The 89,231-nt window shown below is 56.2% G+C and carries 84 protein-coding genes and 6 tRNA genes (1 of these 90 running past the window's edge); 47 read left to right on the top strand and 43 right to left on the bottom strand.

The window, feature by feature from the left end; all coding sequences use genetic code 11:
- From AC2FFB_RS03040 to AC2FFB_RS03030, 3 genes are all read right to left on the bottom strand, one after another.
- A tRNA-Asn gene (locus AC2FFB_RS03040) sits at positions 1 to 57 on the bottom strand.
- A 135-nt stretch (positions 58 to 192) separates the two neighbouring features.
- Positions 193 to 267 (bottom strand) — tRNA-Asn (locus AC2FFB_RS03035).
- Between the two features lie 80 nt (positions 268 to 347).
- A complete protein-coding gene (locus AC2FFB_RS03030; protein ID WP_142633579.1) occupies positions 348 to 1,262 on the bottom strand; it encodes an MBL fold metallo-hydrolase in 915 nt (304 codons plus the stop codon).
- Between the two features lie 44 nt (positions 1,263 to 1,306).
- Between AC2FFB_RS03030 and AC2FFB_RS03025 the strand changes: the two genes are divergently transcribed.
- Positions 1,307 to 2,626, top strand: a complete 1,320-nt coding sequence (locus tag AC2FFB_RS03025; protein ID WP_142633580.1) for an ATP-binding protein — start codon at positions 1,307 to 1,309, stop codon at positions 2,624 to 2,626.
- Between the two features lie 245 nt (positions 2,627 to 2,871).
- Here the strand turns inward: AC2FFB_RS03025 and AC2FFB_RS03020 are convergent.
- A tRNA-Ile gene (locus AC2FFB_RS03020) sits at positions 2,872 to 2,948 on the bottom strand.
- Positions 2,949 to 3,055: 107 nt separating this feature from the next.
- Here AC2FFB_RS03020 and purM point away from each other — a divergent pair.
- The 3 genes from purM (at position 3,056) to rnd (ending at position 5,966) form a co-directional block, all read left to right on the top strand.
- A complete protein-coding gene (purM, locus tag AC2FFB_RS03015) occupies positions 3,056 to 4,102 on the top strand; it encodes a phosphoribosylformylglycinamidine cyclo-ligase (protein ID WP_496874477.1) in 1,047 nt (348 codons plus the stop codon).
- Positions 4,099 to 4,695: a phosphoribosylglycinamide formyltransferase gene (gene purN / locus AC2FFB_RS03010; RefSeq protein ID WP_496710091.1), complete on the top strand. Its 597-nt coding sequence runs from the start codon at positions 4,099 to 4,101 to the stop codon at positions 4,693 to 4,695. The genes purM and purN overlap by 4 nt, the downstream gene beginning before the upstream one ends.
- A gap of 113 nt (positions 4,696 to 4,808) precedes the next feature.
- Positions 4,809 to 5,966 carry a ribonuclease D gene (rnd, locus tag AC2FFB_RS03005; protein ID WP_496874476.1) on the top strand — a complete coding sequence of 386 codons (1,158 nt, stop codon included), beginning with the start codon at positions 4,809 to 4,811 and terminating at the stop codon, positions 5,964 to 5,966.
- Positions 5,967 to 5,972: 6 nt separating this feature from the next.
- Here the strand turns inward: rnd and AC2FFB_RS03000 are convergent, their stop codons facing one another.
- Positions 5,973 to 6,497 (bottom strand): hypothetical protein, encoded by a 525-nt coding sequence (locus tag AC2FFB_RS03000; RefSeq protein ID WP_496714121.1) that lies wholly within the window; start codon positions 6,495 to 6,497, stop codon positions 5,973 to 5,975.
- 139 nt (positions 6,498 to 6,636) lie between these two features.
- Here AC2FFB_RS03000 and AC2FFB_RS02995 point away from each other — a divergent pair, with 139 nt between their 5' ends.
- On the top strand, positions 6,637 to 7,047 hold the full coding sequence (locus tag AC2FFB_RS02995) for a SufE family protein (RefSeq protein WP_496688197.1): 411 nt from the start codon (positions 6,637 to 6,639) through the stop codon (positions 7,045 to 7,047).
- On the opposite strand, the gene AC2FFB_RS02990 is transcribed toward AC2FFB_RS02995, so the two are convergent.
- Together AC2FFB_RS02990 and AC2FFB_RS02985 are read right to left on the bottom strand one after the other, a co-directional pair.
- A complete protein-coding gene (locus AC2FFB_RS02990) occupies positions 7,044 to 7,706 on the bottom strand; it encodes a DUF1638 domain-containing protein (protein ID WP_142633590.1) in 663 nt (220 codons plus the stop codon). The genes AC2FFB_RS02995 and AC2FFB_RS02990 overlap by 4 nt on opposite strands.
- 154 nt (positions 7,707 to 7,860) lie before the next feature.
- On the bottom strand, positions 7,861 to 8,559 hold the full coding sequence (locus AC2FFB_RS02985) for a corrinoid protein (protein WP_271947279.1): 699 nt from the start codon (positions 8,557 to 8,559) through the stop codon (positions 7,861 to 7,863).
- A 280-nt stretch (positions 8,560 to 8,839) separates the two neighbouring features.
- On the opposite strand from AC2FFB_RS02985, the gene AC2FFB_RS02980 reads away from it, so the two are divergent.
- Positions 8,840 to 9,925, top strand: a complete 1,086-nt coding sequence (locus AC2FFB_RS02980) for a PA0069 family radical SAM protein (RefSeq protein ID WP_271947277.1) — start codon at positions 8,840 to 8,842, stop codon at positions 9,923 to 9,925.
- A 53-nt stretch (positions 9,926 to 9,978) separates the two neighbouring features.
- Here AC2FFB_RS02980 and gltA read toward each other — a convergent pair whose 3' ends face one another.
- The gene (gene gltA / locus AC2FFB_RS02975) at positions 9,979 to 11,274 is read right to left on the bottom strand and encodes a citrate synthase (RefSeq protein ID WP_142633596.1); all 1,296 of its coding nucleotides are present in this window, start codon (positions 11,272 to 11,274) and stop codon (positions 9,979 to 9,981) included.
- Positions 11,275 to 11,395: 121 nt separating this feature from the next.
- Entirely contained in the window at positions 11,396 to 12,796 is a 1,401-nt protein-coding gene (gltX, locus tag AC2FFB_RS02970; RefSeq protein ID WP_496688195.1) for a glutamate--tRNA ligase, read from the bottom strand.
- Between the two features lie 78 nt (positions 12,797 to 12,874).
- Between gltX and AC2FFB_RS02965 the strand changes: the two genes are divergently transcribed.
- Positions 12,875 to 14,890 (top strand): ComEC/Rec2 family competence protein, encoded by a 2,016-nt coding sequence (locus AC2FFB_RS02965; RefSeq protein ID WP_496688193.1) that lies wholly within the window; start codon positions 12,875 to 12,877, stop codon positions 14,888 to 14,890.
- A gap of 3 nt (positions 14,891 to 14,893) precedes the next feature.
- Here AC2FFB_RS02965 and lexA read toward each other — a convergent pair whose 3' ends face one another.
- The 6 genes from lexA to AC2FFB_RS02935 all read right to left on the bottom strand — a co-directional run bounded on the left by lexA (position 14,894) and on the right by AC2FFB_RS02935 (position 19,718).
- Positions 14,894 to 15,592, bottom strand: coding sequence for a transcriptional repressor LexA (gene lexA / locus AC2FFB_RS02960; RefSeq protein WP_142633603.1), 699 nt, complete (start codon positions 15,590 to 15,592; stop codon positions 14,894 to 14,896).
- Positions 15,593 to 15,669: 77 nt separating this feature from the next.
- Positions 15,670 to 16,842 carry a molybdopterin molybdotransferase MoeA gene (locus tag AC2FFB_RS02955; RefSeq protein ID WP_281994568.1) on the bottom strand — a complete coding sequence of 391 codons (1,173 nt, stop codon included), beginning with the start codon at positions 16,840 to 16,842 and terminating at the stop codon, positions 15,670 to 15,672.
- Positions 16,839 to 17,312, bottom strand: coding sequence for a cyclic pyranopterin monophosphate synthase MoaC (moaC, locus tag AC2FFB_RS02950; RefSeq protein WP_142633607.1), 474 nt, complete (start codon positions 17,310 to 17,312; stop codon positions 16,839 to 16,841). The genes AC2FFB_RS02955 and moaC overlap by 4 nt, the downstream gene beginning before the upstream one ends.
- Positions 17,312 to 18,124 carry an indole-3-glycerol phosphate synthase TrpC gene (gene trpC, locus AC2FFB_RS02945; protein WP_496714124.1) on the bottom strand — a complete coding sequence of 271 codons (813 nt, stop codon included), beginning with the start codon at positions 18,122 to 18,124 and terminating at the stop codon, positions 17,312 to 17,314. The genes moaC and trpC overlap by 1 nt, the downstream gene beginning before the upstream one ends.
- The gene (trpD, locus tag AC2FFB_RS02940; protein ID WP_496693483.1) at positions 18,121 to 19,140 is read right to left on the bottom strand and encodes an anthranilate phosphoribosyltransferase; all 1,020 of its coding nucleotides are present in this window, start codon (positions 19,138 to 19,140) and stop codon (positions 18,121 to 18,123) included. The genes trpC and trpD overlap by 4 nt, the downstream gene beginning before the upstream one ends.
- Positions 19,137 to 19,718 carry an anthranilate synthase component II gene (locus AC2FFB_RS02935; RefSeq protein ID WP_142633613.1) on the bottom strand — a complete coding sequence of 194 codons (582 nt, stop codon included), beginning with the start codon at positions 19,716 to 19,718 and terminating at the stop codon, positions 19,137 to 19,139. Before AC2FFB_RS02935 ends, trpD begins: the two co-directional genes overlap by 4 nt.
- Before the next feature lie 193 nt (positions 19,719 to 19,911).
- Between AC2FFB_RS02935 and AC2FFB_RS02930 the strand changes: the two genes are divergently transcribed.
- Positions 19,912 to 21,303 (top strand): divergent polysaccharide deacetylase family protein, encoded by a 1,392-nt coding sequence (locus tag AC2FFB_RS02930; protein ID WP_496688187.1) that lies wholly within the window; start codon positions 19,912 to 19,914, stop codon positions 21,301 to 21,303.
- A 50-nt stretch (positions 21,304 to 21,353) separates the two neighbouring features.
- On the opposite strand, the gene trpE is transcribed toward AC2FFB_RS02930, so the two are convergent.
- The 5 genes from trpE to fabI all read right to left on the bottom strand — a co-directional run bounded on the left by trpE (position 21,354) and on the right by fabI (position 27,334).
- Complete coding sequence (gene trpE / locus AC2FFB_RS02925; RefSeq protein ID WP_281994570.1) at positions 21,354 to 22,865, bottom strand: anthranilate synthase component I; 1,512 nt, start codon at positions 22,863 to 22,865, stop codon at positions 21,354 to 21,356.
- 14 nt (positions 22,866 to 22,879) lie between these two features.
- Entirely contained in the window at positions 22,880 to 24,721 is a 1,842-nt protein-coding gene (locus tag AC2FFB_RS02920; protein WP_281994571.1) for a peptidylprolyl isomerase, read from the bottom strand.
- A gap of 81 nt (positions 24,722 to 24,802) precedes the next feature.
- Entirely contained in the window at positions 24,803 to 25,978 is a 1,176-nt protein-coding gene (locus tag AC2FFB_RS02915) for an aminotransferase (protein WP_496693485.1), read from the bottom strand.
- A gap of 36 nt (positions 25,979 to 26,014) precedes the next feature.
- Positions 26,015 to 26,524 (bottom strand): xanthine phosphoribosyltransferase, encoded by a 510-nt coding sequence (gpt, locus tag AC2FFB_RS02910; protein WP_142633622.1) that lies wholly within the window; start codon positions 26,522 to 26,524, stop codon positions 26,015 to 26,017.
- 3 nt (positions 26,525 to 26,527) lie between these two features.
- The gene (gene fabI / locus AC2FFB_RS02905) at positions 26,528 to 27,334 is read right to left on the bottom strand and encodes an enoyl-ACP reductase FabI (protein WP_142633624.1); all 807 of its coding nucleotides are present in this window, start codon (positions 27,332 to 27,334) and stop codon (positions 26,528 to 26,530) included.
- Between the two features lie 135 nt (positions 27,335 to 27,469).
- Here fabI and pdxH point away from each other — a divergent pair, with 135 nt between their 5' ends.
- From pdxH to AC2FFB_RS02885, 4 genes are all read left to right on the top strand, one after another.
- Entirely contained in the window at positions 27,470 to 28,075 is a 606-nt protein-coding gene (pdxH, locus tag AC2FFB_RS02900) for a pyridoxamine 5'-phosphate oxidase (RefSeq protein WP_496688179.1), read from the top strand.
- A 142-nt stretch (positions 28,076 to 28,217) separates the two neighbouring features.
- Positions 28,218 to 28,724, top strand: coding sequence for a cold-shock protein (locus AC2FFB_RS02895; RefSeq protein ID WP_282021219.1), 507 nt, complete (start codon positions 28,218 to 28,220; stop codon positions 28,722 to 28,724).
- 6 nt (positions 28,725 to 28,730) lie between these two features.
- Positions 28,731 to 29,198 carry a DUF192 domain-containing protein gene (locus tag AC2FFB_RS02890; protein WP_142633632.1) on the top strand — a complete coding sequence of 156 codons (468 nt, stop codon included), beginning with the start codon at positions 28,731 to 28,733 and terminating at the stop codon, positions 29,196 to 29,198.
- 43 nt (positions 29,199 to 29,241) lie between these two features.
- Positions 29,242 to 29,318 (top strand) — tRNA-Pro (locus AC2FFB_RS02885).
- Between the two features lie 12 nt (positions 29,319 to 29,330).
- Here AC2FFB_RS02885 and AC2FFB_RS02880 read toward each other — a convergent pair.
- The gene (locus tag AC2FFB_RS02880) at positions 29,331 to 29,765 is read right to left on the bottom strand and encodes a hypothetical protein (protein WP_496675753.1); all 435 of its coding nucleotides are present in this window, start codon (positions 29,763 to 29,765) and stop codon (positions 29,331 to 29,333) included.
- Between the two features lie 533 nt (positions 29,766 to 30,298).
- On the opposite strand from AC2FFB_RS02880, the gene AC2FFB_RS02875 reads away from it, so the two are divergent.
- Both AC2FFB_RS02875 and AC2FFB_RS02870 read left to right on the top strand, forming a co-directional pair.
- Complete coding sequence (locus tag AC2FFB_RS02875) at positions 30,299 to 33,919, top strand: vitamin B12-dependent ribonucleotide reductase (protein ID WP_496874475.1); 3,621 nt, start codon at positions 30,299 to 30,301, stop codon at positions 33,917 to 33,919.
- Positions 33,920 to 34,458: 539 nt separating this feature from the next.
- Entirely contained in the window at positions 34,459 to 34,704 is a 246-nt protein-coding gene (locus AC2FFB_RS02870) for an EF-hand domain-containing protein (protein WP_281972051.1), read from the top strand.
- A gap of 53 nt (positions 34,705 to 34,757) precedes the next feature.
- Here AC2FFB_RS02870 and AC2FFB_RS02865 read toward each other — a convergent pair whose 3' ends face one another.
- The gene (locus tag AC2FFB_RS02865; protein WP_496874474.1) at positions 34,758 to 36,302 is read right to left on the bottom strand and encodes a trimethylamine methyltransferase family protein; all 1,545 of its coding nucleotides are present in this window, start codon (positions 36,300 to 36,302) and stop codon (positions 34,758 to 34,760) included.
- 409 nt (positions 36,303 to 36,711) lie between these two features.
- Here AC2FFB_RS02865 and AC2FFB_RS02860 point away from each other — a divergent pair, with 409 nt between their 5' ends.
- From AC2FFB_RS02860 to AC2FFB_RS02845, 4 genes are all read left to right on the top strand, one after another.
- On the top strand, positions 36,712 to 37,224 hold the full coding sequence (locus AC2FFB_RS02860; RefSeq protein WP_142633643.1) for an outer membrane protein: 513 nt from the start codon (positions 36,712 to 36,714) through the stop codon (positions 37,222 to 37,224).
- Positions 37,225 to 37,542: 318 nt separating this feature from the next.
- Positions 37,543 to 38,943: a cysteine--tRNA ligase gene (gene cysS, locus AC2FFB_RS02855; protein WP_496874473.1), complete on the top strand. Its 1,401-nt coding sequence runs from the start codon at positions 37,543 to 37,545 to the stop codon at positions 38,941 to 38,943.
- Complete coding sequence (gene cimA / locus AC2FFB_RS02850) at positions 38,940 to 40,574, top strand: citramalate synthase (protein WP_496688170.1); 1,635 nt, start codon at positions 38,940 to 38,942, stop codon at positions 40,572 to 40,574. The genes cysS and cimA overlap by 4 nt, the downstream gene beginning before the upstream one ends.
- A 2-nt stretch (positions 40,575 to 40,576) precedes the next feature.
- Positions 40,577 to 41,353 (top strand): squalene/phytoene synthase family protein, encoded by a 777-nt coding sequence (locus AC2FFB_RS02845; RefSeq protein ID WP_496874483.1) that lies wholly within the window; start codon positions 40,577 to 40,579, stop codon positions 41,351 to 41,353.
- 3 nt (positions 41,354 to 41,356) lie between these two features.
- On the opposite strand, the gene AC2FFB_RS02840 is transcribed toward AC2FFB_RS02845, so the two are convergent.
- Positions 41,357 to 42,583 (bottom strand): MFS transporter, encoded by a 1,227-nt coding sequence (locus AC2FFB_RS02840; protein WP_282027388.1) that lies wholly within the window; start codon positions 42,581 to 42,583, stop codon positions 41,357 to 41,359.
- Positions 42,584 to 42,679: 96 nt separating this feature from the next.
- On the opposite strand from AC2FFB_RS02840, the gene AC2FFB_RS02835 reads away from it, so the two are divergent.
- The 4 genes from AC2FFB_RS02835 to AC2FFB_RS02820 are packed head-to-tail and all read left to right on the top strand — an operon-like array spanning position 42,680 to position 44,777.
- Complete coding sequence (locus tag AC2FFB_RS02835) at positions 42,680 to 43,312, top strand: DNA-3-methyladenine glycosylase family protein (RefSeq protein WP_282021224.1); 633 nt, start codon at positions 42,680 to 42,682, stop codon at positions 43,310 to 43,312.
- Entirely contained in the window at positions 43,309 to 43,974 is a 666-nt protein-coding gene (locus AC2FFB_RS02830) for an alpha/beta hydrolase (protein WP_142633653.1), read from the top strand. The genes AC2FFB_RS02835 and AC2FFB_RS02830 overlap by 4 nt, the downstream gene beginning before the upstream one ends.
- A gap of 3 nt (positions 43,975 to 43,977) precedes the next feature.
- On the top strand, positions 43,978 to 44,481 hold the full coding sequence (locus tag AC2FFB_RS02825) for a GNAT family N-acetyltransferase (RefSeq protein ID WP_496693490.1): 504 nt from the start codon (positions 43,978 to 43,980) through the stop codon (positions 44,479 to 44,481).
- Positions 44,475 to 44,777, top strand: coding sequence for a putative quinol monooxygenase (locus AC2FFB_RS02820; RefSeq protein ID WP_281994581.1), 303 nt, complete (start codon positions 44,475 to 44,477; stop codon positions 44,775 to 44,777). Before AC2FFB_RS02825 ends, AC2FFB_RS02820 begins: the two co-directional genes overlap by 7 nt.
- Positions 44,778 to 44,779: 2 nt before the next feature.
- Here the strand turns inward: AC2FFB_RS02820 and AC2FFB_RS02815 are convergent, their stop codons facing one another.
- Positions 44,780 to 45,205, bottom strand: a complete 426-nt coding sequence (locus tag AC2FFB_RS02815; protein WP_281994582.1) for a VOC family protein — start codon at positions 45,203 to 45,205, stop codon at positions 44,780 to 44,782.
- A gap of 31 nt (positions 45,206 to 45,236) precedes the next feature.
- Complete coding sequence (locus AC2FFB_RS02810) at positions 45,237 to 45,842, bottom strand: pseudouridine synthase (RefSeq protein ID WP_142633661.1); 606 nt, start codon at positions 45,840 to 45,842, stop codon at positions 45,237 to 45,239.
- 210 nt (positions 45,843 to 46,052) lie between these two features.
- Here AC2FFB_RS02810 and AC2FFB_RS02805 point away from each other — a divergent pair, with 210 nt between their 5' ends.
- On the top strand, positions 46,053 to 46,640 hold the full coding sequence (locus AC2FFB_RS02805) for an HNH endonuclease (RefSeq protein ID WP_142633663.1): 588 nt from the start codon (positions 46,053 to 46,055) through the stop codon (positions 46,638 to 46,640).
- On the opposite strand, the gene AC2FFB_RS02800 is transcribed toward AC2FFB_RS02805, so the two are convergent.
- Positions 46,637 to 47,104, bottom strand: a complete 468-nt coding sequence (locus AC2FFB_RS02800; RefSeq protein WP_496874472.1) for a disulfide bond formation protein B — start codon at positions 47,102 to 47,104, stop codon at positions 46,637 to 46,639. The two genes, AC2FFB_RS02805 and AC2FFB_RS02800, sit on opposite strands and share 4 nt — an antisense overlap.
- Positions 47,101 to 47,679: a YqaA family protein gene (locus AC2FFB_RS02795; protein ID WP_142633667.1), complete on the bottom strand. Its 579-nt coding sequence runs from the start codon at positions 47,677 to 47,679 to the stop codon at positions 47,101 to 47,103. The genes AC2FFB_RS02800 and AC2FFB_RS02795 overlap by 4 nt, the downstream gene beginning before the upstream one ends.
- A gap of 145 nt (positions 47,680 to 47,824) precedes the next feature.
- Between AC2FFB_RS02795 and AC2FFB_RS02790 the strand changes: the two genes are divergently transcribed.
- From AC2FFB_RS02790 to AC2FFB_RS02775, 4 genes are all read left to right on the top strand, one after another.
- Positions 47,825 to 47,910 (top strand) — tRNA-Leu (locus tag AC2FFB_RS02790).
- Positions 47,911 to 48,308: 398 nt separating this feature from the next.
- Positions 48,309 to 49,277 (top strand): TAXI family TRAP transporter solute-binding subunit, encoded by a 969-nt coding sequence (locus AC2FFB_RS02785; RefSeq protein ID WP_142633669.1) that lies wholly within the window; start codon positions 48,309 to 48,311, stop codon positions 49,275 to 49,277.
- A gap of 101 nt (positions 49,278 to 49,378) precedes the next feature.
- Positions 49,379 to 51,988: a TRAP transporter permease gene (locus AC2FFB_RS02780; RefSeq protein ID WP_496691202.1), complete on the top strand. Its 2,610-nt coding sequence runs from the start codon at positions 49,379 to 49,381 to the stop codon at positions 51,986 to 51,988.
- Positions 51,985 to 52,416 (top strand): universal stress protein, encoded by a 432-nt coding sequence (locus AC2FFB_RS02775; protein ID WP_142633674.1) that lies wholly within the window; start codon positions 51,985 to 51,987, stop codon positions 52,414 to 52,416. Before AC2FFB_RS02780 ends, AC2FFB_RS02775 begins: the two co-directional genes overlap by 4 nt.
- 1 nt (position 52,417) lies before the next feature.
- Here the strand turns inward: AC2FFB_RS02775 and AC2FFB_RS02770 are convergent, their stop codons facing one another.
- From AC2FFB_RS02770 to AC2FFB_RS02760, 3 genes are read right to left on the bottom strand one after another with little or no spacing between them, the layout of a single operon-like run.
- Entirely contained in the window at positions 52,418 to 53,458 is a 1,041-nt protein-coding gene (locus AC2FFB_RS02770; RefSeq protein ID WP_496714132.1) for a lipocalin-like domain-containing protein, read from the bottom strand.
- Positions 53,448 to 55,862: an ABC transporter permease gene (locus AC2FFB_RS02765; RefSeq protein WP_496874471.1), complete on the bottom strand. Its 2,415-nt coding sequence runs from the start codon at positions 55,860 to 55,862 to the stop codon at positions 53,448 to 53,450. The genes AC2FFB_RS02770 and AC2FFB_RS02765 overlap by 11 nt, the downstream gene beginning before the upstream one ends.
- Entirely contained in the window at positions 55,859 to 56,506 is a 648-nt protein-coding gene (locus AC2FFB_RS02760; protein WP_496688157.1) for an ABC transporter ATP-binding protein, read from the bottom strand. Before AC2FFB_RS02760 ends, AC2FFB_RS02765 begins: the two co-directional genes overlap by 4 nt.
- A 160-nt stretch (positions 56,507 to 56,666) precedes the next feature.
- Between AC2FFB_RS02760 and AC2FFB_RS02755 the strand changes: the two genes are divergently transcribed.
- Positions 56,667 to 57,101 (top strand): ion channel, encoded by a 435-nt coding sequence (locus AC2FFB_RS02755; protein WP_142633682.1) that lies wholly within the window; start codon positions 56,667 to 56,669, stop codon positions 57,099 to 57,101.
- On the opposite strand, the gene cls is transcribed toward AC2FFB_RS02755, so the two are convergent.
- Both cls and AC2FFB_RS02745 read right to left on the bottom strand, forming a co-directional pair.
- Entirely contained in the window at positions 57,098 to 58,510 is a 1,413-nt protein-coding gene (gene cls / locus AC2FFB_RS02750) for a cardiolipin synthase (RefSeq protein ID WP_142633684.1), read from the bottom strand. The two genes, AC2FFB_RS02755 and cls, sit on opposite strands and share 4 nt — an antisense overlap.
- A gap of 59 nt (positions 58,511 to 58,569) precedes the next feature.
- The gene (locus AC2FFB_RS02745) at positions 58,570 to 59,658 is read right to left on the bottom strand and encodes an AI-2E family transporter (RefSeq protein WP_496874470.1); all 1,089 of its coding nucleotides are present in this window, start codon (positions 59,656 to 59,658) and stop codon (positions 58,570 to 58,572) included.
- A 147-nt stretch (positions 59,659 to 59,805) separates the two neighbouring features.
- On the opposite strand from AC2FFB_RS02745, the gene AC2FFB_RS02740 reads away from it, so the two are divergent.
- Positions 59,806 to 60,669, top strand: a complete 864-nt coding sequence (locus AC2FFB_RS02740; RefSeq protein WP_142633688.1) for a YihY/virulence factor BrkB family protein — start codon at positions 59,806 to 59,808, stop codon at positions 60,667 to 60,669.
- Between the two features lie 120 nt (positions 60,670 to 60,789).
- Complete coding sequence (locus AC2FFB_RS02735) at positions 60,790 to 60,975, top strand: hypothetical protein (protein WP_142633690.1); 186 nt, start codon at positions 60,790 to 60,792, stop codon at positions 60,973 to 60,975.
- Positions 60,976 to 60,977: 2 nt separating this feature from the next.
- Here the strand turns inward: AC2FFB_RS02735 and AC2FFB_RS02730 are convergent, their stop codons facing one another.
- On the bottom strand, positions 60,978 to 61,694 hold the full coding sequence (locus AC2FFB_RS02730) for an RlmE family RNA methyltransferase (protein ID WP_142633692.1): 717 nt from the start codon (positions 61,692 to 61,694) through the stop codon (positions 60,978 to 60,980).
- The gene (locus tag AC2FFB_RS02725) at positions 61,694 to 62,806 is read right to left on the bottom strand and encodes a Ppx/GppA phosphatase family protein (RefSeq protein ID WP_142633694.1); all 1,113 of its coding nucleotides are present in this window, start codon (positions 62,804 to 62,806) and stop codon (positions 61,694 to 61,696) included. Before AC2FFB_RS02725 ends, AC2FFB_RS02730 begins: the two co-directional genes overlap by 1 nt.
- Before the next feature lie 241 nt (positions 62,807 to 63,047).
- Between AC2FFB_RS02725 and AC2FFB_RS02720 the strand changes: the two genes are divergently transcribed.
- From AC2FFB_RS02720 to AC2FFB_RS02705, 4 genes are all read left to right on the top strand, one after another.
- On the top strand, positions 63,048 to 63,344 hold the full coding sequence (locus AC2FFB_RS02720; RefSeq protein ID WP_142633696.1) for a virulence factor: 297 nt from the start codon (positions 63,048 to 63,050) through the stop codon (positions 63,342 to 63,344).
- A 26-nt stretch (positions 63,345 to 63,370) separates the two neighbouring features.
- On the top strand, positions 63,371 to 64,297 hold the full coding sequence (locus tag AC2FFB_RS02715; protein ID WP_281995000.1) for a methylenetetrahydrofolate reductase: 927 nt from the start codon (positions 63,371 to 63,373) through the stop codon (positions 64,295 to 64,297).
- 9 nt (positions 64,298 to 64,306) lie between these two features.
- Positions 64,307 to 65,368: a methyltetrahydrofolate cobalamin methyltransferase gene (locus AC2FFB_RS02710; RefSeq protein WP_496824672.1), complete on the top strand. Its 1,062-nt coding sequence runs from the start codon at positions 64,307 to 64,309 to the stop codon at positions 65,366 to 65,368.
- Between the two features lie 132 nt (positions 65,369 to 65,500).
- Positions 65,501 to 65,574, top strand: a tRNA-Gly gene (locus AC2FFB_RS02705).
- Between the two features lies 1 nt (position 65,575).
- On the opposite strand, the gene AC2FFB_RS02700 is transcribed toward AC2FFB_RS02705, so the two are convergent.
- On the bottom strand, positions 65,576 to 66,433 hold the full coding sequence (locus tag AC2FFB_RS02700) for a class I SAM-dependent methyltransferase (RefSeq protein WP_496874469.1): 858 nt from the start codon (positions 66,431 to 66,433) through the stop codon (positions 65,576 to 65,578).
- Between the two features lie 24 nt (positions 66,434 to 66,457).
- Positions 66,458 to 68,503, bottom strand: coding sequence for an ASKHA domain-containing protein (locus tag AC2FFB_RS02695; protein WP_496714138.1), 2,046 nt, complete (start codon positions 68,501 to 68,503; stop codon positions 66,458 to 66,460).
- 217 nt (positions 68,504 to 68,720) lie between these two features.
- Between AC2FFB_RS02695 and guaB the strand changes: the two genes are divergently transcribed.
- From guaB to AC2FFB_RS02680, 3 genes are all read left to right on the top strand, one after another.
- Positions 68,721 to 70,169: an IMP dehydrogenase gene (gene guaB, locus AC2FFB_RS02690; RefSeq protein ID WP_496675678.1), complete on the top strand. Its 1,449-nt coding sequence runs from the start codon at positions 68,721 to 68,723 to the stop codon at positions 70,167 to 70,169.
- A 78-nt stretch (positions 70,170 to 70,247) separates the two neighbouring features.
- Positions 70,248 to 71,405: an RsmB/NOP family class I SAM-dependent RNA methyltransferase gene (locus tag AC2FFB_RS02685; RefSeq protein ID WP_496874468.1), complete on the top strand. Its 1,158-nt coding sequence runs from the start codon at positions 70,248 to 70,250 to the stop codon at positions 71,403 to 71,405.
- Positions 71,406 to 71,511: 106 nt separating this feature from the next.
- Positions 71,512 to 73,803 carry a hybrid sensor histidine kinase/response regulator gene (locus AC2FFB_RS02680; RefSeq protein WP_496874467.1) on the top strand — a complete coding sequence of 764 codons (2,292 nt, stop codon included), beginning with the start codon at positions 71,512 to 71,514 and terminating at the stop codon, positions 73,801 to 73,803.
- Between the two features lie 4 nt (positions 73,804 to 73,807).
- On the opposite strand, the gene AC2FFB_RS02675 is transcribed toward AC2FFB_RS02680, so the two are convergent.
- On the bottom strand, positions 73,808 to 74,401 hold the full coding sequence (locus AC2FFB_RS02675; protein ID WP_496874466.1) for a sulfotransferase family 2 domain-containing protein: 594 nt from the start codon (positions 74,399 to 74,401) through the stop codon (positions 73,808 to 73,810).
- A gap of 192 nt (positions 74,402 to 74,593) precedes the next feature.
- On the opposite strand from AC2FFB_RS02675, the gene recA reads away from it, so the two are divergent.
- From recA to AC2FFB_RS02655, 4 genes are all read left to right on the top strand, one after another.
- Complete coding sequence (gene recA / locus AC2FFB_RS02670) at positions 74,594 to 75,658, top strand: recombinase RecA (protein ID WP_142633714.1); 1,065 nt, start codon at positions 74,594 to 74,596, stop codon at positions 75,656 to 75,658.
- 175 nt (positions 75,659 to 75,833) lie between these two features.
- Positions 75,834 to 78,506 (top strand): alanine--tRNA ligase, encoded by a 2,673-nt coding sequence (gene alaS / locus AC2FFB_RS02665; RefSeq protein ID WP_496874465.1) that lies wholly within the window; start codon positions 75,834 to 75,836, stop codon positions 78,504 to 78,506.
- A 4-nt stretch (positions 78,507 to 78,510) separates the two neighbouring features.
- Positions 78,511 to 78,798, top strand: a complete 288-nt coding sequence (locus tag AC2FFB_RS02660) for a DUF1330 domain-containing protein (protein WP_281972077.1) — start codon at positions 78,511 to 78,513, stop codon at positions 78,796 to 78,798.
- Between the two features lie 316 nt (positions 78,799 to 79,114).
- The gene (locus tag AC2FFB_RS02655; protein WP_281972078.1) at positions 79,115 to 79,789 is read left to right on the top strand and encodes a transglutaminase-like cysteine peptidase; all 675 of its coding nucleotides are present in this window, start codon (positions 79,115 to 79,117) and stop codon (positions 79,787 to 79,789) included.
- Between the two features lie 79 nt (positions 79,790 to 79,868).
- On the opposite strand, the gene AC2FFB_RS02650 is transcribed toward AC2FFB_RS02655, so the two are convergent.
- The gene (locus tag AC2FFB_RS02650) at positions 79,869 to 80,531 is read right to left on the bottom strand and encodes a hypothetical protein (RefSeq protein WP_496874464.1); all 663 of its coding nucleotides are present in this window, start codon (positions 80,529 to 80,531) and stop codon (positions 79,869 to 79,871) included.
- Here AC2FFB_RS02650 and AC2FFB_RS02645 point away from each other — a divergent pair.
- Positions 80,530 to 80,700: a hypothetical protein gene (locus tag AC2FFB_RS02645; RefSeq protein WP_185956608.1), complete on the top strand. Its 171-nt coding sequence runs from the start codon at positions 80,530 to 80,532 to the stop codon at positions 80,698 to 80,700. The genes AC2FFB_RS02650 and AC2FFB_RS02645 overlap by 2 nt on opposite strands.
- Before the next feature lie 190 nt (positions 80,701 to 80,890).
- Here the strand turns inward: AC2FFB_RS02645 and typA are convergent, their stop codons facing one another.
- Entirely contained in the window at positions 80,891 to 82,708 is a 1,818-nt protein-coding gene (gene typA, locus AC2FFB_RS02640) for a translational GTPase TypA (RefSeq protein WP_271947178.1), read from the bottom strand.
- Positions 82,709 to 82,784: 76 nt separating this feature from the next.
- Complete coding sequence (locus AC2FFB_RS02635) at positions 82,785 to 83,120, bottom strand: DMT family transporter (protein ID WP_142633723.1); 336 nt, start codon at positions 83,118 to 83,120, stop codon at positions 82,785 to 82,787.
- Between the two features lie 174 nt (positions 83,121 to 83,294).
- On the opposite strand from AC2FFB_RS02635, the gene AC2FFB_RS02630 reads away from it, so the two are divergent.
- Positions 83,295 to 83,426, top strand: coding sequence for a hypothetical protein (locus AC2FFB_RS02630; RefSeq protein ID WP_282027394.1), 132 nt, complete (start codon positions 83,295 to 83,297; stop codon positions 83,424 to 83,426).
- A gap of 54 nt (positions 83,427 to 83,480) precedes the next feature.
- Here the strand turns inward: AC2FFB_RS02630 and AC2FFB_RS02625 are convergent, their stop codons facing one another.
- From AC2FFB_RS02625 to AC2FFB_RS02615, 3 genes are read right to left on the bottom strand one after another with little or no spacing between them, the layout of a single operon-like run.
- Positions 83,481 to 84,638, bottom strand: a complete 1,158-nt coding sequence (locus AC2FFB_RS02625; protein ID WP_496874463.1) for an HD domain-containing protein — start codon at positions 84,636 to 84,638, stop codon at positions 83,481 to 83,483.
- A complete protein-coding gene (locus AC2FFB_RS02620; RefSeq protein ID WP_142633727.1) occupies positions 84,635 to 84,880 on the bottom strand; it encodes a hypothetical protein in 246 nt (81 codons plus the stop codon). The genes AC2FFB_RS02625 and AC2FFB_RS02620 overlap by 4 nt, the downstream gene beginning before the upstream one ends.
- Positions 84,880 to 85,533: an alpha/beta hydrolase gene (locus tag AC2FFB_RS02615; RefSeq protein WP_142633729.1), complete on the bottom strand. Its 654-nt coding sequence runs from the start codon at positions 85,531 to 85,533 to the stop codon at positions 84,880 to 84,882. Before AC2FFB_RS02615 ends, AC2FFB_RS02620 begins: the two co-directional genes overlap by 1 nt.
- Positions 85,534 to 85,711: 178 nt before the next feature.
- Here AC2FFB_RS02615 and iscR point away from each other — a divergent pair, with 178 nt between their 5' ends.
- The 4 genes from iscR to sufC form a co-directional block, all read left to right on the top strand.
- Entirely contained in the window at positions 85,712 to 86,170 is a 459-nt protein-coding gene (gene iscR / locus AC2FFB_RS02610; RefSeq protein ID WP_142633731.1) for a Fe-S cluster assembly transcriptional regulator IscR, read from the top strand.
- 48 nt (positions 86,171 to 86,218) lie between these two features.
- Positions 86,219 to 87,298, top strand: coding sequence for a cysteine desulfurase family protein (locus AC2FFB_RS02605; RefSeq protein ID WP_496691220.1), 1,080 nt, complete (start codon positions 86,219 to 86,221; stop codon positions 87,296 to 87,298).
- An 18-nt stretch (positions 87,299 to 87,316) separates the two neighbouring features.
- Positions 87,317 to 88,837: a Fe-S cluster assembly protein SufB gene (gene sufB / locus AC2FFB_RS02600; protein WP_142633735.1), complete on the top strand. Its 1,521-nt coding sequence runs from the start codon at positions 87,317 to 87,319 to the stop codon at positions 88,835 to 88,837.
- Positions 88,838 to 88,907: 70 nt separating this feature from the next.
- On the top strand, positions 88,908 to 89,231 hold the 5' portion of the coding sequence (gene sufC, locus AC2FFB_RS02595) for a Fe-S cluster assembly ATPase SufC (RefSeq protein WP_142633737.1). The gene runs 432 nt beyond the window's last position; 324 of the gene's 756 nt are visible here — the first part of the coding sequence; it begins with the start codon at positions 88,908 to 88,910; its stop codon lies beyond the right edge, outside the window.

Here is an 89,231-nt window from a genome sequence, read left to right as displayed (position 1 = left end):
GGTAGGGATCGAACCTACGACCAATTGATTAACAGTCAACTGCTCTACCGCTGAGCTACGCCGGAACGGTTCGCGCCGTATAGCAACCCGACTCTTCGGCGTCCAGAGGGGGGCGTGAGTTTTTTCGTCGAAAAAACATGCGCACAGCGAAGGCGGGCATCCATGATAATTTGCGGTGTGTTTTGGGGAAATTGGCTCCGGCGGTAGGGATCGAACCTACGACCAATTGATTAACAGTCAACTGCTCTACCGCTGAGCTACGCCGGAACGGTTCGCGCCATATAGCAACCCGAAATTTCGCCGTCCAGAGGGGAAGCGCGGTTTTGGAAAAAAATTTACCTCGGCATCTATGGGGTTCTGGCGAAGATCGCGCCGACGGATAACTTTGACTGCGGTGCAACCAGAAATCGGCACGTAAGATCAACGAGATGGGCGAATACATTCCGTTCGGCAGCGGGCAACAGGGCGGCGGGGGTTTCGGTATAGATTCGCTCGGCCAATTCCCGGGCGGTCCCTGGCCTGGTTTCCAAAGCATACAGAATCTGTTTTTCCCGGGCGCGCCGGTGGGTGATCAACCAATCGAGCCTTTTGGCAGGGTCGTTAATCGGTGCGCCATGCCCTGCGTGGAATACGGACCAGTTATGTTGCCCTAGCTTTTCGCAAGCCGCCATGAAATCGGTCAGATCACCATCAGGTGGTGACACCAGTGAACTGGCCCAACCCATCACATGATCGGCGGTAAAGCAGACATCCCCCCAACCCAGCGCGATATGGTTACCAAGATGACCGGGCGTATGGATCACATTCAACTGCCACCCTTCGGCGGCGATTACATCTCCATCTTCGACTTCGATATGCGGGCGGAACGCCGTGTCGATCCCTTCACCTCCGCCTGCGAGCCCCTGAGTAGCCAATTCGGCCATCACCTCACTGCGGCCTGCTTCGGGGCCTCCGAAAGCAATGATCTTTGCTTGCGTTCGTTCGGCCAGCGGTGCAGCAAGCGGAGAGTGGTCCAGATGAGAATGTGTGACAATGATGTGGCTGATCCGTTGTCCGGGTTTAACCGCGTTCAGGATTGCATCCAGATGATCCGCGTTGGCAGGGCCGGGGTCAATCACCGCAAGATCGGTTTGGCCAAGCAAGTATGTATTGGTGCCGCGATATGTCATCGGAGACGGGTTGGGGGCAAGAATCCGCCTCAGGCCCGGTTGTAATTCGTCATCTCGACCGGGCATTGGATTGAAATCGTCCGGTGCTTGCATTCTGCACTCTTTCTCTCGTCTGAACAGCCCGTTAGGTTTAACCCATGACGACGCAATGGCTCAAACTTTATATGCCGCGCAGCCTGTACGCTCGGGCGGCTTTGATTCTCATTTTGCCGGTGGTGGTGATGCTGCTGGTGATCAGTGTCGCCTTTTTGCAAAAGCACCTGGAAGATGTCACCGCGCAAATGACTCGTGCCGCATCGCGTGAGGTTACGCTGGTTACGGATGTGATAGAACATTCTGAAACGCAGCATCAGGCGGTGGCCGAACTTCGGCCCGATCTGGCCGCGCTTGATATGAAACTGCGGTTTCTCGGGATAAACGAAACGCCAGTCATCGGGAATCGCCGCTGGTATGATTTCATTGCACCTCAAGTCGAATCCGAGTTGCGCGCCCTGCTTCCCGATCTTGTAGCGGTCGCCTTGCCAAGCGGGCAGGAGGCTCGATTGTATCTGCAGACGGATTTGGGTGTATTGCAGCTAACTTTCGACCGTCGGCGATTGTCCCCAACCGCGCCGCATCAGTTGATTGTGACCGTCTTGTTCTTTGCGATCATCATGACAACCATTTCGTTTTTGTACATGCGCAACCAGCTACGACCGATCACCCGTCTGGCCGAGGCTGCACAGGCGTTCGGACGCGGGCGGGTTGTTCCTTATTCGCCAGGCGGCGCGATCGAGGTGCGGGCCGCTGGCAGTGCGTTTCTGGATATGCGCGCCCGGATTGAGCGTCAGATGGAGCAGCGCACCATGATGCTGTCCGGTGTCAGCCACGATTTGCGAACGCCTTTGACGCGTCTCAAGCTTGGGCTGTCTTTGTTACCCGAAGGTGAAGCAGCGCCATTGCAACAGGACGTGGATGAAATGCAGCTATTGCTGGACGCGTTTTTGGACTTTTCCAAAGGAGCGGCAGAAGTGGCGCCGGAATCCGTAGACCCTGAGAGGTTCCTTCGGCAGATCGTCAAGGATGCGTGCAGGGCAGGGCATAAGGTCGAATTGGTAAAGGTTGATGGCGCAGGAACCGCGATGTTGCGCCCGACGGCTATTCGTCGCGCGGTAGAGAATTTGATCGGGAATGCGGTCAGGTATGGAAATCGCGCTGAGATCAGCCTGTCGGTCTCTTCCAAATCGCTGCGTATCCGCGTTGAAGATGATGGTCCGGGTATTCCGCCCGAGCAGCGCACCGAAGCGGTCAAACCTTTCTCGCGATTGGATCCGGCGCGCAACCAGAATCGGGGCAGCGGTGTTGGTCTAGGGTTGGCCATTGTGGCAGATGTCGCCCGAGCCCATGGCGGCGTGCTTCGATTGGGCAAAAGCGAACATCTGGGCGGTCTGTGTGCCGATATTATCATCGGTCGCTAGAGCATCGTGCACCGGACCTCTGCTCTGCCAAATCTGGTGTGAGTTCATCTTGGATTGTCGGATGTTCAGTGACCGATAAACTGATTCAAGCGCCTGAAAAGTTACCGGGATATCCCGGGCGGGAATCGAAGATATGTCCTGAAACCGTGGGGCACTTGCCTCGCAACCTATTGTTAGGTCGTGGAGCATCTCTCTCTATTTTCGGGCCAATCGAGCGTTGTTTTTAAGGGGAAATTTGCGGATTTTGGTAGGCCCGGAGGGACTCGAACCCCCAACCAAAGCGTTATGAGCGCTCTGCTCTAACCAATTGAGCTACAGGCCCGCCTAGGCGCTTTGCCTATCATGGTGAACGCCCGCGTCAAGCCTGACCGTTGCAACATCTCCAACAATCGACTAACCCGCGCGGGAACCATTCAAAAGAGGTTGGCCATGACAGCAGGCAAAAACGGAATCACCTACGCGGATGCGGGCGTTGATATTGATGTGGGGAATGCTCTGGTCGACCGGATAAAACCTGCTGCAAAGCGGACCAACAGATCCGGTGTGATGAGCGGGCTGGGCGGGTTCGGCGCATTGTTCGACCTGAAGGATGCAGGTTATCGGGACCCGATTCTTGTCGGCGCCACCGACGGTGTTGGCACCAAGTTGCGGATCGCGATTGATACAGGCCTGGTCGATGGCGTCGGTATCGATCTTGTGGCCATGTGCGTCAACGATCTGATCTGTCAGGGGGCTGAGCCACTTTTCTTCCTCGACTATTTCGCCACAGGCAAACTGGATACCGAGACCGCCGCACGGATTATTGAGGGCATTGCCGAAGGCTGCGTTCAATCGGATTGCGCATTGATCGGTGGTGAAACTGCCGAGATGCCGGGCATGTATCCCGATGGTGATTTCGATTTGGCCGGGTTTTCGGTCGGTGCGATGGAGCGCGGCGCACACCTTCCTGCAGATGTTCAAAAGAGTGACGTGTTGCTTGGGCTGGCCTCAAACGGGGTGCATTCCAATGGCTATTCGCTAGTGCGCAAGCTGGTCGGGATCTCGGGCCTGGGTTGGGATGCGGCATCGCCCTTTGGGGATGGATCGCTGGGCGAGGCACTGCTGACCCCGACGCGCCTTTACGTGAAACCTGCGCTACAGGCGATCCGGACAGGCGGGGTGCATGCGCTCGCCCATATCACCGGCGGTGGCCTGACCGAAAACCTGCCACGGGTGCTGCCCGAAGGGCTGGGTGCCCAGATCGACTTGAACTCCTGGGATTTGCCACCCGTATTCCGCTGGATGGCAGAAACCGGCGGTATTGCTGAATCCGAGATGCTCAAGACTTTCAACTGTGGCATCGGCATGATCGTGGTTTGCGGCGCAGAGCAGGCCGACGACCTGTCGGCACTGCTGGCCCAAGCTGGTGAGACGGTTTCGCGGATTGGCACCGTGACCGACACCGCAGGAGTGGCCTATTCGGGCAAATTGCTGTGAGTCATAAGCGCGTCGCCATTCTGATCTCGGGCGGGGGGTCGAATATGGTCTCTCTGGTCGACAGCATGACCGGTGACCATCCGGCGCGGCCCTGTCTGGTCCTGTCGAACGATGCCGGGGCAGGCGGGCTGAAAAAGGCAGCTGATCGGGGAATTGCAACCGCAGCCGTTGATCACCGACCCTTCAAAGGCGACCGCGCGGCTTTCGAAGCCGAGCTGCTGAAACCGTTAGAGAAAGCACAACCGGACATCGTATGTTTGGCCGGGTTCATGCGGGTGCTGACCGGTGATTTCGTCTCGCGCTTTCAGGGTCGAATGCTGAACATCCACCCGTCACTGTTGCCAAAATACAAGGGTCTGAACACCCATGCCCGTGCGATTGCAGCAGGTGATATCGAGCATGGATGCTCGGTTCACGAAGTGACCGCAGCGCTGGACGATGGCCCAATCTTGGGGCAAGCCCGCCTGAATATTGAGGCCGGAGACACTCCTGAGACTTTGGCGGCGCGCGTTCTGACCTACGAACACAGGCTTTATCCGGCCGTATTGCGCCGCTTTGCCGGAAATGACCGCACGCCGGTGCTTTTGCCGTGAATCCCGCGGGGTGATTTACACGCGGTTGCCATTCGGCCTATGGTTCGCCCGACGGCCCGGAAACGTGTAGGACTGACGGGTGATTAAAAACAAAAGCAAGAATAGCACCACGAATGAAAACCCTCACGACGACGCAAGAGCTGGCCGATTTCTGCAAAGCGGCTGCGGCCTTTGACTACGTAACCGTAGATACCGAGTTCCTGCGCGAACGGACCTACTATTCCAAACTTTGCCTGCTTCAACTGGCGGTCCCGTCGCCCGACGAAGACAGCGCCGTTTTGGTCGACCCGTTGGCCGAAGGGATGACTCTGGAGCCTTTGTACGAGCTCTTCGCCGATGAAAGCGTGGTCAAAGTATTTCACGCAGCCCGTCAGGATCTTGAGATTTTCTGGGTTGAGGCGGGTGTGTTCCCCAACCCTCTGTTCGACACGCAGGTCGCTGCTATGGTCTGCGGATTTGGCGAGCAGGTTGGCTATGAAACCCTGGTGCGCAAGATTTGTAAGGAAGGCGTGGACAAGACCTCTCGATTTACCGACTGGTCACGCCGCCCACTGTCCGAGGCGCAAAAGACGTATGCCCTGGCAGATGTAACGCATCTGCGGAAAATCTATGAGTATCTGTCGGCCGAGTTGACGAAAACCAAGCGCAGCCATTGGGTCGCCGAAGAGCTGCGCACGCTGACGCAATCCGGCACCTATGAGATCCAGCCCGAAAATGCGTGGAAGCGTATCAAAACCCGGACGAACTCGGCCAAGTTTTTGGCTGTTGTTCGCGAGTTGGCCGAGTTCCGCGAAGCCTATGCGCAGGAAAACAACGTACCGCGCAGCCGGGTGTTCAAAGACGACGCTCTGATCGAACTGGCATCGACCAAGCCGAAATCTTTCTCAGATTTGGGTGGATCGCGCCTGCTGCTGCGCGAGGCCCGCAAAGGGGTCATTGCGGATGGGATTCTGGCCGCCGTCAAAAAGGGTGTTAATTGCCCACAAGAAAAATTGCCCAAGATTGATACCAGCCGTGACAAGTTGAAGGTAAATCCTGCGCTTGCCGACCTATTGCGGGTGCTGCTGAAATCAAAAACGGAAAGCTCGGGCGTGGCCGCCAAACTGATTGCTACCAGTTCCGAACTGGATCAGATCGCAGCCGGTGAACGGGAATTACCTGCAATGTCCGGTTGGCGGTTCGAGGTATTCGGCGAAGATGCCCTGAAACTGTGCGATGGCAAAATCGCCCTGGCAGCTAAAGGGCAGACCGTCACGGTCGTAGAGCTTTAGCAGGAATTATCTGCGGCGGGATTCCAGGGCATTTTGTTCCCCTTTGACGCGGACCAACCGAATGTTTGCAAGCTCGTCTCGGCTGATATTGATTGCATTGGATACTCTTCGGGACCGTTCGGTCCCCTGGCTTGTCGCATATGACGGGTAGTCGACACGGAACGTGAATTCGAGAATGCCGTTTTTTGCATTCTCTTCGTTTTCAACACGAACAAGCCGCGCATTATAGGCACCCTGCCTTGCAGCAATCCCAGTCGTGTAAACGATAGCTCCATTCGGAATTGGATCGATCCGCAATTCTTCGATCTTGGCGATCGGGAAGCTCTTATCCTCGGGTGGCTTCTTGGAAAACAGGCCAACACCATCGTCTGTCTGGGGAACCAGCGCATTTGCATCGTTCACCGAGACTTCAGAGGGTGCCGGAGTACTGGACCCAAACCAGTTTGTCGGGTTGACCCGAGAATCACGCCAAGCGCTGCAAGCCGACAGGGTCAAGGCAGCAGCCAAAAGAACAGACAGTGATTTCTTCATCGTCACAACACCCAGAGCAGTCTATATGGCAATGAGTTATCGCACTTTTCCGGGTTTGAAAAGCCACGTGGGGGGCTGGACAGATGCTGGTCAGGATCATAGTTCAAAAATGTGAACCCAATGAGAGGACAGCCCCGAGATGGCGACACCTGCTTTTGAAGAAATCGTCGAAGATTTCGAATTCCTGGAGGACTGGGAAGACCGGTACCGCCATGTCATCGAGCAGGGGAAAGCGATGGCGCCAATGGATGATGCGTTGAAGGTGCCTGCAACCAAAGTACATGGTTGCGCCAGCCAGGTCTGGCTGCATCCCAGTGTCGAGGGAGGGATCTTTCATTTTGACGGCGACAGTGATGCTCTGATCGTGCGGGGGCTGATTGCGGTTCTGCGATCCCTATATAACGGCCTGCCGGTTCAAGAAGTCCCGCAGGTTGACGCAGGAGGCGAACTGGCGCGGCTGGGGTTAAACGATCATCTTTCCGCGCAACGATCTAACGGTTTGAGGGCGATGATCGACCGTATCCGCGAGGTCGCGATAGAGGCCGCCTAAAGCGGGCGGCTAGCCCAGTCGCTCAACGTGGATTGCAGATCACCATAACCGGTAAAACGGCGCTCGAAAGCCAGGCCCATTCGGTCTGCGCACTCCTTGGCCCGTTCGGTCAGAACCGCATCATCAGTCTGTGCCTGATAAACCAGTTTCGTGTAGTTGCCGAAATACATTTCCCTAAGCTCGGGGTGGCGATCCAACCCCAGCGGCTTCCAGACGAAGGCATCGAATTGACGTGCCAGAAAATCTGTTAGGTAGAACGCTGTAGTTTCATCCTCGCCGCGATTTTCAAAGACCTGGTTCCCCTCGAAGAAAGAATAGCAGTGGGGCCCTTTAATCATCTCCACGCCCATCTCCTCGCAGGCTTTCTGCAACAGGCCACCGGTGCCGCAATCTGCGTAGACGACATAAACTTTATCGTATTGGTCGCGGTGTTTGGCAACGGCCTCTTCCACCGCCTGCGTGATCCGTTCCGGGTGGACGTGCAAGATGGCGGGCAGGCAGGTCAGTTCCATATGATCCCAGCCATTACGACGCTTTAGGTCCAGGATTTCCCGCGCCAGCGCACCGCAGGCCAATAACAGAATTCGCCCTGCGCCGTGATGGTCTGAATAGCCCTGCGTTGTCAGGCTGGCATCGTCGGGAAGTTGGTCCTGAGTCATTTCGCGCCTCTTTCTCGTTATCTAGAAAATCGGCTTATTCGGTGGCTGGCAAGCCCGTATTCGACACATAATGTCGGCTTCGGATCAGGGTAGGGTGAATAAATGAAAAAGGCCGCCCGAAAATCGGACGGCCCTGAATTGGTCTAGATGTCGATCAACCCGCCAGCTGATTGTGCTTGCGCGAGACAAAATCCTTTGCCGTCTCAACAGCTACGGCCGCGTCACGGCAATAGGCATCAGCACCGATCGCCTTGCCGAACTCTTCGTTCAGGGGCGCGCCGCCAACCAGAACGATATAGTCGTCGCGCCGACCCTGTTCGATCAGTGTGTCGATCACGACTTTCATATATGGCATGGTCGTCGTCAGCAGGGCCGACATGCCCAGAATATCGGGCTGTTCGGTATCAAGCGCTTCCAGATAGTTTTCGACGGGGTTGTTGATGCCGATATCAACAACCTCGAATCCGGCGCCTTCCATCATCATTGACACCAGGTTTTTGCCAATGTCGTGAATGTCGCCCTTAACAGTGCCGATCACCATTTTTCCAACGCGCGGTGCGCCGGTTTCTGCCAGCAGTGGCTTGAGGATAAACATGCCGCCCTTCATTGCGTTTGCGGCCAGCAAGACCTCGGGTACGAACAGAATGCCGTCACGGAAGTCGTGGCCCACAACCGTCATGCCGCCGACCAGTGCCTTGGTCAGGATGTCATAAGGTGTCCATCCGCGCTCCAGCAGGATGTTCACACCTTCTTCGATTTCTTCTTTCAGACCGTCGTAAAGGTCATCGAACATCTGTTCGACCAGTTCGTCGTCGTTCAGTTCGGACAGGACGATGTCTTCTTCATCGGACATGGGGCGTTTCCCTGAGCTGTTCGGGCCTTGCGCCCGTGGTGGCATTTTTTCCGTTTTGGCCATTTCGCCGTAATACTACTGTGACGATTGCGACCTTGGCAGTTCCGAGACCGACCTATAGGCCAAATTTGTCGTTATCTCGACGTCATTTTACACATGAACATCCTGCAATTCGTTCAAATGTACCAATTGTTCAGGGCCTGATTGGGGTTCTGATGATGCCTCAGCAAGGTAAATGTGCCGCTTGCTGGACCGGTCGATATTCCATATACCAAATGACATGAACAAAAGTAGAACAAACCTACCTTCGGCCATTCCCAAGGGGCGAGCAGCCACGGAAAATACGGCAGGCAGATTCGAACGGTTTGACACAATCCCCTGCGATGACGGCTGGGGGTATGATGACGATCTTCCTCCGTTGCGGACTGAAGTCAGGCACGAAACGGCACGCAGCATAATCACTTATAACCGCTCCCCCGACTTGCCATTTGATCGCTCGATTAACCCCTATCGGGGGTGTGAGCACGGCTGCATCTATTGCTTTGCGCGGCCCAGCCATGCCTATCTGGGTCTGTCGCCGGGGCTGGATTTTGAGACGCGCTTGATTGCCCGACCCAATGCGGCCGTGCTTCTTCGCAAAGAGCTTTCTGCGAAAGGTTACACTGTTGCGCCAATCGCGATTGGAACCAATACCGACCCTTATCAGCCAGTTGAAAAAAACCTCGGAATCACAAGGTCTTGTTTGTCGGTGCTTACTGAGTTTCGCCATCCGGTTGCGATTGTGACCAAGGGGGCACTGATCGAACGTGACCTCGATCTGCTCGCACAGATGGCGGAACAGGGTTTGGTTCGGGTCGGGATATCTCTGACCACGTTGGATGCGGATTTATCGCGCCGAATGGAGCCACGGGCACCCGCGCCAAATCGGCGCCTGAAAATCATTCGCAGGCTGACCGAAGCGGGGGTTCCGGTACGGGTCATGACCTCGCCTTCTATTCCCGGTTTGACAGATCATGAGATGGAAAGCCTGTTAGAGGCGGGCAGGGATGCCGGGGCGGATGCAGCAAGCTGGATTATGCTGCGGCTGCCGCGCGAAGTTTCGCAACTTTGGCAAACCTGGCTGCAAGAGCAAGAGCCAACGCGCGCCGAAAAAGTCATGTCCAAGCTTCGGCAAATGCACGGGGGCAGGGACTATGATCCGCGCTGGGGCCACCGAATGCGCGGTGAGGGCGAATATGCCGAGATGGTGGCTAAGCGGTTTTCACTGGCTGTAAAACGACTGGGCCTTGCAACGCGCACCCCGAAGCTGCGGTGCGATTTGTTCGATATCCCGCCCCAAGCCGGGGACCAGTTGACGCTGTTCTAACAAATCAGCCCCGGATTCTGGTCCGGGGCTGTTTGGTTTGTTGGGGATCGAAATCAGCGTTTTTCGATGTCCACGTAATCGCGACTGGTTTCGCCCAGATAGAGCTGGCGCGGGCGGCCGATTTTGTTCTGTGGATCTGCGATCATCTCTTTCCACTGACTGACCCAGCCAACGGTGCGCGACAGTGCGAAAATCGGGGTGAACATCGACGTCGGGAAACCCATCGCCTCGAGGATGATCCCTGAATAGAAGTCCACGTTCGGGAACAGTTTCTTTTCGGAGAAATACGGATCTTCCAGTGCCTGTTTTTCCAGCGCCTTGGCGACTTGCAGCTTGGGATTGTCCTCAATCCCCAGCAGATCCAACACTTCGTCGGCGGATTGCTTCATAACCTTGGCGCGCGGGTCAAAGTTCTTATAGACGCGGTGACCAAAGCCCATCAGGCGGAACGGATCAGCCTTGTCTTTGGCGCGGGCGATAAATTCCGGGATACGGTCAACCGTGCCAATTTCTTCCAGCATTTCAAGGCAGGCCTGGTTTGCGCCGCCATGGGCAGGGCCCCAAAGACACGCGATACCAGCGGCAATACACGCAAACGGGTTCGCCCCCGAGGACGAGGCCAAACGCACAGTCGAAGTCGAGGCATTCTGTTCGTGATCCGCGTGCAGAGTAAAGATGCGGTCCATCGCGCGGCTGAGGATTGGGTTCACCTCATATTCCTCGGCAGGGACGCTGAAGCACATGCGCAGGAAGTTTGACGCATAATCCAGATCGTTGCGCGGGTACACGAAAGGCTGACCGGTGTGATACTTGTAAGCCCAGGCAGCTATGGTCGGCATCTTGGCGATCAGACGATGGGATGCGACCTCACGTTGATGCGGGTCGGAAACATCGGTCGAATCGTGATAGAACGCAGACATCGCGCCCACGACACCAACCATGATCGCCATCGGATGCGCATCACGGCGGAAGCCACGATAGAAATATTGCATCTGTTCGTGCAGCATGGTGTGGCGGGTGATCGTGGTTTCAAACTTTTCCAGTTCCTTGGCCGCCGGCAGCTCTCCATAAAGCAACAGGTAGCACACTTCGAGGAAATGCGATTTCTCGGCCAACTGGTCGATCGGATAGCCACGGTGCAGCAGTTCACCTTTTTCGCCGTCGATATAGGTGATGGTGCTGTCGCAGCTGGCGGTCGATGTGAAGCCGGGGTCATAGGTGAACACATCCGCTTCGCTGTACAGCTTGCGGATGTCGATGACATCAGGTCCCACGGTAGGCGAATGAACCGGCAACTCGTATGTTTTACCATGTACGGTCAAAGTGGCTGATTTATTGCTGTCGGTCATAATGTCCCTTCCTCATTCATACGTGAAACGGATCGTCGTCCGTTTCGGCGGGCAACGGTTGCGCACAGGGGCGCAGCCCGGGTGTTAGCGGAGCAGCGTTACCCAAATGTGAAACCTTTGGTTATGTCGCTGCGTCGGAGAGCCGTGCCAGGGTTTCATCCCGCCCAAGCACAAGCATCATATCAAAAACCGAAGGCGTTACAGCCCGACCAGCCAATGCAGCGCGCAACGGCCCTGCCAGCTTGCCAAACTTTAGCCCTTTCGCTTCTGCAAACGAGTTCAGGGCACTCTCCAGTTCGTTCCGGGTCCAGCTAGCATTTTGCACGTGCGGCGTCAATTCACTCAGTATACCGTCGGATACAGAGGACAGCGCCTTTGCAGCCTTCTCATCAGGTTTAATCGGGCGTGACGTCAGCACAAAATGCGCTTTTTCAAGGAGTTCCGGGAATGTGCGTGCCCGATCCTTGAGGCAATACATCGCACGTTCCAGATCACCTGATTGTGCATTGGTGAGAGCGGGCAGTCCCGCCGCCGCCAAGTATCCCTGAATTTCCTGCCGCAACGCGGCATCGCCAGTGATTGGAATATGCTGACCACATAGATTCTCGAGCTTTTTCAGATCGAACCGTGCAGGGCTTTTACCGATTCCAGCCAGATCGAACCACTCTTTCGCCTGCTCATCTGTAAAGAATTCGTCATCCCCATGGCTCCAGCCGAGACGGGCTAGATAGTTGCGCATACCCGCGGCCGGGTACCCCATCGCCTGATATTCTTGGGCACCCAAAGCTCCGTGACGTTTGGATAGTTTCTTGCCGTCCGGACCATGAATCAACGGAATATGTGCCCAGACCGGAACATCCCAACCCATGGCTTCATAGATCATCATCTGGCGTGCGGCATTGTTCAGGTGATCGTCGCCCCGGATAACATGGGTCACACCCATGTCGTGATCATCCACAACAACCGCCAGCATATAAACCGGTGTTCCGTCCGAGCGCAGCAGGATCATGTCGTCCAACTGATCGTTGCGGATTGTCACGTCGCCCTGAACCTGATCGCGGATCACGGTGACCCCGTCCCGCGGTGCCTTTATGCGGATCGCATATGGGGCGTCAGGTTGGGTCGAAGGGTCAGCGTCGCGCCAGGGGCTCTGGAACAGCGTCGATTTTCCCTCTGCACGCGCCTGTTCGCGAAAGGCTGTGATTTCGTCCTGGGTCGAAAAACATTTGTAGGCTTTGCCGTCCGCCAGCAGCTGATGTGCCACTTCAGCATGACGCGGGGCGCCTTCGAATTGGCTGATCACATCGCCATCATGGTCCAGGCCCAACCAGGACATCCCCTGAAGAATTGCTGCAGTTGCCTCTGGCGTTGAGCGTTCGCGGTCCGTGTCCTCAATCCGCAACAAAAACTTGCCACCACGTCCCCGAGCAAAGAGCCAGTTGAACAATGCAGTGCGCGCGCCGCCGATGTGAAGAAAACCAGTGGGTGAAGGTGCAAAACGGGTGACGACCTGATCGGACATAGTGTGGATTAACCTTTTGGTAACCGTGTCGGGCTTAACTTGGCGCCTGTCTAACGAGCCCGAAGGACGGGGGCAACCATGCGTGTTCTGGCACGGGTCGAGACCGCATTACTGAACCAGACAGGCTATTTGTTTCAGTGGTCACCAGTGTGCTTGGCCATTGGCATCGGCCTGTATTTCGCGCTCCGGTTCGAGCCGGGGTGGCAGATTTACGTTTGTTTCAGCGCGGTGATTGTTGCAGCTATGGGGATGGCCCGCAAATCGCGGTCTGGCTGGGCTTCGTTGGCAATCGGGGGGGCGCTGATCGCTGCCGGGTTTATCCTGGCCGGCGCACGTGCCCATACGGTGGCAGAGCCGGTTCTGTCTTGGCGGTACTATGGCCCGGTCGAGGGACGTGTTGTCGCCATTGACCGCTCTGCGTCGGATGCGCTGCGGGTAACGCTCGATCGGGTGCGGTTAGGGGACGTGCCTTTGGATCGACGCCCGCGGCGCGTCCGACTTTCCCTGCATGGTGGGGATGTCGCACTGGTTCCCGGGCAAAGGATCATGACAACAGGTCATCTGTCGCCGCCTCAGGGGCCGGTAGAGCCCGGCGGTTTCGATTTCCGTCGCCACGCATGGTTTCAACGTTTAGGGGCGGTCGGGTACACGCGCGTACCGGTGTTGTCGGTTGCCCCGCCGGACAGGACCAATCTCCGCATCACGGCGTGGAGGATGGCGATCTCTGAGTATGTGCGCGCATTGCTGCCTGGAGAGGTCGGAGGTTTCGCCGCGGCTGTCACGACGGGTGATCGCAGCGGAATGGGGCAGGAAACGCTGAACAATCTACGGGCATCTAATCTGGCTCATCTGTTGGCGATATCCGGATTGCATATGGGGTTGCTGACAGGTTTCATTTATCTGATCTGCAGGGTCACGCTGTCTGCTGTCCCGGTGCTCGCTCTTAGACTTCCGGTCCGCAAGTTTGCAGCGGTTTGCGCCTTGGTCGCGGCGGTTGTTTATCTATTGCTGTCTGGCGGGAATGTCGCAACAGAGCGGGCCTTTATCATGGTCAGCGTAATGCTGGGGGCCATTTTGATCGACAGAAGGTCAATTTCGCTACGCGCGGTGGCCGTCGCTGCCCTTATCGTGCTGTCGTTGCGACCAGAATCTCTGTTAAGCCCGGGTTTTCAGATGTCTTTTGCTGCAACAACGGCACTTGTGGCCGTTTTCGGAGCCTTACGCGGTTTCGGTTCTGCTTTCGGGCCGAAATGGCTACGGCCCATTATCGGGGTATTGATGTCATCTGCCATAGCGGGGCTTGCCACCGCACCGATTGGGGCCGCGCATTTCAATTCACTGTCTCACTATGGGCTGGTTGCGAATATGCTGTCGGTCCCGGTGATGGGAACCGTCGTGGTTCCTGCGGCCGTTATTGCCGCAATCCTGGCGCCATTCGGGCTTGAGTGGATTGGGCTGGCGGTCATGGGGGCAGGGTTGGAATGGATTCTGGCGGTTTCAGACTGGATCTCGGGACTGGAAGGTGCGCAAGGATATGTGGTCAGTCCACCGTCCTACGTCTTGCCCATATTTGCATTGGGCGCGCTGTGGATCGCCTTGTGGCGCGGTGGGGCAAGGTGGGTCGGCGTCGCACCTTGCATGGTGGCGATTGCGCTTTGGGGGCAGGGTAACCGTCCGGAAGTTTTGGTCGCAGCTTCCGGTGGGTTGGTTGGTGTGATGACTGATCAGGGGCGCGCGCTGAGCAAGGAAAAGGGCAGCAAATTTATTGCAACCGTATGGCTTGAAAACGACGGAGACGGCGCGAGCCAGAAAACTGCCGCAAATCGCTGGCCCGATGGGAAAGATCTGTCGCAAAGATATTTCTGGCAGGGCAAAGAGCTGATTCACCTCACCGGCAAACGATCTGCGCGCGAATTCAGCGAATGTGGAGATGACCAAATCGTCATCTCTGCTGTTCCGGTCCAGCTGTCCGGCACCTGTATGGTGATTGATCCCGAGTTGCTGACCAAGACAGGAAGTATTGCACTGTCTAGCGGAAACGTAATGACCAGTGCCGAAGTCATAGGCAAAAGGCTGTGGTCGCCAGACAGCTAAAGATCAATAGCTTCGGATCAGCCCAACCAAACGGCCCTGAACCTTGACCTTATCTTCGGGCAGTACACGCGTTTCATAGGCCGGGTTGGCAGCCTCAAGCGCTATCGCCTGACCTCTCCGAAAGAACCGTTTGAGCGTTGCTTCCTGATCTTCGACCAGAGCGACAACGATATCGCCATTATCAGCCGCGGAGGTTTCGCGGATGACGACCACATCCCCGTCGTTGATGCCTGCGTCAATCATCGAATCGCCGCGTACTTCAAGTGCGTAGTGCTCGCCTCTGCCGGAAACCATGCTTCCGGGGACGGCAACGCGGTGCGAGACATGGCTGATCGCCTCGATCGGAACACCTGCTGCGATGCGTCCCATGACCGGCAATTCCATTGCGTCAACGGTCACTGGTTCGAAATTCGCGGGGCGTCTGCCTTCGGGTTTGTCACCTTCGATAACACGGGGCTTGAAAGCGACTGTAGGCTCTCCTCCCAGGCTTTCAGGAAGTTTGACGATTTCGATGGCCCGGGCACGATGGGCCAGACGACGGATAAAGCCGCGTTCTTCAAGCGCTGTGATCAACCGATGGATGCCGGATTTGGACCGCAGGTCCAGCGCAGCTTTCATTTCATCGAAACTTGGGGGGACGCCATCCGCCTGAACTCGTTTATGGATGAACTCCAACAAATCCAACTGCTTCTTGGTCAGCATTGCTCACACCTCGTCGCTCATACGTTTTCTTTTGTTCTACGCATGTTCACGTTTTGTGTCAATGGTTTTGCGCGGTCTCAGATCGGAAGGAACATCACTTCGTCACCGGCCAGGCGCGCCGGATCATTCGGTTGCCGAACCAAGAGCGCGTTTGCTTCGGCGAGGACGCTGAGCAGCGAGCTGTCCTGGTTTTGGCAGGCTTTTATCCCGTCCGCGGTCACGATGGCACGCATGTAATGCTCTCGTGGCCCATTCGCGGGGATAGCCTCGGTTAAATTGGCGCTTTGAAGCGGGGTCAGAACCTGTTCCAGGCCCAGCATCTTACGGATCATCGGGGCAAGAAACAGATAGCTGCAAACCATTGCGCTGACCGGATTACCCGGAAGTCCAACCATCACGCTATCGCCCAAGCGACCAGCCATCAGCGGTTTGCCGGGGCGCATGCGGATTTTGTAAAAACTCCGCTCCAACCCCAGTGCGGTGGAGACCTGAGAGACAAGATCATAATCCCCAACCGAGGCACCGCCGATCGTAACCACCAAATCAACGTCGGCTGCTAGAGCAAAGGCGGTCTCAAGGGACGAAACCGTGTCAGAGGCGATAGGCAGAACCCGAACATGCGCTCCAACATTCTCTAACAACGCTTTAATACCAAAGGTGTTTGAGGCGATTATCTGATCCGGTCCCGGTGTTTCGCCGGGCATGATCAATTCATCCCCGGTTGCGATCAGCGCGACCACGGGTTTACGTGCAACCGGCACCATGGGGATATTCATCGCCGCCAAAAGCGCCAGATCCTCGGGGCGCAAACGACGTGGAGCCGTAATCTTGGCGCCAATTTCGAAATCGACGCCTTTTGGACGAATGTTGGATTTAGGGCCCGGCAGATCAGAAATGGTGATTAGGTCACCTCGGCGATCAACATCCTCTTGAATGACAACAAAATCTGCACCTTCAGGAATAGGGGCGCCAGTGAAGATCCGAACCGCCTGTCCGGGTCCAACCTGACCGTCAAATCGCCGACCGGCCGCAGCCTCGCCAATGACTTTGAACATGGCGTGCGGCTCTACCTCGGTCGATTTTACCGCGTAGCCATCCATCGAAGACGAAGCGAATGGCGGCTGATCTCGTGTGGCTGCTACATCCTCGGCCAGTACTCTACCCGCCGCATCCATCAAGGGAGCCGTCTCTGAGGGGAGGGTGTTTACAAGATCGAATAACTGCGCCCGGGCGCTTTCAACGGTTATCATTTCGCCTCGTAACGGCCTGATTTACCACCATCTTTTAGCAAAACGCGAATGCCGCCAATTTCCATTGCCTTATCGACGGCTTTGGCCATGTCGTATATGGTCAGTGCGGCGGTTGAGGCCGCTGTCAGCGCCTCCATTTCCACGCCGGTTTGACCAGATGTCTTGACGGTTGCCTGTACCTGTATGCCGGGTAATTCTGGGTCCAGTGTCAGGTCTACGGTAACTTTAGTCACTGGCAGTGGGTGACATAGCGGGATCAGATCGGGTGTCTTCTTTGCCCCCATGATACCGGCCAGACGTGCAACCCCCAAGACGTCACCTTTTTTGGCGCGACCTTCTGCGATCAAGTCGAACGTATCTTGTGCCATCGTGATATGAGCCGCTGCGACGGCGACACGATCCGTGATGGGCTTGTTCGACACATCGACCATATGAGCCTGTCCCTGGGCATCAAAGTGAGTCAGCGGCATCACATCACACCCGGGCTGAGCGGACGCGACAGCAGATCGTGTGTCGCTTCTGCGACGTCATCCTGACGCATCAGGCTCTCGCCAATTAGAAAACAACGCGCACCGAAACGGGCGATATCGGCCAAGTCTGCTGGAGTGCTCAACCCGCTTTCGCAAACGATGGTCCGGTCAGCAGGAACTAGTTTTGACAGGCGGCGTGTCGTATCAAGAGTGGTCTCGAAGGTCTTGAGATTACGGTTGTTAATCCCAATCAACGGGCTTTTGAGCTGCGTTGCACGTTCCAGCTCGGCTTCATCATGAACTTCAATCAGAACGTCCATGCCCCAGTCAAAGGCGGTCTGTTCCAACTCAGACGCCTGACTGTCATCAACCGATGCCATGATGATCAGAATACAATCCGCCCCAAGAGCGCGGGCTTCGGCCACCTGATAGGGATCGTACATGAAATCTTTGCGTAGAACCGGCAAAGAACAGGCTGCGCGTGCCTGAACCAGAAACTCTTTGGCACCCTGAAAGCTGGGCGTGTCGGTCAACACGGAAAGGCAGGCAGCGCCGCCTTCTTCGTAAGCCTGTGCAAGTGCTGGTGGATCAAAGTCAGCGCGGATCAGACCTTTGGAGGGGCTGGCTTTTTTGACTTCTGCAATCAGCCCGTACCCAGTACGTACAGCAATTTGCAAGGCTGATGCGAATCCGCGTGGTTCAGAGGCTGATCTTGCTTCGTTTTCAACAGCTTCCAGAGACTTATTGGCCTTGTCCGAAGCGACTTCTTCGAGCTTGTAAGCTTTGATTTTGTCCAGAACCGTTTCGGTCATGCGGCCTCCTGTGTAATGCGGGCCAGGGCCGCGATCTTGTCTTTGGCTTTTCCGCTGTCGATACTTTCAGCGGCTTTTGCGACACCTTCGCGCAGATCAGCAGCGGCCTCTGCGACGACCAGGGCCGCTGCGGCATTCAACAATACCGCATCGCGATAGGCAGAGGCCTCACCGTCTAGAAGAGCTCGGAAGGCTACTGCGTTTTCTTCGGGGGTTCCGCCGAGAATGTCCTCGAAGGGATGTACCGGCAGCCCTGCATCTTCGGGGTGAAGCTCGACCTCTTTGATTGCGCCGTCTTCGAGGGCCGCAATCCAACTGATACCCGTGATGGTCAATTCGTCTGTGCCGTCCGATCCGTGCACCAGCCATGCGCGTTCGGACCCAAGCAGGCCCAACGTTTCGGCCATCGGGCGGATCAACTCTCGGCTAAAGGCTCCGGTCAACTGCCGCTTGACGCCTGCCGGATTGGTCAGCGGACCGAGAATGTTAAAGATCGTCCGTGTCCCAAGCTCTTGCCGGGTGGGCATGACATGCGCAATCGCCGGGTGATGCATAGGGGCCATCATGAATCCGATGCCGACATCTTGCAGTGCATTTTCAACGGTTTGCGGGCCGACCATAACGTTGATACCCAGCTGACCTAGCGCATCTGCGGCTCCGGATTTAGAACTCAGGTTCCGGTTGCCGTGTTTGGCCACGGTGACACCGGCACCTGCAACCACAAAGGCGGTCGCTGTCGAGATATTCAGCGTTCCCTTGCCGTCACCGCCGGTGCCCACAATATCTATCGCGCCAGCTGGTGCCTGAACTGCATTGCATTTTGCACGCATCACGGCAGCGGCGGCGGCATATTCATCGACGGTCTCACCGCGTGTGCGCATGGCCATCAAAAGTCCGCCGATTTGGCTGGGTGTTGCGGCGCCGTCAAACAGGATCCCAAAGGCTTCTTCCGCTTCGGCGCGTGTCAGGGGGCGGTCGGCGGCAACTCCGATCAGCGGTTTCAGGGCGTCGCTCATGCGGGAACTTTCATCTCGGACAGGAAATTCTTGAGCAACGCGTGGCCGTGCTCAGAAGCGATGGATTCCGGGTGGAACTGTACGCCATGAATGGGCAGTTCGCGGTGCTGGAGGCCCATTATGGTGCCATCTTCCAATTCCGCCGTAATCTCCAGGCAATCGGGCAGGGTATCGCGATCCACAATCAGCGAATGATAGCGCGTCGCCTCAAACGGCGTGGGCAGGCCCGCGAACACACCTTTACCGGTGTGGTGCATTGTTCCCATTTTTCCATGCACAATCTCATGGCAACGCGTGACTTTCCCACCGAAAACCTGACCTATGGTCTGATGGCCAAGGCAGACACCCAACAAAGGCGTCCGTGTTTCGGCGGCTGCCTCGGTCAGGGCAAGGCAAATGCCTGCCCGGTCAGGGTCGCAAGGGCCAGGGCTGAGCAGGATGCCAGCGGGGTTCATGGCCATCGCTTCTTGCACGTCCAGCGCGTCATTCCTTCGAATGACCATTTCCGAGCCAAGTTCGCCTAAATAATGTACGAGGTTGTAGGTAAATGAGTCGTAGTTGTCGATCAGCAGCAGCATTTGGCTCTTGTCTCGTGTTGGGCATTTCGGGCTGGCGATGCAACCCAAGGCCACGGTATAGTGTTGGCACATACATGCTCAGGCTTGTGGGGCAGCGTCAAGGGTGCATCCCGAACTTGGCGGTCCTGCAGGCAGGTGCCACAACAGATGGTGCAAGGGCAAGGCAGCAGGACTAAGGCGAGAGGCAAATATTATGGGCGGATTTGTCGGCGGAATGATCGCAGGCGCAGTTGTCGTTGTGGTGCTGGGGGCAGTCTTATCGCTCAACGCGCCGCTGTCGAAAAAGCCGTCCATAGCGACAGTCGCACCAGAACCTGCACCGGTGCAGACGTCGGAGAGCTCCGAGGTTGTCGCTGAGGCGGGTGCAGATGCCGATCTGCTCAAACTCCCTGCGCAGACGCCCGAGAATGAAGTCGAAGAAGAGGATTCTCTGGCCGGTTTATCCGAAGCTGAGAACGCCCCGGACAGCCAGCCGGTAGTGAATGACGTAAGCGTTCCGGTCGAAGCGCCGACGCCCAGCGAGGCGGATTCCGTAAGCATCTCGAGTGAGGCCCCGGTCGTTCCGCGAATGCCTGTCCCCGTTCAGCCTGCGCCGCTTGCCGACCTCAGCCCAGATGCCGCAGAAGATGCCCCTGAGCCACCGGCTGATCAGGTTGCTCTTGCCGAGCCCTTGCCCGAAGTCTCGCCTTCGGAATCAATCGAGCTGGAGGTGAATCCGGAGGATAGCCCAATCGCAGTGGAAGGGGACGAGGACACGCTGCCCAGTCAGCCGCTACCGCGTATCGCCTCGGTTCCGCAGATCGGCGCAGAGGACAACTCGTCGGGAAATACCACAATCGGGCGTCGTGTAGTGCCTTTGACTGAACGAGATGATGAAGCAGCCCAAGATCCGCAGGAAGAGGTTCCTGTAGGTAAACCGATCGAGGCCTTCGCAGAGAAGTTTGACAATCCGGATTCCAAACCCCTCATGTCGATCATTCTGATTGACGATGAAGGTGCATATGGCGCCGAAGCGCTTCAGGATTTCCCATATCCGCTTACGTTTGCGGTGCGCCCATCAGACCCCGATGCAGCTGAGAAAATGGCTCGACATCGGGCGGCCGGGTTCGAAGTGATGGTCACTGCTGACCTGCCCAAGGCGGCCAGCGCACAGGATGCTGAGGTATCGCTTTCGGTGTGGCTAGAAGCGTTGCCCGAGACTGTAGGAATTCTTGAAGGTGATGGATCCGGCATCCAGGGTAACCGGAAACTGGCGGATCAGGTCGCCGCCATCGCCGGTGGAACGGGTCGAGGACTGATCACTCAGGATAACGGGCTCAACACGGTTCAGAAGCTGGCCTCCCGTAATGGAATTCCGTCTGCGGTAATTTTCAGAGATATCGACGGCGCGCGGCAGGATGCAAAAATCATGCGACGTTTCCTGGACCAGGCTGCGTTCCGGGCCGGGCAGGAAGGCACTGTTGTCATGTTGGGCCGGTTGCGCCCGGATACCATATCGGCCTTGCTGCTTTGGGGTCTGGAAGACCGCGGAGGCCGCGTTGCAATGGCGCCTATTTCGGCGGTGATGATGCAAGGGGCAAAATAGGCCCGGTCGCTTCCTTCCCCGAAACAGGCAGCCCAGACGGGCTGCCTTTATCAATTCTTGCCGGACAGCGTAAATCGGGCCGCGTCAGCCGCAGCGCGTCTGATGGCGTTGGACTTGTGGACGGTTTCCATGAATTCAGCCTCTGGATCGCTATCATACACAACGCCACCACCGGCCTGAATATATAGCTTTTGATCCTGAACGATGGCCGTTCGCAGGGCGATACACATGTCCATGTCTCCGCCGGCGCTGAAATAGCCGACGCCGCCGCCGTAGACACCGCGTTTTTCCGGCTCAAGCTCATCAATGATTTCCATGGCTCGTACCTTGGGCGCGCCCGAGACCGTCCCCGCAGGCATTCCCGCAAAAAAGGCGTCCAGCGCATCTTTACCCTCGGCCAGCTCACCCACAACGTTTGAAACGATGTGCATAACATGGCTGTACCGTTCGATGATGAACTCTTCGGTCGGGCGCACCGTTCCGATTTTTGAAACCCGCCCGGTGTCATTGCGGCCTAGATCCAACAGCATCAGATGTTCGGCCAGTTCTTTCTTGTCGGCCAGCAACTCAATTTCGTAAGCTTTGTCCTCTTCCGGGGTCGCTCCACGTGGGCGCGTCCCGGCGATGGGTCGTATGGTGACTTCATTGCCAAACACGCGCACCAGGATTTCCGGGCTGGCGCCGATCACCTGAAACCCGCCAAAGTTAAAATAGAACATGAAGGGCGACGGGTTTGTTCGCCGCAGCGACCGGTACAACGCAAATGGAGGCAGCGGGAAATCCTGCGTCCAGCGCTGCGCTGGCACTACCTGAAAGATATCGCCAGCTCGAATGTATTCCTTGGCTTTCTCGACTGCTTCCAGATAGCCGGACTTGGTAAAATTCGAGACGGGTGGAGCGACTTCGTACGCATCGCCAAGGTCGCGTGTTTCAGCAGGCATCGCCCGCTCCAGATCGCGCACTGCGTCCATGACGCGCTCGGCGGCCTGGGCATACGCAGCCTTGGCTGACTGGCCATCGCTGACCCAGGCGGGGGAAACGACCGTGACTTCGCCCTTCACACCATCCAGTACCGCGACGACAGAAGGGCGCAGCATGACGGCATCCGGCAGGCCCAAAGGGTCGGGGTTGATGTTCGGCAGATACTCGACCAAGCGCACCATGTCGTAACCGAGATAGCCAAATAGTCCCGCCGCAGCTTGTGGAAGGTCGTCAGGCAGCTCGATCCGGCTTTCGGCCAGAAGCGTCCGAAGGTTGTCCATCGGATCGCCATCCTGAGCCGTGAAAGCGTCCGGGTCGAACCGGGCCGAGCGGTTCAGTTCCGAGGTTTCAGCGCGACAGCGCCAGATCAGGTCGGGTTTCATACCGATGATCGAATACCGTCCGCGGACCTCGCCACCAGTTACCGACTCGAGCATAAAGGCGTCTTTTTGCGCGCCGGTCAGTTTCAGCATCAAGGAGACAGGCGTATCAAGATCGGCTGCCAGACGGGTGTAAACGACCTGGTTCTCGCCGGCCTCATAAGCACGGGCGAAGCTGTCAAACTCGGGGGTCAGGGCCATATTCGGTCTCTTAATTAATAGCTCGCCTGAACGGCGTTCAGTGCTTGCTGATCCACCACAGGACGGGCGCGGGCCTGGGCGTCGCGAACATAGGCATCGAAAATGTTCTGTGCCAGAGCCTGATTCAGCTGAGCGGCCAGCGCTTGTTGAACCTGACGGCGTTCATCGGTCTCGGCAGGGGGCAACAATTCGTCAAGTCGAACGATCAACGCGACCCCGGCACCGGGAACGACACGATAGCTTCCTAGTTCCATGTCGAACACTTCCGGCATGAAACCTGCGGGTACATCTTCTAGAAATGCAGTTCGTGTCAGAGCGTTTTCCACGCGGTGAGGTAGGCCGGTCGTGGTGAAATCCCCGTTCTCCTGCAACTGCTCCAACACGGCATTCGCGTGGTCTTCCAACGCTTTGTCAGTTTGAACCTGTGTCCAGGCCGCCGCAACGCGATCACGCGCTGATTCCAGCGGTTCAGGCCGACGAGGCAGCGTTTCGTTCAGGCGCAGCGCAAAGATCGAACCGTCCTCCAGGAATGCAATCTCGGGAAAATCCCCGTCTTGCACGGCTTCGGCTGCACTGCGGAAACCGTCATATGCGGCCACGCCATCCTGACTGGCGCGAGTCCAGTCGATCTGTCCCAGCTCCATCCCGGTCTCGGCTGCTAACTCCTCGAGTGTTGCCCCGCCTGCAAGCAGGTCATTGATGTCTTCGGACTGAGCCTCGATCTGGCGGCGCGCACGGTCTGCGGCCAACTCTTCGCGCAGAGCTGGGGCGGCGTCTTCGAAGGGAGTGTTGTTCTCAGCCAGCGAGCCGTTGATACGGAAAAGGGCAGGGCCGAATACCGAGGGCAGAGGTCCAACAACAGTGTCCAGTTCAGCCGCGAAAATGGCCTCGGCCGCATCGCCTAGGTCGTCGCGGGTAACGTCGCCCAGATCCACGTCGCTCAGCTCAAGCTCACGGTCACGGACAAGTTGTTCGAAGGTTGTCCCGCCAACTTCAATCTGTGCCATGGCATCTTGCGCAGCGGCGTCATCAGAAAAAGAAAGGCGTTCAACAAGGCGGCGCTCGGGTTGCTGAAACTCGTCTGCGCGCTGTTCGAAAAGCCGGAGAACTGAATCTTCGTCCACCTCGACACTATCCAGCAGCATATTGGGCGACAGAATCGTATAGGTCAGCTTTTTGGTGCGGGGCAGGGAAAACTGGTCCTGGTTCTCGTCGTAATAGGCCTGAATTTGTTCATCGGTTGGGGTTGCAACCGGCTCTGCCAAAACTTCGGGTGAAACGGTTGCAACAGTAAAGCTGCGGCGGGCACCGACAAAGTCTGTCAGAACTTCAGTCAGGATCGAGGGCATTTCTACTCCGCTGACCACGGCATCCTGCACGATGGTCCGTGCGGATTCTTTCCTCAGATCGGTTTCAAACTCGGTGTCGGTCATGCCAACCTGTTCAAGCTGAAAGCGATATGCCTCACGGTCGAAAGAACCATCAGGCCCCTGAAACGCAGGGATCGAGACGATTTCTTCCTGCAAATTTTCATCGCCGATCGAAATACCCAGCAGACCAACTTCGTTATCCAAAGCAGCCAGCGCGGTGAGGCGCGACAGAGCCAGCTGGTCCAAGCCAAAATCGCGGGCCTGTGACATTTGCAGGGGCTGGCCGGTCTGGCTTTCGACCGCGCGGATTTCGCGCTGAAGTTCGCGGACGTAATCGTCAATCGAGATATCTTCGTTGCCCACCTGTGCTACAGTGCGCACAGTTCCAGTCAGGCTGGTCGCGCCAAATCCTGCAAGGCCCAGCATCAAAAGACCCATGAGGATCCAGACAAAGGTCTTTGATAGATTTTTCATGCCTGCGGCCATGGTGCCCTCTTGTTTTATTCGGCAAGTATTTGCCCTGTCGGTTGCGGCCCTGAATACGACGCGCACCGCCGAGGGGCAAGCTTAGAAGGAGAGAGCGTGCAGGCGGTCAAACAATTCCGTAATTCCGTTGCGATCAAGATTGGCAAATGCGATGCGGACTTGTCGTTTCCCGGCCGGGTCGTGATCGGGCATGAACATCGTGCCTGGCAGCAACAGAATGCTGGCATCCGTGACCAGCCGACGGGCTAAATCATCCGAAGAGATGTCAAACGGGTGTTCGAAATAGGCAAAATAGGCGCCCAACCCAAGCAACCGCCATCCTTTACTGGTCAGTTTGGGAAGTTGTCTTGTAATGACAGCGCGACGGTCGAGGATTTCCCTTCGTTCATCGGCCAGCCATTGCGACAGGTTTTGCATCCCCCAAAGCGCACCAAACTGACCGATTTGGTTTGGACAGATCGCGACGGTATCCAGAAATTTCTCAATCTCAGACAGCAGCGACGGACTGGTCGCAACAGCACCTACTCTGTGACCGGTCAGACGGTAGGCCTTTGAAAACGAATATAGATGAATCAGAGTGTCATCCCAGCCCGGCAGAGCGAACAGATCGTGGGGCGGGCCGCTGCGGCTGTCGAAATCGCGGTAGGTCTCATCAACCAAAAGCTTAATTCCAGTTTCGCGCGACAGTTCGAAAAACGCGCGCAGCAGTTCAGCCGGGTATTCGACACCGCCGGGATTGTTCGGGGTGACCAGAGCAATGGCGCGGGTCTTATCCGTTATCAAATCCCGCGCCGCGTTCACCTCTGGCAACAGTCCATCATCAGTTCTCAGATCAATGGCGTTAACACCTGTCATATCCAGCCACATTTTATGGTTGAAATACCATGGCGTGGGCAGAATGACCTCATCCCCTTGGTCTGTGATGGAGGAAATCGCTGCGGCGAAGGCCTGATTGCAGCCAGAAGTAATGGCAACCTGTTCCTGTACGACAGGTGCGCCATAATGATCCGAAATCTGGCTGGCCAGCTCAGACCTGAGGGCGCTGTTGCCCAGAACCGGGCCATAGAGATGAGCGGAATCCTCGATCGACGCATAAGCCGCCATCGCCTGACGCATCTCAAGTGGCGGCGGATCGACTGGGGCCGCCTGACTTACGTTTATCAAGGGCCGGTCTTCAGGGAAGGTCACGCCTTCGATCCACCGGCGCGCCTCCATGACTGGGGGCGGAAAGGTGGCGGCGGTGCGTGTCCGTGTCATCTCAGTGCCCCAGTCAGTTGCTGCGCTTGGGCCGGATCAATCCGTGCCCCGGTAGGGTTCGACATATTGCAAAGCCATATCCCACGGGAAGAAAATCCAAGTGTCCTGGCTGACTTCGGTGATGAAAGTGTCAACCATCGGGCGGCCTTTCGGCTTGGCATAAACAGTCGCGAAATGCGCCTTGGGATACATCGCCCGCACCAGTTCCAGAGTTTTGCCACTGTCGACCAGATCGTCGACAATCAGGATTCCGGTGCCGTCGCCCATGAGGTCAGCGTCGGGTGCTTTGAGCACTTCGGCTTCGCCTTGATCCTGGTGATGGTAGGAGCGCACGCTGATCGTGTCGACTGTGCGAATGTCCAGCTCGCGGCTGACAATCATCGCCGGTGCCATACCGCCACGGGTAATGGCAACGACGCCACGCCAGGCCCCATCATTCGGACCTTGCCCATCCAGCCGCCAAGCGAGCGCTCGGGAATCGCGGTGAATCTGATCCCAGCTGATGTGAAAGCCTTTTTCGTGGGGCAGGCGGTCCTTGGCACTCATGATTCAACCCTTCTCAACATCTGGAGCATCAACGGCTTTCATACCGACGATGTGGTATCCCGAATCCACATGCAGGTTCTCACCAGTGACACCGCCGCTTAGATCGGAAAGCAGATACAGCGCCGAGTTGCCCACATCGTCGATGGTCACATTGCGGCGCAGGGGTGAGTTATATTCGTTCCACTTCATGATATAGCGAAAGTCGCCGATGCCGCTGGCGGCCAGTGTCTTGATCGGCCCGGCCGAGATCGCATTCACACGAATGCCGTCCTTGCCTAAATCCTCGGCCAGATATTTGACCGATGCTTCCAGCGCGGCTTTGGCAACGCCCATGACATTATAATGCGGCATCACCTGTTCGGCGCCGTAATAGGTCAGGGTGATGGCGCTGCCGCCTTCGGTCATCATCTTTTCGGCACGCTGCATCACGGCGGTAAAGGAATAAACCGACACGTCCATCGTGAGGTTGAAATTCGCCCGCGACGTATCAACATAGCGCCCGCGTAGCTCATTCTTGTCTGAAAACCCGATTGCGTGGACAACAAAGTCCAGCTTTCCCCATTTCTCGGATAGCGCATCAAACAATCCGTCGATCGAGGCTTCATCGCTGACATCGCAGGGCAGGACGATTTCACTGCCCAGCTGTGCCGCCAGAGGGTCAACGCGCTTTTTCAAGGCATCCCCTTGATATGAGAATGCTAACTCGGCCCCGGCCTCGGACAAGGCGCGGGCGATTCCCCATGCGATTGATTTGTCATTGGCCAGTCCCATGATGAGGCCGCGCTTTCCGGCCATCAACTGATTTGACATGTTCGGTTCTCCGCCTGTCTTCGCGTTATGTTGCGTTGGTTTATGCCATTGGCTGGTCTGCTTCAAGGCCGTGCACTCTTGCCCGTGGCGGGAACTCGCCCTAGGGTATCCCTCAATAGTTTCCAGGGGATGGAAATGAGCGAACGTGATGGCATCTTCGCAGGAACCGACCCATTTGCAATAGCAGGGCGGTGGCTGGGCGAAGCTGTGAAGAGTGAACCCAACGATCCTAACGCGATTGCACTGGCAACCGTGGGCGAAGATGGTATGCCCAATGTACGAATGGTGCTGTTGAAAGAGATCGAAGCCGACGCCTTCGTTTTCTACACAAATTACGAAAGTGCCAAGGCAGGCGAGTTGGACAATGCTGGCAAGGCGGCCTTCGTGATGCATTGGAAATCTTTGCGGCGTCAAATCCGCGTTCGTGGTATAATCACGCGCGAGGATGGACCAAAGGCTGATGAATATTATGCCTCCAGGTCATTGAAAAGTCGGCTTGGTGCATGGGCGTCCAAGCAATCTCAGCCGCTTAGCAGCCGTTCCGCGCTGATGGCGGATGTGGCGAAAGTGACCGCAAGGCTTGGCCCTAACCCTCCGCGCCCTAAATTTTGGGGTGGTTACCGGCTTGTGCCGACGGAAATTGAATTCTGGGCAGACGGCGCATTTCGTCTGCATGACAGGTTCAGGTGGTGCCGGGATGACGCTGCTTCGGAATGGCAGATTCAGAGGTTGAATCCATGACGTTCACGTGTCGCGAATTGCAATGCGCAGATAACAAAGGGATTTTTCACCTTGAATTTGCGCGTCAATCCCATACACATCGGACCCTTAACAAAGTGAAAAAAAACGCAGTGGGACCACAGTGCCAGAAGATCTGAACAACATGTACCGCGTCCGAGGACACGTTAAATGGTTCGACCCTGCCAAAGGATACGGCTTTGTCGTCTCGGATGAAGGTGGGCCGGATATTCTGCTGCACGTAAACGTTTTGCGTAATTTCGGTCAAAGCTCGGTTGCAGACGGGGCGGGCATCGAAATTATGACGCATCGCACTGATCGCGGTGTGCAAGCTGTCGAAGTCATCAGCGTCGATCCGCCAGCGCGCGCCGATACGATGATGCTCGCGGATTTTGCTGAACTTGATCCAGTTGAGATTGCAGCGGCTCCTTTGGTGGCTGCGCGGGTTAAGTGGTTCGACAAGGGCAAAGGGTTTGGCTTCGCTAATGTATTCGGGCGTGGCGAAGATGTGTTCCTGCATATTGAGGTTCTACGCCGTTCGGGGCTTGCGGATCTGCAACCCGGTGAAGCATTGGCCATGCGGGTCATAGACGGACAGCGTGGTCGGATGGCGGCCCAGGTTATGGCCTGGGAAGCAGCCATGGATGACTGATCTGCCATGGCAGGGCTTTTCAAGGTTCTGACTGTCGTCTTGTTACTTTGGGCCGGTGGCGCAGAAGCCGCCTGTCGTACAGATCGTGTTAGCCTGAAAAATGATAAGTCCCAAATCGGCTTTGATATTGAACTCGCCGTGTCGCCACAGGAGCGATCGCGCGGACTCATGTTTCGAGAATCGCTTCCGGTACGTTCAGGGATGCTGTTTGTATTCGACCCGCCGCAACCTGTTGCGTTCTGGATGAAGAACACGCTGATTCCTCTGGACCTGATCTTCATAGATAAGACGGGTATGGTAACGAAAGTTCATCACAACGCGATTCCCGGTGATTTGACCCCCATCGGAGGGGGCGATTCGGTATTCGCGGTGTTGGAAATCAACGCTGGTCTCGCAGATCGTTATCTGATCACGCCTGGAACACAGATCCAGCACAAAGTTTTTTCACATGGTCCGGCGATTTGGCCCTGTTAGGGCTTTTCAAATCAGAACGGCACGGTTAGGAAGGCGCACGGTTCGGGGCGTGGCGCAGTCTGGTAGCGCACCTGTTTTGGGTACAGGGGGTCGTAGGTTCGAATCCTGCCGCCCCGACCACTTCTTCAAAAATTAAAATGGCGACCCACCCATCGTTCGATAGATGGCGCTAAGGGTTTTATCCAATTCTTTGCTTTCTACAGGGACTTTTGCAGCAGGCCCTGTTTCGCGCGGCACATTAAAAAACAGATCCGCTTCAACTAGATAGCCACCTGCGTTTTTTTCGGCGGTCAGCCGAGTCACACTTTTGGGTAGGTTCTGTGGATAGCCGTCATAGTTGAGAATCAGGTAGGCTGTGGTCTTCGGAGGCAGAAGTTCCTGACACTCGAACTGACGATTTCCGATTTTCCTAAATTCCTCACCCGGGCCGTTGCAAGATGTCTCGAACGTAGCAAACAACTTGTCGGGAAAGGCTGAGAACTGCGCGCTGCGCGATGTGGCGGGCGTTTCTTGTGGCGTGCAGGCCACGATCAGGGCAAACAGGGAAATTATTCGAAACGCGGTCATTGATCGGTCTGCCCTTTGTTGGATGTGCTTTTAAGCGCACCTCTGAGTAATGTCGAAATCGGCCGGATGCTGATTCTATTTCAACCTAGACATCTTAAGGCTGGTTTATCAAATCGCGATAAGTAAGCCGGAAAGAACGGTTAATCGTATTGCGGACTTGGCCAGGTGATGGCGAACCATGGCGGATAACTCTGTGGAGGAATCGGAAACTGTCCTTCACCAGTTTGTCTATGCGGATCGGTCAACATAAAAGATTCCAAAAATGGCGGAAAAAGGCCGTTGACGATCTATGTGTGAATACGCCAGATTGTATAGGCCGAAAGTGCTGCCACTAAATCTGGTAGAAAATCCAGAACGTGGCACAGGGCGAGGGCTGGAGAGCACATCATACTTACGTGCGTCCGTCGGAACGGGGTCACGCTGCTTCGGGCAGCGGCCGGTTTCCTGCGCCCAAGATTTTCGGTTAGGGCAGATGATCCGTTTATTGGGATCAAAAGCCAAGGGACAAGTTGATTGAATCTAGGGCGGCGGACATGAAGATTGACAGAAAATTTACCAAATCGGGACAGGATGCTTATGCAGAGCTTAAATTCGCTTCTGCGACGTCAGAAATCCGAAACCCGGATGGGACCATCGTTTTCCGCCTGGACGATATCGAGGTTCCTACCAGCTGGAGCCAGGTCGCAAGCGACGTCATCGCGCAGAAGTATTTCCGCAAAGCAGGCGTTCCGACCAAGCTGAAGAAGGTCAAGGAAAAGGATGTCCCAGAATTTCTGTGGCGTTCTGTTCCGGCTGAGGACGCTGAATTTGGGGGCGAAATCTCGTCCAAGCAGGTGTTTGACCGTCTTGCCGGCGCCTGGGCCTATTGGGGCTGGAAAGGTGGCTATTTCTCGACCGAGGATGACGCGAGCGCCTATTTCGACGAGATGCGTTATATGCTGGCGACTCAGCGCGCTGCGCCGAACAGCCCGCAATGGTTCAATACCGGCCTGCACTGGGCTTACGGAATCGATGGCCCAGCACAGGGGCACCACTATGTCGATTATAAGTCAGGCAAGCTGACCAAATCGAAATCCGCCTATGAGCATCCGCAGCCGCATGCGTGTTTCATCCAGTCCGTAGATGATGATCTGGTGAACGAGGGTGGCATTATGGACCTGTGGGTCCGCGAGGCGCGCCTGTTCAAATACGGAAGCGGAACCGGGACCAACTTTAGCCACCTGCGTGGCGAGGGTGAGGCACTGTCGGGTGGCGGTAAATCCTCGGGTTTGATGGGCTTTCTCAAGATCGGCGACCGCGCCGCTGGCGCGATTAAATCAGGCGGCACGACCCGTCGAGCAGCAAAGATGGTCATCGTCGATGCAGATCACCCAGACATCGAGAAATTCATCGAATGGAAGGTGATCGAAGAGCAGAAGGTGGCCTCGATCGTTGCCGGATCGAAGATGCACGAGAAGATGCTGAACGGCATTTTCGAGGCCATCCGCAGCTGGGACGGCGCGCAGGAAGACGCGTATGATCCCAAGACGAATGACAGCCTGAAAAAGGCGGTTCGCGAGGCGAAAAATGTTGCGATCCCAGAGACTTACATCAAACGCGTTCTGGATTACGCCAAGCAGGGCCACGATAGCATAGAATTCCCGACCTACGATACGGATTGGGATTCGGAAGCTTACAGCTCGGTTTCGGGCCAGAACTCGAACAACTCGATTCGCGTAACCAACGCCTTCCTGACCGCTGTCGAGAAGGACGCGGACTGGGAGCTGATCAACCGCACAAACGGGAAAGTCGCCAAGACCGTCAAGGCGCGCGACCTGTGGGAAAAGGTTGGCCACGCGGCCTGGGCCTGCGCCGATCCCGGCATCCAGTTTCACGACACAGTCAACGAGTGGCATACATGCCCCAAAGATGGGGAGATTCGCGGATCGAACCCATGTTCGGAATATATGTTCCTCGATGATACGGCCTGTAATCTTGCGTCGATGAACTTGCTGACTTTCCTCAAGGATGATGAGTTCCAGGCAGTGGACTATATGCATGCCTCGCGCTTGTGGACCCTAACGCTGGAAATCTCGGTGACCATGGCGCAGTTCCCGTCCAAGGAAATCGCGCAGCTGTCCTATGACTTCCGCACTTTGGGTTTGGGCTATGCCAATATCGGCGGTCTGCTGATGAACATGGGCTATAGCTATGACTCGGATGAAGGCCGCGCGATCTGTGGCGCGCTGACCGCGATCATGACCGGTGTAGCCTATGCAACCTCGGCCGAGATCGCCGGCGAATTGGGTCCGTTCAATGGCTATGAGCGCAACGCCGATAACATGCTTCGGGTCATCCGCAACCACCGACGCGCATCTCAGGGTGTGACTGAAGGGTATGAGAAACTGGCAGTGAAGCCTGTACCTCTGGACCATGGCAACTGCCCGGATAAACGTTTGGTTGATCTGGCGATGTCAGCTTGGGATGAAGCGCTGAGCCTGGGTGAGCAGAACGGTTATCGCAACGCGCAGGCCACTGTGATTGCGCCAACAGGAACCATCGGTCTGGTGATGGATTGCGACACCACTGGGATCGAGCCGGACTTTGCTTTGGTGAAGTTCAAGAAACTGGCCGGTGGCGGGTATTTCAAAATCATCAACCGCTCGGTGCCTGCAGCGCTGGAAAAGCAGGGGTATTCCTCGGCTCAGATTGAAGAGATCGTCAGCTACGCGGTTGGTCATGGCACCATCGGCAACGCTCCGGGGATCAACCACACCTCGCTGACGGGTCACGGCTTTGGCCCCAATGAACTGGCCAAAGTGGATGCCGCGCTCGAAAGCGCCTTCGACATCCGGTTCGTGTTCAACCAGTGGACTCTGGGCGAGGATTTCTGCACCGGTGTTCTCGGCATTCCTGCGACCAAGCTGAATGACCCGACCTTCGATCTGCTGCGCCATCTGGGCTTTACCAAAGCGGATATCGACGCGGCCAACGACCACGTTTGCGGAACCATGACGCTGGAAGGCGCGCCGCATCTGAAGGAAGAGCATTATTCGATCTTCGACTGTGCCAATCCGTGCGGCAAGAAAGGCAAGCGTTTCCTAGGTGTTGATAGCCACATCACGATGATGGCCGCCGCGCAGAGCTTTATTTCAGGCGCGATCAGCAAGACGATCAACATGCCGAATGACGCCACCATCGAAGACTGCCAGAAGGCCTATGAGCTTTCCTGGTCGCTGGGTGTGAAGGCCAACGCGCTGTATCGCGACGGCTCGAAACTGTCGCAGCCATTGGCAGCCGCGCTGGTCGAGGATGACGAAGAGGCAGCAGAAGTTCTGGAAACCGGGACGCCGCAGGAAAAAGCCGTCGTTCTGGCCGAGAAGGTGATCGAGAAGGTTGTGGTCAAGGAAATGATCCGCAGCCATCGTGAAAAACTGCCCCATCGCCGCAAGGGCTATACGCAAAAAGCGATTGTCGGCGGCCACAAGGTCTATCTGCGCACCGGTGAGTTCGAAGACGGCCAACTGGGTGAGATCTTCATCGACATGCACAAGGAAGGCGCGGGCTTCCGGGCGATGATGAACAACTTTGCCATCGCCGTGTCGGTTGGCCTGCAATATGGCGTGCCGCTGGAAGAGTTCGTGGATGCCTTCACCTTCACCAAGTTCGAACCGGCGGGAATGGTACAGGGCAACGACTCGATCAAGAATGCGACGTCGATCCTGGATTACATCTTCCGCGAACTGGCCGTGTCCTACCTTGATCGTACTGATCTGGCCCATGTGAAACCCGAAGGCGCAAGCTTTGACGATCTGGGTCGGGGTGAGGAAGAGGGTGTCTCGAACGTGTCCGAGATCAGCGAAAGCGCTGCATCCAAGTCTTTGGAAGTTCTGAAACAAATCAGCTCGACCGGGTATCTGCGCAAACGGATGCCGCAGGAACTGATGGTTCTGAACGGCGGACAGAACGTGGTGAACGGCATGGCCGAATCCGCAGCCACTTTTGAAGCTCCGGTGGTTGAATCCGCCGCCGCAACCGGAATGGATGCCCGCACCAAAGCCAAGATGCAGGGCTATGAGGGCGATCCTTGCGGTGAATGCGGAAACTACACGTTGGTGCGCAACGGCACCTGCATGAAATGCAACACCTGCGGCTCAACAAGCGGGTGTAGCTGAGTTAAGCGCCCCGGCAACCCGGGGCGCAGGGGTCGGAAGCTGCCACAGTTACCGGCCCCGACGAATACGGAGCAAGGCGCAGAGACTTACCTTCGATGCCTTGGTCCACTCGGCCGACATGCCCGTGTTGGCCGGGAACAGGGTGGGGCGGAATATTTGCTCTTTCCCACTCTTTCACGGAACGGGTGCGCTCGTTCCATGCGACGTCCAGGCCGCAGGCAAACAAAACACCGGGCGGTCAACGAATGGAGCCTGGATGGCGAAACTGACAGGGGGCTTCGGCCCCCTTTCTTTTTGTCCTAAAGTCGGTAACTCGGCAGAGCCTCGCCATATTGCCTGTTTCCCATCGGGCAAGAACCGCCGACCGTGTTTGGGGGAGTTTTACCCAGCGACAGACCGCGGATGCGACTCTGGCAAACACGCGGAGTTTGGCGCGAAATCAAAGCGATGGTACTCAGTGGCTGACAACTGGTGGTGATTGCGTGTTCTTGATGCTTGTCCGGACACAAAACACACAAACTCTATCAGGAGGCATCACAATGAAACTGAATACTCTGGTCACATTTTCCACACTTGCTTTTGCTCTGCCGACTTTGGCTGTCGCGCAGTCTGCGGCGGATACCAATGGGGACGGCGTTCTGACAATCGAAGAAGTTCAGGCCGTCGTGCCAGACGTTGATGCAAACGGATTTGCAGCAATGGATGCAAATGGCGACGGCGCGCTGGATCAGGATGAAATTGCAATCGCGCAGGAAGCCGGGTTGCTGCCATCTACAAACGGCTGATCAACAAATTATCAAGGCGGCCAGACGAAAATTCTGGCCGCCTTTCTAGGTGTTTATCTGGGTAGGTGAATGTTGAATTTACTGCGAATCTGTGCATCCAATGCCGGATCGAACTGTGCCGGAGAAGAGGTCGACAGGATTTCCAGTTTTCGCGCGGTCGCTTTTTCGATCAAGTCAGGTTTGCCAAGCTCGACCCATTCTTTCGGAGACGTTCGATCTCCATGTGCGGGATACACATAATCGGCCTGCATGCGCCCAAGTGTGGCATCGGTTCCCAAATAGTGACCGGGCCCACCAAGGCAAACCTCGGCCATCTGATCCAATGCCAGTGTTTCGTCAGATACTTCGATCCCGCGGACGCAGCGCATCGCCTGTCCGATAAGATCATCCCCTAAGATCAAGCTTTCAAAGCAAAAACCCAACAGAGACGAGTGCATCCCGGCGGATTCATAAACCATATTCAGGCCCGACAGGCCGGCCATGACGTTCGAGCACATCTGCTCCCATCCCGCTTGCATATCGGGCAATTTGGAATCCGACGCGCCTGCGGCGGCTCCGCCTGGCAGATCATAAAACTTGTGCATTTGGGCACAGCCTGCGCTGAGCAGAGCCTGTTCACCTGATCCTACGGACATGGCGCCTGTCCGAAGGTCCAACCCAAAGGGCCAGGTTCCAAAAATCGCCGGTGCACCTGGCTTTACGGCATTTACATAAACCAAACCGGCAAGACATTCTGCTGTCGCCTGGGCAATGGCGCCTGCGATTGTGGACGGAGCAGTTGCACCTGCCATTCCGGCCGAAAGAAGAAGAACAGGCATTCCTGCCTTGATGCATTCCTCCATCACCTGACAGCTTTCAGTGGCAAACTTCAAGGGCGGTACGACAAAGCAGTTCGAGTTCGAGATGAATGGCCGCTCGCGCCACTTGTCTTCACCGCCTGCGATCATGTGGATTAGTTCCATCGCTGGCGCGACATAACTAGGATCGGTGAACGATGTGCCGATATGCTTGTAAGTGCCAGAACTACAAGCATAAATCGTGTTCAGGTCCATCTCGAGATTGTCGGAAATATCGCGACAAACCATCGGGCGTTGGACAAAATGGATGTTATCCAGCTGTTGGCAAATCCGCGCGGCATCGTGCAGATCCTGCACAGTCGAATCGCGGTATTCGCGGCCGTTGACTTCAACCATACTGACAGCGGCACCGGCGGTCCCATAGTGAACCTTTGCCCCCGACAATTCCAGGTCAGTTTGACCATCCCGGCTGAACAATGTGACCGAGCGGTTGGCTTTGGCAATGGTGTCTTCAACCAGCGCGCGCGGAAACCGGATGCGTCCGTCGTCGCCAAGTGTGCAGCCCGCGCCAACCAGATAGTCGATCCCGCTTTGCGGAGCATCCGCCAGACCTATGGTTTCAAGCGCCTGCAGCGCGGCCTCGTGAATGCGTTCGACTTGTGGCTGAGTCAGTGGCTTGTAGCGTCCGCCCTCCATTCCCGGGCGGATAGGGCGCAGATGATCAGGCAGAGCAGATGCGCGGGCAGCACGACGCGCAGCACGTCCGCCACTGCGGGAAGAGTTACGGGGTTGGTCGTTCATGTTTAGGATCCAATAGTGAGAAACGTATTTTGAGAGGCCTTACAAAAAGCCTGAAGGACGCCCCCTGGCAGCACGTCCCCGATCCGCGCCGATTGTGCGGCTGATCAGGTGGATTTTCCAAAATTCGTTCTGCATTTGGTTCCTCATCCAGTGGCCGCAGTGTTCCAATTCAGAACGGCATTATCTGTTCTATTTGCGACCTTGATGCCGAAAAGCGAAGCAAATTCTCAAGTGATTGTTGCCTAAAGATATTTTTCCCCGAGGCGGTCGAAATCTGCTATAATTTCTCTGCTTACTTGAATTGGGCCACTAGGCTAAACACTTTTTTAACGAATGCGGCCCAGTTTGTAGCAAATTGATCTGAATACTCGAAAGCATTGCTGAAAGGTTTTTGGTGAATCGTAGGAAGGTGCATATCGCATTAATTGTTGCTCTGGCGACATCCGGCTTCTCACCGGCTTTGGCCGAGGATTGGAGCGGTGCCTATGCGGGATTCAGCTTTGGCTATGCTGATGCAGACGGGCCGAATGGTTCAAGCGGCAGCGACACCAGCTTTGGTCCTCATCTCGGGTATGACTTTGATTTCGGCAAGTTCGTGTTGGGTGGTGAGCTTGAGTATAACCGGCTGTCGCTGAATCTTGGTCAGGGCGAAGGTAGCCTGGATAGCATGACCCGGCTGAAATTGCGCGGCGGATACGATTTCGGCAATGCGTTGGGATATGTGGTTATCGGTGCGGCGCGCGTGGATTCCACGGTCGAAAACGATACCGCAGCGGTTTATGGCATTGGTGTCGCTTATCCGATTGGCAATAATTTCGTCATCAGCGGTGAGGCGCTGCGCCAGAATTTCAATGACGTTACCCGATCGAATGGGGGGCTGGATTCGAATGTGTTCAACCTGCGTACGACATTTCGGTTCTAGCAAGATTTCCAGATTGAATCTGATCTGAGCTGCCGAATTCACGACTATGAAGGTCTGGCGTTTGCGGAGCATGGCGTCGATTTCCTGTTCCAATTCAGGGCGTTCGCCAATCACTCCCCGGTCATGATAGAACGTAAGACTTGGCGCGGCGGGATAGCCGTGCTAGAGGATGATCCATGAACCGGATGACCTGCATCATTATCTGCTGCATTACCTGCTGATTTTTCAAGCGGGCCGGTTTCTTTCGTTTTCTTCCCTGAGACAAGTTGCTAAGCCCGCGCCAACGCGAGACGCTATGCCGTTCTTAGGAGCCGACAGATGAAGACGATCAAACTGCACAACACACGGACACGGACAAAAGAGGATTTCGTTCCGATCAGCGCCGACAATGTGCGGATGTATGTCTGTGGACCTACCGTCTATGACCGTGCCCATCTGGGTAACGCGCGGCCCGTGGTCGTGTTTGATGTGCTCTATCGTTTGCTGCGGCATGTTTATGGCGCAGATCATGTGACCTATGTGCGCAATTTCACCGATGTGGATGACAAGATCAACGCGACCGCGTTGTCTCGACAGAAGGCCGGGGCCAAAGGGTCGCTGGAGGATTTGGTGCAGGAACGATCGGATGAGACCATTGGCTGGTATCTGCACGACATGGGCGCGCTGGGGGCGTTGGAGCCGACCGAGATGCCGCGCGCGACGCAATATATTACTCAGATGGTCGCGATGATCGAGGATCTGATTGCCAAGGGTCACGCCTATGCGGCCGAAGGGCATGTTCTGTTCGCGGTGGACAGTTGGAAAGAGCAGTACGGAGCCCTGTCCGGTCGGTCCGTGGATGACATGATCGCGGGTGCTCGGGTCGAAGTTGCGCCGTATAAGAAGAACCCGATGGATTTCGTTCTGTGGAAACCGTCTACCGACGAGTTGCCCGGGTGGGAGTCTCCTTGGGGTCGAGGGCGTCCGGGTTGGCATATCGAATGCTCGGCCATGAGCTATGAGCTGTTGGGTGAGAGCTTTGACATTCACGGCGGTGGCAACGATCTGATGTTCCCGCACCATGAAAACGAGATCGCCCAGAGCAAATGCGCCCATCCGCATGGCGAGTTTGCGCGCGTTTGGCTGCACAATGAGATGCTGCAGGTCGAAGGCAAGAAAATGTCCAAATCGCTGGGCAACTTCTTCACCGTGCACGATCTTCTGGAGCAGGGCGTGCCCGGTGAGGTGATCCGCTTTGTCTTTTTGCAGACGCATTATCGCAAACCGATGGACTGGACAGAGAAAAAGGCACGTGAAGCGGAAGCAACGCTGCGCAAGTGGCGGGCGCTGACATCAGGCATCGAGCCCGCCGCCAGCGCGGCGCTCGCGGTCATCGCTGCGCTGAGCGATGATCTGAACACAGCGGGCGCCATCACCGAGCTATACCGGCTGGCGTCCGAAGGTGACCATGCAAGCCTGTTAGCTGGCGCCCAGGTTATGGGTCTGTTGATGCCCGAAATGGGTGCATGGGCCGATCTGGCCTCAGTGGATTTGGGGTCGTATGCGGATAAACTGGCAGAAGCGCGGGCCGGGGCGATGCAGAGCAAGGATTTCTCAGAGGTGGATCGCCTGAAAGCAGTATATGTGGCAGCTGGCCTTGAAGTGCGGATGAGCAAAGAAGGTGTAGAGTTGGTTCCTGGTACCGGCTTTGACCTTACCAAGTTGGAGGGAGTGTTATGACAAAAACTCGCCTCTACCTCTACGACACCACCTTGCGCGATGGGCAGCAGACGCAGGGCGTGCAGTTCTCGACCGCTGAGAAGGTGCAGATCGCGCAGGCGCTGGACGAGTTGGGTGTGGATTACATCGAAGGTGGTTGGCCCGGTGCGAACCCGACTGACAGTGCGTTTTTTGATGCCGCGCCGAAAACTGCGGCGCGGTTGACCGCTTTTGGGATGACCAAACGCGCGGGTCGGTCGGCTGAGAATGACGATGTTCTTGCGGCGGTGATGAACGCTGGCACGAAGGCAGTGTGTCTTGTGGGCAAGTCGCATGATTACCACGTGACCCAGGCGCTGGGGATCACTCTGGAGGAGAATGTCGAGAACGTGCGCGCCTCGGTTGCGCATATCGTGGCGCAGGGGCGTGAGGCGCTTTTTGACGCCGAGCATTTCTTTGATGGCTACAGGGACAATCCCGGATATGCGGTCCAGGTTTGCAAGGCCGCTTTAGAGGCCGGAGCTCGCTGGGTTGTTCTGTGTGACACCAATGGGGGCGCATTGCCCGGTGAAGTGTCGCGGGTTGTGGCCGAGGTGATTGCCGCAGGCCTGCCCGGGGATCGTTTGGGCATTCATACGCATAATGATACGGAAAATGCGGTTGCATGCTCTCTGGCTGCTGTGGATGCGGGCGTGCGTCAGGTTCAGGGAACGCTGAACGGGTTGGGCGAGCGTTGCGGGAATGCAAATCTGACCGCCTTGATCCCGACCTTGTTGCTGAAAGAGCCTTATGTGTCGCAGTTTGATATCGGGGTCAGCGTCGGGGCCTTGGCGGGTCTGACTCGGGTCAGCCGTATGTTGGACGAAATCCTGAACCGGGTGCCCAGCAAGCAGGCGGCCTATGTGGGTGCGTCGGCTTTTGCACATAAGGCGGGGCTGCATGCCAGCGCGATCCTGAAGGATCCGTCGACATACGAACATGTCGATCCGGCGACTGTCGGCAATGCACGGATCATCCCGATGTCGAACCAGGCGGGGCAGTCGAATCTGCGTAAACGCCTGACTGAGGCCGGCCTGAGCGTGGAAAGTGGTGATCCGGCGCTGGGGCGCATTCTTGACCGGATCAAGCAACGCGAGGCCGAAGGCTATTCTTATGACACCGCCCAGGCCAGTTTTGAGCTGTTGGCGCGCGATGAGCTGGGCCAGTTGCCCGCGTTTTTCGAGGTCAAACGCTATAAGGTCACGGTCGAGCGGCGTAAGAACAAATACGACAAGATGGTCAGCCTGTCCGAGGCCGTTGTCGTGGTAAAAGTCGACGGGGAAAAGAAGCTGTCGGTCAGTGAATCTCTGGACGAAGATGGCAGCGACCGGGGTCCGGTGAACGCTTTGGCCAAGGCTCTGGCCAAGGATCTGGGGCAATATTCGCGGATATTGGACGACATGCATCTGGTCGATTTCAAGGTGCGGATCACCCAAGGCGGAACCGAGGCCGTGACGCGGGTCATCATCGACAGCGAAGACGGGCAGGGGCGGCGCTGGTCAACTGTCGGGGTCAGCGCGAACATAGTGGATGCGTCGTTTGAGGCCCTATTGGATGCGATCCAGTGGAAGCTTGTACGGGATTGCCGTCCTCGGGCGGTGGTGGCCGAGTGACGGTGCAGTTCAATGACGATCTGAAGGCCTGTGCTGCATTGGTGCATCGCGCCGATCCGGACCGGTTCATGGCGGCGATGGCCGCGCCGGTTGCCGCACGTTCGGTTCTGTTTCCGATCTATGCCCTGAATGTCGAGGTCGCCCGAGCGCCCTGGGTCACGCAAGAGGCGATGATTGCCGAAATGCGCCTGCAATGGTGGCGCGATGCATTGCAGGAAATTGCTGAAGGTCCGACTGTGCGTCGACATGAGGTCGTGACGCCGTTATCGCAGGTTCTTTCCCCACATCTGGCGGTGATGCTGGATGAATACGTGGCCGTAAGGCGCTGGGATATTTATCGCGATCCTTTCGAGGACGAGGCCCATTTCGAGGCCTACCTCAATCACAGCTCAGCCAGTTTGATGGTCGCGTCGGCGCAATCTTTGGGTGAGGCCGACGAGCCTGTGTTGCGAGATTTCGGCTATGCCGTTGGCGTGGCGAACTGGTTGCGCGCAATCCCGGATCTTGAAGCGCGCAGGCGTATTCCTTTGTTGGATGGAACACCCGATGCAGTGCGCGCTCTGGCGCAAAAGGCTCTGAACCGGTTACGGCGCGCACAGGGACAGCGTCTGGCGATTTCACCAGAGGCGCGCCCGGCGCTTTTGGCGGGTTGGCAATCTGAATGGGTGTTGCGCAAGGCGATTGCTCAGCCAGATCGCGTGGCCGCAGGGAATTTGATGCAGGGTGAGGTTCGGCGCCGGGTTTCCCTGTTGTGGAAGGTGGTCCGGGGTCGCTGGTAGACCTCAGACCGTTTCGGGCTCGGACGGGCGCAGAACCAACCAAAGCAATGCGCCCCCGGCCAGAGTCAACAATGGAACCATGGCAAGGTTTACCGCGGTCCAGCCTTCAACCGGTGAGCCGCCAGAGCAGTTCATCAATCCACCCGAAGCAAGCGAAGCCAGTGTTACGCCACCGAATACCAGCAGGTCGTTCAGACCCTGCATGCGGCCACGCTCGTTGATGTCATGCGATGCCGCCAACATGGTGGTCGCGCCAATAAAGCCAAAATTCCATCCGACGCCCAGCAAGATCAGAGCGATGAAGAAGTTCTCAAGCTCAACCCCTTGCAAGGCGACAACGCCAGCACCGGCAAGGATTGCCAGACCAAGAGCTACGATCTTTTCGACGCCAAAACGGGCAATCAACTGGCCGGTGAAGAAACTGGGGATGTACATGGCGAGAACGTGAAAAGAGACCACATCTGCCGCGTCATTGGCTGTGTAGCCACAACCAACCACTGCCAGCGGAGTGGATGTCATGACCAGATTCATCAACGCATAAGAAACCATTGCGCAGATGATGGCCACGGCGATGCGCGGCGTCTTTAGCATCTCAAGCCGGGTGCGTCCGGTCGGGGCCCCCTCAGCGGCTTTTGCAGGCGTGGGGATGTCCAGAAAGAAAAACAAGACCGAACCCAGAATGTTGAGCACAATCACCGCCAGATAGGTGCCCAGGAATGGGATCACATAGGCGGTTGAGGTCAGCTTAACGATTTGGGGGCCAATGAGCGCGGCGGCCAGACCGCCGGCCATGACGTATGAGATTGCCTTAGGGCGAAAGGCGTCCGAGGCTGTGTCCGCGGCGGCAAAGCGATAGAATCCGTGCGCGCTCATATAGATGCCGGTCAGCAGACTGCCCGCCAGGAAGACCGGGAACGAGGCCAGATACAAACCGTAGGCCCCAACCAGCCCCCCGCAGGCACCTGCCGTTGCCCCAACCAGAAACCCTGCGCGCCGTCCCCAGCGTTGCATTATGGCCGAAATCGGTGTTGCCGCCAGCATTGACCCCAGCACGATCAGCGAGATGGGCAGGGTTGCTAGACAGGCATTGGTGGCCAGCGACTGCCCGGCCAGACCGCCAACAATAAAGATCATCGGCATCTGCGATCCCAGAATGGCCTGAGCTGCGACCAGAACAGCGACATTACGCTTGGCCTGACTGTTATCCGGGATCGTGGGTGTCATTGTCATGCGCCAATGCGTAGCGATGAAAGCAGGGTCATACAAGACGGTTGCATCTGCGACAAAGCACCCTAACGTGCTGCTGACCAATTTGCCGGAGCGCGCATGTCCGTCGGACGTATCATTGAAACCCCCGATTGCGTGGCCGAGGGGGCCAAGTGGCTGGCCGAGACCTGTCCGCGCATGGCCTATGCGATGGACCAGACCGGGCCTTTGCCGCTGCGCCGTAAGCCTGACGGGTTTGCCCAGCTGCTAAGTGCGATTGTCAGCCAACAGGTCAGTGTGGCCTCGGCGAACGCCATCTGGAAACGACTGCAAGATGCAAAACTGACGGGCCCACGCAAAATCATGTGGGCCACCGATGAGGATTTGCGTGCGGTGGGCCTTAGCCGCCAAAAGGTCAGATATGCCCGAGCGCTTGCGGAGGCTCGTATTGATTACAAGGCGTTACGCGACGCACCTGATGAGGATGTTGTGGCGATCCTGACCGAAATTTCAGGCATAGGCGTCTGGACTGCCGAGATTTACGCGATGTTTTCTCTGGGCCGTGCCGATGTGATTGCACCGGGCGACCTTGCGCTGCAAGAGGCCGCGCGCATCCTCTATGATTTACCCAAGCGCCCTACGGATAAAGAACTGCGCCGGATGGCCGAAGCGTGGTCACCCTGGCGGTCGGTTGCAGCGCGGGTGTTGTGGGCCTATTACCGGGTCGCAAAAGAACGAGAAGGGATCAGATGACACGGGTTTTGAATGCGCTCCGAAAAGAGCCGGTTTCGGGCGATACGCGCTCGGTCGTGGTGTTCGTGCATGGCTATGGCGCCAACGGGGCCGACTTGCTGGGGCTGGCCGATGTGTTGGGCGAGCACTTGCCGGACACGCTGTTCGTTGCCCCTGACGCGCCCGAGCAGATCCCGGGTATGCCCAATGGCTTTCAGTGGTTCCCGATCCCGTGGATTGATGGCTCTTCCGAAGAAGAATCGCGCCGCGGGATGGAAATGGCGGCGGATGACTTCGACGCTTTCCTCGATGCGTTGATGGTGGACGAAGACGTTCTGCCCGAGCAGGTGGTTCTGTTCGGATTTTCGCAAGGCACGATGATGAGCCTGCATGTCGCCCCGCGCCGCGAGGACCCAGTGGCCGGGATAGTAGCCATTTCAGGACGCCTTCTGGAACCCGATCTGCTGCCGGATGAAACAGTCAGCCGCATGCCGGTCCTACTGGTACATGGCGACGCCGATGACGTCGTGCCGCCACAATCATTACCCGAAGCCGCCGAGGCCCTGCAAGCGGCTGAGTTCAAAGAGGTCTATGCCCATGTCATGAAGGGCACCGGCCACGGTATTGCCCCGGATGGTCTTAGCGTCGCACTGGCTTTCATGCGTGACAAGCTGAGCCTTTAAGCAATGATTGCGGTCCGCCCCATGATGCCCGAGGATGTCGCAGCAGCTTGCGATTTGCTCAACCAGATCATCGCCATTGGTGGTACGACTGCGAATGAAACCCCTTTCTCCGAGGCGCAGTTTGCGCAGAGTTATCTATTGGGTCTCGATAAGATTTGCAGCCATGTAGCGATGGACGCGCAAGGTGAGGTTGCCGGGTTTCAATGGCTTGGGGTGAATGACGCACTGCCCGACGATTGTGCTGACATTGCAACCTTCACCCGCCGCGAACCGGTTTTGAAGGGGGCAGGGCGTGCCTTGTTTGAAGAAACCGCCAAATTTGCCGTAGGGGTTGGGCTCGGTTCCATCAGCGCGACAATAAGGGCTGATAACCGGTTGGGCCTGAACTATTACGAGAAGATGGGATTCCAAGATTACTCGGTTGATTTTGGTGTGCCCCTTCGTGACGGCACGCCGGTCGACAGGATTACCAAACGGATTGATCTGAGATTGGAGATACCATGCTGATCGTAACCGGAACTATCGAAATTACGCCGGAAGGTGTCGAAGCTGCCAGAAAAGCTGCGCAGGAAATGGTTGCCGAGACGGTGAAGGAAGCAGGCTGCACGGTCTATGAATTCAGCCAGATTCTGGGTCATGCCAATCGGTTTCGGATCTACGAAGAATGGGAAAGTCAGGCCGCGCTCGAGGAGCATTTTGCCACACCGCACATGGCAACATTTCAGGCGGTGCTGGGCAAGGTCGGAGTGACTGAAAGTCTAATCTATCGGATCACGGGAGGTGACAAGAAACCGCTGCGGTGATCCTAGTCCCATAAGGAAGGCTCGGCGAATTCGATGGAATTCCCGGACGGGTCGCGAACGTATAGAGACAGTATTCCGTTCGGCCATTCAAATTCAGCGTCTACGGGCACGTTCCAGTCTATAAGATGTTTTCGCATCACCGCGATTTGCGCGCGCGCCATGCCAAAGCAGGCATGACCCGGACCTTGGGCGCCATGGGCGGGAACAGGCAGGCGCGGGTTGCCCGGAGGTTTTTCGGTCTCTGCCGCATTGAATAGCAGCAACACTGAACCACCCACCTTGTAGAACACATGCCGGTTGGCGACACGCTGGATTTGCTCAAGCGCCAGAACGTCCCCATAGAAATGCTCTGCAGCATCCAGGTCGTCGACATAAAGTGACGCTTCTAAAAGGCCGGTTGGCTGCGGAATGTCAGGTGATACCTTCATTCCTCTATCCTATCACAATTAGGCGTATCGGTCACCGACGTGGGCGCCGGTCCCGTTTGCGCGAAGAAGATGGCGCGAGGGCAGGCATAGATAGGCTATCCCATTGCCCCGGCTCAAGCCCGTCCAATGTCCAGTCGCCAATCCGGGCGCGGATCAGTCGAAGGGTCGGGTGCCCAACGGCCGCCGTCATCCGGCGCACTTGCCTGTTTCGACCTTCTCGAAGGACCAGTTCGACCCAACAATCCGACACCGTCTGCCGCACTCTGATCGGCGGGTCGCGCGGCCATAATGCCTCGGGCTGATCCATCAATCGCGCCTTGGCAGGGCGGGTCAAGCCCTCCTTCAGCTCAACACCATCGCGCAGGGCTTTTAGGGCGGAGGCGTCTGGCTCTCCTTCGACCTGCACCCAATAGGTCTTAGCCATTTTATGCTTGGGATCGGCTATCTGCGCCTGAAGGCGACCATTGTCGGTCAACAGCATCAAACCTTCGCTATCGCGGTCCAATCGCCCGGCCGGATACACATCCGGCAGATCAATGAAATCCGACAGCGTCCTGCGCGGAGACTCCGCATTCGCGCGATCCGTGAACTGTGGCAATACATCGAATGGTTTATTGAAGCGGATGAACCAGGACATTACCCGCCATAGCCCGGCGATCGAATTGGTGCAACCTGTGGATAACTGTCATCGGCCTGTTACGGATTCTGAATACTCAATCCCCGAGATATTGTGGAAACTCAGGGCTTGTCAGAGCTTTAACACGATATATAGTAAAGCTAAGGCCGGGGCGGGGGTTCTCCGCTCTGATGTCAAAATAGGCAGAGCAGAGCGTGGAGCGATTCTGATATGGACGGAGACTTCAGGACCGAATTTGTCAGGGAACCCGGTGCGCTCAAGCATCATCCGGCATTGGTTTTGAACGCCGATTACCGCCCCTTGTCCTACTATCCACTATCGCTCTGGCCGTGGCAGGAGGCCATAAAAGCTGCCTGGCTGGACAGGGTGGATATCGTCGCCGAATATGACGAAGTTGTCCGAAGCCCGAGCACCGAAATACGAATACCCTCGGTCGTTGTGCTGAAAGATTATGTAAAACCCAGAAAGCGCGTGGCCTTCACGCGCTTTAATTTATTTCTGAGGGATGAATTCCGCTGCCAATACTGTGGCAGCCGTGGGGATCTGACCTTTGATCACGTGATCCCGCGCGCGGCGGGCGGGGTGACAAGCTGGCAGAACGTTGTTGCGGCCTGTAGCCCATGTAACTTGCGCAAAGGGTCTAAATCACTGCGGCAAGCAGGAATGACATTGCGCAAGCCTCCGCGGCAGCCGGATGCCGAGGCTTTGCGCAACGTTGGACGAAAATTCCCACCGAACCACCTGCATGACAGTTGGATCGACTTTCTCTATTGGGATGCGGAACTGGACGAGCTCTAACGGCCTGCACGCCACGCGGCGAACCAGAGCAGAACCAGAACGAAAGACAAAGCGGCATTCCATCCGGCCATGGAAACACCAAATAACTCCCATGGAATATCATCACAGCGTACCAGTGGTGCCGACATGATCTGATCCAGCAGTTCTTCTGCCGACAGACCGCCGATGCTGCTTGATGTGCAGCTTGACGGACCTTCCCACAAACCGCGTTCTACACCAGCGTGATAGACACCAATGACCGCAGTGGTCAGCGCCGCCATGACGCCTAAAAGAGGGAGGATCGCCAGCCGAGGTAGCGCAAGCGCCGCAGCACCGATCAGGATGGCGACAGCATGCGGATAGCGTTGCCAGATGCACATTTTGCAGGGTGGAAGCCCGCCGAGATACTGAAACGCAAAGGCCCCAAGCAGCAATGCTACAGATCCAAACGTGGCAACCAGGACCAGTAAATTTCGTCTTGTCATAGGAATCTCACCGCTAGGAACCCGCCGAACAGAAGGATGATGAACAGGGTAAACATAAGGCCCAGCCGCTTTTCTATAAAGCTGCGGATCGGCTCTCCGAAGCCCCAAAGCAAACCTGCGACAATGAAAAACCGTATCGCTCGGGCCAGAATCGAGGTGGCAATGAAGGTGCCCAGAGGCATCCCTGTCCAGCCGGACATGATGGTGATGACCTTATAGGGAAAAGGCGTAACCCCAGCGGCCAGAACAGCCCAGAAACCAAAGTCATTGAACCGTGTGTTGAACTCTTCCATGGCGTGGGCTTTGCCCATGGATTCAAGGATGGGCTGGCCGAGGCTTTCATAAAAGAACGCGCCGATTGCATAGCCTAACATTCCGCCCAAAACCGAAGCTACCAGTGCTACAGAAGCAATCAGCCAGGCCCGGGAGGGTCGGGCAAGGATCATGGGAATCATCAGAACGTCCGGCGGTATCGGAAAGAAAGAGCTTTCGATGAAGGAAACAATAGCCAGCGCCCACAAGGCATTCGGGTGTTCTGCCAGGCGAATGGTCCAGTCATAAAGAGGTCGCAGCATCAGGTGCAATTTCCCTGTACATGTGTTGGGTAAGCCAAATCATGCGCCCCGCAGGCCGTCAACCTTGCAGGCTGGAACATTCCTCAATCAGGGTGTTTTTTGCCTCTGGACCTTCTCGATTTTGAACGCTAATTCAGTGTCCGTGGCCCAAGTGGCGGAATGGTAGACGCAGGGGATTCAAAATCCCCCGGTAGTGATACCGTGCCGGTTCGAGTCCGGCCTTGGGTACCAAAGTAAAAACAGAGGGTTAGGGGAACCTGCCTTCTGTTTTTTCTTTCCGGCAGTTCTAATTGCTCGCATTCCCAACTCACACTTTCGCGTTCTGGTCAGAATTCCCGATGTCAAAAGCGCATAATTGGATGTGTTTGCGGTCACTGCGGGGCAGATGCGCAAGAAAAGCTTCAAAGGCGGGGAAAATTCAGGGGGGCTTGTCAAATCTGAGGATACGCCTGCTTTGGTGACCTGCTGGCCTTGACAAGCTAATGCTCAGAATGAAACCTCTTACGGGTTGGGAGATTCTGAAAAATCAAAGATATGCCTGCTGCATAGCGGGCGTTGTTGCATATCGCAGGGCCATTTATCCGGCGCTTTGATGTGTCTCCCACCAGAAAAATAATGGGAGTTCACTTATGAAAAACAGCAGCAAGCTTAGCCTCGGCGCGGTTGTCACGGCGGCTCTGATGGCGCCTGCGGCCTATGCCGAAGAGTTTATCACGATCGGCACAGGTGGCGTGACCGGGGTGTATTACCCAACTGGCGGTGCAATCTGTCGTCTGGTCAACAAAGGGCGCAAGGAACATGGCGTGCGCTGCTCGGTCGAATCGACCGGCGGTTCCGTGTACAACATCAACACCATTCGCGAAGGCGAGCTGGAGTTTGGTGTCGCGCAGTCCGACTGGCAGTACCATGCCTATAACGGCAGCTCGAAATTCGAAGAGGCCGGCCCGTTTGAAAACCTGCGCGCCGTCTTCTCGGTTCACCCCGAACCGTTTACCGTTGTGGCCCGTGCCGATTCCGGTGTGACCAATTTCGAAGACCTGAAAGGCAAGCGCGTAAATATCGGTAACCCCGGTTCCGGTCAGCGTGGCACCATGGAGGTTCTGCTGGGCGAAATGGGCTGGTCCACTGACGATTTCGAACTGGCGACCGAACTGAAAGCGGCGGAACAGTCCGCAGCCCTGTGCGACAACCAGATTGACGCAATGGTCTATACCGTGGGTCACCCCTCGGGCTCGATTCAAGAAGCCACGACGGCTTGCGACTCGGTTCTGGTCAATGTCAGCGGCGAGGCCGTGGACAAGCTGGTCAACGACAACTCGTTCTACCGTACAGCGACCATTCCCGGCGGCATGTACCGCGGGTCGGATGGTGATACCGCGACATTCGGCGTTGGCGCGACCTTCGTGACTTCGGCGGACGTGTCGGATGATGCGGTTTATGCGGTTGTCAGCTCGGTTTTCGAGAACTTCGATGACTTCAAAAAGCTTCACCCGGCATTTGCCAACCTCAAGCCCGAAGAGATGATCGCGGACGGCTTGTCAGCCCCGCTGCATCCGGGTGCCGAGAAGTACTACAAAGAAAAAGGCTGGATTCAATAAACCAGACCTGACGCGGGGTGCCCGTCGGGCACCCCGCACAAAACCCGTATCAAGCGGGTGAATCAGAAGGCCGCAAATGGCCACGACGGGGAGACATTTTCATGAGTTCCGAGACACAATCGAACCGCCCGCTATCCGAAGAAGAACTACAGGATCTGGTCGCATCTTCAGATGCCGGAGGGCGTAATCCGGTTGGGAATGTAGGCGTTTTCCTTGCGATCGTGGCGGCGATCTGGTCGATCTTTCAGGTCGTACTTGCTTCGCCCCTGGCGAACTATGTGTTGCCCGGCAGCGTGGTTAACAATTCGCGTCAGTTTCACCTGGCCTTTGCGATGTTTCTGGCCTTTGCAGCCTATCCGGCGCTGAAATCCAGCCCACGGGATTATATCCCTGTGCAGGATTGGATCATGGGCCTTCTGGGCGCGTTTGTGGCGCTGTACGGATATTTCTTCTATACCAAGATCGTCGATGCCGGAGGGCTGGCAGACAACACTGACAAGTGGATCGCGCTGGGTGGGCTATTGCTGTTGTTCGAGGCCGCGCGCCGTGCGCTTGGCCCGGCGATGGCGATCATTGCGACGATCTTTTTGGCCTATGTCTTCTTTGGATCATCCGAATGGGTGCCCGAAGTCATCCGCTGGAAAGGCGCCAGCCTGAAAAAGGCGATGAGCCATATGTGGATCACCTCTGAGGGCGTGTTCGGTATCGCCTTGGGTGTTTCGACCAAGTTTGTATTCCTGTTTGTTCTGTTTGGCGCCTTGTTGGATAAGGCCGGGGCAGGGAACTATTTCATCAAGATGGCCTTTGGCGCGCTGGGTCACCTGCGCGGCGGCCCCGCCAAGGCGGCGGTTGTGGGCTCAGCTGCGACCGGTCTGATCTCGGGCTCGTCCATCGCAAACGTTGTGACCACTGGTACCTTCACCATTCCATTGATGAAACGTGTTGGGTTCAGCAGCGAACAAGCAGGTTCGGTCGAGGTCGCCAGTTCGGTGAACGGGCAGATCATGCCACCCGTCATGGGCGCTGCAGCCTTCTTGATGGTAGAATATGTGGGTATTTCCTATGTCGAGGTGATCACCCACGCCTTCCTGCCAGCGGCGATCTCATACATTGCTCTGGTCTATATCGTGCATCTCGAAGCCGTAAAGCGGAACATGCCCACATTGGGCGACCGCGAAGTGAAACTGGCACGTACCGTCGTTGGTATGTTCTCGTTCTTCATTGTTTTTGCTGGACTCTGCTATGGCTCTCAATTCCCTGTGGAGGCGGTGACAAATTGGATGCCGAACTCGGCCGGTCTGGTCCTGAGCCTGATCATCTGCGCAATTTACGTGGCGCTGCTGTATCTGGCCGCACAGGTGCCCGATCTGGAACCCGATGACCCGAATGCCAAAGAGGTGACTCTGCCGGTCATTAGCGAGATCTACAAGGCCGGTCTGCATTACCTTCTGCCGATCATCGTGCTGGTCTATTTCCTGATGATTGAACAGAAATCGCCCGGTCTTTCGGCCTTTTGGGCCACGTCCTTGCTGTTTGTGATCCTGCTGACGCAGAAACCGCTGAAGGCGATGTTCCGAGGGCAAAGCAACCTCTACAACGCGTTCATCGACGGTGTCGCGGATCTGTGGCAGGGCATGATCGACGGCGCGCGCAACATGATCGGTATCGCGCTGGCGACGGCCACGGCGGGTGTGATCGTGGGAACCGTGACCCTGACCGGTGTGGGCCAAGTGATGGCCGATCTGGTCGAGTTCCTGTCTGGCGGCAATCTGATCCTGATGCTGATCATGGTTGGTATCCTAAGCCTGATTCTGGGTATGGGCCTGCCGACCACTGCGAACTATATCGTCGTTAGTTCTTTGATGGCTGGGGTGGTCGTTGAATTGGGCGCGCAAAGCGGGCTGATTGTGCCGCTGATCGCGGTGCATCTGTTTGTTTTCTACTTTGGGATCATGGCGGATGTGACGCCGCCTGTGGGGCTGGCCAGTTTCGCTGCTGCTGCCGTATCGGGGGGCGATGCGATCAAGACCGGATTCATCGCCTTCTTCTATAGCCTGCGCACGGTCGCGTTGCCGTTTGTCTTCATCTTCAACACAGACCTTCTGTTGATTGATGTGACCTGGGTCGAAGGGATAATCGTTGCGATATTTGCGACGATAGCGATCCTTGTCTTTACGGCGGGCACGATGGGCTACTTCCTGACCCGCAGCCGGATCTATGAAAGCGTTGCCTTGGTCGCGGTTGCTTTCGCACTATTCCGTCCGGATTACTTTATGGACAGGATTTCACCCCCATATCAGACCGTTGAACCGGCAGCTTTCACCGAAACGATCGGGGAAACACCGCCCGGAACCGAGGTACGTCTGGTCATCAGCGGCCCGGATTTCGACACGCTTGAGATGGTGGATACCACGGTTGTCGTCTCTGTCGGCGACGAAGACGGCGGTCCTGCACGGGTTGATGCGATGGGTCTACTGCTGATCGAAGAGGACGGTCTGATCAAACTGGAAGAGCCGCTGTTCGGCGCGCCTGTTGCAGATGATCTGAGCATCTTCGACTATTACGGGGATGAGGCCGTGCGCCTGACCTCGGTCAGCCTGCCGTCAAGCCAGCCACCCAAGCAACTGGTGTATATCCCGGCGATGATCCTGTTGGGTCTGATCGCCTTCCTGCAACGCGGCCGTGCCGCCAGACAAGGGGTGCCCGCATGACACGTTCTGTTCTGTGTGCTGTTGATATCAGCAATGGAAAAATTGATGGCCCGGTCCTTCAAAAGGCCGCTGCATTGGCCGATTTGGAGGGGGCGCAGCTGGATGTGGTCAGTGTTCTGCCCGATTTTGGAGAAAGCTGGGTGTCCGGCTTTTTCCAGGCGGATTTCCATGAAAAGGCATTGGCTGAGGCGCAGAAACAACTGACCGAGCTGTGCGCATCAACATTGGGCAGTGAGCGCAATGAAAAGATCCGCCATGTGGTGGCCACGGGCACGGCCTATCAGGAGATCCTGAGAACCGCAGAAAGCGCCGGATCTGACCTGATCGTCATTGGGGCGCATAAGCCGGACTTCAAGGATTACCTGCTGGGTCCGAATGCTGCGCGCGTCGTGCGGCATTCGACAGTCTCGGTCTACGTGGTGCGATGATCTAATACCCGGTCATTTCAAGATAGCCACGGCCTGAATGGCTGCCTGAGACCGTAACGGGCCCCTCCCAATAGGCAAAGCGGGTTGCCATCCAGGCTTTGGGTGTCAGGGCGCTGACGACAATATCCACCCCGCGGGCGGGGAGTGTAACACGCCATTCAATCGGGATATCCCGGTCAGCGACATGAGCTGTCTGAAGCGGTTCAAAAGAAACAGAGCCATCGGCAAGCGCGGTGGTTTCGCCATCCTTGCCGATCCACGTTGCAGAGGTGAAATCCTCAGCCTCTCCGCGCAGGCGAAAGGCCATCAGCTTGTCGCCGCCTTCAAAGCTGAGCGAGAACCAATCCCATCCGCTTTGATCCTCGGCCAAGGGCTGCGAGGACCATTCCCGATCCAGCCAACCCTGTCCGGATACCGCAACATCCCCATCCGGCAGATGCACTGTGCCTGTCAGGTCGAAAAACGGCTGTGAATAGTAATGACTTGCCTGCCCCTGCGTAGACTTGACCGAATACCCGGCATCCCCGTGAAAGACCAAAGGCCCCGTTGCGCGCATTGACAGATCGTATCCGAACTCAGAACCGTTGGCCCTAATCTTCAGCGCATTAAAGTCGGGTCCGCGCATGTACCATTCGTCGATCCAGGCTTCGAATGGGGTGGCAGTTACCCCGGCCTGACCGATACCGCCCCGCGACAGGCGTTCAGCAAAGTAATGGGCATCAGGGGTGGTCAAGGCGGCATGGCCCAACCACAACTGCGGACTTTGCCAGGATTGCTCTTCATAGGGTTTCAGCGCCGAGCGGAACAACGTCCATTGCACACCGTAATCGCGCCCGTCTTCTCCTTTCAGGTTTGCGGTCAGATACCACCATTCGATCTTGAAAGTGGGATGGGGACCGTGATCCTGTGGAAAGCTCAACTGATACCCAAGCAGGGGGACGTCGAACCCGTCGGCCTCACCTCCAAGACCGGCAAAGCCCTGCGCCCGAAGTTGGGCGGGCAATAGCAGGGCCAGAATTAGGAACCAGGCTTTAGCGTTCATTGGCAAACACTCTTAACAACTCGGCAGGCAGGATGCGCAGCAACCGAAGGGCTGGAACCGCAGCGGCGATAACAGCGGCCAGTAAGGTCAGAAGAAATAGATAGAACCAGTCGCTTGGGAATAGGTACATTGGTAACCGCCAGCCAAACGCCTCGACATTGATGACCGTCAGCAACGTCCAGGCCAGAACTAACCCAAGCGGCAAGGCCAGCGCGGCGGTCAGAGAGGCCAAAAGCACGCTCTGCGTCAGTTCAAACCGCGCCAGTTGCGCCCGCGTCAGGCCAAGCGCCCAGACCGGTGCGATCTGAGGCAACCGTTGTGTCCAAAGCGTCAGCAGGCTGGTCAGGATTGCAAATCCAGCAACCCCAAGCGTCAGGATATTCAGCGCAGAGGTCACCACAAATGTGTCCTCGAAGATTTCCGTGGATCGGGCCTTCATGTCCGCTTGATGAACGACTGCCTGCGGAGGAAGGTCAAATTCCGCCCGAAGCCTTTCGGCAACATCGCTGGCCTGATCAGGGGGCATGCGAACGCCATATCGCCGTTCCTCGGTATTGGGTGCGATATCTTCCAAAAGCTCCATCGACACGATGGCTTGTCCGGTTGGATTGCCATAATCAGAATAGACCCCTGCAATGACCAGCTTGTGACCCGGGCGGAGCGTGATTTGATCTCCGGGCCACAAATTGGATCTGCGCGCAAGCTGTTCGTTGATCAGAACGGCGGTTCCGGACATCACCTGATCCCATACTCCGGGCACTGAGGCGATCAGCGGCCAGTTTTCTTGATAAACCGGATTGTTCACCACTCCGTAAAGAAACAAGGGGCCGCTTCCGTGCGCCAGCTCGACGCTGCGGATCGGCAAAACGGCGTCGACCTGAGGCAGCAGCCATTTCTTGATGTCCTGCGCCTGTTGTTCGTCGGCTGCGGTTATATACAGTTCTGATGTCAGTCGTTGGTCAAGCCACCCAGTAAATGTCAGCCGGAAACTCGACACCATGGTTCCAACGCCGATATTTGCGGCCAATGCCAACATCAATGCCATCAGGGCCAAAGAGAGACCGGGCAGTTGCGCCTGCATGTCGGCGAATACCCATTGTCTGACCGGGCCGTTCTGTAGCTTCTGAAGTCCGGTTACTGCGATCAGCAAGAGAAACGGTAAAATCAACGCAGAACCCGTCAGGATTCCGGCAACCAGCACGAACCCTGCGACCAAACCGTCGGCCACAAAGATTGAAACGATCCCCAACCCAATCAGGAATACTCCGATCAGAGCCAATCTTTTGGTTGCAGTGTCATCCCCCCGCCAGGCCTGCGGACCCGGGCTGGATAACAGCGGCAGCCGAGCCAATCGGAACAAAGCCTGAGAGCTGGCCAATAGCGTTCCGAACAGGGCCATGGCCAAGCCCGCGAGAACCCAGTGCAGTTGAAGCGAAAGCTGACCTTCAACTGGTGCACCATACAACCCGCGTAGGGTCGATGCCACGTCGGGCAGCAAGGCCCCGGCCAGCAGGAAACCCAGTACCAGACCGGCGCCCCCTCCAATCAGGGCCAGCAGCGAAAGCTCGGCCAGAATGATCCATACGATCTGACGCATCGGAACGCCCAGCGCACGTATTGTTCTGATAATTGCTCGGCGCTGTGCAAAGGCCAGCCCGACGGTGCCATGGACGATGAACAGCCCGACGGCAAAGGACAAAAGAGCAAAGGCAGACAGGTTGAGGTGGAAGCTCTCTGTCAGTTGCACCGTGTCCAATCTGGTCGAGGCTGCAACGCGTGTCAGATCGGGGGCGATCTGCTCAAGCGATGGGATCGCTCGGGGCTGCTCTGGCAAGACGACCAGACGTGAAATCTGCCCCTTTTTGTCAAGCAGCTGTTCGGCAACGCCAATATCGGTAAAGACCAGATCCGGTGGCAGCGCGTCGCTGGACAGGATCGGGGGCAGGTTGCTGGCCTGCTGCAGAATCTGGGCCAGTTCCGGCGCGACCAGTATCCTGCCGGGCGCGGTCAGCATGTCTGCGGGATCAGGCGGCGTATCGCTTTGTTCCAGACGGCTGAGGGCGGGCAGGGGTGGAAAGGCGACCATGTCGACCCCCATGACCTGCAGATTGTGACCGCTATGGCGCCAACGCCCCTCAAGCACCGCGGCGATCTGCCAGCCAGCCCGACGCAAGCTGACATAATGGTCGATCGTCAAATTCCCCGAGGTGGCGTGCAATTCATCGTATTGACCAAATGAGAGTTGATCATTGGCCCGTTGATAGCTTGCCCGCGCCTCGGAATTTATGGCTTGAACTGCCGACCACAGCCCGGTCGCAAGCGCAATGCCGGTCAACAAGGTTAACAGCTGAAGCCAATGGGCACGCCAGTGCGACACCAACGCCTGTATGATGGCCAAAGTCACGAGATAAGGCCGCCGGACAGGCGGACCTGTTGGTCCAGACGGGCTGCTATGTCCTGCGAATGTGTCACCAAAAGCAGGGCTGCGCTGGTTTCGGCGACCAGCGCAAGCATCAAATCCAATACATTGGTACTTGCGACCTCATCCAGATTTCCTGTTGGTTCATCCGCGAGCAAAAGACTGGGGCGCGGCGCAAGGGCGCGTCCGATGGCAACGCGTTGCTGCTGGCCGCCTGACAGGTTCTCGGGAAAGCGGTCCAGCAGGTCCCGCAATCCCAGTTTGTCAGCAAGATGATCGCACCAGTCCGGATCATGTTTACTGGCAAGCCGGGCATGGAAGGACAGGTTTTGGCCGACCGTCAACGACGGGATCAGATTGAACTGTTGGAATACCAGGGCCACACGCTCGCGCCGAAGGGCTGCGCGCCCGGTATCGTCTAGTTTGGACAGGTTGGTTCCGCCCAGTGAGATTTCGCCCGCATCGAATATGTCCAGCGCACCTGCGAGATTTAGAAGCGTGCTTTTGCCACTGCCACTTTCCCCGGTTAGGGCAAGCGTTTGGCCATGGTCCAACGACAGAGATACTCCGTTCAAAATCGGTCGACCGTTTGCATATGATTTATGGACATCAGTTATTTTAAGCAGCATTCATAGGCGCCCTGTATTCTGCCACTCACAATTTGCAGCCGACCGAAGCGGTGTCCAGTTCAATGGCGCTATCGTTTCCATTCGTCGCAGACGCAGGGTTGCCCAATCCTGCAATTGAAGCGATTGTGACGAGACTTAAAAACAGAGGGGATGGGCGCCGGTGACCTTATCCGAGCAGATTATCTGGGGAAGCGTTTATTTGGGTATCTGCTTTTTGATCGAAATTGCCCTGCTGACCTGGTGCATGCAGATCATCCGCGTGATGTCGATCAAACTGGAAAAAAGCAAAAGGTTTGTCACAATCGCCAGTCCGCTCTGTATCGCACTGATTTTTATCGTGATGATCCATACCTTTCAGGTCTGGCTTTGGGCGATTGTCTGGGTCTTTGGGGATGTTCTGGCGGACTGGAATTCGGCGCTGTATTTTTCCTTGGTGACGTTCACTACGCTGGGTTACGGCGACATTGTGTTAGGAGAGGGGCTGCGCATCTTTGGTGCATTTGCGTCGGTCACCGGGCTTTTGGCATTTGGGCTGTCCACAGCCTTTTTGGTCGCGGTCATGTCGCGGGTGCTGCAGGAAGAGTCGATCCTTTAAAGGATTGGTGCGAACAACCGCGCCAGAGGCGAGCCGAACCGAATATAGGCCGGTTGTTCGGGTAAGGTTTTGACCAGCTCATAGCTGGATTCAAAGTCCATTAGCAGCATGTCGTGAACTGCATGGGCCGCGTCCTTGTCAAAGAACAGGGCCATCGCCTCAAAATTCAGGCGGAAAGAGCGGTTGTCCAGATTGGTGGTGCCAACAGCGGTCAGGGTGTCGTCCACCAGAAATACTTTTTGATGCATGAATCCATCAGTGTACCGGTAGACCCGCGCGCCGCATTCCCTGATCTCGTCGAAATAGGCAAAGGCCGCCAGCCAAGGCAAGCGGTGATCAATCACGTCGGGAACCAGAATGCGAACATCTACCCCGCGCATTGCGGCGTGGCGTAGTGCGGTCATGATGTCGATATCAGGAACGAAATAGGGGGATGCGATCCACAATCGTTCCTTTGCTTCCGTGATTGCAGAAAAGAACATCATGGCGCCGGTTTCGGTTTCGTCCCCCGGACCTGTGGCGACGAGAAGGGCGTTCATGTCCTGATCAGATTCCTGACCCGCCCAGGCCAGTTGATCTATCAGGTCTTCTTGATGCGCCCAGTACCAGTCCTCTGTAAAGATCAGTTGTAGTTGGCGCACGATATGTCCAGTCAGCCTTATGTGTGTGTCCCGCCAATGTCCGAACTTTGCGGACTGACCGAGATATTCGTCGCCGACATTGTGGCCGCCGATAAAGCCGATTTCTCCGTCTATGATCACCGTTTTCCTGTGATTGCGATAGTTTAGCTGAAATCGCTGTCCTGGATGACGCTTTTCATGCTGACCGGCAACGTGAATTCCCGCCGCGCGCAGCGACGTGATGTAGCTTGTCGGTAGGCCATAACTGCCTACGGCGTCGGTCATAAAGCGAACTTGCACGCCGCGCTCTGCGGCAGCGATCAGTTTGCTTTGCAGTTGCCGCCCCAATCCGTCATCACGCACGATGTAGAACTGGACAAGCACATAGTCCTGAGCCGCGTCGATAGCCTGAAAGATAGCGTCAAAGGTTGCCTGCCCATCGACAAGCAAATCTGCACCGTTGCCGCGTGATATGGGAAGATGCGCAAGCTCTTCGAAAGGGAGCGGATTGATCGTGATCATGCCCGGATCTGGGCGCGAAAAATCCGCAAAGCTTTTTATCCCTTCGACAACAGTCTCAGCGTGCTTTCGGGCCAGGCGATACCCGCGAAAACGATGATGTCCCAGAAACAAGTACAGCGGTACGCCAGCTATCGGCGCCGAGATCAAAAAGACCACCCATCCCACGGCACCCTGCGGTGTGCGCGCTGTTTGAGCGGCGCGTATCGAAAAGACCGCGGCGGTCAGGTACAAACATAGGACAAAGAGGGAAACAAAGAGTGTCAGCATGGAGGATTCGATCCTGGCATTTTCCTTAGTGTTTCAAGTTGCATTGGGGATTGGCCTGTTCAGATTGTATTCCCCGATGGCGGCCCTTCGTCGCCGAGTTCACCATTCAGGGACATTAAAATTGCGATCGGGCGCAATGCGGGAATATGGCTGAAGATGATCAGGATGCAGACGGTCAGCGGAACGCTCAGGAAGGCTCCGATCAGACCCCAGACCGTAGTCCAGAACATAAGTGCCAGAATGACCAGAAATGTCGACATGTTCAGCGATCGGCCCAGCATGGCCGGGTCCAGAAAATTACCGATCATGAACTGAAGCGTGCCACAGCCGAAAACTATGATCAGAAACGGCCCGATACTTTCAAATTGAACCAGTGCAATCGCCGCTGGAAACAGAACCGCAATAATTGACCCAATCGAGGGTATGAAATTCAGGGCAAAGGTCAGCACTGCCCATGTCTCGGAATACTCAAGACCAAGGGTCTTGAAGACCACATAGCTGATTCCAGCCGTTATCAGGCTGATAAAGGTCTTCACTCCGACATAACGCTGCAGACTAAAGGAAATCGCGTCCAGAACCAAAGCGAACTCGGCACCGGTTTTAGGGTCACCGGCGGCCATACGGATCTTTTTGCGGAACGCCAGACGTTCGGCCATCAGGAAGGCAACGTAAAGGCTGATGAGGAAAAACTGGTTCAGCAAGGACGTTGCGCTGCCCAGCAACATCCGGGCGACGAAAGACATATCAATGTTGACCAGATTGTCCCTGATGAAGGCCGTGATATCGTTGCCCACAAGGTCGTTTATGCGGTTAACGGCCTCGTCGAACTGGCTTTCGTATGTATTGATCGAGCGTGCAAACTGCGTCGCCTGATTGCCCAGAATATACATGATCATGAACAACCCGACCAAAACCACGGTCACTCCAGCCAGGTTAGCCAACCAGACCGGAGCCTTGGTCAGCGCAATAACCCGGTCACTCAGCGCGATGATCAGGACGTTGATCAGCAAGGCCATGGTCAGCGGGATCAGAAAAGCGGAACCTGCATAAAGCCCCAATACGACCAGTGACACGACAATCGCGGTGTCGCGGACAACCGAAAGGCGCAACCTGTTCGGCATGCTTGGGTTCTGGTCGCTGGTTGGCATTTTTCGCCCGGCTTTGTGTAGGTTCCGTTTCGATCCTGCACGGGACAAAGGGATTATGCAATGCAACCAAACATTTGGAGTTGGTTAATTGCGTCCAGTCGGGTTTTGCCGGTTCTGGTTCGAATACAGTCAGGGTAGAGTTTTCGGATGACGACAAGTTTGATTCCCCTGACTGGAAGAGTAATTCGAGCCCTTTGGCTGGCCTTGGGGCGATTTGGGGCCAAAAACGGCATGGTCATGAGCAGCCACGTTGCCATGTCCCTGATGCTGGCCCTGTTTCCGTTTGTTCTGTTCACTGTGGCACTGGCTGGTACGCTGTCTCAGGATTATGTCACGGACGAGCTGATCGAACTGATCTTTGGCGCCTGGCCAAAAGATGTCGCCGGCCCGATTGTGGGAGAGTTGCGCTCGGTCCTGGCGGAATCAGGTTCGGGGGTAATTACCCTGGGCGGTTTGCTGGCCATTTTCTTTGCCTCAAACGGCGTAGTTGCGGTGCGGGCGGCCATGAACCAGGCCTATCATGATCATGACGCCTGGCCATTCTGGAAGACACGCTTGCTGTGCCTGGGATTGGTGATTGTTGGCGGGGCGGCCATTCTGGCCATCGCCGCCGTCGAAGTCGTCTTGCCGGTCTACACGCGCCTCGTGTCCGAAAAGACGGATGTTAACGTGTCAGACTGGTTGTCTGTGGATCGATTGCGCTGGACCTTTACTGTCGCGGTTCCTGCGGGCACGGTTATCGTTGCACATCTTGTGCTGCCGACGCGCCGCCATCGGCTGTGGCAAATCCTTCCGGGCGTTGTTCTGACACTCGCTCTGTGGGCGATGGGCGGTTGGGGCTTTTCGATCTATATCGGACAGTTCGCCTCGTACAGCGCTACTTATGCTGGTCTTGCGGGGGCGATGGCTGCGTTGATTTTCCTGTATCTATGCGCGGCCATCCTGATTCTGGGCGCTGAATTCAACGGCGCGCTGATGGATTTGCAGGATCAAAGTAACGGACAAACCTGAAGGGCAGGGTGGCTGGGGTTGTGAAATAGCAACTCAAAGCCTGGTTTGCGTCATGAAATCGGCACGTTTCTTACCCAAACTGCATGGACTGTGACCCCGTACGCATCAAGGTGAGGCCTCATGACCAAACTGCCCGAAAGCGCGAAATCGCAAAATCCATCGTCGCTGACCCGGCGGATTGAAGAATTACGGGCCAAACCGGCGACGGATATCAGTCACGGTGAGGCATTGTTGTTGCAAGGAAACGCAATATCTTCGCTGCGTGAACAGCGTCTTGCGCGTTCCCTGGCTGACTTCGCGGATTAACTTCAGCCGCGAAACCCTGTTGCTACAACGAATTTTTCCGAACTGTCCGCGCGGGATGCCGGTGGTTTGACATGCGCCACCTTGTCAAACTTCTGTTTCAGAATCTTCTGCAGATCCCCTTCGGCTCCTCCGGCCAAAACCTTGGCGACAAATGTGCCGCCCTGTTCCAGCACATCAAAGGCAAAATAGGCGGCGGTTTCGCACAGGGCCATGATCCGCAAATGGTCTGTCTGTTTATGCCCCGAGGACGCAGCGGCCATATCTGACATCACCACATCCGCTTTGCCACCCAACCAGTCTTTGACCTTCTGGTCGGCATCGTCCTCCATAAAGTCCAACTGATGAACCTCGGACCCTGCGACCGGCTCGACCTCTTGTATGTCGACACCCAGAACGGTGCCGATTTTCTTACCGCTTTTCTCACCCAATGCATTAACGCGCTGGACCGCAACCTGCAGCCAGCCTCCTGGGGCGCAACCCAGATCGACGATGCGCGCACCTGGAACCAGGAAGCGGAATTTATCGTCCAGTTCCAATATCTTGAACGCCGCACGCCCACGATAGCCTTCGACCTGCGCGCGCTTGACATAGGGGTCATTCAGCTGACGTTCCAACCACCGGGTCGAGCTGATTTTGCGCCCGCGGGCGGTTTTGACCTTAACCTTCAGGTCGCGCTGCCCGCGGCCTGAATTGTTTTTGCCAGTAGGTGTCTTCGCCATCAGAACGGTCCGTCTTCCAATACACCGTCCGCGCTCATCTGCGCATAAAGCAGGCCTTCGCGCAGCCCCCGGTCCGCCACTGAAAGACGGTCGGTTGGCCAACATCGTAACAAAGCCTGCAATATGGCCGAGCCGGACATGATCAGGGCCTGGCGGTCATCGCCGATACGCGGATCTCTCCGCCGCCCCAGTGGGCCGAGTTCTAGATACCCGCGTATCACTTTGTCAATCTGATCGCTTGTCATGCGCAAACCGTCTACCTTGGTCCGGTCATACCGCTTCAATCCCAGATGTGAGGCTGCGACTGTCGTAACCGTGCCACTGGTGCCGACGATCTGAAAACCTTCGCGGGCTTGCTCATCCTTATAAGGCGCAAAATCGGCTAGGTTTTCTTCGAAAAACCAGCTCATCAAAGCAAACCGCGCCGCATCATCTTCGACATCATGGAACTGATCGCGCAGCGTCGCAACGCCGAGGGGAACACTGATCCAATCCACAACCTTGGCTGCAGGAAACGGGCTGTCTGTTGTATGAAATCCATTATGCAGACGCATAATCGCCGCCGGGCGATCCCGACGCGGAAGCGAGGATATGTCGATCCAGACAAGCTCTGTCGAACCGCCGCCAATATCCACAACCAACAACTGTTCTGTCTTAGTGGACACCAGCGGGGCACAGGATATTACGGCCAGACGCGCTTCTTCCTCGGGCTGGATGATCTCAAGCGTCAACCCGGTTTCACCCTTTACCTGGCGAATGAATTCACGTGAATTTTTTGCACGGCGACAAGCCTCGGTTGCGACTAGACGCATGCGCTTGACCTTGTTGCGTTTCAGCTTTTGCTGGCAAATGCGCAACGCCTGAATGGTGCGCGCCATCGACGACCGAGACAAACGCCCCGTCCGCTCTAAGCCCGCGCCCAACTGCACGGATTTAGAAAAACTGTCCACCACATGAAACCCGCTGCCCTTGGGCTGGGCAATTAACATGCGACAGCTATTTGTTCCCAAATCCAGCGCGGCATAAAGCGCATCAGGATCGGGTCTTGCCGGCGCGGGGCTTTCGACCGCCTTCGGGAACGCGCCCGCACCTTTGGGACGCTTGGGCGCCATCTTCAACGCCCTCCGATTTACGAGTTACCCCGACCATAGGTCGGCCTTTTGGTTCGTGCAAGATACTCATTAAATTGATGAGAATTTTGAGGTGAGGTTTACAGGAACAATTCGTTACAAGCCGTGTATCCCGTTGTAGGTGAAAACGTCGTTTGAAATGCGCCTTGTGTCGAAAATCGACCGACCTGCGACCACATTGAAGTTTAGAACCGGTCCATCTGGTTAGGAGGAATCAAAGCAGATGCCTGACGTCACCATCGTATACTGGCGCGACATTCCCGCCCAAGTCATCGTCGGCAAGGGCCGCCGGGGCGCAAAACGGCAGTTGGAAGAACGGTTCGAGCAAGCCATTGACCGCGCCGCCATGAAGGTGAACGCCAAGGACAGCGATGCCTATCTGGCCGAATGGCGCAAGGCCGCGCCTTTCGCGGTTGAGGGCGATCCGTCCGAAATTGCCGAACAGCAGGCTGTGCGTTTGGAAACGGAATATGATCAGGACCGTATCAAGGCTCTGATCGCCAATGACGGTTGGGCATGAGCTCGAAATCTATATGGGAGGCCGCTATGGCTTTGCTGAACTTCAAGAAACGTGATGCCGCCGAAAACGGTCCGGTAAATCCAACCGTCGAAGCCTTCCTGCAGGGCTATTCGATTGAGGTGATGCCGCGCACCGCCGAGAAGGTCGAGGATTTTCGCGCTTTGTTGCCTGAAGGCACACGCGTCTATATTGCCCATATCGAAGGCACTCCGATCGAAGACATGGTCAAGACCGCCAAGCGCATCGCGGCGGACGGCTATCCTGTTATGCCGCATTTCCCGGCGCGGATCATTAAAGACACGGCGACGCTGGAAAACTGGATTTCTATGTACCAGGGTGAAGCAGGTGTGGATCAGGCGCTGTTGCTGGCCGGTGGTGTCGCGAATCCTCATGGTGATTTCGACAGCTCGATGCAGCTGCTGGAAACTGGTTTGTTCGACAAGGCCGGGTTCAAGCGTCTGCACGTCGCGGGCCACCCTGAAGGCAACAAGGACATCGACCCTGACGGATCGACCAAGAATGTTGACGATGCGCTGCGTTGGAAACAGAAGTTCTCTGAGACCACGGATGCCGAAATGGCGCTGGCCACTCAGTTCGCCTTTGACGCCAAACCGATCATCGCCTGGGCCGACAGCCTGAAAGAGGCGGGGATCGACATTCCGGTTCATATCGGCATCGCCGGTCCGGCAAAACTGCAAACACTGATCAAATTCGCCATCGCCTGCGGCGTTGGTCCATCGCTGAAGGTTCTGCAAAAGCGCGCTATGGACGTGTCCAAGCTGCTGCTGCCTTATGAGCCCACGGATGTGATCACCGAATTGGCCAACCACAAAGCAGCCAACCCTGATTTCAATATCACAAACGTACATTTCTTCCCGCTTGGTGGCATCAAGACAAACGCCAACTGGGCCATCAACAACGGCGGCGCTTCGGCAAAGCCTGTAACCTCCTAAGGATCGGACATGACCCGTACAGTCGTAGAATCAAAAACAAAAACCGCCGTCCTGGGCTTTGACGAACCGTTCTGCGTGATCGGTGAGCGGATTAACCCGACAGGCCGCAAGAAACTGGCGGCGGAACTGGAAGCAGGCGATTTTTCGACCGTTGAAAAGGACGCCCTCGCGCAGGTTGCCGCTGGCGCGACCGTTCTGGATATCAACGCGGGCGTTGTCTACAACTCGAACCCCAACCCGAACGAGACCGAGCCGCCGCTGATGCGCAAGATCGTTGAAATGGTGCAGGGGCTGGTCGAAGTGCCGCTGTGCATCGATTCATCGGTTCCGGGAGCTCTGGAAGCGGGTCTTGAGGCGGCAGAGGGCCGTCCTCTGTTAAATTCGGTCACAGGCGAAGAAGATCGTCTGGAGCTGGTTCTGCCGCTGGTCAAGAAATACAATGTCCCTGTGGTAGCGATCTCAAATGACGATACGGGGATTTCGGAAGATCCCGATGTGCGGTTCGAAGTGGCCAAAAAGATTGTCGAACGGGCCGCTGATTTCGGGATCCCGGCCCATGACATCGTGGTCGATCCACTGGTGATGCCTATCGGCGCAATGGCAACTGCCGGTCAGCAGGTGTTTGCTCTGGTTCGTCGTTTGCGTGAGGAACTGGGCGTGAACACCACTTGCGGGGCGTCCAATGTCTCGTTCGGTCTGCCGAACCGTCATGGCATCAACAACGCCTTCCTGCCGATGGCAATGGGCGCTGGCATGACCTCGGCGATCATGAACCCCGTTGCCTTGCCGGTTGGTCCCAAGAAGCTGGCCGAGAAGAAGGCTGAAGTTGAAGCAAAGGGCATCATCCTGCCGGCGGACATGGATGATGAGACCTTCTGCCAGCTGTTTGGCCTGGGTTCGACCTTGCCGCGCGCCGGTAAAGAGATGGAGGCCATCCGCGCCGCCAACTTGCTGACCAATAACGATCCGCATGGCGGGGCTTGGATCAAATTCAACAAAGCCCCCAGCGAAGCCGGTGCTGAAGGGGCTGGAGGTGGTCGTCGCGGCGGTGGCCGTCGTCGCCGCGCATAAACGTTATAAAACAACATTCTGGCCGGATCTTTTGATCCGGCCTTTTTTCTCTTCGCCGTCGCAAATAGCCTGACGGTTTGGATCAAAACCGCTTGAACCTGATCTTGTACCGGTGATATTCAGCTAGCAGTGGCGGGTATGATGTAATGGTAGCCTGTCAGCTTCCCAAGCTGAACGCGCGGGTTCGATTCCCGCTACCCGCTCCATTCAGTTCGATCGACGCGCTTGGTACAGGTTTATCACCGCCGGGACGTGCAGGCCCGTTTCGGATGTGAACTGGGCGAATTCCTGACAGACCTCGTGCTGGATTGCTGCTGCGTCCTGTTCGGTGCCTTCGAAATGCGCGATGGTTCGCGCGGCGGGGCCGACGCGGGTGCACAAAGCGGCTATTTCCTCTGACCCGCCAGCGCCGGGCAGGTTTACGGAGATGGCTTGGGCCTGAATGTCCGACAGCCCCGCCTGTTGCATCATGCCGGTGACGTGATCCAGATCGTGAAACGCCAGCGGACCCGGCGCATAACGATCTACCCGAGGCGGCTGCCCAAGGCGTTTTACCGCAGCAATATGGGGTATTTTGAACCACGGGTTGTCATCCAATGGCCCCCAAGCTGCAAAGGTCATCTGCCCGCCGGGTTTAAGTGCGCGGGCGATATTGGCGAATGCAGCAACCGTATCGTCAAAGAACATCACGCCGAACCGTGAAATCGCGGAGTCCAACTGATTGGCAGGAAACCCGAATATCTGCGCGTCAGCATGTTGGAAGCTGATGTTGCTCAGCCCGTTTTCCGAGGCTCGGGCGCTGGCACGATCAAGAAACGCTTGCGATATATCGGCGGCCAGAACATCGCCATCCGGCCCGACCAATCGCGCGGCTGCAAGAGAGCTTTCGCCAGTGCCACAGCCGATGTCGAGCACATGCATTCCTAGTTTAAGCTGGGCATTCTCCAGCACAAGGTCCAGAACCGAAGCCATCAGTTGATCCAACTGATCCTGATATGTCAGCCATTTGGCCCCGGATTCGGATTTTCCCCAGTATTCTGCCTGTTCCTCATTCACCGACTGCATCGTACCCCTCCGTTGTTGCCGCGACTATGACCTCCGGCGACGGCGGCGGCCAGAGTTTTCCTGATCTCCACCACCGGTGTTGAACGAGGGCGAGGGCAGGGTCGTCACTTTGGCCAATTCCGGGAATGGATCCGTCTTATGGGGGATCGCGTTCGCTGCCACGAAATGATCCTGAAACTTGGGCTCGATGGCGGTTTCAACCTTGGTGATTTCGCGTACGACGCGTTCAATTTCATTCCGCGACCCGATGTTGCAAAGGGCGATCCGGGCGCCCGTACCGGCGGCGTTGCCTGCGCTTGAAACCTTGTTCAAGGGTGCATCCGGGATCATTCCCAGAACCATGGCATGTTTGGTCGAGATATGCGCGCCGAAGGCACCAGCAAGAACAATGCGGTCGACAGTATCCACGTTCATTTCGTCCATCAAAAGCCGCGCGCCTGCATAAAGCGCGGATTTCGCCAGTTGAATCGCGCGAATATCGCCCTGAGTGACTGTGATACGTGGGCCGCCTTCGGCGCTTGCGTCGTGGATCAGATAGGAATGGGTGCGCCCCTCGGGGACGTTGCGTGATGTGCCCGTTTGTTCTGCGGATCCGATCAGGCCGCTTTCATCCAGCAAACCCGCCATACGCATTTCCGCCACCGCTTCAATAATGCCTGATCCACAGATGCCACTGATGCCAGTGGTTGCGATGTCTTGATCAAAACCCTCTTCATCCGACCATTTCTCGGACCCGATGACGCGAAAACGGGGTTCTTTAGTGACAGGATCAATCTCGATCCGCTCAATCGCACCGGGGGCGGCACGCTGACCAGAGCTGATCTGCGCGCCTTCAAAGGCCGGGCCGGTCGGTGAGGAGCACGCCAGAACCCGGCTGGTATTGCCCAGCAAAATCTCAGCATTGGTGCCTACATCTACGATCAGAACCAGATCTTCGGATTTGCCGGGCTCTTCCGACAAGGCAACCGCCGCACAATCCGCACCCACATGACCCGCAATGCAGGGCAGGATGTAGACCTGCGCACGTGGGTTCATGTTGGTCAGATTCATTTCGCGCGCGGGCAAAGACATGCTTTCGGACGTAGCCAAGGCAAAGGGCGCTTGGCCCAGCTCGACCGGATCCAGCCCAAGCAGCAGATGGTGCATGACCGGGTTACAGACGAACACCGTTTCGACAATCAGGTTGGCGTCAATCCCGGCCTCATCCGCGATGGATGTTGTCAGATCGTTTATCGCTTCGCGAACGGCTCGTGTCATCTCTTTGTCGCCGCCCGGGTTCATCATCGAATAGGACACGCGGCTCATCAGGTCTTCGCCAAAGCGGATTTGGGGGTTCATCAGGCCTGAAGATGCCTTGACCTCGCCTGTGTCCAGATCGGTCAGGTGAGCTGCAATCGTGGTAGAGCCGAGGTCGATGGCCAGACCGAAAAGTCCGTTCTCGTGCAATCCAGGCCAGATTTCCACGATCCGTGCGACCTCGTCCTTGTGGCCTTTATGCACCGCAACGGTGACCTCCCACTTACCCTTGCGCAATATAGGCTGCAGTTTGGACAACAAGGAAAGATCAGCGGTTACGGCGTCGACGTTCCATTGCTCGCGCAGCGCGCGTTCCAGACGTTCCAGATCGCCGGTTGGTGAATGCATGTCGGGTTCTTCTACCGCAACAAAATACAGCCGGGTGGCCGGATCCATTGTGATGGTGCGTGCTGTGGCGGCCTTGCGTACGACCTGACGGTGCACCTGGCTTTCTGGTGGCACGTCGATCACCACATCCCCCTGAACCGTGGCCTGACATCCAAGACGGCGGCCGGGTTTCAATCCGCGCTTGTCGTCATAGCGCTGTTCAACCGCGTTCCATTCGCTTAGTGCACCGTCGGCTACGGTCACGCCGTGCTTGGGAAACTCGCCATAGCTTGGCGTGATCTGGCATTTCGAACAAATCCCGCGTCCACCGCAAACGGAATCCAGATCCACACCCAGTTGCCGTGCCGCAGTCAGAACCGGAGTGCCTACGGGAAAGTGCCCGCGTTTGCCCGATGGGGTAAAGACAACAAGAGGGTCGGTGGTCATGATTGGCCTGCCTTTTATATTCGCGCCTATGTCGGGCAAGATATGGTTTTGTACGCAAAGGGAAAGGCCATTCAGCGGCACGTTTTGTGTGCGTTGCGTCGTTTTTTGCCGCAGCGCCGACCAGCAGGTAAAAACTAGTTTATGTCGGGGGCTTTTCCTTAGATGCAATCCATGCAATAGGGTCACCGTCAAACGGGCTTTTGCATGGGGTTAACAGATGCAGATTCGTGAGGCACTCACCTTTGACGACGTTCTTCTGGTTCCGGGCGCATCTTCTGTGCTGCCGGCCACGGCGGATACGACCACGCGCGTGACGCGGGAAATCACCATGAACATCCCACTGCTCAGCTCGGCGATGGACACGGTGACCGAGGCGCGCATGGCCATCGCCATGGCGCAGGCGGGCGGCATCGGCGTGGTTCACAAGAACCTGACGGTGGATGAACAGGCCCGCGAAGTGCGCCGGGTCAAACGGTTTGAATCCGGTATTGTTTACAACCCGGTGACACTGCGGGTGGATCAGACGCTGGCGGACGCCAACGCGTTGGTGCAGCGTTATAACTTCACCGGCTTTCCCGTGGTGGACGAAGAAGGCCGCGTGGTCGGTATTCTGACCAACCGTGATATGCGTTTTGCGACCTCGGATGATACGCCGGTTCACGCGATGATGACCTCGGACAATCTGGCGATGCTTCAGGAACCCGCCGATCTGGAAGAGGCCAAAAGCCTGATGCGCGCGCGTCGGATCGAAAAGCTTCTGGTTGTGGACGGGGCGGGCAAGCTGACGGGTCTGCTGACTTTGAAAGATACCGAACAGGCGGTGCTGAACCCAACGGCCTGCAAGGATCGGCTGGGCCGGTTGCGAGTCGCGGCAGCGACGTCGGTTGGTGACTCTGGTTTCGAACGATCCGAACAACTGGTGGATTCCGGTGTCGACATTATCGTTGTAGACACCGCTCATGGGCATTCTCAAGGGGTGCTGGACGCGGTGAAGCGGGTCAAGACCCTGTCGAACGAGGTGCAGATCATTGCCGGTAACGTCGCCACTGGGGACGCAACCAAGGCGCTGATCGACGCAGGCGCGGATGCCATCAAGGTGGGGATAGGGCCGGGTTCGATCTGTACTACGCGGATGGTTGCCGGTGTGGGCGTGCCGCAGCTGACTGCGATCATGGATTGCGCCGCGGCCGCCGGCGATGTGCCGGTTATCGCAGATGGTGGTATCAAATTCTCGGGCGATTTTGCCAAGGCGATTGCTGCGGGTGCGTCCTGTGCCATGGTTGGCTCAATGATCGCCGGAACAGATGAAAGCCCGGGCGAAGTGATCCTGTATCAGGGCCGGTCGTTCAAATCTTATCGCGGCATGGGCAGCCTAGGCGCGATGGCACGTGGCTCTGCGGATCGCTATTTCCAGAAGGATGCCGCCAGCGACAAGCTGGTGCCCGAAGGGATCGAAGGGCAGGTGCCTTACAAGGGCTCGGCCAGCGCGGTTGTGCATCAACTGGTCGGCGGCCTGCGCGCAGCCATGGGCTATACCGGCTGCGCCACGGTCGAAGAGATGCGAAAGAACTGCAACTTCGTCAGAATCACAGGGGCTGGCCTGAAGGAGAGCCATGTGCATGACGTGCAAATCACACGCGAAAGCCCGAATTATCGAGTGATGTAAATTGCCGGAACCTGAACTGCGGCGCCCCGGCGAGGGCGCCGCTTTGCGTTTTTGCCCTGCACCATATCGGAGAATAAAATGACCCCCGCCGCACGTGTTCAGGCCTCCATCGAAATTCTTGATCAGATTCTTTCGGGTGCCCCGGTCGAAAAGGCCCTGACCGGTTGGGCGCGGCGCAGCCGTTTCGCCGGTTCCAAAGACAGGGCTGCTATTCGCGACCATGTGTTTGGTGCTTTGCGGTGCAAAAGGTCATTTGCAGCGGCAGGTGGGACGGAAACCGGTAGGGGGTTGATGATTGGCGCGATGCGCATGCAAGAAGTCGATCTGGATCAGATATTCAATGGCGAAGGGTACGCACCAGCCAGTTTGGAAGAACACGAACAGGCTAAACCATGTGAATCCGACGCCCAGAAATACGACATACCGGAATGGCTTTGGCCAACCTTTCAAGAGTCTTTGGGTGATTTGACCCTTCCAGTGGCCGAGGCATTGCGAGCTCGGGCCCCGGTTCATTTGCGGGTCAATCTGATTAAGTCGAGTGTCGATCAGGCGGTCTCGGTCTTGCTGGCGGACGGCATCCAAGCGAGGCCACATCCCGCTTGTTCGACCGCACTCGAAGTTGTCGAGGGCGAGCGGAAAATCTCAGGAAGCCGCGCCTATACTGATGGGTTGGTCGAACTGCAGGATGCGGCGAGCCAGGCCGTAGTTGAATCATTGGACCTAAACCCCGGAATGCGGGTTCTGGACTATTGTTCCGGTGGTGGCGGCAAAGCCTTGGCCTTGGCCGCGCATCACGGTGTAGATGTTTTCTCGCATGACGTTAATGCGGCGCGAATGCGTGATTTGCCCGCCCGGGCCGAAAGAGCGGGTGCACAGATAACGCTCCTGACCAATGACGAGATCTCTGCGCAGGCACCATTCGACATTGTGCTGACGGATGCCCCCTGTTCAGGCAGCGGATCCTGGCGTCGCGCCCCGGCGGGAAAATGGTCTCTTACACAAGATGGACTGAACCGGCTTACGGAAACGCAGCGGACGATCCTTGATGATGTCGCGCCTTTGGTGGGGCCAGCGGGTGTTCTTGCATATGCAACCTGTTCCATGCTCGAGGTCGAAAACGGTGCAGTGGTCGATGCGTTCGTGGCGGCGCACTCCGAATGGACCGAGAAGTTTCGCAAAACGTGGTATGTATCACACGGTACTGACGGGTTTTTCACGTCACACTTGACGCGGTAGTCGGCGGACAAATAGCAACCTAAAGGAGAATTGCTCACTTTGTTGGTTAAGTGGGCGTTAATCCTTTTGCGTTGGGTTACACCTAGCCCGGCAAGTTGAGTATTTAATGTCCGATACCGCAGATTTCTATTCTGACCCAAAGTTACGAAATACACCAAGTGGTTTGCGTCTAGCACCATTGGTTGCGCTAGGGGTGTTGCTCTCACTGCTGCCGCTGGCAGGAATCATTCCCCAAGCCTGGAATCTCGGCCTTGTGGTGGCAGGTGTGTCTTTGCTTGCTGCATCACTGTTGGTCGTGGTGAGGGCGCTGATTTCCGACGACTCGGTACGTCGTGAGCTTAGGGTTATGGAGGTTTTTGCCGAAGAAGAGCTGTACCCCTGCGCGATTGCCAATGCACAGGGTGATGTTCTGATTTGCAATTCTCATGCCCGGGCTCAGCTCCATGTTTTTCCCGGCAACCGGCTGGATGAAGGTCTAAAGTCTATTTTTGCGAACCCGTCGGCAATTTTGCTGCGCCTACAGTCTTTGGCCGAGATCCATGGCCGTGCAAGAGAAGACGTTGTCACTTTGGAGACAACCGTACCGATTTCTGTTCTCGGTGTTGGGAATAATTTTTTCTTTTGGCGGCTTCATCTGGATGGAACAGGTCAGTGGGATGCTGTGCCTGTGCCCATTTTGACCGAAGGCAGAAACGGAGCATTGCTGCGGATCAACGGGGCGGCGGAACAAATCCTGGGGCAACGACCCGACAACCTTGCACAGGTTCTGACTGGCGCGCAGCCCGAATTGGGTGAGGTTGTGCAGGTACAGACGGCACAGGGGCCAATTCCGGCTACGATGGCCGAACTGTCTCGGTCGGGAACCACGCGCGATCTGCTTGTTCTACCGCTTGATCGTGCACAGGAAAGTGGAATTGGCGCGTCATTTGTGGATCTTCCGGTCCCGGTAATGACCCTTTCTCCCGACGGGAGCATCCTTGAGGCCAACAGACTGGCAACGCGTCTTGTCGGAAACATAGAGCCCGGAGAATCCAATGTTGTGCATATCATGCATGGTCTGGGGTATCCGGTTCTGGATTGGCTGACGCAGGCTTCAAATGAGGGCGCCGTTCCACGGTCTGAATTCCTGAGGCTGACACGGGAAGACCGCGAGATATTCGTACAGGTCACATTGAAACGTGTGCTGAGCGAGGGAGAAGTCAGGCTGATTGCGGTTCTGAATGATGCTACCGAACTCAAGACTTTAGAGGCGCAATTTGTGCAGGGACAAAAAATGCAGGCCGTTGGCCAACTGGCTGGGGGTGTAGCGCATGATTTCAACAATTTGCTAACGGCGATTTCCGGACATTGCGATCTTCTGCTTTTGCGGCACGACCAGAATGACCCTGACTACGGGGATCTTGTACAAATCAATCAGAACGCAAACCGTGCTGCAGCTTTGGTGAGCCAACTGCTGGCCTTTTCGCGCAAACAGACTTTGCAGCCGGAAATCCTGGATCTCAGAGATACGATCTCAGACCTTATTCATCTGCTAAATCGTCTGGTCGGAGAAAAGATTAAGCTGACACTCAGCCACGATCCCGTTCTGAAAGCGGTTCGTGCGGATAAACGCCAGCTAGAGCAGGTGTTGATGAATCTTGTCGTAAATGCCCGCGATGCAATGCCTGAAGGTGGTGAGGTCAGGATCGAAACCGAAGTGGTCGTGCTGACAGAACGCTTCACAAGGGATCGCGCTACGGTACAACCTGGTGAATACGTCACCGTCAAAGTCATTGATAGCGGTACGGGGATTGCCCCCGATAAGCTACAGAAAGTGTTCGAGCCTTTCTTTACAACCAAACGCACGGGTGAGGGGACAGGTTTGGGCCTGTCGACTGTCTACGGAATTGTAAAGCAAACCGGCGGTTTTATTTTTGTCGACAGCATTCAGGGGAGAGGGACCGAGTTTATTGTGTACCTGCCGGTTTCAACCGCCCCCAAAAAAACCGAGGCAGCGCCTGCGCAATCCCCTGAGAATCCAACGGTTCGCCAGGGTGAGGGTGTCGTGCTGCTGGTCGAAGACGAAGCCCCGGTTCGGGCCTTTGCGACCCGCGCACTGAGGTTGAAAGGCTACACTGTGCTCGAGGCCGATTCGGGAGAAGAGGCTCTGAGGCTTCTCGAAGATGGCACATTGAATGTTGACGCATTCGTCACCGATGTGGTCATGCCCGGATTGGATGGTCCGACCTGGGTTCGTATGGCTAAGCAGAACAGGCCAGATGTCCGGGTCATATTCATGTCTGGATACACAGAGGGTGCGTTTGGCGATTCCGGACCAGAGATTTCCGATTCAACTTTCCTGCCCAAACCATTTTCACTAAACCAACTGACCGAAGCTGTTTTTCAGCAGATCAATTAGGGTTTCAAAGTGCCGAGGCGTGGCAATCGAATTCCGCGGAGTGTGTGTTGCGGAACTTGGTCAATGTCTCTGCGCCCAGTGTTAGGTCTCGTGTGGGTGACACGTTTTCGCGTTGCAGCCGGATATCCATATTCAAGCGGTTTTGCAGGAAATCGAGAATTTTGTCCTGGTTTTCATATTTGAAGACATGGGTGGCGCCACGCCCGTTGTTGCGGGTGCGAAAAAATTGGCTCTGACTGCCGACATCGGCAAATTCAGGTCGGGGTGTGCGCATATAGGCCTGGATGAAATCATCAAAGCTCAGGTCATGTGTTGAATGCGGGTGGTCAAGACGCTCTTGGCGGCCGCGAAACCTGTACCAACTGCCCAGCCAATCGACCGGTTCACGAACAACCGCCATGATTTCCATCTCAGTATCGTACATTTTACGGAAAATGTTCTGGAAAAACCGATCATACCGGCGGATAGGTGCGTGTTTCAGATCTGGCGGATCGGTGACAACCAGATCGGCACGGTCCCGCAAAGCCGTATGATAAGCGGTGCTGCCGGTTTTTGGGACAGCCAGAAACGCAAGGCGTTCTTCATAAAAAACAAGCATTTATTCGTCCATCGGCAGTAATTATCTCCAGCTCAGATTGGCGTAAACGACTCTTTAATACAATTACAGAACAGTAAGTAATGTAAGTTTTAGTTGAAATGTTCTCTTTTTGGTCCCATAAGGAACAAGAGGCGAACAAAGCAGCGATTGCCGCCCGTTCAAGGGTGTGACAAAAGGGAAGGCGACAGGACAATGGCGGATCTTCTGACGATGAGCGACAAGAAAAACGCAGATAAGCAAAAGGCGCTCGACAGCGCGCTGGCACAGATCGAACGGCAGTTCGGCAAAGGCTCGATCATGAAGCTGGGCGAGGATTCCAAGCAGGACATCGACGCCAGTTCGACCGGATCGTTGGGTCTGGATATCGCTCTGGGAATCGGCGGCCTGCCGATGGGCCGGATCGTTGAAATCTATGGCCCGGAAAGTTCAGGCAAAACTACGCTGACACTGCACTGCATCGCAGAACAGCAGAAACATGGCGGTGTATGCGCATTTGTCGATGCGGAACATGCCTTGGACCCGCAATATGCGCGCAAACTGGGCGTCGATCTGGACGAGTTGCTGATTTCGCAACCTGACACTGGCGAACAGGCGCTTGAGATTACCGATACGCTGGTCCGTTCGGGCGCGGTGAACATGGTCGTGGTTGACTCGGTCGCGGCGCTGACGCCGAAATCTGAACTCGAAGGCGATATGGGCGACAGCAGCGTTGGTGTGCAGGCCCGGCTGATGAGCCAGGCAATGCGTAAACTGACGGGTTCGATCAGCCGCTCGAACTGTATGGTGATCTTCATCAACCAAATCCGGATGAAAATCGGCGTGATGTTCGGCAGCCCGGAAACCACCACCGGTGGTAACGCCCTGAAATTCTACAGCTCGGTCCGTTTGGATATTCGTCGGATCGGTGCGATCAAGGACCGGGATGAGGTTGTTGGCAACCAGACCCGTGTGAAGGTCGTTAAAAACAAAGTGGCACCGCCCTTCAAGCAAGTTGAATTCGACATCATGTATGGCGAAGGCATCAGTAAAATGGGCGAGCTGCTGGATCTGGGCGTCAAGGCCGGTGTGGTCGAGAAGTCGGGCTCATGGTTCAGCTATGGTGATGAGCGGATCGGGCAGGGGCGTGAGAATGCCAAGCAGTATTTGCGCGACAACAACCGCATCGCGTTTGAGATCGAGGACAAGATTCGCGCGGCACATGGGCTGGAATTCGATGTGCCGCCCGGCGCGGAAGAGGATGATATCCTCGAGGCATAAGTGGTTCGGGAAGAAAGCGATTTTCGCTGCTCTTTCCTAAGAACGAACCATATTCCGAACAAAGCGGTCCGTCGGGGCCGCCTTGTTCCGTTCTGCGACGCTCGCCTGTGGACTATCCCGGGGGAGGCGGATAAACCCTTTTTGAAACAAACTGATCGCGCGCCGAGAGAGCCCTATGTCAACGTTGAACGAAATCCGATCGACCTTTTTGAACTACTTTGCCAAACAGGGGCACGAAGTAGTGGCATCCAGTCCCCTGGTGCCACGCAACGACCCGACATTGATGTTCGTCAACTCGGGTATGGTGCAGTTCAAAAACCTGTTCACCGGGGTCGAAACCCGTGACTATCAGCGCGCGACGACAGCACAGAAATGTGTTCGGGCCGGTGGCAAGCACAACGACTTGGACAATGTCGGCTATACTGCGCGTCACCACACATTCTTTGAGATGTTGGGCAATTTTTCGTTCGGCGATTACTTCAAGCCCGAAGCAATTCCATTCGCATGGGAATTGATCACCAAAGAATTCGGGGTCGATAAAAACCGCCTTCTGACAACGGTTTACCACACCGATGACGAAGCGTTCGAGATGTGGAAGAAGGTGGGCGTTCCCGAAGATCGGATCATCCGTATCGCAACCAGTGACAATTTCTGGCAGATGGGTCCGACCGGCCCGTGCGGTCCCTGCACCGAGATTTTCTACGACCACGGGGATCATATCTGGGGCGGCCCTCCGGGTTCACCTGAGGAAGACGGTGATCGGTTCATCGAGATCTGGAACATCGTTTTCATGCAGAACGAACAGTTCGAAGACGGCTCGATGGTCGAGCTCGACATGCAGTCAATCGACACCGGGATGGGGCTGGAGCGGATTGGTGCCCTGTTGCAAGGAAGCCATGACAATTACGACACCGATCTGTTCAAGACCCTAATCGAGGCCTCGGCGAGTGCCACCAATGTTGATCCTTATGGGGATCAGAACGTACATCACCGCGTGATTGCGGATCACCTGCGGTCGACCTCGTTCCTGATTGCAGACGGGGTAATGCCCAGCAATGACGGGCGCGGCTATGTGCTGCGGCGGATCATGCGTCGTGCGATGCGGCATGCACATCTGTTGGGTGCGAAGGATCCGGTGATGTATCAGCTGGTACCGACATTGGTCCAACTGATGGGTGCCCAGTACACCGAACTTGGTCAGGCTCAGTCGCTGATCGAAGAGACGCTGTTGCTGGAAGAAACCCGCTTTAAGCAAACATTGGATCGCGGCCTGAAGTTGTTGGATGACGAGGTCTCTGACCTGCCAGAGGGTGCGGCACTGTCTGGAGAAGCCGCTTTCAAGCTGTATGATACATATGGTTTTCCGCTTGATCTGACGCAGGATGCACTGCGTGAAAAGGGCCGGACGGTTGATACCGACGGGTTTGATACGGCGATGGCCGAGCAAAAGGCCAAGGCACGCGCTGCCTGGGCTGGATCGGGGGAAGCAACGGATCAAGCCGTTTGGTTTGACGTTCTGGATATTGCGGGCGCTACGGATTTTCTTGGATACGATACAGAAAAGGCTGAAGGACAGGTCGCGGCAATGGTCGTGGATGGCGCTTTGGTCGACAAGATCGAGACAGGTTGTTCCGGCTGGGTCGTTGTGAACCAAACCCCGTTTTATGGTGAATCCGGTGGTCAGATAGGCGACACCGGCGAAATTCGTCGTCTGGAAGAGCGTGATGATGTCGCGCGGGTCGAGGACACCCGGAAATTTGCGGATGGCAAAATCTATGCGCATCGGGTCAGGGTCGATCACGGTACCTTGTCCAAGGGAGACGCAGTTGAGCTTGAGGTAGACCATGTTCGCCGCACCGCCATCCGGGCCAACCATTCGGCCACACATTTGCTGCACGAAGCATTGCGGGAAACATTGGGTGACCACGTTGCGCAGCGTGGTTCTTTGAATGCGGCTGACCGGCTGCGGTTCGACTTTAGCCACGCGAAGGCGATGAGCCCCGAGGAAATTCGGCAAGTTGAACGCTCGGTCAACGCTTTCATCCGCCAGAACTCGACCGTCGAGACCCGGATCATGACACCGGATGATGCCCGGGAACTGGGTGCGCAGGCCCTTTTCGGTGAGAAATATGGCGACGAAGTTCGCGTGGTTTCGATGGGCAAAGCGCCAACCGGCAAAGGCCAGGATGGTGAGACCTGGTCGATCGAACTGTGTGGTGGAACGCATGTTCGCCAGACCGGTGATATTGGCGCGCTTGTTGTATTGGGGGATAGCGCCAGCAGTGCCGGTGTCCGGCGGATCGAAGCGCTTACCGGTGACGAAGCCATGGTTTACCTGACCGACCAGGACCAACGTTTGGGGCAGATCGCATCTGAACTGAAAGCGCAACCGGATGACGTTGTATCTCGTGTCAAAGCTCTGTTGGATGAACGTAAATCCCTTCAAAATGAAGTTGCGCAGCTGCGCCGCGATCTCGCGATGGCTGGTGGTTCGGGGCAGGGCGGTAGCGCTGAGGCCAAAACGGTAAACGGTATCTCGTTCCTGGCTCAGTCCCTTACTGGCGTGTCTGGCAAGGACTTACCCACGCTGATCGACGAACACAAAAGCCGACTTGGATCGGGTGCTGTGTTGCTGATAGCGGATACGGGCGGCAAAGCAGCCGTCGCGGCCGGTGTCACAGCTGATCTGACGGATGCAATCTCGGCCGTGGATCTGGTTCGGGCGGCGGTTGCTGAACTTGGTGGAAAAGGTGGCGGTGGACGCCCTGACATGGCGCAAGGTGGTGGCAAGGACGCTTCGAATGCTGATGCCGCGATCAAAGCTGCAGAGAATATTCTTGGAGGTTAACAAAATGTCCGCACTTTGGATTGCACATGTCAGTGTTACTGACGCCGAATCCTATGGAAAATATGCCGAGCTCGCCGGGCCAGCGATTGCCAAACACGGTGGTGCGTTTATCGCGCGTGCCGCGCGATACGTGCAGTTGGAAGGCAAAGAACGGCCGCGCAATGTTGTCGCCAAATTCCCCTCATTGGAAGCCGCTGTTGAGTGCTATAATTCGGCGGAGTACCAGCAAGCTCTCGATCACGCACGGGGCGCAAGTGAGCGGGAATTGGTGGTCGTAGAGATCACAGATTAGAATCACCCCGTGCGATCAGGGATTTAATACCCCTGGCAGCTCATTCATTGGGCGGTTTTCAGCCAAAATATAGCCGCCCAATTATGACGTTGCGGCAAGCGTCGACCTGAAGTCCCATAAATTTTTTATTTACAAGTAGTTAGCGGGTCTTGATGTCGGGCCTGCCAAGGGGGTCGTGTTTCGAATGTGGCGAGCAGCGCCAGATTCTTACCCAAAAATGCCATTTTCAATGACGGAATTCCGCCTCTTTTAGTTGCAAGATTTGAGACAGATTGCACAATTAGGCGTGTTTACCGATAGTTTCGGAAAACGGAATATGGTCCTGTTTTGCGGCAATCGCAGGGAAAACACGGATCGAGGGACAGGCATGGCGACCATGGGTACGGAATTTAGGGCCGTTAATGCGCGGATCTGGACTGGTTTTGGTAGAACTTTAGGAATCCTCGCATTGGCGTTGGGGTCCTCGGTTATGGCACCAGATGCGCAAGCGCGGGAAGGCAACTTCATCCGCACAGTCGCATCTTCGCCCCCGCCGTCTGGAGCGCGGCAACTGTGCCGTCAATACTCTTGGGCATGTTCCAGCAAGGCTTCGAATTCAATGTCGAGCCAGCAAGAGATGCAGATCATCAAAAAGGTCAACCGGCAGGTAAACGCAACCACCCGCTCGGTTACTGACCAAGCCCAATATAGAACACGGGAACGTTGGGCACTGCCGACTTCGCGCGGTGGGGATTGCGAAGACTTTGCTCTGTTGAAGAAAAGGGATCTTATCCGTGCGGGCGTCGATCCGAGCAAACTTTTGATCGCAACTGTACTGGATACGCAGCGAAATTCTCATGCGGTTTTGGTTTATCGCTCGGCCAGTGGCGATCTGGTTCTGGATAACTTGACCAACCGCATCAAACCCTGGTCGGCGACGCGATATCTGTTTCTGCGGATGCAGGACCCTCGGCGGCCCAGTAAATGGGTCGGGGTCTTCGGCAGAAGCTGAGGAAAGCTAATCTCAGCTGGTTAGAATGCAAAAATGGCGAAGCTGTTGCTTCGCCATTTTCTGTAGTGCCTAAATCTGCTTACTTGGGGTTGCCCGGATTGTTGGTACCGTTCGGGTTCTGAGATTGGCCGCCTGGATTGGTTCCGTCGCTATGGCCAGAACGGTTGCCCTTGGGTCCACCGTCACCACCTTCGCCGCCGTCACCACCGTCGCCACCTTCGCCGCCGTCACCACCTTCGCCGCCGTCGCCGCCGTCGCCGCCGTCGCCACCTTCGCCGCCTTCGCCGCCGTCGCCACCTTCGCCGCCGTCGCCACCTTCGCCGCCGTCGCCACCTTCGCCGCCGTCGCCACCTTCGCCGCCGTCACCACCGTCGCCGCCGTCACCACCGTCGTCATCATCGTTGCCGTCACCATTGCCGCCACCGCCGCCGCGGGTATCACCGCCGCCGCCGCCACCGCCGCCGCCGGTACCACCGCCGCCGCCACCGCCGCCGCCGGAACCACCACCGCCATTTTCATCAGCAGCGCCGTCTCCTGATCGTTGCTCATTTCCGAGAATAGATGCGGTTGGAAAGTCAGTCAGAACTGCTGCAAAAGCTGGGCAACTCTCCAATGTACGGGACAAGATGTCCTCGAAATCTGAGCGTCGCTGCAAATAGCGCAGCATCCGGGCGTCTACGACAGAACATGCACAAAGCGTTTCAGTCGATACCGACTGTTTGGCTGTTCGTATTGTACACATGTCTGAAGCTGAAGCGGATACAGCTGAAATAACTGGGAATGTTGCTGAAACAAATACTATTGAAAGTAAGCGAGACTTAATGCGCATGGCGCTACTCCTTGATACTCATTACTCAAAACTTGGCAGGCAAACAGGTGCCATACTTTGGACACAAATACATCCCTTTTGAGCCAGAATTACAAGTTTCCTAAAATTGTGAATGTTAAAAGTGAAACAACTTAAAGAGGAAAGTGTAGGTAAAACAAAAAGAAGGCCCGCTTTGAGAGCGAGCCTTCCAGGATGGGCCTTAATACGCGTGTGCGCAAATATGTCACGATTGTGTTATTGTTTCCAATCTGTGAACTGCATCACTGCAATGATCAGGCAGATCTTGCCATACGCTTGCGCTCGTGCGGATCCAGAAAGCGTTTGCGCAGACGGATTGCGTTCGGGGTCACTTCGACAAGTTCGTCATCGTCGATATAGGCGATCGCCTCTTCCAACGAGAACTGAATATGGGGTGTCAGGCGCACAGCGTCATCCGATCCGCTGGCCCGGACGTTGGTCAGCTTTTTCCCCTTCAGCGGGTTAACCTCAAGATCGTTGTCGCGCGAATGCTCGCCGATAACCATACCCTGATATACATCGGTCTGAGGGCCAACAAACATGCGGCCACGCTCTTCGAGGTTCCAAAGGGCATAGGCAACTGCTTGTCCGTTCTCCATCGAGATCAGAACGCCTGCGCGGCGGCCCGGAATTTGTCCTTTATGCGGTGCCCAGTCGTGGAACACACGGTTCAAAACGCCAGTACCGCGTGTATCTGTCAGGAATTCACCGTGATAACCGATCAACCCGCGTGACGGCACATGGGCGATGATGCGGGTTTTGCCTGTACCAGCAGGCCGCATCTCGGCCAGTTCACCTTTGCGGACACCTGTTATCTTTTCAATGACCGAGCCGGAATACTCGTCGTCCACGTCAATGGTGACTTCTTCGATGGGCTCCAGGCGCTGACCGTCTTCTTCGCGGAACAGGACCTGTGGGCGAGAGATACTCAGCTCGAACCCTTCGCGGCGCATGTTTTCGATCAGAACACCCATCTGCAATTCGCCGCGTCCCGCAACTTCGAAGGCCTCACCGCCCGGAGTGTCGGTAATGCGAATGGCGACGTTTGATTCTGCTTCTTTCATCAAACGGTCGCGAATGACACGGGACTGAACCTTTTTACCGTCTCGGCCGGCAAGGGGCGAATCGTTGATACCAAAGGTCACTGTGATGGTCGGCGGGTCGATCGGCTGCGCAGGCAGAGCGTCTTCGACTTGTGGGGCAACAAGCGAATCTGCCACGGTCGCTTTGCTCATACCTGCGATGGTGACGATATCGCCCGCCTCGGCCACATCAATGGGTTGCTGCCCCAAACCGCGGAAAGCCAGGATTTTAGAGGCGCGAAAGTTCTCGATAAGTGTTCCGTCCCGGCTGAGCGCCTTGAGGGTGTCACCTGCCTTGAGCGTACCACTTTCGACACGGCCAGTCAGAATGCGGCCGATGAACGGGTCGCTGCCCAGTGTCGTGGCAAGCATCCGGAAGGGTTCGTCCTTGCGTTCGATCTGTTTGGGAGCAGGGACGTGGTCAACGATCAGGTCGAACAGTGCTGACAGATCCTTGCGGGGTCCTTCCAGCTCCATATCTGCCCAGCCCGACCGGCCTGAGGCGTACATTGAAGGGAAATCAAGCTGATCGTCATCCGCACCGAGGTTTGCGAACAGATCAAAGCATTCGTCCAGCGCACGGTCTGGTTCGGCGTCGGGTTTGTCGACTTTGTTCAGCACCACAATCGGACGCAGACCCAGCGCCAGCGCCTTGGAGGTCACGAATTTGGTCTGCGGCATAGGACCTTCGGCAGCATCGACCAGCAGGACAACGCCGTCGACCATGCTGAGGATGCGTTCAACCTCGCCGCCGAAATCGGCGTGGCCCGGCGTGTCGACAATATTGATCCGCGTGCCTTTCCACTCCACCGAAGTGGCCTTTGCAAGGATGGTGATACCACGCTCACGCTCGAGGTCATTGCTGTCCATGGCGCGTTCTGCGACAGCCTGATTTTCCCGGAACGCACCGGATTGTTTTAGCAGCTCATCGACCAGCGTTGTTTTGCCGTGGTCCACGTGAGCGATGATTGCGATATTGCGCAGGTCCATGAGAGGTCAGCCTTTGAACGGGAAGTTGACGCGCGCATAACGCGGCTCGGCGAAATATGCCAGCCCTAACCGATCGTCAGTGTCCTGCTGTACCGGAAAAGAGGTGTATGATTAGTATTCCACCCAAAATCATGCTGAGTCCAGCTATCCCGGGTAAATCCAACCTCTGACCAAAGACAATGAAACCGATGATGGCAATCAGCACGATTCCAAGACCGGACCAGATCGCATAGACGATACCAACCGGCATGTATTTGAGCGTGAGGGCCATCAGATAAAAGGCAATTCCATAGCCAACAACCACAAGCACTGACGGCCAGAACCGGCTGAATTGCTGGCTGGCCTGAAGTGCAGTTGTACCAATCGTTTCGGCAACAACTGCCAACAGCAGTAGAAGATATGCTTTGGGCACGGGGGTCTCGCATTCAATAAGGTTGCATTGGGTTGAGCACGAAATGACCGATACCCGCAAGCGATAGCAGGTGTTTACTGGCATCCATCAGGGGTCAGGATTACCCGACTATGTGGATTTTCGGCAATGTGATACTTTGTCCGCGTTTTATCGTGTTTTTTTATGAGTATCGCCATGACGAAATTTGCAAAATACGTCATCGCTCTTTCGGCACTTATTGTTGCGCTTGGGTGGCTTGCTGGCGGGGGGTCCGTCGAAACAAAAGCAGCCCGAAATGTTGAGCGATTGATTGGTGCATCGGTTTAAGCGACTGCCGAATACAGGAAAAAGGGGTGTTATGCTCCTTTTTCCGCTGTGTTTTCAGCTTTCTGCAGTCTCAGAAAAGTAACCCCGAAGCAACGGATCCAGCCATGCCCACAGAGCTGGTGCACCGGGAATAATCACCGTGCCGACACGGCTGTGGATTTGTTCGTATGTGACGTTGTAATCAATCCAGGTACCGCCTCCTGTCTCGAGGTTGCCAACCGGGGTTTGGAAGCGATCAATCGCTTTGGCGAAACAGGCATCGGGGCTTTCGGCCTGTTCAAACTCCTGCCAGATCGACATGAATTCTTGATTTTGGACCTCTGGGAGCATTCCAAACAACCTTTGCGCCGCAGCAAGTTCCTCGGCGGCTTGTGCCGCGTGGTCGACCTGCCCATGAATTGGGTGATCACCGGCGCCAATTTCAACAATGTCGTGCAGCAAAAGCATCCTGAGGGCGCGGTTTACAGAAACGGAAGGGGCTGCATATTCGGACAGGACCCAGGCAAAAAGCATGATGTGCCAGGAATGTTCGGCTGAATTCTCAAACCGGCCATCATAGAGCAGACGAGATGCGCGCTGAACCGATTTGAGTTGGTCAGTTTCGGACAAGAAACCCAAACGCAAAGAAAGCTCGGAGGTTTCGAGTTTGCCTCCATTCAGCAGCGCTTGGGCAAGATTATATGCGTCCGGGAAAGCTTGTTGCAGATAGGCAGCGCGACCACGTTTTAGGTTGTCATTCACGACAGCTAAATGCTCTGGGTTTGGCCGTTCTGCACACAGCACCTGAAACATCGGTTGCGACCGATCCAGAATCTTGGCGAATTTCGCGTCCGGCGTGGCGTCGGCTTCGAATTCTTGCCAAAGAGCAAGAAACGTCGTGGCCTGATCCGCAGGCAGCATGCCAAACAGCTCTTCAGCAGCTGTTTGTTCCGCCAATTCCAGTGCTTTCCAATCTGTTTTCAGGTGAATCGGGTGATCGCCTACGATGATTTCGACCAGATCATGCAGCAATAGCATTTTGATAACGCGGTCGATATTCACGTCTGGCCCGGCAACCGGTTCCAAAACCAGGGCCCAAAGCGCCAGTTGCCAACTATGCTCAGCCGCGTTCTCTGGGCGAGACTGATCCAACAAGGCGTTGGCACGATTGACAGATTTCAGCCTGTCCGCGCGTTTAAGAAAGTCGATTTGCGCGGACAGTCTTTGCGTCATTGTTTTTCTATAGCTTTCAGTTTTGACCGATGTTCGGTCAATTTCTCGACGACAAACTTGCGGGCCTTACGTTCGGCCATCCGGACACGGATCTCGGTCAGGAATGCTTCTTCCAATGTTTGTGAGGACGCCCCGATCACTTCGCCAACTTCCATGAAGAAGCGGTCGTTTCCGGTTTCGTCCATCACTTTCATTGTGTCTTCGGCCAGCTTGGAAGCAAGTCTGATGATCGTGTCGGACATTAGCGCGTGTTCTCTGTCAGCCGCCGTTTCACATAGTCACTTACGTCAGTGATCAGCGTATCCATGTGGCGATCCTGAAAGAAGTGGTCAGCACCCTCAACTTCGTTATGGGTGATTGTGATGCCCTTCTGTTCATGCAGCTTGTTAACCAAAGCAGTGGTGTCTGCAGGCGGGGCCACCCGATCAGAGGATCCGTTGATAATCAGACCCGAAGAGGGGCAGGGCGCCAGGAACGAGAAATCATACATGTTGGCTGGCGGAGAAACGCTGATGAAACCGGTTATCTCAGGGCGGCGCATAAGCAGTTGCATCCCGATCCAGGCTCCGAACGAGAACCCTGCGACCCAGCAGTGTTTCGAATTGTTGTTCATCGACTGCAGGTAGTCCAGTGCCGATGCCGCATCACTCAGCTCGCCTACGCCCTGGTCATATTCGCCCTGGCTGCGGCCAACACCGCGAAAGTTGAACCGCAACACAGTGAAACCCATGTTGTAGAACGCATAGTGCAGATTATAGACCACCTTATTGTTCATGGTCCCGCCAAATTGAGGATGCGGGTGCAACACGATGGCGATCGGTGCGTCTTTTTCCTTTTGCGGGTGGTAGCGGCCTTCCAGGCGGCCTTCGGGTCCGGGAAAAATCACCTCGGGCATGTGTGCATAGGTCCTGTCTTTTTCTTCTGGGTGTCCGGAAATACTTGACGATAATCGTCGGACACCTTAGAACGGTTCTAATTGTGATAGTCGGCGCAAGGGCGCTGTCAGTCGGAGATACGCACTGGCAGCGGCGGCGTCAATGATTTCGCGCGTTAACTGCCATAAGGGAATGAGAATGAAGCTTTCGACCAAGGGTCGTTACGCGATGGTGGCCTTGGCTGATATCGCTCTTCAGTCTTCTGACGGACTGGTAACGCTGAGCGAAATTTCCGAACGGCAGGACATCTCGTTGCCTTATCTTGAACAGCTGTTCGTAAAGCTGCGCCGGGCCGAGCTTGTCTCGTCAGTGCGCGGTCCGGGCGGAGGTTATCGGTTGGCGCGCCCTGCGTCGGAAATCCGTGTAGTCGAAATTCTGTCCGCCGTCGACGAAACTGTAGACGCGTTGAAAAAAGGGGCAGGGGCTTCGGGGGCCTCATCGGGCAGTCGTGCGCAATCGCTGACCAACCGATTGTGGGAAGGGCTGAGTGCCCATGTTTATGTGTTTCTGCATCAAACGCGGCTTTCTGATGTGATCAGGAACGACTTGGCGCCCTGTCCGGCTGTTCCTAATCTGTTTGCGGTCGTGGACGAGTAAGATGAATTTGCTTTGTCCAAGTCCCTTTGGTTGCCAAAAGGTGCATCCATGAATCGTGTTTACCTTGATCATAACGCCACAACGCCAATTCGCCCCGAAGCGCGCGATGCGATGATCACGGCAATGGATCAGATCGGTAACCCTTCCTCGGTTCACGCTGAAGGACGAGCGGCAAAGGCCATGGTCGAGCGTGCACGGGCGCAGGTGGCCGAAGCTGTCGGGTGCCGACCGCAGGAAGTTATTTTCACCTCAGGTGCGACCGAAGCGGCTCGGGTCCTGCAAAATAGACCGAATAATTGCGATGTGTTCGTCGATACAACGGCGCATGACGCGCTTTGGTCGCATCTTGATCTATCGAACTGCAACGAACGCCCGTTCGGACCTGGTCACATCTTAGCAATGGGGTTGGCGAATTCGGAAACAGGTATCGTTACCTTGCCACCGAAAAAGGTCGAAGGTCAGTGGCCCTATGGCGCACGGCGCGCCGATTGGTTGTTGCTGGATATTACGCAGGCTGTTGGCCGTATACCCTTTTCCTTCGCCTGGAGCGATGCGGATATGGCGGTTCTTTCGGCGCATAAAATCGGCGGTCCTAAGGGTGTTGGCGCTCTGATCCTAAAACAAGGGCTGGACATCAACCCGCTTGCTGTTGGTGGCGGGCAGGAAATGGGCCGGCGCTCCGGGACGGAAAACGTTGTTGGAATCGCGGGTTTTGGTGCCGCTGCCGAGGCCGCAGTGAAAGATCTGGCTAACGGTGTTTGGGAAAATGTTGCTAAGTTTAGAAATATTCTAGAGAACGCTCTTGAGGCCGGATCGAAAGCGACTATTTTTGTCGGGAAAGATCAGGAGCGACTCCCCAACACTTTGTGTTTTGCAACTCCCGGATGGAAAGGGGAGACGCAAGTTATGCAGATGGATCTGGCTGGATTTGCGATCAGCGCAGGTTCGGCCTGTTCAAGTGGCAAGGTAAAGACCAGCCGAGTTCTGACGGCAATGGGATATGACGAGGTAACGGCAGCCAGCGCAATTCGGGTATCGCTCGGCCCTTGGACGACAGAAGATGATGTGCTGCGTTTCGCGGATACGTGGCTGGAAAAAGAGAAAAAGCATCGCGCGCGTGCCGCGTGATCTGACGGAGGATAAGTCATGGCCGCTTTGGACCAGACTCAGGTAAAAGAAGGTGTCGATCAGGAAACCGTTGATGCGGTGCGCGAGGCCGGAACTTATAAATACGGCTGGAACACCGATATCGAGATGGAATACGCCCCAAAAGGCGTGAACCCCGATATCGTCCGTCTGATCTCGGACAAGAATGAAGAACCGGAATGGATGACCGAATGGCGTCTGGCCGCGTTCGAACGCTGGACCAAGATGGAAGAGCCGAAATGGGCGATGGTCAGCTATCCCGAAATCGACTTCCAGAACCAGTATTACTATGCCCGTCCGAAATCGATGGAGGTAAAGCCGAAATCGCTGGATGAGGTGGATCCGAAGCTGCTGGCCACTTACGAAAAGCTTGGTATCCCACTGAAAGAACAGATGATTTTGGCTGGCGTCGAAGGTGCCGAGGATATGCCCGCCGAAGGGCGCAAGGTGGCCGTGGATGCGGTGTTCGACTCGGTGTCCGTTGGCACAACCTTTCAGGCCGAACTGAAAAAGGCAGGTGTGATCTTCTGTTCGATTTCTGAAGCGATCAGGGAGCACCCCGAGCTGGTCAAGAAATACCTGGGCACCGTGGTTCCGGTATCGGACAATTTCTATGCCACGCTGAACTCGGCCGTGTTCTCGGACGGGTCATTTGTCTACATCCCGCCGGGCGTACGCTGCCCGATGGAGCTGAGCACCTATTTCCGCATCAATGCGGAGAACACCGGTCAGTTTGAACGTACCCTGATCATTGCCGATAAAGGCAGCTATGTCAGCTACTTGGAGGGCTGTACTGCGCCTCAGCGCGACACTGCGCAGCTGCATGCTGCCGTGGTCGAAATCATTATCGAGGAAGATGCCGAGGTAAAATACTCGACCGTTCAAAACTGGTACCCCGGGGATGAGAATGGCAAGGGTGGCATCTATAACTTTGTGACCAAGCGCGCGGATTGCCGCGGCGACCGGTCCAAGGTGATGTGGACGCAGGTGGAGACCGGCTCTGCCGTGACATGGAAATACCCGTCCTGCATCCTGCGCGGCAATGAAAGCCAAGGTGAGTTCTATTCGATCGCGATTGCCAATAACTATCAGCAGGCCGACACTGGCACCAAGATGATCCACCTCGGCAAGAACACCAAGTCTCGGATCGTTTCGAAAGGGATCAGCGCGGGCAAGGCGCAGAACACCTATCGCGGGTTGGTCTCGATGCATCCGAAAGCCAAGGACAGCCGCAATTACACCCAGTGTGACAGCCTGCTGATCGGTGACAAATGCGGGGCGCATACGGTGCCCTATATCGAGGTCAAGAACAACTCATCGCGCGTCGAGCATGAAGCGACGACGTCGAAGGTCGATGATGATCAGCTGTTCTATTGCCGTCAGCGCGGAATGGACGAGGAAGAGGCCGTGGCCCTTGTTGTCAACGGGTTCTGCAAGGACGTGCTACAGGCACTGCCGATGGAATTTGCGATGGAGGCCCAGCAGTTGGTGGCCATCAGTCTCGAAGGATCTGTGGGTTAATCCCGACTTTCCCTGAATTCAGAACATACAGGGGGCATGACCCTCTTGCGATACGCCAAAGGAAATAAACATGCTGGAAATCAAAAACCTGCACGTCAAACTTGAAGAAGAAGACAAGCAAATCCTCAAAGGTGTCGACCTGAAGGTTGAGGCTGGCAAGGTACATGCGATCATGGGGCCAAATGGCTCGGGCAAATCGACGCTCAGCTATGTGCTGTCCGGTCGGGATGGGTATGAAGTGACCGAAGGCTCGGCGACCCTTGGTGGTGAGAACCTGTTCGAGATGGAACCGGAAGAGCGCGCAGCAGCCGGTGTTTTCCTGGCGTTCCAATATCCGGTTGAAATCCCAGGCGTTGGCAACATGACCTTTCTGCGCACCGCTGTGAATTCACAG

It is taken from the genome of Ruegeria sp. YTSA219 (assembly GCF_059609985.1).
This window is presented reverse-complemented; position numbering and strand designations above follow the sequence as displayed.

Coding starts and splice junctions, on each gene's coding strand:
- AC2FFB_RS03030 (WP_142633579.1), bottom strand. CDS start 1,262: ATGCAAGCACCGGACGATTTCAATCCAATGCCCGGTCGAGATGACGAA.
- AC2FFB_RS03025 (WP_142633580.1), top strand. CDS start 1,307: ATGACGACGCAATGGCTCAAACTTTATATGCCGCGCAGCCTGTACGCT.
- purM (WP_496874477.1), top strand. CDS start 3,056: ATGACAGCAGGCAAAAACGGAATCACCTACGCGGATGCGGGCGTTGAT.
- rnd (WP_496874476.1), top strand. CDS start 4,809: ATGAAAACCCTCACGACGACGCAAGAGCTGGCCGATTTCTGCAAAGCG.
- AC2FFB_RS03000 (WP_496714121.1), bottom strand. CDS start 6,497: ATGAAGAAATCACTGTCTGTTCTTTTGGCTGCTGCCTTGACCCTGTCG.
- AC2FFB_RS02995 (WP_496688197.1), top strand. CDS start 6,637: ATGGCGACACCTGCTTTTGAAGAAATCGTCGAAGATTTCGAATTCCTG.
- AC2FFB_RS02990 (WP_142633590.1), bottom strand. CDS start 7,706: ATGACTCAGGACCAACTTCCCGACGATGCCAGCCTGACAACGCAGGGC.
- AC2FFB_RS02985 (WP_271947279.1), bottom strand. CDS start 8,559: ATGTCCGATGAAGAAGACATCGTCCTGTCCGAACTGAACGACGACGAA.
- AC2FFB_RS02980 (WP_271947277.1), top strand. CDS start 8,840: ATGAACAAAAGTAGAACAAACCTACCTTCGGCCATTCCCAAGGGGCGA.
- gltA (WP_142633596.1), bottom strand. CDS start 11,274: ATGACCGACAGCAATAAATCAGCCACTTTGACCGTACATGGTAAAACA.
- gltX (WP_496688195.1), bottom strand. CDS start 12,796: ATGTCCGATCAGGTCGTCACCCGTTTTGCACCTTCACCCACTGGTTTT.
- AC2FFB_RS02965 (WP_496688193.1), top strand. CDS start 12,875: ATGCGTGTTCTGGCACGGGTCGAGACCGCATTACTGAACCAGACAGGC.
- lexA (WP_142633603.1), bottom strand. CDS start 15,592: ATGCTGACCAAGAAGCAGTTGGATTTGTTGGAGTTCATCCATAAACGA.
- AC2FFB_RS02955 (WP_281994568.1), bottom strand. CDS start 16,842: ATGATAACCGTTGAAAGCGCCCGGGCGCAGTTATTCGATCTTGTAAAC.
- moaC (WP_142633607.1), bottom strand. CDS start 17,312: ATGCCGCTGACTCACTTTGATGCCCAGGGACAGGCTCATATGGTCGAT.
- trpC (WP_496714124.1), bottom strand. CDS start 18,124: ATGACCGAAACGGTTCTGGACAAAATCAAAGCTTACAAGCTCGAAGAA.
- trpD (WP_496693483.1), bottom strand. CDS start 19,140: ATGAGCGACGCCCTGAAACCGCTGATCGGAGTTGCCGCCGACCGCCCC.
- AC2FFB_RS02935 (WP_142633613.1), bottom strand. CDS start 19,718: ATGCTGCTGCTGATCGACAACTACGACTCATTTACCTACAACCTCGTA.
- AC2FFB_RS02930 (WP_496688187.1), top strand. CDS start 19,912: ATGGGCGGATTTGTCGGCGGAATGATCGCAGGCGCAGTTGTCGTTGTG.
- trpE (WP_281994570.1), bottom strand. CDS start 22,865: ATGGCCCTGACCCCCGAGTTTGACAGCTTCGCCCGTGCTTATGAGGCC.
- AC2FFB_RS02920 (WP_281994571.1), bottom strand. CDS start 24,721: ATGGCCGCAGGCATGAAAAATCTATCAAAGACCTTTGTCTGGATCCTC.
- AC2FFB_RS02915 (WP_496693485.1), bottom strand. CDS start 25,978: ATGACACGGACACGCACCGCCGCCACCTTTCCGCCCCCAGTCATGGAG.
- gpt (WP_142633622.1), bottom strand. CDS start 26,524: ATGAGTGCCAAGGACCGCCTGCCCCACGAAAAAGGCTTTCACATCAGC.
- fabI (WP_142633624.1), bottom strand. CDS start 27,334: ATGTCAAATCAGTTGATGGCCGGAAAGCGCGGCCTCATCATGGGACTG.
- pdxH (WP_496688179.1), top strand. CDS start 27,470: ATGAGCGAACGTGATGGCATCTTCGCAGGAACCGACCCATTTGCAATA.
- AC2FFB_RS02895 (WP_282021219.1), top strand. CDS start 28,218: ATGTACCGCGTCCGAGGACACGTTAAATGGTTCGACCCTGCCAAAGGA.
- AC2FFB_RS02890 (WP_142633632.1), top strand. CDS start 28,731: ATGGCAGGGCTTTTCAAGGTTCTGACTGTCGTCTTGTTACTTTGGGCC.
- AC2FFB_RS02880 (WP_496675753.1), bottom strand. CDS start 29,765: ATGACCGCGTTTCGAATAATTTCCCTGTTTGCCCTGATCGTGGCCTGC.
- AC2FFB_RS02875 (WP_496874475.1), top strand. CDS start 30,299: ATGAAGATTGACAGAAAATTTACCAAATCGGGACAGGATGCTTATGCA.
- AC2FFB_RS02870 (WP_281972051.1), top strand. CDS start 34,459: ATGAAACTGAATACTCTGGTCACATTTTCCACACTTGCTTTTGCTCTG.
- AC2FFB_RS02865 (WP_496874474.1), bottom strand. CDS start 36,302: ATGAACGACCAACCCCGTAACTCTTCCCGCAGTGGCGGACGTGCTGCG.
- cysS (WP_496874473.1), top strand. CDS start 37,543: ATGAAGACGATCAAACTGCACAACACACGGACACGGACAAAAGAGGAT.
- cimA (WP_496688170.1), top strand. CDS start 38,940: ATGACAAAAACTCGCCTCTACCTCTACGACACCACCTTGCGCGATGGG.
- AC2FFB_RS02840 (WP_282027388.1), bottom strand. CDS start 42,583: ATGACAATGACACCCACGATCCCGGATAACAGTCAGGCCAAGCGTAAT.
- AC2FFB_RS02835 (WP_282021224.1), top strand. CDS start 42,680: ATGTCCGTCGGACGTATCATTGAAACCCCCGATTGCGTGGCCGAGGGG.
- AC2FFB_RS02830 (WP_142633653.1), top strand. CDS start 43,309: ATGACACGGGTTTTGAATGCGCTCCGAAAAGAGCCGGTTTCGGGCGAT.
- AC2FFB_RS02825 (WP_496693490.1), top strand. CDS start 43,978: ATGATTGCGGTCCGCCCCATGATGCCCGAGGATGTCGCAGCAGCTTGC.
- AC2FFB_RS02820 (WP_281994581.1), top strand. CDS start 44,475: ATGCTGATCGTAACCGGAACTATCGAAATTACGCCGGAAGGTGTCGAA.
- AC2FFB_RS02815 (WP_281994582.1), bottom strand. CDS start 45,205: ATGAAGGTATCACCTGACATTCCGCAGCCAACCGGCCTTTTAGAAGCG.
- AC2FFB_RS02810 (WP_142633661.1), bottom strand. CDS start 45,842: ATGTCCTGGTTCATCCGCTTCAATAAACCATTCGATGTATTGCCACAG.
- AC2FFB_RS02805 (WP_142633663.1), top strand. CDS start 46,053: ATGGACGGAGACTTCAGGACCGAATTTGTCAGGGAACCCGGTGCGCTC.
- AC2FFB_RS02800 (WP_496874472.1), bottom strand. CDS start 47,104: ATGACAAGACGAAATTTACTGGTCCTGGTTGCCACGTTTGGATCTGTA.
- AC2FFB_RS02795 (WP_142633667.1), bottom strand. CDS start 47,679: ATGCTGCGACCTCTTTATGACTGGACCATTCGCCTGGCAGAACACCCG.
- AC2FFB_RS02785 (WP_142633669.1), top strand. CDS start 48,309: ATGAAAAACAGCAGCAAGCTTAGCCTCGGCGCGGTTGTCACGGCGGCT.
- AC2FFB_RS02780 (WP_496691202.1), top strand. CDS start 49,379: ATGAGTTCCGAGACACAATCGAACCGCCCGCTATCCGAAGAAGAACTA.
- AC2FFB_RS02775 (WP_142633674.1), top strand. CDS start 51,985: ATGACACGTTCTGTTCTGTGTGCTGTTGATATCAGCAATGGAAAAATT.
- AC2FFB_RS02770 (WP_496714132.1), bottom strand. CDS start 53,458: ATGAACGCTAAAGCCTGGTTCCTAATTCTGGCCCTGCTATTGCCCGCC.
- AC2FFB_RS02760 (WP_496688157.1), bottom strand. CDS start 56,506: ATGCTGCTTAAAATAACTGATGTCCATAAATCATATGCAAACGGTCGA.
- cls (WP_142633684.1), bottom strand. CDS start 58,510: ATGCTGACACTCTTTGTTTCCCTCTTTGTCCTATGTTTGTACCTGACC.
- AC2FFB_RS02745 (WP_496874470.1), bottom strand. CDS start 59,658: ATGCCAACCAGCGACCAGAACCCAAGCATGCCGAACAGGTTGCGCCTT.
- AC2FFB_RS02740 (WP_142633688.1), top strand. CDS start 59,806: ATGACGACAAGTTTGATTCCCCTGACTGGAAGAGTAATTCGAGCCCTT.
- AC2FFB_RS02735 (WP_142633690.1), top strand. CDS start 60,790: ATGACCAAACTGCCCGAAAGCGCGAAATCGCAAAATCCATCGTCGCTG.
- AC2FFB_RS02730 (WP_142633692.1), bottom strand. CDS start 61,694: ATGGCGAAGACACCTACTGGCAAAAACAATTCAGGCCGCGGGCAGCGC.
- AC2FFB_RS02725 (WP_142633694.1), bottom strand. CDS start 62,806: ATGGCGCCCAAGCGTCCCAAAGGTGCGGGCGCGTTCCCGAAGGCGGTC.
- AC2FFB_RS02720 (WP_142633696.1), top strand. CDS start 63,048: ATGCCTGACGTCACCATCGTATACTGGCGCGACATTCCCGCCCAAGTC.
- AC2FFB_RS02715 (WP_281995000.1), top strand. CDS start 63,371: ATGGCTTTGCTGAACTTCAAGAAACGTGATGCCGCCGAAAACGGTCCG.
- AC2FFB_RS02710 (WP_496824672.1), top strand. CDS start 64,307: ATGACCCGTACAGTCGTAGAATCAAAAACAAAAACCGCCGTCCTGGGC.
- AC2FFB_RS02700 (WP_496874469.1), bottom strand. CDS start 66,433: ATGCAGTCGGTGAATGAGGAACAGGCAGAATACTGGGGAAAATCCGAA.
- AC2FFB_RS02695 (WP_496714138.1), bottom strand. CDS start 68,503: ATGACCACCGACCCTCTTGTTGTCTTTACCCCATCGGGCAAACGCGGG.
- guaB (WP_496675678.1), top strand. CDS start 68,721: ATGCAGATTCGTGAGGCACTCACCTTTGACGACGTTCTTCTGGTTCCG.
- AC2FFB_RS02685 (WP_496874468.1), top strand. CDS start 70,248: ATGACCCCCGCCGCACGTGTTCAGGCCTCCATCGAAATTCTTGATCAG.
- AC2FFB_RS02680 (WP_496874467.1), top strand. CDS start 71,512: ATGTCCGATACCGCAGATTTCTATTCTGACCCAAAGTTACGAAATACA.
- AC2FFB_RS02675 (WP_496874466.1), bottom strand. CDS start 74,401: ATGCTTGTTTTTTATGAAGAACGCCTTGCGTTTCTGGCTGTCCCAAAA.
- recA (WP_142633714.1), top strand. CDS start 74,594: ATGGCGGATCTTCTGACGATGAGCGACAAGAAAAACGCAGATAAGCAA.
- alaS (WP_496874465.1), top strand. CDS start 75,834: ATGTCAACGTTGAACGAAATCCGATCGACCTTTTTGAACTACTTTGCC.
- AC2FFB_RS02660 (WP_281972077.1), top strand. CDS start 78,511: ATGTCCGCACTTTGGATTGCACATGTCAGTGTTACTGACGCCGAATCC.
- AC2FFB_RS02655 (WP_281972078.1), top strand. CDS start 79,115: ATGGTCCTGTTTTGCGGCAATCGCAGGGAAAACACGGATCGAGGGACA.
- AC2FFB_RS02645 (WP_185956608.1), top strand. CDS start 80,530: ATGTCTGAAGCTGAAGCGGATACAGCTGAAATAACTGGGAATGTTGCT.
- AC2FFB_RS02650 (WP_496874464.1), bottom strand. CDS start 80,531: ATGTGTACAATACGAACAGCCAAACAGTCGGTATCGACTGAAACGCTT.
- typA (WP_271947178.1), bottom strand. CDS start 82,708: ATGGACCTGCGCAATATCGCAATCATCGCTCACGTGGACCACGGCAAA.
- AC2FFB_RS02630 (WP_282027394.1), top strand. CDS start 83,295: ATGACGAAATTTGCAAAATACGTCATCGCTCTTTCGGCACTTATTGTT.
- AC2FFB_RS02625 (WP_496874463.1), bottom strand. CDS start 84,638: ATGACGCAAAGACTGTCCGCGCAAATCGACTTTCTTAAACGCGCGGAC.
- AC2FFB_RS02620 (WP_142633727.1), bottom strand. CDS start 84,880: ATGTCCGACACGATCATCAGACTTGCTTCCAAGCTGGCCGAAGACACA.
- AC2FFB_RS02615 (WP_142633729.1), bottom strand. CDS start 85,533: ATGCCCGAGGTGATTTTTCCCGGACCCGAAGGCCGCCTGGAAGGCCGC.
- iscR (WP_142633731.1), top strand. CDS start 85,712: ATGAAGCTTTCGACCAAGGGTCGTTACGCGATGGTGGCCTTGGCTGAT.
- AC2FFB_RS02605 (WP_496691220.1), top strand. CDS start 86,219: ATGAATCGTGTTTACCTTGATCATAACGCCACAACGCCAATTCGCCCC.
- sufB (WP_142633735.1), top strand. CDS start 87,317: ATGGCCGCTTTGGACCAGACTCAGGTAAAAGAAGGTGTCGATCAGGAA.